Below are 115,343 nucleotides of genomic sequence, written 5' to 3' on the forward strand. Positions count from 1 at the left end.
GATCAAACGCATCATGGGCCACGCGCTGACCCTGCCGGAGCCGGTCTGGACGCGCCTGAACATCGCCTGGATCGTCTTCTTCCTGTTTTGCGGTGCCGCCAACCTGTTTGTCGCGTTCACTTTCCAGAGCTACTGGGTCGACTTCAAGGTCTTCGGCAGCCTGGGCATGACTTTGCTGTTCCTGGTCGGCCAGGGCATCTACCTGTCCCGCCATCTGCACGATGCCGACACCACAACGCCAAAAACCGAGGACTGACATGCTTTACGCAATCATTGCCACAGACGTCGCCAACTCCCTGGAAGCCCGCCTGGCCGCACGGCCTGCGCACCTCGATCGCCTGCAAGTGCTCAAGGGCGAAGGTCGCATCGTATTGGCCGGCCCACACCCGGCCGTCGACAGCAATGATCCGGGCGCGGCGGGTTTCACTGGCAGCCTGATCGTCGCCGAATTCGATTCCCTGAGCGCCGCCCAGGCCTGGGCCGACGCTGATCCGTACATCGCCGCAGGCGTCTACGCCAACGTTCTGGTCAAGCCGTTCAAGCAAGTCCTGCCGTAACTTTCTTCTCGCAATTGCCCCACGCGATGAACCTTGTCGGTACATCGCGTTCTCAATCGCTCATTATTCTCGCTTGCCGGCCGACAACTTGCCCAATACTCGTATTGGAATCAGGAGTCGCGATGCGCAAGGGTCCGTTGTGTCTGATGTTGGTCACGTTGTCGATCGGGGCGCCTGCCCACGGTGAGGAAAGTGTCGAGGGCGGTAATTCAACGCCGCTTTCCTTGAGCGCCGGCAGCCAGATCACCGAGTTGCAGCAACGCTTGAAAGAAAGCGAACGGCAACGGGAAGAACTGAGCAAACAATTGCAAACTGCCGATGGCGAACGCGAAAGCCCGCTGCTGGCCCGGTTGCGCCAGGAGAACCAGCGCTTGAAGCTGCAACTCAAGGAAGCCCAAGCCAGCAGTCCACTGCCGCGCCTGCTGACCGACCAGCAACAATGGTTTGTCATTGGCGCCGGGGTAGCGCTATTGGCTCTGCTCTGCGGTATCTTCGCCAGTGGAGCAAGTCGAAAACGTCGACAATGGCTAAATTGAGTGAGTCATGAGCGAGCTGTTACTTATTGATGATGACCAGGAGCTGTGTGAGCTCCTGAGCAGCTGGCTGAGCCAGGAAGGGTTTCAGGTACGTGCCTGTCACGATGGCCAGAGCGCACGCCGTGCACTGGCCGAAACCGCCCCGGCGGCCGTGGTGCTGGATGTGATGTTGCCCGATGGCAGCGGCCTGGAACTGCTCAAGCAGTTGCGCAGCGATCACCCGGATCTGCCGGTGCTGATGCTCTCGGCCCGTGGCGAGCCCCTGGACCGTATCCTCGGCCTGGAACTCGGCGCCGACGATTACCTGGCCAAACCCTGCGACCCACGGGAACTGACTGCCCGCCTGCGCGCGGTCCTGCGTCGTAGCCATCCGGCAGCGGTGTCCAGCCAGATGGAGCTGGGCGACCTTTGTTTCAGCCCGGTGCGCGGCGTGGTCAGCATCGACGAGCAAGAGTTCACCCTCACTGTTTCCGAAAGCCGCCTGCTGGAAGCCCTGCTCAAGCAACCCGGCGAGCCCCTGGACAAACAGGAACTGGCGCAGATCGCTCTCGGACGCAAGCTGACCCTGTACGACCGCAGCCTGGACATGCACGTCAGCAACCTGCGCAAAAAAATCGGCCCACACCCCGACGGTCGTCCGCGCATCGTCGCCCTGCGCAGCCGCGGCTACTACTACAGCCTCTAACGGCGATCCGTAGGCGCTGGCTTGTCGGGTCGCCGCATCGCAGCGAAGGCGTCTTCATTGGCGATGCATGGCTGAAGGGCCCCTTCGCTGGCAAGCCAGCTCCTACAGGGATTTGCATTTGTCAGGTCGGCGGGAAATCGTCTTTACCCAAGCTTTACCCTCCGCTGACCGCCGCTGACCTTGATCTGCGTAATCTGTACTCATCCGGAACGTACCGGGAACGAGACAAGGAGATACACCATGCGCAAGACTCTTATCGCTCTGATGTTCGCTGCTGCCCTGCCGACCGTTGCCATGGCCATGCCTGAAGGCACCGGCCCGATGGATGGGTCGATGGACGGTTCGCGCCACGGCGGTCAGATGCACGGCATGCACGGCAAAGGCCCGTACAGTGAACTGGACCTGAGCCGCGAACAGCGCGAGCAGATCCGCAAGATCATGGGCGAGCAGATGCACGAGCGTAAGCAACTGGTCGAGAAGTACCTGGAGAAGCTCTCGCCAGCCGACCAGAAAGCCATGAAAGACGAGATGGCCGCTAACCACAAGAAAGCCGAAGCGGACGTGCGCGCCTTGCTGAAGCCGGATCAACAGAAGAAATTCGACGAGATCCAGAAAAAACAGGCCGAACGCCGCGCCGAGTGGGCCGAGTTCAAAGCCTGGAAAGCGCAACAACCGCAAAAAACGCAATAATGCACTAAACCCCGGACCCAACGGCTAAACACCGTTGGGTCTGCTGCTTTTACTGTAGGAGCGAGCTTGCTCGCGAAAAACGAATAGACAACACGTGCTGCCTGATGCCGCGCGTTATCGTTGACGTCCATCGCGAGCAAGCTCGCTCCTACATAGAATTTTGCGCTTGCTTGAGGATTTTCCGTGCGTTCATTGTTCTGGCGTATCCTGGCCAGCTTCTGGCTGGCCATCGCTCTGGTTGCCGGGCTTTCCATCCTGCTCGGGCACATGCTCAACCAGGACGCCTGGATTCTCAGCCGCCACCCGGGCCTCAACACACTGGCCGAACAGTGGACGCAAACCTACGAAAGTCAGGGCGAAGATGCCGCCCAGGACATTCTCCAGCAACGCAAACGCCAGTATCACATCGACGTTCAGGTACTTAACGAAAGCGGCGATCCGGTGGTGCGCGGCACTTTCCCGAAACGTGCGGCGGCCTTTGAGGCGCGCCAGAACAACGAGGACCGGCGCCTGCCATGGCGGCGTCTGACCGATGAGTTCACCAGCGAAAAAACCGGTGACACCTTCCTGTTCATCTACCGCATTCCGCACCCGGAACTGGACGCCTGGCATCGTGAAAGCCTGCTCTGGCCGCTGAGTGCGCTGGGAATCGCCTTGGTGGTACTGACCCTGTTCAGCCTGCTGGTGACCTTTTCCATCACTCGCCCGCTCAGCCGTCTGCGCGGAGCGGTGCATGACCTGGGACAAACCACGTATCAACAGAACAGTCTGGTCAAGCTGGCCAACCGTCGTGACGAGTTCGGCGTCCTTGCCAACGATTTCAACCGCATGGGCGCACGCCTGCAAAGCCTGATTGGCAGTCAGCGGCAACTGCTGCGGGATGTATCCCATGAACTGCGTTCGCCCCTCGCCCGCCTGCGCATCGCGCTGGCGCTGGCCGAACGGGCCACTCCGCAAGAACGGGAACAGCTCTGGCCGCGCCTGACCCGCGAGTGCGACCGACTGGAGGCGCTGATCAGCGAAATCCTGGTTCTGGCGCGGGTCGACTCCGATAACGCCGGTGCGGAAGAGGTGGATCTGAACGCCTTGCTCAATACCCTGCAAAAGGATGCACAACTCGGTTCACCCGAGCAGCTCGTCCACCTTGAAGCCGAGTCGCAACTGAATCTGAAGGGCTGGCCGACCATGATCGAACGGGCCGTCGACAACTTGCTGCGCAACGCCCAGCGCTTCAATCCGGTGGGTGGCCTGCCGATCGAAATGCAGGCGCTGCGTCAGGGTGAGCGGATCGTCGTGACCGTGCGCGATCACGGGCCGGGTGTCAGTGCCGAATATTTGAACCAGCTCGGTGAGCCGTTCTATCGGGCACCGGGGCAGACCGCGGCCGGACATGGCCTGGGCCTGGCCATCGCCCGCCGCGCGGCGGAGCGCCATGGTGGCAGCCTGGTGCTGGCCAATCACCCGGAGGGCGGGTTCATTGCCAGCCTGGAATTGCCGTTGGTGCCGGGGGCTGTCGTATAACCTTAAAGTAGTGATGATGTAAAAAGATCGCAGCCTCGTTGCACTCGACAGCTCCTACAGGTGTATGCATAACCCTGTAGGAGCTGTCGAGTGCAACGAGGCTGCGATCTGTTGATTTTTAGGCTTTACCCGGCCAGGCGCTGACGAATTCGGCCAGGTCGACTTTCTCGGCCACACGCGGTTCTTTCTGCGGTGTGCCCAGATACAGGAAAGCAATCACCTCTTCCCCCTCCGCCAAGCCCAACCCCTTGGCCACATGGGGCGAATAAGCCAGGTCACCGGTACGCCACACCGCACCGATGCCCTGCGCATACGCTGCCAGCAAAATCCCGTGGGCCGCACAGCCCGCCGCCAGCAACTGCTCGGACTTCGGATACTTGACGTGATCCTGCAACCGCGCAATCACCACTACCACCAGCGGTGCCCGCAGCGGACCATTGCGTGCCTTGTCGATGGCTGCTTCGCTGACTTCGCTGTCCGAAAGCTTCGCCGCTTCGGCCAGCAACTCGCCCAATTGCTCGCGCGCCGCGCCTTCCACCGTCAGGAAGCGCCACGGCTGCAAGTGACCGTGATCCGGGGCGCGCATGGCGGCGCCGAACAGCACTTCGCGCTGCTCGGCAGTGGGCGCTGGGTCAATCAGTCGTGGAACGGAAACACGGTTGAGCAAAGCGTCGAGAGCCTGCATCGGCCACCTCCTGAAAAATTTGTGCGGCTATTCTAGCGGTAACTGCCGCAGCAGTGCCGGTTTACATGCCCTGCCTCGCGGGTAGAATGGCGCCCTTTCCACTATCAGCCGAGCGGACCTCATGGCGTTGCCGACCTTACGGATCATTGGTTTCATCATCGGCATCTTCCTGATAACGCTGGCGATCTCCATGGTCGTACCCATGGCCACGCTGGTCATTTTCGACCGTACCAGCGATCTGCCGTCGTTCCTCTGGGCCAGCATGATCACCTTTGTCGCCGGATTGGCGCTGGTGATTCCGGGGCGCCCCGAGCACATTCACCTGCGCCCCCGGGACATGTACCTGCTGACCGTCAGCAGCTGGCTGGTGGTGTGCATCTTCGCCGCGCTGCCATTCCTGCTGACCCAGCACATCAGCTACACCGACTCCTTCTTCGAAAGCATGTCCGGCATCACCGCCACCGGCTCGACCGTGCTCAGCGGCCTGGACACCATGTCCCCCGGCATCCTGATGTGGCGCTCGTTGCTGCACTGGCTCGGCGGCATCGGCTTTATCGGCATGGCGGTGGCGATCCTGCCGCTGTTGCGCATCGGTGGCATGCGGCTGTTCCAAACCGAATCGTCGGACCGCTCGGAAAAAGTCATGCCCCGCTCGCACATGTTGGCGCGCCTGATCGTGGCGGCGTACGTCGGCATTACCATTGTCGGCAGCCTGGCGTTCTGGTGGGCCGGGATGAGCCTGTTCGATGCGATCAACCATGCGATGTCGGCGATTTCCACCGGCGGCTTCTCCACCTCCGACCAGTCTTTGGCCAAGTGGCCGGAGCCTGCGGTGCATTGGGTCGCGATCGTCATCATGATTCTCGGTGCCCTGCCGTTCACCCTGTATGTCGCCATGTTGCGTGGTAACCGCCGGGCGCTGATCAAGGATGAACAGGTTCAAGGCCTGCTCGGCATGCTGCTGGTGACCTGGCTGGTGCTCGGTACCTGGTACTGGTGGACCACCAAGCTGCATTGGCTGGAAGCACTGCGGCATGTGGCGCTGAACGTGACGTCGGTGGTGACGACGACCGGTTTCGCACTGGGGGACTACAGCTTGTGGGGCAATTTCTCGCTGATGCTGTTCTTCTATCTGGGGTTTGTCGGCGGTTGCTCCGGCTCGACCGCGGGCGGTATCAAGATTTTCCGCTTCCAGGTGGCCTATATCCTGCTCAAGGCCAACCTTAACCAACTGATCCACCCGCGAGCGGTGATCAAGCAGAAGTACAACGGTCACCGCCTCGACGAAGAAATCGTGCGCTCGATCCTGACCTTTTCGTTTTTCTTCGCAATCACCATCTGTGTGATTGCGCTGCTGCTGTCGCTGCTCGGCGTGGACTGGATGACCGCCCTGACCGGTGCGGCCAGCACCGTGTCCGGTGTCGGCCCGGGGCTCGGCGAAACCATCGGCCCGGCGGGCAACTTCGCCACCCTGCCGGATGCCGCCAAGTGGATTCTGTCGTTTGGCATGCTGCTGGGCCGACTGGAGATCATTACGGTGTTTGTGCTGTGTATTCCGGCATTTTGGCGTCATTGACCGCTTCAGATATTTGCATCAGCCGCATCCGGTACTCGCCGGGAGTGGCATCGAACCAGCGGCGGAAAGCACGGAAGAAGTTGCTCGGATCGGCGAACCCCAGCAAGTAGGCGATTTCCAGCAAGGTCATGGTCGGTTGCGCCAGGTACTGCTCGGCCAGTTCACGCCGGGTATCGTCCAGCAGCACCTGAAAACTCGTGCCCTCTTCCTGCAAACGCCGTTGCAAGGTGCGCTGGGACAAATGCAGCGTCTGCGCCACGGTGTCGCGCTTGGGCTCGCCCTGTGGCAACAGGCGACACAACACCTGCCGCGCCTGGTGGGTCACGCGGCTTTCGGAAAAGCGCGTCAGGTACTCGCCGGCAAAGCGGTCATGCAGCAAGGCCATGGCCTCGTTGGCCGTCGGCAGGGGCGCTTCCATGTCCGCGCGTTCGAAAATCAGCGCATCGTAAGGCGCGTTGAACAGCAGCGGTGCATGAAAGGCTTGTCTATAGGGTTCAAGGTTGACCGGCTCGGCGCCTTGCAACAACACTTTGCGTGGATGCAACGTACGCCCGGTCAACCACCCGCACAGCGCCAAGGCACAGGCCAGTGAAGCTTCGGCGCTTTGCCGGGTTGGCGGCAGATGGTCGCCATGTACCGTCAGAATCAACGCGTAGTCTTCTTCCAGCAGCTTGAAACTCAGGTCGGCACTTTCGGCGATGATCCGCTGATAGCGCACCAGACGCTGAAAGCCTTCGGCCAGGGTCTGACTGGACATCAAGGCGTAACCGGTCACATGAAACTGCGCCGGTCGCACCACCTTGCCCATGTTCAGGCCGATGGCCGGGTTGCCGGACAGCTCGACCGCGCGTTGCCACAGCCGCGTCATGGAGTCTTGCGGGAAGCGTGCATCCGGATCATCCAGTGCCGCGTAGTCGAGCCCCAGCTGTGTGAACAGAACCCGGCAATCCAGGCCGTCCATCTCCAGCGCTTTGACAATCCCCATCGCCCAGCTTGCAGAAGTCGTTCGTTCGCTCATGGCGTTTTCTAACTTGGTGAGCCGCATGCGACGGCTATTGACCGAAGGATACTAAAGTGGCGCCTATTGTCACTGGCTGATGCCATTGATCACTCTAGACTCAAATAAGCTACCCGCAGAACAACTTGCACCAAGAACAATAACCACAGAGATCGCTGTCGTGGAAAACGTCAAACGCTTCAACAGCTTCGCTGAGTTCTACCCTTACTACCTCAGCGAGCACAGCAACAGCACCTGTCGCCGTTTACACTTTATCGGCACGACGCTGGTTATCTTGATTCTGTCGCTGACCATTGGTCGCGGAGCATGGATGCTGTTGTGGACCCTGCCGCTGGCAGGTTACAGCTTTGCCTGGGTCGGGCATTTCTTCTTCGAGAAGAACCGCCCGGCAACGTTCCAACACCCCTTCTATAGCCTGCTCGGCGATTTTGTCATGTACCGGGACATGCTTATGGGGCGCGTTCCGTTCTAGCTGACATCCGTCACCAGAGAGTTGCCTATGAATGCCAATGCCCGCTTCACCCACATGAAGGACGGCACGCAGGAAGACTGGGCGATCATTGCCGCGGACTTCAGTGCCTACGCAAGACAATTGCCTGCACGGATTGTGGCGCACCTGAAGTTACTGGAGGGTGATTTCGGCGGGTTCCCGGTGGATCGCCTGAGCCACTCCCTGCAAACCGCCACCCGCGCCTGGCGCGATGGTCGCGACGAGGAGTACGTGGTCTGTGCCCTGCTCCATGACATCGGCGACACCCTGGGCTCCTACAACCACCCGGACATCGCGGTGGCGATCCTCAAGCCATTCGTCAGCGCCGAGAACCTGTGGATGGTGGAAAAGCACGGGATTTTCCAGGGCTACTACTTCTTCCATCACCTGGGTATGGATAGGCATCTGCGTGAGCAATTCCAGGACCATCCGCAGTACCAGGCGACCGTCGAGTTCTGTGCCAGGTACGATGCGGCGGCGTTTGACCCGGCGTACGACACGCTGCCGTTGAGCTTTTTCGAACCGATGATGGAGCGCTTGTTTGCGCACCCCAGGAGTTCGATCTACAAGGCGGCGATGGAAGAGCACGCGCCGGTCTGACAGATCCAGCGGGACCGCTTCGCGAGCAGGCTCGCTCCCACAGGTTTTGCGGCGTCCACAGAATATGTGTTCACTACAGATCTACTGTAGGAGCGAGCCTGCTCGCGATGAGGCCCGCACAGGCACAGTGATCATCAAGCCAGCTCGGTGACCCTGGCCGCCTTCAACTGCGCCTCGCGCGCCTGGGCATCCGCCAACCGGTACAGCTCGATCGAACCATCCCAATGCTCGATCAGCGCCGTGCACGACTCCACCCAGTCGCCGCAATTGAGGTAGTCCACCTCGCCGACCTTGCGAATCTCGGCATGGTGAATGTGCCCGCACACCACGCCGTGCAGCTCGCGCTTGACGCATTCATGGGCGATGGCTTCCTCGAAGTCGCTGATAAAGCTGACCGCGGTTTTCACCTTGTGCTTGAGGTAGGCCGACAGCGACCAGTAGCCGTAGCCATATCGCGCGCGCCAATGATTGAGCCAGCGGTTGAGGGTCAGGGTGAATTCGTAGGCCGAGTCACCGAGAAAGGCCAGCCAGCGATGGTAACGGGTGATCACATCGAACTGGTCGCCATGGATCACCAGCAGATGCCGGCCGTCGGCGGTGACGTGCACGGCTTCGTCCACCAACTGGATATTGCCCAGAATCAGCTTCGAATAGCGGCGCAGGAATTCGTCATGATTACCGGTGACGTAGATCACCTCAGTGCCACGCTTGCTCATGGTCAACAGGCGACGGATCACGTTGGTATGCGCTTGCGGCCAGTACATGCCGCCGCGCAGCTTCCAGCCGTCGATGATGTCGCCGACCAGGTAGATTCTGTCCGCGTGGTAGCTCTTGAGAAACTGCGACAGGTGTTCAGCCTGGCAATCCCGGGTGCCCAAATGCACGTCGGAAATCCATAAAGTCCGTACGCGTTGCTTACGGGTGGGTTTGGCGAGCTCGGCGCTGGTCATGGGCAACCCTCTGGCAAGTTTTGCCAAGTCTGCCCCGGCCCGGTTAATCGTCCATGACAGCGTCAAGTCAGTCCTGTGACAGCGCTTGCAGGCCCGCTCGGTGTAGACTGACGCCCTGAACCGGGAGACCTGCGATGAGACCGATCCTCACGCTTCGCCAATACAGCCATGACCTGATCGTCCACAGCCACGACCACGCGCAATTGGTGTTCGGGCTTTCGGGCGCCCTGGATTTCGAGGTTGACGGCCGTGGTAGTCAGGTGGTGCAACAGAGTTTCGTGGTGATACCGTCGGGCGCTCATCATGCGTGTGGCAGCCCCAATGGCAGCCGCTGCCTGGTACTGGATGTGCCCGGCGAACAATGGGTTGCCCAGTCGTTGGGCGATCACGCCGAGTCCAGCCGGCGCTTGCTCGACAACGCCGGCCGACTATCACTGGATGCCGGGCAAAGCCAATTGGTCAGTTGGCTGGCGAACAGTCCGGTCGATGATCCGCTGATTGCACAACAAGGCGCGGTGCTGCTACTGGCCAGTCTCAACAACGCCAGGCCCGACACCGTCGGCGGTCGGCGCCTGCCCTATGCCGCGCTGAATGCACACATCGATCAGTATGCGGCGTACCCGCTGCAAGTGGCCGATCTGGCCCGGGTGGCCGGCCTTTCCAGTGCCCGTTTGCATGCGCGGTTCGTGGCCGAGTGCGGGCAGACGCCGATGGACTACATCCGCAGCCGCCGCCTGCACATCGCGGTGGGCTTGCTGCGCAACTCGGCGCTGCCCATCGGCGAGATTGCCAGCCGCGTCGGCTACAGTTCCCAGAGTGCCTTTGCGGCGGCGGTGTTGCGCGAGTTCGGGGCATCGCCCGGGAAACTGCGGCGCGAGGCTGGCGACAAAGGACGATAGTCTGCCGACAGACACAGCGGGGCCACACGGTTCAATGTAGGAGCTGCCGAAGGCTCGGGCCGCGTTCGGACGATCTCTTGACGTTGTTTTTCAAGATCAAGATCAAAGATCGTCCGAACGCGGCCCGAGCCTTCGGCAGCTCCTACATGATTTTACTGTTAAGGATTGCAATGACTCCCCGTACCGCCCTTGGCGCCTTGCATATCGGCGCATTGATGTTCGGTCTGACCGGCGTGTTCGGCAAACTGGCTGCCGCATCACCGGCGATCATCGTTTTCGGCCGCGCCGCTTTTGCCGTGCTTGCGCTGGCGTTTTTTGCACGGTTCGCCAGCCAGACGCGCTGGCAGAAACTCGAGGCCGTGGACTGGCGTCGATTGCTGCTCAGCGGCTTGTTGCTGGCCGGGCACTGGGTGAGTTTCTTCATTGCGGTGAAAGTCGCAGGCGTGGCGATTGCGACGCTCGGCTTCGCCAGTTTCCCGGCCTTTACCGTGATCCTCGAAGGGCTGATCTTCCGCGAGCGCATTCACGCCAATGAGATCGTGCTGGTGCTGCTGGTGAGTATCGGGCTGGTGCTGGTCACGCCTGATTTTGACCTGGCCAGCGGCGCCACCACCGGTCTGCTGTGGGCCGTGGGTTCCGGGTTGTTGTTCGCCCTGTTATCGCTGACCAACCGTGCCAGCTCCGGGCGCGTCCCGCCCGTGCAGGCAGCGCTGTGCCAGAACGTGGTGGTTGCCCTGTGCCTGCTGCCGGTGGCGGCGCCTCAATTGAGCGAAGTGCGTGCCATCGACTGGCTGTGGATCGGCCTGCTCGGTGTGTTCTGTACCGGTGTCGCCCACAGCCTGTTCGTCGCCAGCCTCGCGGTGATCAAGGCACGCACCGCCGCCGTGGTGTTCGCCCTGGAGCCGGTCTACGGCATCACCGTCGCCTGGTTGCTGTTCAACGAAAACCCGACCCTGCGCATGTTACTGGGGGGCGCGCTGATCATTGTGGCGATTGTGGTGTCCAGCAGGTTCTCAACTGGCACAAGCAAGAAAGCCGTTACAGCCGAGGCCGCGTCTCACTGAGTGCGGTCGTTGTGCCCCAGGTCGCGGTCCGGGTCGATCTGGTCGCGGACCCGCTGCTTGAGCACTTTGGCCTCAGGGAAGCCACCGTCCGCCTTGCGCTCCCAGATCTGCACAGCGTCACAGTAAACATGAAAGACCCCGCCGGTGCCCGGCACCAGGGAGACTTTGCCCAGGTCATCACCAAAGGTGCTGAGCAGTTCCTGGGCCAGCCAGGCCGCACGCAACAGCCACTGGCATTGCGTGCAATAGGTGATGACGATTTCCGGTTTGCTGACGGTCATGATGGGGCGTAACTCCAGAGTTTGACGACGCCGCTATGATAGCCCGACCGGAGGCTGCCGAGACGGCGAAGCGGGTTGCGCCTCCAATTCGAACGCAGGCTCGATCATGGCCAGGGCAGCCGACTGCTGGTTCTCGTTTGGGCTGATCACGTCCCAACTCGACACCATGGACAACTCCTCCAGGTTGAGCCGGTACTCATCGTCAGCGGCGGATTCGCCGGATATCGCCAAACCAGGAACCACCGCCACGGCAGCTGCGCCCGCGATGGAGCGATGGCTATCGACCCGCTCAAGCTCATCGTTGGCTGGCACCGCGACTGGTTGCCTGACGGTGGGCCACGTGACAGGCTCGGTAAAAAGCTCCGCCAACGGTTCATGCTGCGACGACAGCATCTCTGAAGTTGTGGCCTGATGCTGCTGGCGTCGGTGGCGAACTAACCAGCCCAGCGCCAGCAACGCCATCAGCGCTGACACGCCGGCAATCGGCAGCCAGCCAATCCCGGGACTTTCAGCAACGGCGGGGGCTGGCGTCACCGCGTCGCTAGCAACGGGTTGCGCCTTTACCTTCTTGAGCTCCGCCAGTTGGGTTTGCAGTTCGGCCAACTGTTTTTTCTGGCCGGTGATCAGCTCATCCTGGCCTTGAAGCTTCTCGTTGAGCTCATCGACAGTGGTTTGCAAACTGTGGTTTTGCAGGGCGCTGACGGCCAGTTGTTCGACTGCGGGATCAACCACGGGGACGTCCGTTTCTGACGTCGTCTTGGCCACGGGTGACGGCGGTACGACCGGTTGAACACTGGGGAATGCGGACGCCGGGGAACTGAAAACCGGTTCATCGGCGGCGGGAACAACGCCTGGCGAACCCGGCGGATCGATCAGTACCGTGTACTCGCGTAATAACCGACCGTTGGGTTGATCGAGTTGCACGAGGAAATTCAGGAAGGGTTCACTGACCGGTTTGCTGGAGGTCACCTGGATCACGCTGCGATTACCGCGCAGGACCGGGGTGAACTTCAGGTTATTGAGGAAAAAAACCCGGTCGACCCCGGCACGGCTGAACTCGTCTGCCGCTGCCAGACTCACCGACAGCTCGTTCTCTTCCAGGCCAGCCGCATCCACCAGTGCAATATCGGCACGCAGCGGTTGATTCAGCGCCGAATGCAGGGTGATTTCACCCAGGCCCAGTGCAGGCGCCCATGCCGAATAAGTGACAGCGGCCCCGGCCAGCAACCACTGAGAACCACCGCGTAAAACCAATCGCCAGCACTTGAGCATGAGCATCCTTGAGATTCACAGAAATTACCCGTACGCGTTCGTACATCCGTTACGAACACGATATTGCCGAGTAGTTCTTATAGTCTGCCCAATGCGGTCTCTCAGAAGCCTGGCGTTCGGTTATGCCTCAAGATTTTTCAAGGTTGCCCAGGATATGCCCGTGAACCCGCATGCACACCTTCAAATCCGCCTCATCGACGCCTTCGAACAGTTCGTGACGCAGTTGCGTGGCAATGGTTTCAATTTGTTCGATCAGGGGACGCGCCGGCGCGCAAAGCACGATTTTCTTCGCCCGACGGTCTTCGAGCACCGCTTGGCGTTGCACCAGGCCCTGGCTTTCCAGGCTGTCGAGCAAACGGGCCAGGGTCGGGCCTTCGACACCGACGCTTTGTGCCAGTTCACGCTGGGTCGGTGCTTCATCGAAACGCGCCAGGTGCAGCAGCACCAGCCAGCGCGCCTGGGACAAGCCCATGCCCGCCAGACGGCGGTCCAGTTCGGCACGCCAGCCACGGGACATCTGGGCCAATTGCATGCCAAAGCGGTGTTGATCGGTTAACGGCATAAAACACTCATGATTAGACTGAAATAAATAAAAACTAATTATTAGTCAGCTAAGCATGAGCCTCGACTTGAGGCAAGGCTTGATCTGTAGTGAATCGTTAAATCAGCACCAGGATGTCTCAAATCTCGAACTCCGACTGCAAGGCAGCACGAACGCAGTACAAGACCCCTTCCGGCACTCGGCCCGCGAACAACGCGGCGATCTCGGAAACCGCTGGCAATTCACCTTCGCCGTCGAGGAAGGCGTCCTGGACTTCTCCCATCAGGTCTTCAGGCAGATCCAGCGCCTGTTCCAACGACAACTGCTGCTTGCCAATCGCTTCGGCCAGCATGGTGTAGACGTTCTTTTCCGAGCACTGCAACTGACCGGCGATCTGCACCGGCGTCATCCCGGCCCGCGCCAGAGTGATCAGTTCGTGACGCACGTCGGCCACCACTTTCGGCGCCTCGACCTGGCCGCCGAGCACTTCGAGGAAGGCCTCGCCGTAGCGCTCCAGCTTGCGCGCACCGACGCCGCTGACCGTGGCCATTTCCGCCAGCGAGGTCGGCTGGCTGCGCAGCATCTCCAGCAAAGTCGAATCGGGGAAGATGACGTACGGCGGCACGCCATGTTCTTCGGCGAGCTTGCGCCGCAAGGCGCGCAAGGCTTCCCACTGTTCGCGCTCCTCGCCGCGGACCAGTTGGCTCGCCTGGCTCTTGCTGCTTTTCGCCACGGATTGCGCCTTGAGATCGCGGCGCAGCTCCAGAGTCACTTCACCTTTGAGTAGCGGCCGGCACGTGTCACTCAGACGCAGACCGCCATAGCCCTCATGGTCAACATCGGCCAGACCGCGAGCCACCAATTGGCGGAACAGGGAGCGCCACTCGCCTTCGGCCCTCGCCTTGCCGACACCAAACACCGACAGATGCTGATGGCCGAAGTTGCGGACCTTTTCGTTGTCCTTGCCGAGCAGTACATCCACCAGGTGCCCGACCCCGTAGCGCTGACCGGTGCGGTAGATCGCCGACAGCGCCTGACGCGCAGGCTCGGTGGCATCCCAGGTCTGCACGCCGTCGACGCAGTTGTCGCAATGACCGCAAGGCTCGGGCATGTCTTCGTCAAAGTAGGCCAGCAGCGTTTGCCGACGGCAGCGGGTTTCTTCGCAGAGCGAGAGCATGGCGTCGAGCTTGTGCTGCTCCAGGCGCTTGTGGCGCTCGTCGCCTTCGGAGTTCTGCAGCATCTGCTTGAGCATCACCACGTCTTGCAGGCCGTAAGCCATCCAGGCATCCGCCGGCAGGCCGTCACGGCCGCCACGACCGGTTTCCTGATAGTAGGCTTCGAGGGATTTCGGCAAATCGAGATGCGCGACAAAACGTACGTTGGGCTTGTCGATGCCCATGCCGAACGCCACCGTGGCGACCATGATCAGGCCTTCCTCGTTGAGGAAGCGTTTCTGATGGTAGGCGCGCATATCGTTGGGCAGGCCGGCGTGGTATGGCAGCGCCGGGAAGCCTTGCTCGCTGAGGAATGCTGCGACTTCCTCGACCTTCTTGCGCGACAGGCAATACACGATGCCGGCATCGCTGCGGCGTTCGGCGAGGAACGCCAGCAACTGCTTGCGTGGCTGTTCCTTGGGCACGATGCGATAAAAGATGTTCGGTCGGTCGAAACTCGACAGGAAGCGCTCGGCGTCTTGCAGGTGCAACCGGGTGACGATTTCTTCCCGGGTGCGCTTGTCGGCCGTGGCGGTCAGGGCGATGCGCGGCACGTCGGGGAACATTTCCGCCAACTGGCCCAATTGCAGGTATTCCGGGCGGAAATCGTGGCCCCATTGCGACACGCAGTGGGCTTCGTCGATGGCGAACAGGGCGATGTCCAGCCCCTGCAGGAAGGACAGCATGCGCGGCTGGACCAGACGTTCCGGCGCCAGATAGAGCATTTTCACTTCACCGCGGCGGATTCGCACAGCCAGGTCGCGCTGCTGCTCGGCGCTGAGGGTGGAGTTCAACGCGGCGGCCGCCACGCCCAGCTCTTCGAGGGTGGCGACCTGATCATCCATCAGTGCGATCAGCGGCGAGACCACCACCGCCAGGCCTTCGCGCAACAGCGCCGGGACCTGGAAGCACAGGGACTTGCCGCCACCGGTAGGCATCAGGACCAGGGCATCGCCACCACTGGCCACACGCTCAATGATTTCACCCTGGCGGCCACGGAAACTGTCGTAGCCGAAGATGTCCTTGAGGACGCGTTGAGCCTGTTCGAGCATAGAAACTCCAAAAATCACCGAAACATCCCTGCAAGGCTGGTTCAGAACCCGCGACGCTGCACCGACAAATCGTAAGTGCACATTGCATGACGCTTCACATTTCAGCCGTGACGCCAGCAGGGCATCACAAAACGCGCGAGTATACCCGAGCCCCGTCCGGCAAAGGGTGCCGCCGATAAGAGGGAATGGACATGATCCTCTGTAGGAGCTGCCGAAGGCTCGGGCCGCGTTCGGACGATCTTTTGATCTGGTTTTTTAAAAGCCAAGTCAAAAGATCGCAGCCTTCGGCAGCTCCTACGGGAAGAGGCCAGGAGCAAATATGCCGTGCGGCTGGCCCAAGTGCTCAAGAAGGCCTAGAATTCCCGCATCGAACATTCCCCAAGGTAGCCCTTTAATGTCCTTCGCTGAGCAACTAACCCGCCTGCAAGTCTTCCTCGATGCTGATGAACTGCATGACGAGGCGCTGGACTACGTGGCCGCCCACGGCTACCTCACTGCGCTGTCGATCTGCTCCGAAGTCGTTCCGGACCGTGAATGGATCGATGCCCTCTTCGCCGAAGAGCCGCACTACAGCGGCGAAGCCCAGCGCGAAGAGATCGAAGCCACGCTGATCGGCCTCAAGGCCCACATCGCCCGCCAACTGGCCTCCGACGAAGAGTTCGAGCTGCCGTGCGACCTCGACCTGGGCGACGACCCGGATGATTCCGAACTGCGCGGCTGGTGCATCGGTTTCATGGAAGGTGTGTTCCTGCGTGAAGAAGCCTGGTTCGAAACCGCCGAAGACGAAGTCAGCGAAATGCTGCTGCCGATCATGGTCGGTTCGGGCCTGTTCGACGAGCAACCGGAGTTCTCCGACATTGCCGCCGATGCCAACCTGATGGACGACATGATCGTGCAGATCCCGGAAGCCCTGACCGCGCTGTACCTGCTGTGCAACGCTCCAGACGAAAAGCCGGCGATTCTCAAGCCACGTCACCACTAAGATCCGGCCTATGGACAACCCCATAGGCAACCGCCCCCTGATGTTGCGCTACGTGCTGCTGGCCATCGGCTGGCTGAGCGTGGCGCTGGGGGTGATCGGGATTTTCCTGCCGGTATTGCCCACCACCCCTTTCCTGCTGCTGGCGGCCGCCTGCTTTGCCCGCAGTTCACCGCGCTTTTATCAATGGCTGGTCGAGCATCCCCGGCTTGGCCCATGGATCCGCGATTACCTCGACGGTAACGGCATTCCGCTCAGGGGCAAGGTCTACGCCATTGGCCTGATGTGGGCGAGCATCCTGTTCTCCTGCTTTCTGGTGCCGCTGCCCTGGGCACGGGGCTTCATGCTGACCAGTGCGGTACTCGTGACCGTCTACATCCTCAAGCAGAAAACCCTGCGCAAATCCTGAAGTTCCCCGGGACTGTTGTGGCAAGAGAGCCAGTGCCAGTACCGACCCGACGACCTGCCCTCCCCCCGCAAAAACTCCACCTAAACTTCCCCCATCTACACTCGAGCAGCCAGACATGGCCCGCAGTCTGCGTAGTCCAGGATGGCCAGCGCTCCGACTTCGGCTCGGCGGCTGGATGCTGCTGGCTGGTCTGCTACTGACTGCATTCAACGGGGTCCGGGCCGACTGGGATTTTTCACAGATTCTGCAAACCGTTGAACAACGCTACGGCCCGCCGGGACCGGCGCGAGGCCGGATCGAAGCCTGGAGTCAAATGCTGCAGAGCGCACGCGGCGTGCCCGAACCTGAGCAACTCAACGCGGTGAACCGCTTCTTCAATCAGCAGCTGAACTTTCAGGACGACACGCGCATCTGGCAACAGACCGATTATTGGGCCACCCCCGTCGAAGCCCTGATCAAGGGCACCGCCGACTGCGAAGACTATGCCCAGGCGAAATACTTCAGCCTGCGCCGACTCGGCATTCCCAGCGAAAAACTGCGCATCACCTACGTCAAGGCCCTGAGTCAGAACCAGGCGCATAGGGTGCTGACGTTCTACAGCCCCCACGACCGACCCGCTGGTACTGGACAACCTGATCGGCGATATCCGCCCCGCGTCCCAACGCAAAGACCTGCTACCGGTGTACGCCTTCAATGCCGAAGGCTTCGACATAGGGGACGGCTGACCGCCATGGCAAGGAGCGATGTATGACACTGCGTAAACAGCTGTTCCTGGCCATCTGCCTGTTCCTGTTGGTGGCGTTCAGCGGTAGTTTTTTTGCCAGCCTGGAAAGCTCCCGCGAGCAAACCCTCAGTCAACTGCGTGCCCACGCCCAAGACGCAGCCACCGCGCTGGGGCTGTCACTGACCGCACAGGTCGATGACCCGGCCATGATGGAGCTGAGGGTCAGCTCGATTTTCGACAGCGGCTATTTCAGCAGCATCCGCGTCATCAGGCTCAGGGATCAGCAAACCCTGGTGGAGCGCAGCGCACCGGCGAAAATCGACGGTGCGCCTGACTGGTTCGTCAATCTGGTCGACCTGCGCCCGGAAGGTGGCGATGCCTTGATCATGCGCGGCTGGGAACAACTGGCACGGGTCGAAGTGCTGAGCAATCCGCAATTTGCCCTGGCCAAGCTCTGGGACAGCACCCTCGGCAGCCTGATCTGGTTGCTGTTGTGCGGGCTGTTCAGTGCGGTGATTGGAGGATGGATGCTGCGCCTGCAATTGCGCCCACTCGACAGCATGGTCCGACAGGCTGAGGCCATCAGCAAACGCGAGTTTCTCAGCCTGCCGAAACTGCCGCGCACACCGGAGTTGAAACGGGTGGTGCTGGCGATGAACCAGATGGTCGAGAAGCTCAAGGCGCTGTTCGCCGAAGAAGCCGCACGCAGCGAAAAACTGCGGGCCGAATCCTATCTGGACAGCCTCACCGGCCTGGCCAACCGGCGCCTGCTCGACGAACAACTGGCCGACCATTTACGCGTGTGCGAACAGAGCCGCGATGGCCATTTGTTGATGTTGCGAATCAACGACCTGAACGGGCTCAACCAGCGACTGGGTGGCCAACGGGCTGACGCGCTGATCAGTGCCGTGGGCGAATTGCTCAAGCGCCTGACTCAGTTGCCGGAGCGTCGCACCTGGCTGGCGGCACGCAATCGTGGCGGCGAATTCAGTCTGCTGACGCCGGGTCTGGACGCCCAAAGTGCAGCGCGTCTGGCCTCCGATGTCAGTGTCAGCCTGGAGAACCTGCGCCTGACCGGCGCCAGCGATTGCATGCCCGTCGCCCACTTGGGCGTTGTCGCCTACCGCCCCGGAGAGCCGATCAGCAACGTACTCCTGCGCCTTGACCAGGCACTGACCGAGTCCCGGCAGCATCCCGAGCGACCCTGGGTGCATTTGAGCCATCGTGACACCGCGCCGAATCACTCCCAGCACGACTGGCGCACCTGGATCGACGATGCCTTGACCGAAGGCAAAATGCAGCTGTACTTCCAGCCCGTCGTGCAATGCGCCGACACCCGCCAGGTGCTGCATCACAAAGTGCTCGCAAGCCTGCTCGATCCGCAGGGCGAGGCGATTGCCGCCGGGCATTTCCTGCCATGGATCGAGCGTCTCGGCTGGTCGGCACGCTTCGACCTGGCGATGCTCGAAGCCACGCTGGACGATCTGGTGCTCAACCGCAGGCCCTTGGCACTAAGCCTGTCTGGCAGCACCCTGCGCGCCCCGGTGCAATGGCGAACGATCCTCGACCTGCTGGACTCTCTGCCCGAACTGGCGCCGCTGCTGACCCTGGAAATCGACGAGCGCCAGTTGCCGTCCCCCGAAGAACTGCAGCGTTTGAGCCACAGCCTGCTGTCCACCGGTTATCGAATCGGCCTGCAACACTTTGGTGGGCGCTTCAGCCAGATCGGCAACCTCACCCAATTGGGTTTGGCGTACCTGAAAATCGATGGGGCCTACATTCGCAACATCGACGTGCAGCCTGACAAGCAGCTGTTCATCGAGGCGGTTTACCGGACGACCAACAGCATCGATTTGCCATTGATTGCGGAGCAAGTAGAAACCCAAGGAGAGTTGGAGGTGATCAGGGCACTGGGGGTGTTTGGCGTAACGGGGCGGTTAATCGGTCCGCCAAAGCCAATGTAGCCAGACATCCCGGCTGCCTATTCAACTTCTACCATTGATCGGAAACCGACTTAAACCTGTTATTTATGACAGTAGGCAAGCTATCAGACCAGGTTTTAAATCACTCCGGCACCCTCACCTTTCAATGCTCGGAGTCATCATCATGACCGCTAAACCACCAAATACCCCGATACTCTCGCCGGACGAACAGAGTGAAACAACCGCGACAGTAACCTTCGATCAAATCCTGGATAGCAGCGGTAATCCCGTTGGTAGAAACACCATAACTTTTGACAACACCCTGACCTTCAAGGGTACGGCCAGCGCAACGACGGAGCTCTGGATTCGCGATGGCGTGACCAGAATCACTGACGTGACCAGCGGTGGTTCAGGAGCCTGGATCAAATCGTCCGCACTGCCGGACTTCAAGCGCTACCGCTTTACCGCTATCGAGAAATTCCCGCCTCAAGACTACTCCACATCGTACGTTATCGTCCTGGCGACTGAGACGCCGATCATCGACAAAGTCATTGGCAAGGATGGCCAGATTGAAAATGGCGATACCTACAACGGCGACTCACTGGAATTCTCCGGCTACGCACCTCCCAATATGGAAGTCGAAGCGTTCAACGGCAACACATCCACGGACAAGAAAGCCACTGTTAATGGTGACGGGCTGTTCAATCTCACCCTTGATGGGCTCACGGCTGACGCCTACAGCATCAAGATCAAGGCAGCCAATGGTAAAGAATCCGGTGTGTTCGCCTTCAAGGTCGTATTTGATGTGGTCTTGAGTCTCGATGATGTCGTTGATTCCAATGGCAGCATTGCCGAAGGCGGCGAGACCTTCGACGACAAGGTAACCGTCAGCGGCTATGCCAGGCCTGGCGAAAAAGTTCAGCTACGCAATGACGATGCGCGAATCGACGGCGCAACGGCGACTGCCAGTGCTATCGACGGGTTCTGGGAAATCGAGCTGGATGTGACCCCCAATGCCTACAGCCTGACCGTCGAGGCTCTGTATGGCGATGGCGAGATCTCCGACACGCCCCGCACCTTTACCGTGGCGCAGGACGTCAAGCTGAGCCTGGACGAGGTCAAAGACTCCAAGGGAACAATCGACGAGGGCGGCACGACCTACGAGGACAAGGTGACCGTCAGTGGTCATGCCCGGCCCGGTGAAGAGGTTCAGTTGTGCAATAACGATGTGAGAATCGACGGCGCAACGGCGACCGCCCGGGATATCGACGGGTTCTGGGAAATTGAATTGGATGTGACACCGGATGCCTACAGCCTGACCGTCGAGGCGCTGTATGGCGATGGCGAGATTTCCACGCCACCGCGCACCTTCAAAGTGGAATCCATCGTCAAGCCGCGCAATACCAAAGTGTACGATTCGGACGGCCTGATCGCGGACAACGGTAGCACCCCATACAACTATGTAGTTGTCAGGGGTGATGCGGCCCCGTCAGAGGCGATCAAGCTGAAGATCAATGATGACACCGACCCGAGGCCGGAACCGACCGACGATAATGGTAAATGGGCCAGACTTGTTCAGAACCTGGGCAACGGAACCACTTATCGATTTAGTGCAATGGCAGACTATGGTGACAATGCCGAGTCCAATACGTGGTCGATTACCATCAAGGAGTAAGACCTCAAACCCGTCATTGAAAGCGTCAAGGACTCTCACGGCCAGCCTATCCTCGAAGGCGGGTATACCACTAAACGATCAGGGTAGTTACCTGATTACCCCACAGGTTTTTCCTCAGTAGTACCTGCCAAACGAAAAAAACCGCTTAACGCGGTTTTTTTCATCCCCCAGGACCAAGCCATTAAAATCCGTAACTCACCCCCAGTGTCACCGACCATGGCTGCTCGTAATTTTCCCCCTTACCGTAGTCGAGGTCTGCACTCACCCGTACATTGGACGCGATGGAAACCGACACGCCACCACCCACTTCAAAACCGCTGCCCGACAAATCGCTGTTGAGCTCGTTGCCGTTGACATGCACGTTGTCGTTGTTGGCAAACTCATGAACCATCGCGACACGCCCGTATGGCTGCACGACGGTGCCGCCGGCCATGTTGAAGTCACGACCGGCAGCGACACCCAACTTGGCACGCAATGAACGCGTCCGGTCGCCGTCGGCGTCCATGCCATTGTCGAGGTCAAAACTCGCGCCCTCGATGACCGCCGCCGACAATTGGGCGGAAGGTTTGACCCGCCAGTCATCCGCCAGCCGGATGTTGCGGCCGACTTCCACCAGCGCGCTGACAGCCGAGTTGCTGTAATCGCCTTTGGCACGGGTTCCGTCGCTCAAACGGACTTTTGAGTCGTTGCGGAAATGGTTGAACTTCAGCGCGCCATCGACGTAGTAACCGTTGTCCGGATCCTGCCAGCCAACGTATGGACCGGCGTAAAAACTATCAACCGTTGCGCTGCTTCCGCCTTTGAGATCAATGTCCGACTGGCTGTAACCGGCCAGCACCCCGACACTCCAGGGACCGTTGCCCAGACGTGTATCGGCGCCCAGGGAAACGCCCTGTTGCCGCTGTTGGTAGGCCACGCCCGCTCCCTCGCCGACGTTGTACTTGTTGCCGTAGGGCCGTACCCAAACGCCATGCAAATTGCCGTCCGATTGCAAATCACCCATGCGGTTTTCGAGTGATTTCAGCTCGCCATAGGAAATGGTCGACGCGGTGCGGAACAGCGCCAACGCCGTCTGGGCACCAGGGCTGACCGTTTTCGTGGTGGGGTCGAGGAACCACTCTGTTCCGCCGTTGCCATCGACGGCGCTAGACAGATCGTAGGACCAGGTGCCCAGATCCACCCGGCCGCCGATCAGCGAAAACTGCGCATCGCCGCTGGCGGTGCGCACCAGTGCCAGTTGCTTCATGGCCACCGCATCTGTACCCGAAGCCGCGACTTCCAGCCCGAATTGACCATTGGCTGCGCCGGTCACATTGAGAAAATCACCGGTTCCGGTCGCAAAATCGCCCTTCATGGCAAACGTGCCACTGCCCTCGAGGGTGCCAATGTTCAGTTGACGGAATGCGCCCGCGGCATCACCGAAGTCAACCCGGCCACCCTCCATGGTCAGGGTGCCAACGGTGTCATTACCGGTCATGGTCCAGTTCGATTGACTGAGCGTGACGCCCGTGACGTTATCCAGGCGACCGGTGAACTGCGAGCCGTTTTGCAGGGTGACATTGGCGTTGGAACCGTTTTCGACCACTACATCGCCGGTCATCCGGCCTTGATCGAACGTCAGGTTGGCGGTGCTGTTGTCGGTGACTTGCACGTTACCTTGCAAGACGCTGCCAGCCACTCTCATGGCGGCCGTGGATGCGCCCAGCACTTCCAGCAGATTGCCGTTGCCGCCCGCCAACGTGGAGCCGTTCAACACCTCGATCGTGGCGTCGACACCACCGTCCACCTCCAACGCCGGCCCGCTGCGGCCCACTACACTCGAGCCGTCCAGCACCAACGACGCGGTGCCTACGGGGAAGTCCGATTCAAACCGGATACCGGCGGCATCACCGCTGATTTGCGTATTGGCGGTTGCGCGAACGGAACCGCCCGCTACGATCAGGCCGAAGCTGTCTGTATCCGTCCCAGTGACGGTGCTATTGATCAGGTCAAGGGTGCTGAAGCTCGTTACGGCGGCACCGGAGATGGCGCCACTGAAGTGGCTGTTTGCGGCGGTCACCACCGAACCCTGGGTCGAGTCGGGCTCCCGGTTGACCAACAGTGCGATGCCATCAGCGGTCACCGTCGCCTGATTGATAGCCCCCCGGCTACCGTTGATGGTTACTCCGTCGCCACCGGCATTGCCGTTGATGGTGCCGCCGTTGATATTGAGCGTCGAGCCACGTTGAATCGTGATGCTTTGCGTCGTGGCACCGTTCACATTGAGGACACTGTTATTACGCACCGAATAGTCGATAGGTACAGGCGCGCTTGTCGGATCGATATCCAGCGTGCTGCCGTTATCGACGATGACCGCTGCAAAAGCAGCGGATGAGCTCAAAAAAAAAGCTGGCATCAACGCCAGCGTTCCAATGGATCGTAAGGTGAAAGTCGGGTTTGCTGCTGTGCGGATCGCCATGGATTCATATCCTTTCTATCATTGCGCCCTCACTGAACAATGACACCTAGAGGACTACGAAGGCGGCAGACGATACCGACTCGTTCTACGGAAAAATGTAGGATTAATCTCTAAGCGCACCAGACAAATCCGCCACTCCCAATCCAGTCCATCGCACAATAAAAACGCTTGAAAAAAATGGAGGCGCCTGAGCGCCTCCAGATTATTTGGTCAAGGGAGGGGGGAGTTCGCAATACGAACCATCACCATGGTCCATGGTGACGCGGAACTGTAAGGGTTCGGAGCGCGTGTAGTATCCGTCCTGGATTGACGCACACATCAGTTCGCACCAACCGTTGAAAATCGTCTGGAAGACAGTATGTTCAAAGAACACACTAAAACCAGCCGCTGCCTCGGCAGCAGTGGGTGTTTTATCTACGCTGGCCCACGCCCCCTCTATCGTATTACCTGGCTTGTTGTTTCCGGTGTCGACTACGTTTTCATATCCCTGGATGGAAAATGAAATTTTCTTGTCTGCAAATTTTGCTTCCGGAGCAAATACGACCTCGACTGCAATCTTGTTCGTATCTGGATCACGCACCAAAGAATCGCAATACACCGTTTCACCGTCACCGTTCCCAGGATCACCGGTTACTTTGAAACCGGGTTGAGGCATAAGAATCTCATCGACATAGACATCGACATGCTGGTCTGCTGCAACAGATTCCGTTTCATTGACATCCGGATGATAAACAGTGTACCCAACACGCATTTTTTTGTTGTTCCCCCCGTCAGCAACGTAATCCGGAGGAATATCACCTTCCAAAATTTTATCATCTGTCTCAGTGCCATCCAGCGTCAAGACTGTTGGAACAGGCGCACCGTGGTAATGAAATTGAATCTCATCGTATTTTTTATGCCCCTTATAAATCAACATGCGTACCTTTGCCCCCAAGAGCTTATCGTGCGCATTAAGATAATTCGACCTAGGGTTTACCCCTTTCACATTGACAATATTCAACTTCGGATCTGGAGAACCCGGCAATCCAGGATTATCGGGATTATCCGGTTGCTCACCTGGTTTATCCAAATGCACTTTCAATATTTTCGAGATTGGCGTAGCAGGGATCAGCTTGTTGCCACGTTGAATCTGGTACTTATATTCAAGATCTTTAAGATCCAGATTCCCGTCATCCAGAAGCTCTCTGTAAGTGAATTCATCAACGAATGGCGGAGCGCTATTGATTTCGAGAACCCTTGCAGATTGATTAGCGATCTGTCTCCGCAACTTGTCACCAGCTCTCCAGTTCAGAAACTCATGTTTGCCATGTACAGGTACTTGCGTATCCCGGAACAAAATCACCCGATCAGTCACATCACCATTTTCCAGTACTATGTCCAGTTTCAGATTCTTGGGCATGGGAATCATTGAAATGGGAACTGTAACGGGTGGCGATGCCAAGCTTCGATTGCCTTTACGATCCGTTACGTATGCGAACAAATCGATTGTCCCTTCGTCTATCGTAATCAATGCCCTTGTAAGTTTTTTGGTTTCCAGCGCTTGTCTGGGCGAAACGAGCTTCACCGTTTCAATGAGCGTCGAATCAGCAGTAGGCTTCCCGTCCGAACCTATCTCTCCCATCCAGAACTCAAACAAATCATCTGTCTTGGCGCCGGTATATGTATCCTTGTAACTCAATAACGCATGGGGCGAGACATCCTCGAAATACTCATGGGTAAACCCGTCGTTTTTAATTTCATCTGGATAGGTGACTGCCTCGCTCAGTGTGGGCGCGTCTTTATCGACATGAATGGTTATCGGATCAGAATCCTTGCCGTTCAAGCCATACGTCACCCTGTATCTAACCTGGTGATCGCCCGGTTCGTCTGTCTTGCCTGCTGGAATCACCAGCCTTTTATCATCTGCCCAGTCGGGAGCCAAAGGAGTAGTGCCCTCGACTATGTTCCCTATCAGGGTGTCATCCCACTTTGCTTGTACCCTCACCCGAGTGTTGTTCGGAATGCCGCCAGCGGACAGGTTTGCAAATGTCAGACTCACCGCAAGGCCTTGGTCCTGGGTATGGACCTGATTACCCGGGTCATCATCTGTCGGCCCCAGCAACACAGGTGATTCCACTGCGGGTGGAACGTAATCTGCCGGTCCAGGGACGCGAGGCTTTTTCCTGCTGCGCAGTGAACTGGTTTTCAGCGTGTTGGTTTTTTCAACAATGGTCATTTCGCAGTTCCTTCCAGTAATCGGACGTTCTGCCCACGTGTCGACTCAAGTCCTATCCACGAAGACTTGGCGCCTGTTTGACAAACCCGGTATGCGCGTGCCAAAGCAGGGCATCGAGATGCTCTGGCACACATGAGTGTTTAAGGAATGCTCACCTGTTTACTCATGGGGCGAGACTTGATTTAAAGGCAGCGAAGAAGGACTGGCTACTGTCAGAAATTACAGTTCTTTCTACCATTGGTCGGACTTTCACTTCTGGCACAGACAAAGAACCCGCCATCCCTTCGCAGGGATGGCGGGTTCTTTAGTGGGTTTTCAGATCACACGGTATCCACCTTCAACGAATGATCGTTGAGCATGCCGTTGATGATGGTCGCCGTGTCATGCCCGCCCGCGATCACTCCACCCGCCCCCGGCGTTACACCGTAGTGGCTGGCGAGGTTGACGCCAGCCAGGTCGATGGTCTGGTTCGGCGCGGCACCGGCCATGGCGCTGACGTCGATGCTGGTCACCGTCGACGGCCCGCTGCCGGTGACGGTGAAGTGCAGGTAGTCATCCAGCGAAGCGGCGGTGCCGTTCTCCCCTTGCAGCAGTTGCGACAGGTCGAGCTTGTCGGTGCCGGGGGTGAAGTCGGTGATCACGTCATGGCCACTGTTGCCCTTGAGCCACTGGAAGGCATCGGCCCCCGTTCCGCCGGTCAGGGTATTGTTGCCCAGGCCGCCGATCAGCCAGTCATCGCCGCCCCCGCCGTTGAGGATGTCGTGGCCCAGGCCGCCGTTGATCACGTTGCCGTTGTTGTCACCGGTCAGGGTGTCGTTGAAGTTCGACCCGGTGAGGTTTTCGATACCGGTCAGGGTGTCCGTGCCCGCGCCAAGGGTGTTTTGCGCAGCGAGCAGGCTGAGGTCGACCGTCACTCCGGCGCTGGCGTGGGAGTAACTGGCCGTGTCGATGCCCGTACCGCCATCGAGGATGTCATTGCCCGAACCGCTGAAGAGCAGATCATTGCCGGCGCCGCCATGCAGCTCGTTGTTGCCGGAGCCGGCAGTGAGCACATCGTTGCCGTCGCCGGCATTGATGATGTTGTTGCCCGTGCCTGCCACCAGTACGTCATCCCCGCTGGTGCCGGTGAGGGTGTGGCCGTCCTGATAGCTGATGGTCAGGTTGGCCGAGTCGCTGCCGCCGTGGTTGTCGTTGGCGGTGTAGGTGCCGTGGTAGTCCGGGGTGATGTCGTGAGCCCCGGCGTAGTTGACGGTCATGGTCAGCTGATAGTTTTCCGCCGCATTCGTATTGCCGTTACCGGGGTCGGTGATGTTGGTCATGTGGATCTGGTAAGTGCCATCCGCGCTTGCAGTGATGGTGCCGCCATCGACGATGCTGACGAACGCCCCACCGTTGAGCGAATACTCCATCGTGACGTGCCCGGTTGCCAGGTTGTGATCGAGGTTGAGCGTCTCGCCTTGTTTCAGATTGACCGTGATGAGGTCTTCATTGTTGCCATTGGAGCTGTTCGCTTTGTCGAGATAGCCACTGATCACCAGCAGCGCCGTCATGGTTGCCGCGTTGGCCGCAAAGGCATTGCGCACGTCGGCCAGACTCTGGTTGGCGGGGTTGTTGTTGGTGTCGGCGAAGTTGATCGCGCCGGTGCCGGTGAAGTCCGCGCCCTTCACTATCCAGCCGGTGTTGAAGGAGGTCGGTGTCGCCGAGAGTTGATCGCCGTTGGGATCGGTGTCGTTGGCCAGCAATAGTTCGCCCGGCACCACGACGGTGCCCGAGAGCACGTTGGTGATGACGTTATCATCGGCGGCCACTGGCGGTGCGTTCGGTATGACTTTGATCGTCAGGGTGGCGCTGGCGAGGTCGCCGTCGTTGTCGCTGGCGGTGAATGCGATGTTTTCGGTGATCAACACCGACGTGGTTTTCTGCGAAATGTAGGCGTATTCACCGGTGTCGAGATTGATCTGCAAGGTACCGCTGTTGTTGGTGGCAATGCTCAACGTGTTGTCCACGGTGTTGAACGTGCCGTGGTTGAGCCCGCCACTGAAGTTCAGCGAACCCTGATTGCTGTTGCCGCTCGGATCGTAGCTGTACGTGGTGCCGTCCACCGTGACGGTTTTGATGAAGCCGCCATCGGCGCCGAAGGTACCGCCCTCGCCCAGCAGCGAACCGGTGACCGGTGCGCCGATCACGGTGCCAGACAGCACCGAGTTGAGCTGGTTGAGATCGGTCACCACCACTGCATCGGTGTCGGTGTGGCTGCTGCCGTCGTAGGCCAGTGGATTGAGGTTGGCGTTGCTGACGCCACTGCCCAGGCCGATCGCGTAGTTCTTGATGTCGTTGGCATCGAGGAAGGCCTTCAGCGCAGTCTCGTCGGCAGTGCCGATTTCCTGGCCGGTGGTGGGCTTGCCGTCGGAGAAGAAGTAGCCGACGTTTTGCGCACCGGTCAGTTTGCCCGAGGTGTTGAAGGCGGTCTGCATGGTCAGCACGGCCGCGTCGTAGTTGGTATTGCCGTTCGCGCTGAGGCCGCCCAGCAGTGTCTTGGCGGTCGCGACATCGACCCACACCGAGGTCATGTCGGTGGCGCTGCTGCTGAAGGTGACAAGCTGCACTTTCACATCGCCGAGGTCGTCGTATTTATCCAGCAAGGCACTGATGGCCTGCTTGGCCAGATCCAGCCGCGACAGGCCCGACACGCCGGAAGGGTCGGCCATGCTGCCGGAGACGTCGAGCACGATCAGCAGGTTGGAATCGATCTCCACCGCCGCCACCGAGCGATCCGTTGCCACCGCTTTGGGCACGTCATCGACAATGTTGACCACGATGGTGCTGGTGCTGCTGTTGCCCAATGCATCGGTGGCTTTGTAGGTGAAGCTTTCACTCAGGCTGTTCGGCCCGTCGTTGGCATTCGGCGAGGTTTTCGGCGCCGAGGTGAGGGTGTAGGTGTAGCTGCCGTTGGGGTTGAGCAGGATCTGCCCGTAGGTGCCGGTGGCGCTGCCGACCAGGATGTAGGTGAGCGCGCCGCTGCCACCCGAGACCGAACCGACCAGGGTCCCGGACGCGGTTTCGCCCGTGTTGCCCGGGTCGCTGCCGGTGACCGTAGCGGCGGCCAGGTCCTGGCCATCCTGGTTCAGGTCGAGGGCTTTTTCGTAGACCGTCACGTCGCTATCGGGGTTGGCCTTGATGATGCTGTTGGCCACGTCGATGGTGATGGTGGTGGTGCTCTCATCGCCATCGGAATCACGCACGGTATAGGTGAACGTATCGGTGGCCCCCGCATCGCCGACCGAGTTCTGGTTGCTGTGATACACCGCGTTGCCGTTGGCATCGAGGGTCAGGTAGCCATAGGTGCCATTGATCTGGTTACCCAACCCGCCAATGGCCGACGTCGAGGTATTGCTACCGGCGCGCACGCCGACCACCGTCGCCGGACCATCGGCACCGCTGACGTCGTTGCCCAGCACACTGATGTTGACCGTTGCGCCCTCCGTCACCGACGACGAGTCAGGTTGGGCGCTCGGCAAGTCATCGATGATGTTGACGTTGATCTGCCCGGTCGCCGGGTCGCCATCGGTATCGGTAGCGACGACGTTGAAGTTCTCGGTGAGGCTGTTGGCGCCGTTGGCCGTTGGATGGGCTTCGTTGTCGTTGAGGGTGTAGCTGTAGCTGATCAACCCGGTCGCAGAGTTGAAGCCGGTGATGGTCAGCGTGCTGCCCAGTGGCGTGACGGCCGTCAGCGGGAAGCCTGCGACCACACCACCGCTGACGACAGTGATGCTGCCGACGGTCAGGGTTTGCAGGCCATCGAGCGCGGTCACCGTGAAGGTCCCGCTCTGGGACAGTGCCGAGGTGTTGGGGCTGCTGCCGTCGCTGAGGTTTTTCTCGTAGACCGTCAGCTCGCCGCCATTCACGTCGAGGCCGTTGAGGGTCACCTGGTCGTCTTTGTTGTAGACGTTGAGCACCAGGTTGGCGGTGCTGCTGTCGCCGTCCGCATCGGTGAGGGTATAGGTGAAGGTTTCGCTGCCGTTGCCGCCGCCGTGCAACGCCTTGAAGTCGGCATCGCTGGTGTTGAGGGTGTAGGTGTAAGTGCCGTTGGCGTTGAGTACCAGGGTGCCGTAGGTACCGGTGAAGGTGCCAGGGGTGATCGGGCCGGCGTTTTCGCCCACGGTTACCCGGTCAGCGCCTTGCACGTCATTGGTCAGCACGTTGCCGTTGAGGGTCAGCAGGGTTTCCGAGGCCGTTGAAGCATTGCTGTCGTACACGCCATTGGGCAGGTCGTCGACGATGCTCACGTCGAGGCTGCCGGTAGCAGTGGTGCCGTTGTCATCGACCACGGTGACGGCGAACTGCTCAGGCAAAGTGTTGGCGCCGTTGGCGGTTGGGTGCGCTTCGTTATCCACCAGGGTGTAGCTGTAGCTGACCACGCCAGTGGCGGCGTTGAACCCGGTGATGGTCAGGGTGCTGCCCAGCGGGGTGCTGATCGATTGCGGGAAGCCGGCGACCACGCCACCGGTGACCACGGCAATGCCGCCGACAGTCAGGGTTGTCACGCCATCGAGTGCGGTGACGGTGAAGGTGCCACTTTGGGTCAGGGCCGACGTGTTGGGGCTGCTGCCGTCGCTGAGGTTTTTTTCGTAAACCGTCAGCTCGCCGCCATACACGTTGAGGCCGTTGAGGGTCACCGGATTGTCGTTGTTGTAGACGTTGAGCACCAGGTTGGCGGTGGTGCTGTCGCCGTCGGAGTCGGTGATGGTGTAGGTGAAAGTTTCGCTGCCGTCGCCGCCGCCATGCAGGGCTTTGAAATCCGCATCGCTGGTGTTGAGGGTGTAGGTGTAAGTGCCGTTGGCATTCAGCACGAGGGTGCCGTAGGTGCCGGTGAAAGTGCCGGGAGTGATCGGTCCGGCGTTTTCTCCGAGCGTCACCCGGTCGGCGCCTTGCACGTCGTTGCTCAGCACGTTGCCGTTGAGGGTCAGCAGGGTTTCCGAAGCCGTTGAAGCATTGCTGTCGTACGCGCCTTTTGGCAGGTCGTCGACAATGTTCACGTCCAGCGAACCGGTCGCGGTGGTGCCGTTGTCGTCGACCACGGTCACGGCGAACTGCTCAGGCAGGGTGTTGGCGCCGTTGGCCGTCGGGTGCGCTTCGTTATCATTGAGGGTGTAGCTGTAGCTCACGACACCGGTCGCCGCATTGAACCCGGTGATGGTCAGGGTGCTGCCCAGTGGTGTGCTGATCGACTGCGGGAAGCCGGTGGCCACACCACCGGTGACCACGGCGATACCGCCGACGGTCAGGCTCGTGACGCCGTCCAGGGCGGTGACGGTGAAGGTGCCGTTCTGGGTCAGGGCTGGTACGTCCGGGCTGCTGCCGTCGCCGAGATTTTTTTCATAAACCGTCAGCTCACCGCCATACACGTTGAGGCCGTTGAGGGTCACCGGATTATCGTTGTTGTAGACGTTGAGCACCAGGTTGGCGGTGGTGCTGTCGCCGTCGGAGTCGGTGATGGTGTAGGTGAAAGTTTCGCTGCCGTCGCCGCCGCCATGCAAGGCTTTGAAATCGGCATCGCTGGTGTTGAGGGTGTAGGTGTAAGTGCCATTGGCGTTGAGTACCAGGGTGCCGTAGGTACCGGTGAACGTACCGGGGGTGATCGGGCCGGCGTTTTCTCCGACCACTACCCGGTCAGCGCCTTGCACGTCGTTGCTCAGCACGTTGCCGTTGAGGGTCAGCAGGGTTTCCGAAGCGGTACTGGCGTTGCTGTCGTACACGGCTTTTGGCAGGTCGTCGACGATGTTGACGTCCAGTGAATCGGTCGCGGTGGTGCCGTTGTTGTCGACCACGGTTACGGCGAACTGCTCAGGCAGGGTGTTGGCGTCGTTGCCAGTCGGGTGCGCTTCGTTATCGTTGAGGGTGTAGCTGTAGCTGATCACGCCAGTGGCGGCATTGAACCCGGTGATGGTCAGGGTGCTGCCCAGCGGGGTGGTGATCGATTGCGGGAAGGCGGCGGCCACGCCACCGGTGACCACGGCGATACCACCGACGGTCAGGGTCGTGACGCCGTCCAGCGCGGTGACGGTAAAGGTGCCGTTCTGGGTCAAGGCTGGTGCGTCTGGGCTGCTGCCGTCGCTGAGATTTTTCTCGAATACAGTGAGTTCGCCACCCTCAACATTCAAACCGCCAATCGTGATCGAGTCATCGTTGTTGTGGATCTGCAGCACCAGGTTCGCCGTGCTGCTGTCGCCGTCTGCATCGGTGAGGGTGTAGCTGAAGGTTTCGGTGCCGTTGCCACCGCCATGCAGGGCTATGAAATCCGCATCGCTGGTGTTGAGGGTGTAGGTGTAGGTGCCGTTGGCATTCAGCACCAGGGTGCCGTAGGTGCCGGTGAAAGTGCCGGGGGTGATGGGGCCGGCGTTTTCTCCGAGCGCTACCCGATCGGCGCCTTGCACGTCGTTGATCAACACGTTGCCGTTGAGGGTCAGCAGGGTTTCCGAGGCCGTTGAAGCATTGCTGTCGTACACGGCTTTTGGCAGGTCGTCGACGATATTGACGTTGATCTGCCCGGTCGCACTGTCGCCATCGGTATCGGTGGCTACGACGTTGAAGTTCTCGGTGAGGCTGTTGGCGCCGTCGGCGGTTGGGTGGGGTTCGTTATCGTTGAGGGTGTAGCTGTAGCTGATCACTCCGGTCGCGGCATTGAACCCGGTGATGGTCAGCGTGCTGCCCAGTGGTGTGGTGGTCGATTGCGGGAAGCCCGCGGCCACACCACCGCTGACCACGGCAATGCCGCCGACGGTCAGGGTTTGCAGGCCATCGAGCGCGGCCACCGTGAAAGTCCCGCTCTGGGTCAGTGCCGACGTGTTGGGGCTGCTGCCATCGCCGAGATTTTTTTCATAAACCGTCAGCTCACCGCCATACACGTTGAGGCCGTTGAGGACCACCGGATCGTCGTTGTTGTAGACGTTCAGCACCAGGTTGGCCGTGCTGCTGTCGCCGTCAGAGTCGGTGAGGGTGTAGGTGAAGGTTTCGGTGCCGTTGCCGCCGCCGTGCAACGCCTTGAAGTCGGCATCGCTGGTGTTGAGGGTGTAGGTGTAAGTGCCGTTGGCATTGAGTACCAGGGTGCCGTAGGTGCCGGTGAAGGTGCCGGGGGTGATCGGGCCGGCGTTTTCACCCACGGTTACCCGGTCGGCGCCTTGCACGTCGTTACTCAGCACGTTGCCATTGAGGGTCAGCAGGGTTTCCGAGGCCGTTGAAGCATTGCTGTCGTACACGGCTTTTGGCAGGTCGTCGACGATGTTGACGTCCAGTGAATCGGTCGTGGTGGTGCCGTTGTCGTCGACCACGGTCACGGCGAACTGCTCAGGCAGGGTGTTGGCGCCGTTGGCCGTCGGGTGCGCTTCGTTGTCATTCAGGGTGTAGCTGTAGCTCACGACACCGGTCGCGGCGTTGAACCCGGTGATGGTCAGGGTGCTGCCCAGTGGTGTGGTGATCGACTGCGGGAAGCCGGCGGCCACACCGCCGGTGACCACGGCAATACCGCCGACGGCCAGGCTCGTGACGCCGTCCAGCGCGGTCACGGTGAAGGTGCCGCTCTGGGTCAGAGCCGGTGCGTCCGGGCTGCTGCCGTCGCCGAGGTTTTTTTCGTAAACCGTCAGCTCACCGCCATACACGTTGAGGCCGTTGAGGACCACCGGATCATCGTTGTTGTGGATCTGCAGTACCAGATTGGCGGTGCTGATGTCGCCGTCGGCGTCCATCAACGTATAGGTGAAGCTCTCCGTCGCACTGCCGCCACCGTGCAAGGCCTTGAAGTCGGCATCGCTGGTGTTGAGGGTGTAGGTGTAAGTGCCGTTGGCATTCAGCACCAGGGTGCCGTAAGTCCCGGCGAAGGTGCCGGGGGTGATCGGTCCGGCGTTTTCACCCACCGTTACCCGGTCGGCGCCTTGCACGTCGTTGGTCATCACGTTGCCGTTGAGGGTCAGCAGGGTTTCCGAAGCCGTTGAAGCATTGCTGTCGTCCACGCCATTGGGCAGGTCGTCGACGATGTTCACGTCGAGGCTGCCGGTCGCAGTGGTGCCGTTGTCGTCGACCACGGTCACGGCGAACTGCTCAGGCAAAGTGTTGGCGCCATTGGCGGTTGGGTGGGCTTCGTTATCGTTGAGTGTGTAGCTGTAGCTGATCACCCCGGTCGCGGCATTGAACCCGGTGATGGTCAGGGTGCTGCCCAGTGGCGTGGTGATCGATTGCGGCAAGCCGGCGGCCACACCACCGCTGACCACGGCGATACCGCCCACGCTCAGGCTCGTGACACCATCGAGGGCGACCACGGTGAAGGTGCCGCTCTGGGTCAGTGCGGTGGCATCCGGTGCGCTGCCGTCGCTGAGGTTTTTCTCGAAGACGGTGAGCTCACCACCCTGAGCGCTCAAACCGCCAATCGTGATCGGGTCATCGTTGTTGTGGATCTGCAGCACCAGGTTGGCGGTGCTGCTGTCACCGTCGGCGTCCGTCAGCGTATAGGTGAAGGTTTCGGTGCCATTGCCACCGCCGTGCAACGCCTTGAAGTCGGCATCGCTGGTGTTGAGGGTGTAGGTGTAGGTGCCGTTGGCATTCAGTACCAAAGTGCCGTAGGTGCCGGTGAAAGTGCCGGGGGTGATGGGGCCGGCATTTTCTCCGACCGCTACCCGGTCAGCACCTTGCACGTCGTTGGTCAACACGTTGCCGTTGAGGGTCAGCAGGGTTTCCGAGGCGGTACTGGCGTTGCTATCGTCCACGCCATTGGGCAGGTCGTCGACGATGTTCACGTCGAGGCTGCCGGTCGCAGTGGTGCCGTTGTCGTCGACCACGGTCACGGCGAACTGCTCAGGCAAAGTGTTGGCGCCATTGGCGGTTGGGTGGGCTTCGTTATCGTTGAGGGTGTAGCTGTAGCTGATCACCCCGGTCGCGGCATTGAACCCGGTGATGGTCAGGGTGCTGCCCAGTGGCGTGGTGATAGATTGTGGAAAGCCGGCGGCCACACCGCCGGTGACCACGGCGATACCGCCGACGATCAGGGTCGTTACGCCGTCGAGGGCGGTGACCGTAAAGGTGCCGTTCTGGGTCAACACCGTGGCATCCGGTGCGCTGCCGTCGCTGAGGTTTTTCTCGAAGACGGTGAGTTCGCCGCCCCCAACGTTCAAACCGCCAACCGTCACCGAATCATCGTTGTTGTGGATCTGCAGCACCAGGTTGGCGGTGCTGCTGTCGCCGTCCGCATCGGTGAGGGTGTAGCTGAAGGTCTCCGTCGCACTGCCACCGCCGTGCAGGGCTATGAAGTCGGCATCGCTGGTGTTCAGCGTGTAGGTGTAAGTGCCGTTGGCGTTGAGCACCAGGGTGCCGTAAGTCCCGGCGAAGGTCCCGGGAGTGATGGGGCCGGTGTTTTCTCCGAGCGTCACGCGGTCGGCGCCTTGCACGTCGTTGGTCAACACGTTGCCGTTGAGGGTCAGCAGGGTTTCCGAGGCGGTGCCATTATTGTCATCGACTGCTTTGGGCACGTCGTCGATGATGCTGATATCCAGCGTACCGGTAATGCTGTCGCCATTGCTGTCGCTGGCCACCACGGTGACGTGTTCGACAAGACTATTGGCACCCTCGCCGCTTGCGTGGGATTCGGCACGGTTGAGGGTGTAGCTGTAACTGACCACGCCCGTGGCCGGGTTGTAACTGGTGACGGTCAGCGTGCTGCCCAGCGGGGAGGTGATCGACTGCGGGAAACCTGCCGCGACGCCGCCGATGATCAAGTTGATCGCGCCGATGCTAAGGCTGGTCAGCCCGTCTGGCGCATTGATGGTAAAGGTGCCGCTTCGCGTCAGCGAGTCTGCGTTCCTCGCCGAACCGTCGGCCAGGTTGGCTTCATTGACGGTCCGCTCGCCGTTCTGCTCCGACAGGCCGTCGAAGGTGACCGGATTGTTCGGCACTTGCGCAACCACCGGCGGCACCACAGGAGCATCGTCCGCTACGACGTTATTGTCTGGATTGGCGTTCAGGCGTTCTTCGGGAAGTTCAGGAATTCCATTGAAACCGGCAGTGGGGAAGCCGATGATCGGATCGACTCGCCCGCCCACTTCTTCGAGCAGGACGAAACCATGACCACTGCCCTGGACTCCGCCCGGTACACCGGTAGTCGTGGCAGGCCCGGCAGCGGTGGCTTCAGCGGTTTGGGTCGGGTCATCGCCAGCCGTAATGGCTTTTTGCAGCTGTGCGACATCCGTCAGCTGCGCTTCGCTCGGCGTCACCGCCTCAGACGAGTCCACATGGGGAATCTGATTGGCGAGCAACTGCGGCGTCATCTGCATGCTGCTGCCGCGCCCGAGGGTCAGTTCCTGGCCATTTTGCAGATGCACCGCCACCGCGCCTTCTGCGCCGGTGCTCAGTTGGTCGCCGGCAAACAGCCGGTCCCCCTCGACCAAAGCACGCCGGGTGCCGTCGCTCGCAACCGCGAACACCTGGCCGATGACCTTACTGACGATACCGATGAGCGTAGCCATGTGCACTTCCTCCGCTGCCAACCGCTGTCGGCAGCTTGTTTGTGCGAAGAACGTGCGCATGGCTCAAGCGGGTTGTCTGGCGAATCGTGTTGCGGGTGCCGGTTTACTTGAGTAAGCCGCGGCCCCGGCAACGATCTCGCCCAGCCAGTCGCTCACGGCGCTGTTTACGATTTTAGGGAAAGCCCTCTGCAATCAATGGCATCGGATCCCTGTGCGCAACAACGTTGCCTGTGAGCGATGCGTAACAATCTCGAATCAGTCAAGTGACAAAAAACCGTCGCCACCAGATCGCTCGCATCCCTCCCTTCCAGCACTTCTCCGCTCTATGTCGATAAGTGGATTGGAACTTTCCTCAAACCCCGATGAGCGCCCTAGAGCCCATAAAACAAGGGCTTTCGAATTGAACAATGTGCTGGATTTTGCAGGGCGCATAAGTTTTTTTTGGCATACCCGTTATGAAAAAAATTTCTTAGCTACGCTCCAGAATGTTCTTAGCTCTTTTGTTAAAGATGTGAAACAACTTTACCTACAAATATCGTCAAATAATTGGCAACTGATAAGCACCATCAGGAATCAGGGAGATGCACCATGCGCCTATTAACCCCCCTCTGCAGCGCGGTTCTCTTGGCCATGGCCTGCTCGTCCCAGGCCCAGGCCATGACGCTGACCGACGCAATCCAGAGCACCATCGCGACCCACCCGGAGCTGGCATCGCGGGTGGACAGCCGTCTGTCGGCTGATGAGGATGTGAAGGTCGCCAAAGGGGGGTTTTATCCATCGGTTGATCTGAACGCCGCCTACGGACGCGGGTACAGCGATAACACCAATACCCGGGCGTTCGGCAATCACCACACCGAAACCCTCAACTACACCCAGTCGGAATTGCGTCTGCGGCAAATGCTCTTCGACGGATTCAACACTGCCAATGAAGTCGGGCGCACCCAGGGCGTGGTCAACTCGCGAGCCTATTACGCTCAAGGTACGGCTCAGGACCTGGCCCTGCGCACCACCGAGGTTTACCTCGAAGTGCTCAAGCGCCGCGAACTGGTGACACTGGCCAAGAACAACCTGCAAGCGCACTTGCGGGTCAACGACCAGATCGGCCTGCGCACCCAGCGCGGCGTGGGCAGCAACGCCGATGCCGACCAGTCCTCGGCTCGCCGGGCACTGGCAGAAAACAACCTCGACACCGCCGAAGTCGATCTGGCTGACGCCGAGTCGAACTTCTACGCCGTTGTGGGGCGCATGCCCGATGAGCTCGAAACCCCGCCGTCGATTCGCGGCGAAGTCCCCACTTCCCTGCCCGAAGCCCAGCAGAGCATGGTGGAAAACAACCCTTACCTGAAATCCGCCCAGGCCGACGTGCAATCGGCCGAAAGCCAGTACGAGGTCGCCAAGTCGCCGTTCTACCCACGCTTCGACGCCGAGGCCGCCGTGGGCGCGAACAACAACGTGCAGGGTGATGTAGGTCACGACAATGAATGGCGGGTCGGTGTATTAATGAACTACAACCTGTTCCGCGGTGGCAGCGACAAGGCGCGCCTGGCCTCCGACTCGCACAAGATCAACCAGGCCATGGACATTCGTAACAATGCCCTGCGCCAGCTCAACGAGAACATTCACCTGGCCTGGAACGCCATGGTCAATGCCAAGAAACAAACCCCGACCGCCCGTGAATACGCCGACACCAGCAAACGCGTACGCATCGCCTACCAGGATCAGTTCGGCCTCGGTCAACGGACCCTGCTGGACCTGCTCGACAGTGAAAACGAACTCTACAACGCCAACCGTCGCTACACCGAAGTGCGCTACACCGAAGAGTTTTCGATGTACCGAGTCCTGGCGAACATGGGCCAGTTGTTGAGCAAACAACGGGTCGTACTGCCCGCCGATGCGATCGCCCAGACCGAAGTGAAAAACGAAGCGCGTCTGCCTGAAATGAAATAACTGTAGGAGCTGCCGCAGGCTGCGATCTTTTGATCTTGATTGCTCAAAAGCAAAGTCAAAAGATCGCAGCCTGCGGCAGCTCCTACAGTGAGATATGCAGATATCTGTCAATTGCCGTAGAGCAACGGGAGGGTTCAATGACCAGCATGGAACCCGGCAATACCGGTGTCGATCCGCGCCTGAGCTTCGATGACCCGCTTCTGGACGGTCTGCTGATCCTCTGCAAACTCCACGGCGCGGCGGTCAGCCGCGCCAGCCTGAGTGCCGGGCTGCCCATGGCACACCAACGCCTGAGTCTGGACCTGTTGCCCCGTGCAGCGGCCCGGGCCGGTTTGCAGGCGCGCTTGCTGCGCCGCGACCTCAAAGACATCTCCGCGCTCAACCTGCCTGTGCTGCTGTTGCTCAACAACGGCCGCACGGCCGTCCTGCGTCGTTATAGCGAGGACGGCAAGGTGCTGATCCTGCCCAGCGAAGCCGACGGCGGCGAACAATGGCTCAGCCCCGAGGAGCTGGCCGAACACTACAGTGGCCAGGCGTTGTTTGCCCGCCCACGCCACGAACTCGAAGACTTGCGCTCGCCGCTGGTGCCTCGGGTCCAGGCCTGGTTTCGCGATACGCTGAAGCTGTCGAAATGGCTGTACAGCGATGCGATCCTGGCGAGCTTCCTGATCAACCTGCTGGGCCTGATGGTGCCGCTGTTCGTGATGCAGACCTACGACCGCGTGGTGCCGAACCAGGCCACTTCGACTTTGTGGGTGCTGGCGATCGGTCTGCTGATCGGCACCGTTTTCGAACTGGTGCTGCGGGTCGTGCGCGCGCACTTGCTGGATACCGCCGGCAAGAAAACCGACGTGATCCTGTCGGCCACCCTGTTCGAGCGCATCACCGGCATGGCGATGAAAGCGCGACCGGCGACCATCGGTGGTTTCGCCCAAAGCATTCATGACTTCCAGGGCCTGCGGGAGTTTCTCACCGCCGTGACCCTCACCAGCCTGATCGACCTGCCCTTCTGCCTGCTGATGCTGCTGGTGATCGGCCTGCTCGGTGGCTGGCTGGTGATGATCCCGATACTGGCGTTTCCCATCACCATCATCTTCGCCATGGTGATCCAGGTACGCCTGCGCGACACCGTACAGAAAAGCCTCAGCCTCGGCGCCGAACGCCAGGCACTGCTGATCGAAACCCTCAGCGGCCTGGAAACCCTCAAGGCCTGCAGCGCCGAAAGCGAGCGCCAGCACAAATGGGAAAGCACCCACGGCGCCCTCACCCGCCTCGACAGCCATGCGCGCAACCTCTCGGCCCTGGCCACCAACGGCACGCTGTTCATCCAGCAACTGTCCGGCATGGCGACCATCGTCGCCGGGGTCTACAGCATCATCGCCGGCAACCTCAGCGTCGGTGCCCTGGTGGCCAGCTACATGCTCGGCAGCCGGGTGCTGGCGCCGCTGGGACAGATCGCCGGCCTGATCACCCGCTACCAGCAAGCGCAACTGACCATGAAAAGCACCGATGCGCTGATGGGCCTGCCTCAGGAGCGCGATGCCAGACAACGGCCACTGGAGCGCACCCAACTGCAAGGCGCGCTGGATGTTGTCGGCGTGACCTTCCACTACAACGGCCAGAGTGCTCCCGCCCTGGCCAATATCAGCTTCAGCGTGAAACCCGGGGAGCGCATCGGCATTATCGGCCGCAGTGGCTCAGGCAAAAGCACCCTGGCGCGACTGGTGATGGGCTTCTACGAACCGGATGAAGGCCAGTTGCTGCTCGATGGCCTGGACCTGCGGCAACTGGACGTCGCCGATCTGCGCCATCAAATCGGTTACGTCGCGCACGACCTGCCGCTGCTGGCCGGCAGCCTGCGCGACAACCTGACCCTCGGCGCGCGCTACATCAGTGACTCACGCATGCTCGAAGTGGCGGAAATGACCGGCGTCACCGAACTGGCCCGGCAACACCCGCAAGGCTTCGACCGGCCCGTGGGCGAACGCGGGCAACTGCTGTCCGGCGGCCAGCGCCAGGCCGTATTGATGGCCCGGTCCATGTTGCTCGACCCGCCCATCATGCTGCTCGACGAGCCCACCAGCGCCATGGACAACAGCAGCGAAGACGTCCTGCGGCAAAAACTTCACGGCTGGGTCCAGGGCAAAACTCTCCTGCTGGTGACCCACCGCACTTCGATGCTGAGCCTGGTGGACCGGTTGGTGGTGCTGGACAACGGACGGATCGTCGCCGACGGTCCGAAAGAAGCGGTCATCGATGCACTGCGCAAGGGCCGTGTCGGCTCTGCCGCTGTCTAGGAGTCGTCCATGTCTGCCCATCGAGGATCTCGCGGCTACTTCGACAGTTTCAACAAAAGTGCCGAAACCGAGTTCATGCCGGAAACCGCCGGCGCCTCGTTGCAGGACTCACCGCGCTGGTCGCGCATCACTGTGTGGCTGGCCGCCGCGCTGGTGGTCAGCGCACTGGTCTGGGCCAGATTCGCCGTGTTGCAGGAAGTGACCATGGGCGAAGGCAAGGCGATTCCGTCGAGCAAAGTCCAGGTGATCCAGAACCTGGAGGGCGGCATCGTCACTGAAATTTTCGTCCGTGAAGGGCAAATGGTGAACAAGGGCGACACTTTGCTGCGCCTGGATGACACGCGCTATCTGTCGAACAAGGGCGAAAGCGAAGCCGATCGCTATGCCTTGACCGCGCAGGTCGAACGGCTTTCGGCCGAAGCCGAAGGCCGGCCGTTCAAATTGTCAGAAGAAGTGATCGCCAAGGCTCCGCAAGTGGCAGAAGACGAGCGCTCGCTGTACGAGCAGCGGCAACGCCGACTGGCCAGCGAACAGCGCACCCTGACCGAGCAACTTCGGCAAAAAACCCAGGAGCTGGCAGAGTTCCGCTCGAAACAGGGGCAGTTCAGCTCCAGCCTGGCGCTGCTGCAACAGGAAATGAACATGTCCACGCCGCTGGTAGGCACTGGCGCGGTGTCACCGGTGGAAATCCTGCGCCTCAAACGCAGCGCCGTGGAAATACGTGGCTCGTTGAACGCCACCACCCTGGCGATTCCCCGGGCGGAATCGGCGATCAACGAGATCAAAAGCAAGATCGACGAGTCGGAACAAACCTTCCGCTCGGAAGCTGCCAAAGAACTGAATGAGAAACGCACCGACCTGTCGAAAATCACCGCATCGAGCATCGCCATCGACGACCGCGTGACCCGTACCACCGTGGTCTCCCCGGTTCACGGCATCATCAAGGTGTTGAAGGTCAACACCATCGGCGGCGTGGTCCAGCCCGGCAGCGACATGGTGGAAATCGTGCCGCTGGAAGACAACCTGCTGATCGAAGCCAAGGTCCGCCCGCAGGACGTTGCATTCCTGCATCCGGGCCAGAAAGCCATGGTCAAGTTCAGTGCCTACGACTACACCATTTACGGCGGCCTGAGCGCCAAACTGGAGTTGATCGGCGCCGACACCATCACCGACGACAAGGGCAACAGCTTCTATCTGATTCAGGTGCGCACCGATAAAAACCATTTGGGCGGGGACGCCAAACCACTGCTGATCATCCCGGGGATGGTGGCGACGGTGGACATTATTACCGGGGACAAAACGGTGCTCGATTACCTGCTTAAACCGGTGCTGAAAGCGCGGACCGAGGCGATGCGGGAGCGGTAGTCACCATTCAAGATCTTCTGTGATTGTTCAACCGCCATCGCGAGCAGGCTCGCTCCCACAGGGGATTTTCGGTGGTTACAAAAATTGTGTTCGCCGAAGAACCAATGTGGGAGCGAGCCTGCTCGCGATGGGTCCCGCACAACCAACAACTACTTCGACCCATGATTACGCTGAAAAACCTCCTCCCCCATCGCCGCAATCTGCCCCTCGATCAACGCTTCGAATGGTTTCAGCAACGGCGCAAACGTCGCCGGCGCTTCGAGGGTTTCCAGCGCCTGCACAATCGCCTCCACCGTCGACAACGCCCCCGGCCCCGGCGCCTTGCGCAGGCGATAGCGCGACACACCGCCCTCTGCCAGCATCACCCTCGGCAACGCCGCCAGCAGCGGATTGAGGTGCAGCAACTTGCGCACCTTGCGCCAGGTGCCGTCCGGGACAACCAGCAACAACGGTTCGTCTGTCGCGGCATAAGCTTGCATTGGCTGCGCATCGTCACCGGGAAACAACAGCCGCGCCTGATACCCCGGCCGGTTCAACAACGTCGGCAAGTCCTCGAACACTTCCCCCACGATCAGCTCGGCATTGTTCAGACCCAACGCCGCCAGCCGCGCGGTATTCAGCGCATGGTTCACTTCGCTCGGATGCTGCAACAGCAACACCCGGGTGCGGCTGTCGAGGCTCGGGATCAATGGGCACAGGCAGTGGCTTTGCGGGCGCAGGCAGCGCGGGCACTGGATTCTGGACATCTTCTCAGGCCTGATTCAGTTGGGCTTTAAGCAAGTCGCGGAACGTCTGGATCAGCGGCTCGCGGCTACGGCCCCGACGCACGATCATCGAGAACGGCGCCTGATAACCGAAGGTCGCCGGCAGCAACACCCGCAGGTCACCCTTGTCGGCCCAGGCCTGGGCGTAGTGCTCCGGCAGGTAGCCGATGTAGGCGCCGGACAGCACCAGAATCAACTGGGCCTCCATACTTTCTACCGTCGCGGCGCTGTGCTTGAAACCGTGGCGCGCCAGTTCGGCCTGGCTCCAGTAGCCACGACCGACCATGCGCTGCTGGGTGATCACTTGCTCGGGAATGCGCCGCTCGTTGAACAGCGGATGCCGCGTGCTGCAATACAACCAGTGTTGTTCACGGTACAGCGGCATGTACACCAGACCGCTCATGCGCGTGGAAAACGCGCCGATGGCCAGGTCGAGACGGTTGTCCTGCACCCCGAGTTGCAATTCGTAAGGGCTCATCACCGACAGGTGCAAGTGCACGGCCGGGTGTTCCTGGCTGTAGGCGCCGATGGCTTCGGCGAACGGCAGGGCCTTGTCGCTGACGGTGGAATCGATTACCCCGAGGTTCAAGGTACCGCGCAACTCGCCCTTGAGGGCGGCGGCGTACTGCTCGAAGCCTTCGAGTTCGCCCAACAGACGCAGGGTTTCCTGATGGAACAACTCGCCCTTGCTGGTCAGGCTGAAACCGCCACGGCCGCGATGGCACAACACCAGGCCGAGGGCTGCTTCGAGCTGGCTCATGTAGGTGCTGATGGCCGACGTCGAGAGATTGAGCTCCTGCTGGGCGTTGGCGAACCCCTGATGGCGCACCACGCTGACGAAGATGCGCAATAGTTTCAGGTCGGGTAAAGCGTTGGCCATGGGTACTCCAAACTCTGGGTCGCGGCAGCTCCTACAGGTTTATCTGCAGCTTTCGTGTTGCGGTGAAGTCTATCGACCTCGCGCACATTAGTTTAGAAAAATCTGAACTAAGTATTTGCCCGTAGCGATTCTTCCCGGCCACTACATTTCGCAGAATCGGCGCCACAAAGTTCGCCCGTACTCCCGTGAACGGCGCAACCCAATAAATAAAACAACGACGATGAGGCCTTACCCGTGGACAAGATTCTTCACCAACCACTGGGCGGCAACGAAATGCCGCGCTTCGGCGGCATCGCCACCATGATGCGACTCCCCCACTTGCAAACTGCTGCCGGCCTGGACGCTGCCTTCGTAGGCGTGCCGCTGGACATCGGTACCTCCCTGCGCCCTGGCACCCGTTTCGGGCCTCGCGATATCCGCGCCGAATCGGTGATGATCCGTCCTTACAACATGGCCACCGGTGCTGCGCCGTTCGACTCGCTGTCGGTTGCCGACATCGGCGACGTGGCGATCAACACCTTCAACCTGCTGGACGCCGTACGCATCATCGAAGAAGCCTACGACGACATCCTCGAACACAACGTGATCCCCCTGACCCTGGGCGGCGACCACACCATCACCCTGCCGATCCTGCGTGCCATCCATAAGAAGCACGGCAAGGTCGGCCTGGTGCACATCGACGCCCACGCCGATGTGAACGATCACATGTTCGGCGAGAAAATCGCCCACGGCACCACCTTCCGTCGCGCCGTTGAAGAAGGCCTGCTGGACCCGGACCGTGTCGTGCAGATCGGCCTGCGCGCCCAGGGCTACACCGCTGATGACTTCAACTGGAGCCGCAACCAGGGCTTCCGCGTGGTTCAGGCCGAAGAGTGCTGGCACAAATCGCTGGAGCCTTTGATGGCTGAAGTCCGCGAGAAAGTCGGCGGCGGCCCGGTGTACCTGAGCTTCGACATCGACGGCATCGACCCGGCCTGGGCACCTGGTACCGGCACCCCGGAAATCGGCGGCCTGACGACCATTCAGGCGATCGAGATCGTTCGTGGCTGCCAAGGCCTCGACCTGGTCGGTTGCGATCTGGTAGAAGTCTCGCCCGCTTACGACACCACCGGCAACACCTCGCTGCTGGCCGCCAACCTGCTGTACGAAATGCTCTGCATACTGCCTGGCGTAGTCCATCGCTGAGGATGGTTCATGAACGAACGTGATCAGGTTTTGAAAGCCGCCGCCGATCTGGTGTCCGCTTTTGCCCGTAACGATCGCGAAGCCTACTTCGGTGCGTTCAGCACCGATGCCAGCTTCGTCTTCTACACCCTCGAACAGCCCCTGCTGTCACGCGACGCCTATCAGGCGATGTGGGACGGCTGGCGCTGCGAGGATGGCTTCGAGGTGCTCTCGTGCACCTCAAGCAACGCTTTCGTCAGCCTGCAGGGTGACGTGGCGATTTTCATCCATGACGTAGCCACCGAGTTGCGCATGCAAGGGGAGCAGCACTTTAGCCAGGAGCGCGAGACGATTGTTTTCAAGAAACAAGCGTCTGGCCAAGAACAACAAGGCCTATGGCTGGCCTGCCACGAACATTTGTCCGCGATGCCGGAAGGGCTGCCACCCCCTTAGCCAACACAGGTGACGCTCACGCACGATGAGCGCGCCTTTATGATCGGAGCTGATCATGAATAACAACAACAAAGACCAAAGCCTTACGCAAATTGAAACCCACGGGGTCGAACAGATCCCGGACAACGAACGCACCGCAGGCCCGACGGACTTGTTCCGGATGATCTTCGGTGGTTCCAACACCTTTGCCACCGCCGTTCTCGGCAGCTTCCCGGTACTGTTCGGCCTGTCGTTCCAGGCGGGCGTCTGGGCGATTGTGCTGGGCGTATTGCTGGGTTCGCTGATCCTCGCGCCAATGGGCCTGTTCGGCCCGATCAACGGCACGAACAACGCCGTGTCCTCCGGTGCGCACTTCGGCGTGCACGGGCGGATCGTCGGCTCGTTCCTGTCGCTGTTGACCGCCATCGCCTTCTTCTCGCTCTCGGTGTGGAGTTCGGGTGATGCGCTGATCGGTGGCGCCAAACGCCTGATCGGCCTGCCGGAAACCGACCTGACCCTGGGCCTGGCCTACGGTCTGTTCGCGATCCTGGTACTGACCGTGTGCATCTATGGCTTCCGCTTCCTGCTGTGGGTCAACAAGATCGCGGTGTGGAGTGCCAGCCTGCTGTTCCTGCTGGGCATCTTCGCCTTCGCCGGTCCCTTCGATGTGAACTACGCCGGCACCGTCAACATGGGCCAACCCGGTTTCTGGGCTGCCTTCATCGGTGCTGCACTGGTGGCCATGAGCAATCCGATTTCCTTCGGTGCGTTCCTCGGCGACTGGTCGCGCTACATTCCGCGTGACACTTCCAAGCGCCGGATCATGGCGGCGGTGGTGATTTCGCAGATCGCGACGTTCATCCCGTTCCTGTTCGGCCTGACCACCGCCACCATCGTAGCGATCAAGGCACCGGACTACATCGCGGCCAACAACTATGTCGGCGGCCTGCTGGCGGTATCGCCGAGCTGGTTCTTCCTGCCGGTGTGCCTGATTGCGGTGATCGGCGGCATGTCCACCGGCACCACTTCGCTCTATGGCACCGGCCTGGACATGTCCAGCGTATTCCCACGGGTGCTGTCGCGGGTCAAGGCCACGCTGCTGATCGGTGTGATGTCGATTGCCTTCATCTTCATCGGGCGCTTCGCGGCCAACCTGGTGCAGAGCGTGTCGACCTTCGCCGTGCTGATCATCACCTGCACCACCCCGTGGATGGTGATCATGATCATCGGCCTGCTGGTGCGTCGCGGCTTCTACTGCCCGGATGACCTGCAAGTGTTCACCCGCGGCGAGAAAGGTGGCCGCTACTGGTTCACCCACGGCTGGAACTGGCGTGGCCTGGGCGCCTGGATCCCGAGCGCGGCCGTCGGCCTGTGCTTCGTCAACCTGCCGGGTCAGTTCGTCGGGCCACTGGGCGAAATGGCCGGTGGTATCGACATCAGCCTGCCAGTGACCCTGGGCCTGGCCTCGGTGGTGTACCTGGCGTTGCTGAGCCTGTTCCCGGAACCACGCGAAGTGTTCGGCCCGAACGACCTTCGCAGCAAGAGCACGGATTCGCTCGCTAAACCGGCGCTGCGTCAAGCCGCCTGATTAAACGCACTACCTGTGGGAGCGAGCCTGCTCGCGAAGAACGATGACGCGGTTTGCCTGAAAAACCGTGGCGCCTGATTCGCGAGCAGGCTCGCTCCCACAGGATTGATTTCAGCCTCACATAAAAAAGACAATCGGAGACACGCAACAATGGCTTTGGATTTATTCGTCGTACTCATCTACGCCGCCGCGATGCTGATACTCGGCTACTACGGCATGCGCAAGGCCAAGACCAACGAAGACTTCTTGGTCGCCGGTCGTAACCTCGGCCCAAGCCTGTACATGGGCACCATGGCTGCCACCGTTCTGGGCGGCGCGTCCACCGTGGGCACCGTGCGTCTGGGCTACGTGCATGGCCTCTCCGGTTTCTGGCTGTGTGCGGCCCTTGGTTGCGGGATCGTCGCGCTGAACCTGTTCCTCGCCAAACCGTTGCTGAAACTGAAGATCTACACCGTTACCCAGGTGCTGGAAAAACGCTACAACCCGATGGCCCGCTCCGCGAGCGCGGTGATCATGCTGGCCTACGCGCTGATGATCGGCGTGACCTCGATCCTGGCGATCGGCACCGTTCTGCAAGTGCTGTTCGGCCTGCCGTTCTGGATCTCGGTACTGCTCGGTGGCGGCGTAGTGGTGATCTACTCCGCCATCGGCGGCATGTGGTCGCTGACCCTGACCGACATCGTCCAGTTCATCATCAAGACCGTAGGCCTGATGTTCATCCTGTTGCCAATCTGCCTGTACCGCGTTGGCGGCTGGGATGAGTTGGTGTTGAAACTGCCGGCGGCGAGCTTCAGCTTCACCACCATCGGTTGGGACACCATCATCACCTACTTCATGATCTACTTCTTCGGCATCCTGATCGGTCAGGACATCTGGCAACGGGTGTTCACCGTCAAGACCGCCAAAGTGGCTCAGGTTGCCGGTACCGCGGCCGGTATCTACTGCATCCTCTACGGCCTGGCCTGTGCCCTGATCGGCATGGCTGCCCACGTACTGATCCCGGATCTGGACAACGTCAACAACGCCTTCGCCGCCATCGTCAAACTGTCCCTGCCGGACGGTATCCGTGGCTTGGTGATCGCTGCCGCACTGGCCGCCATGATGTCCACCGCCAGCGCCGGCCTGCTGGCCGCTGCTACCACCCTGACCGAAGACCTGCTGCCGAAACTGCGTGGCGGCAAACAGTCGAGCCTGGCGATCAACCGCCTGTTCACCCTGTTGACCGGCATCGTGGTACTGGGCATCGCTCTGATCGTGAACGACGTGATCAGCGCCCTGACCCTGGCCTACAACCTGTTGGTCGGCGGCATGCTGATCCCGCTGATGGGTGCGATTTTCTGGAAGCGCGCTACCACCGCCGGCGCTATCGCCAGCATGGGCATGGGCTTCGCCACCGCGCTGCTGTTCATGTTCAAGGACGGTCTGGATGCCAACACCCCGATCTACTACAGCCTCGGTGTAGGCCTGGTGAGTTTCGTGGTGGTCAGCCTGCTGTCCCGTCGCCCGGTGACTGTGGCCAGCGCTGCCTAAACTGAAAAGAATGGAATGACTTTTTCTTCGACGAGTGTGGCGTCGGTTGCCATACTCGTTTTTTTTCGTCTGGAGAAAACATTTTATGAAGATTGTTTCTCGCGACCAGTGGTTCGAAGTGAAACCGCTCAGTGACGGCATCCGCCTGATTCACGAGCCGTACATCCGCCCCTTCTACCGCTGCAACCTCTGGCACATCCAGGGTCGTGACAAAGACCTGCTGCTGGACAGCGGCTCGGGCCTGGTCAGCCTGCGCGAGCAACTGCCGTGGATCACCGAGCGGCCGCTGGTGGCGGTGGCCAGCCACTGCCATTTCGATCACATCGCCGGTCATCACGAGTTCGCTGAACGACTGGTGCACCCGGCCGAGGCGGACATTCTCGCCGCGCCCAATGGCGACAACGACCTGAGCAAAGCCTTTGTCGGCGACGACATGTTCGAGGCGCACCCTGATTGCCCGCTGTGCTACGCCGAATACCGGGTCAAGGCCGCACCGGCCACGGGGTTTGTCGAAGATGGAGATGTGCTGGACCTGGGCAATCGGGTGTTGCAGGTCGTGCACACACCGGGGCACTCACCGGGCGGCATCTGCCTGTACGAAGCCGCCACCGAGACCTTGTTCAGCGGCGACATCATCTACGACGGCCCGCTGATCGAAGACGCCTACCACTCCAACCTCGATGACTACGCGCGCAGCCTGCAACGCTTGCGTGAGCTGTCGATCCGCACGGTGCATGGCGGGCATTTCGGCAGTTTTTCCGGGGAGAATTTGCGCAACATGATTGACGAATGGCAGCGCTCACACGGCTAAAGCCTGCTGTACTCAACGGCAGGAAGAATTACAACTACCTCCTAGAAGAACGTTCATGAAAGAAGCTGCCGTTCGTGCTGTCGTGCATCGCTACATCAGCCGCCTGCTGGAAGGCCGGGATGACTTCGACGACAACGCCAGCCTGGCGCAGTTGGGACTGGATAAAGAAGATATCGAAGAACTGATCTTCCATCTGGAAGATGAGCTGGGTGTAACGGCGTTTACCGTGGAAGAAGACCGGATGCTGAAATCCGCCAGGACGGCGAATGATTTGAGCCGGTTCTTGCTGGAGATCGGGCGGTACTAAGGCTGCTGATCAAACGTACACGAAGCGGCAAGGGAGATTGCTCCCTCGCCACGGAAAACCTTTCACCTGTCAGATGTTATCTGCCATTACCGGCGTCGCTGCTGGCGCCGACGCTGTTCGTCGTCAGTACGAACAGGCACGGGTTGCATTGGCGGTTCGATCAAACCGAGAGCCACGCCCAGGTCATGCAGCCAGTTTTGAATTTTCTCTTTCATGGTGCCCCCTTCAGGGTAGTGCCGAGCGGCCAAAATTCTCTAGCCCCTTCGCACAGATAATAGTCCGAAGTCCCGTGCAATGCTCGCGCAAAGTCGCAATGATCTGTTACTGAATCCATCACAATCAGCCTGTGTTCAGGCAATTTCCCGCGCCTGCACCTGTGCCGTAGGAAAAACCACCTGTTGTTGCTCGATCCAGGCATTCAGGTTGGCCCCGACCATGCCCTTGCGCCACATCAGCCAAGTGGTAGCGCTGGCGAACGGCTCGGCCAACGGATGCACTGCCACACTCTCACGGCCCGGCAGGCTGGCGAGCATCGACTCCGACATCAGCGCCACACCGGAACCGGCAATCACACACGCCAGCATCCCCGGATAGGACTCGATCTCCATCGCCCGGCCCATGGCCGCGTGGTCATTGGCGAACCAGGCCTCCAGGCGCATGCGGTAGGAGCAGCCCTGGCGAAAGGTGAACACCGAACGACCTTGCACATCCAGCGCGCTGCGCACGGGCGGATGATCGGCCTCGCTGATCAGCACCAGGCGCTCTTCGCACAAGGGCACCCCGTCGAGCCCGGCCAGTTCCATGGGGCCATCCACCAGTGCCGCATCGAGTCGGCCGGTGAGCAGGCCTTCGAGCAATTCACCGCTGGGCCCGGATTGCACTTGCAGGTTCACGGCCGGATACAGGCGGTGATAGCGCGCCAATAGCCGCGGAAGATGAATCGCCGCCGTGCTGTACATGGTGCCGAGCACGAAGTCGCCCACCGGTTGCCCGCCCTGCACTGCCGCGCTGGCTTCGTCGCGCAAGGCAAACAGTTTGGCCGTGTAGTCCAGCAGGACTTTTCCCGCAGGCGACAACTGCAAGCGCTGACGCTCGCGCAGGAACAGTTCGACACCCAGTTGCTCCTCCAGCTGTTTGAGCCGGGTCGACAGGTTCGACGGCACTCGATGCAGCCGTTCGGCGGCCCGGGTGATGGACCCTTCTTGCGCCACCGCCTGGAAGATGCGCAATTGGCTGAATTCCACGGCATTCTCCAAAAAAGAACAAGTTACTCACTATTATTCATTTTTAAAGAAAATCAATCAATCCTAGCCTGACGGTCATCGATCCTCTGAACGGAATCCAGACCATGTCTCCCTTGATTCGCTTATCCGCCAGTTTCGTTGCCCTGATGATGGCCATGGGCATCGGCCGTTTTGCCCTGACACCGCAACTGCCGCACCTGCTCAGCGAAGGTCAGATCGACCTGACCGCCGCCGGACTGATTGCCGCCGCCAATTACCTCGGTTATTTCATCGGCGCGGTGGACGCCATGTTCTCCCGGCGTCCCGCGCAAGTGCGCCGGCGCTTGCTGGGCGGGTTGTGGCTCTGCGTACTGCTGACCCTGGCGTCGTTCTGGGCCAATGGTTTCTGGTCGCACCTGCTGCTGCGCTTCGGCACCGGTGTGGCCAGCGCCTGGGTGCTGGTGATGATCACCGCCCTGAGCCAGCCGCTCGCGGCAGCGGCCGGTCGCCCACGATTAGGCGCCCTGGTCTTCGCCGGACCGGGTTTGGGGATTTTTCTGACAGGTTTGTTGGCCCTGGGCTCGAACCTGCTGGGCCAGACTTCCGCCACCTTGTGGCTGGTGTACGCCGCCACAGGGCTGGCGATGCTGCTGGGGATCCTGCCATTCCTGCCACAACCGGACACAACCGCGACTGCTGCGCCCAGCGCCAACGCATCGCACACCCAAGGCATCGGTCGTCTGGGCTGGATCTATGGCTTGTACGGATTGGGCTACATCATCCCGGCGACCTTTCTGTCGCAGATGGCCAACGCGCAATTCCATGGCCAATGGCAGGCCGACCTGTTCTGGCCGTGCTTTGGCCTGGCGGCTGCCACGGGTGTGGTGCTGGTGAGTCTGCGTCGCCAAAGGCCGGGAGCAACGCGTCACTGGTTGATGGCGACGTTATGGCTGCAAGCCGCCGGCGTGTTCGCCTGCCTGCTGGGCAACGGGCCAGGTCTGGCGTTGGGTGTGATCCTGTGCGGCACGCCATTCCTGGCTTGCATGCAACTGGTGATGCAGCGTTCCCGGGAACTGGCGCCCCACGCTACCCAGCGCAATGCCGGCCTGCTGACGGCCTGCTTCGCCGTGGGCCAACTGAGCGGGCCATTGCTGGCGGCGCTGAGCAGTCATTTCAGTGGCGGTTTGCAGCCGGCACTGGTGGTTGCCGGCTGCGGTCTGTTGCTCGCCGGCGGTCTGTTGCTCGCGCCGGTCAGTGCTGACCGAGGGCTTTGCGCAAACGACGGCGCAGCCACTGTTCAGCACTGACAAAGGTGATGCCCGCCAACACCAGCACGGCACCGATGACGAAGTTCAAGCTCAGCGCCTCGCCCAGCAGCACCACACCGAACGTGACGCCGAACAACGGCGTCATGAACGAAAACACCGCGAGGTTCGCCGCCAGGTACCGGCGCAGCAGCCAGAACCAGATCAGGTAACTGAAGAACGACACGATCACGCCCTGAAACAGCACACTGGCGACCGCCACGGTGGTCAGGCTGACATGGGTGACCTGGCCGCTGAGCAGCGCAATCAACAACAATCCGAAGAAACCGACAATCAACTGATAGAACAGCGTCAGGGTCACCGGCGCTTCCGACAGGCGCGAGGCGCGCACCACTACCGTGGTCGCGCCCCAGGCAGCACCCGCCAGCACACCCAAGGCATCGCCCATCAACATGCGGTAATCAAGGTTGTCCCAGGACACCCCGCCGGCAAACGCGATGGCAATCCCGATAAAGGCCAGGACAATCCCCAGCCATTGCAAGGGCCGCAAACGCTCACTGGGCAACAACCAGTGCACACCCAATGCAGTGAAGATCGGCGCGGTGTAGAGAAACACTGACATGTGCGCCGCCGTGGTCAGTTGCAGGCCTTCGGAAATGAAGAAGAACTCCAGGCCGAACAAGGCACCGGCCAACAGACCGCCGCGCCAGGTCGTCCCCACCTGGTTCCAGCCGCCCTTCCAGCAGATCAGCAGCCCGACCAGCAACGCCGACATGCCGGAACGTCCAGCCGCCTGCATCACCGGCGCAATATCGGCCGCCGCCCACTTGATCATCACCTGCTGCACGCCCCAGACCAGGCACAACCCGACCATCACTTGCAGGGCAAACCCGTCGGCGCTGCGCCGGGTGGCGCTCACCGGAACACCTCGAAGACACAATCCATGGCAAAGACTCGGCAGAAAAAAAGCAAAACCCCGGCCTTCTCGTTGAAAAGAAATCACCAGGGCGATGAATCATGTTGTCGATTATTAACCAGTAGGCCAGAAAATGCCCCTGTAGGAGCTGCCAAAGGCTGCGATCTTGATTTTTAAAGATCAAAAGATCGCCCGAGCGCGGACCGAGCCTTCGGCAGCTCCTACACGTCAGAGTGGGGTCAACTGAGCTCGATACGATCGGCATGAATGACAATCTGGCCATTCTTGTACAATGCACCAATGGCCTTCTTGAAGTTGCCCTTGCTGACACCAAACAGGCTGCTGATCAACGCCGGATCGCTCTTGTCGCTGACCGCCAGGCTGCCGTTGTTTTCGCGCAACTTGGCGAGGATCTTCGAGTTCAGGCTGGTGGCCGCTTCCTGGCCGACCGGTTGCAGGCTCAGGCTGATCTTGCCGTCGGCGCGAACTTCCTTGATGAAACCCTTTTCTTCTTTACCGGCGCGCATGAACTTGAAGATTTCATTCTTGTGGATCAGGCCCCAGTGCTTGTTGTTGATGATGGCCTTGAAGCCCATGTCCGTGGCTTCGGCCACCAGCAGATCCACTTCCTGGCCCGCGGTGTAGTTGGCCGGGGTCTTGTCCAGGTAGCGGTCCAGACGCGCGGTCGCGGTGATGCGACGGGTGTGTTTGTCGAGGTAGACGTGCACCACCACATACTCACCCGCCGTCATCTGACGCTTCTCTTCGGAGAACGGCAGCAACAGGTCTTTCGGCAAACCCCAGTCCAGGAATACGCCGATGCTGTTGACTTCAACAACTTTCAAACTGGCGAATTCACCGACTTGAACTTTCGGTTTTTCAGTAGTTGCGATGAGTTTGTCATCGCTGTCCAGATAAATAAAAACGTTGAGCCAGTCTTCATCTTCGCTAGGAGTATCTTTTGGAATATAACGATTAGGCAAAAGGATTTCGCCATCCGCACCACCGTCCAGATATAAACCGAAGTTAGTGTGTTTAACCACTTGCAAACTGTTGTAACGCCCGACTAAAGCCATGTCCAATACCCTCATTGCGTGGGCGGCATTCTACCCGGTTTTAGTCGCCGCGTTCGGCACCCGGCCCGGTGGTACGAGAAATTCCTCTGAAGGCCTTGATTTTCCGGGGTTTGCATCGAGCACCTGGCCGCTCGTCAGACCGATCCGGGTATTTACGCCATGCTCAGGCCAGCGTAACGCGGTATTTTTCCAGGCAATGTTCTTAGTTAAAACAGCGGCTTAGACACCTATTTCGAATACTGGCCGATGCCTGTTTACCCCGACCTCACGAATATGCCGAGGGGATATTTGCCAAGCAATTATCAGGTTATTCCTGTACGATGCCTGGCCAAGTTAATTTTCTACAGGTTAATGGCCGCCATGCGTGTAAAAGCATCCACCAGCAAAGCAAAGCCAGCTCCAGCCGTCGAAACCAGCGAATCGATCAACAGCCAGATCGCTGCATTCCTCAAGTCCGGCGGTGAAATCCAGCAAATTGCCAAAGGCGTCAGCGGCCAGACGTTCGGCCCGTCCAAGCAGATCACCCTGGGCAAAAAGTAATTCCCTCGCGTCACCTGGTCCCAAAGCGCTTTGAGCTTCGAAGCGCTTGGACTGGAACCCTCATCACTCCTCTGGCACTTCTTCAAATCCTCTAAAAATCGACGAACGGCCTTCATTGCCGATCATTCGCCGGTATCCTTGCACACGTCTGGATCAAGCGTTTCAGCGGGCCCGCCAGCCTGTCCTCGCTGTTCATGGAGTGACGCATGTTCAAACCCTTCTATCTATCGGCATTGCTCGCCAGCCTGCTGGCCTGCTCCGTAGCACACGCACAAATCTTTCAGCGTGAGCTGGGGGGCTTCGACCTCAAGCTCGGCACCACCCCCACCCGCAGCATGGCCCAGGGTCTGGTCAAGCCTTCGGCCGTCGGCTCGTTCCACGGCGGCCTGGACCTGAGCCACGGCAGTGGTTTCTACGTGGGCCAATGGTCGCCCAGCATGGGCATCAGCCCGGGAAAAAACCTCGAGCTCGACTCCTACATGGGTTTCAAACAACCCTTCGACCAAACCCTCGGCTACGAAGTGGGCCTGATCCGCTACAGCTACCCCGAAGTCACGACCCCCGACAGCCAGGAACTGTTCGGCGGCCTGACCTTGCTCGGCAGTCGTTTCGGCATCGCCTTCAGCAATGACCCGGACAAACAGAACAACACCCTGTTCGCGGACTTGAGCGGCAATCAACCGTTCGGTGTCGGCATCAGCCTGAAATACACCACCCACCAATTCAATACGCCAGTAGCGGTAGATGGCGGGTATGTAGGCAGTTTTACCGATTGGTCACTGAAATTGTCCCGCCCGTTCATGGGCATCGACCTCGACCTGATCTACAGTGACTCCAGCCTGAGCGGCAGCGGTTGCTCGGCCTATGCCGGGCACAACAGCCAGTGCGACGGGCTGGTGACGCTCAAGGCCGAACACGCGTTCTATTGATCGGCTGAACTGCCGGGCTCCTCCCGGGTTCACATGAGAATCAGACCCCGAAGGCTGGCTTTCGCAAGGATTCGCCCATGTCCCGCTGGCTCAAACATATCGCCTTTGTGCTGACCATCGCCGTCGCCCTCGGTGCGTGCAGCCGCGTGGGCCTGGCCTACCGCAATCTCGATGTGATCATCCCGTGGACGCTCAGCGACTACCTGGACATGAACGGCGAGCAAAAAAGCTGGCTGGACGAACGCCTGAAGGAACACCTGAGCTGGCATTGCACCACCCAATTGCCCGGCTATCTCGACTGGCTGGACCGCCTGCAAACCATGATCGCCACCAACCAGGTCACCGATGCCGCCTTGCAGGCCCGCACCCACGAAGCCGAACAGGCGATCGCCGAGACCGCGCGGGAAATCACCCCGTCGGCCATCGAGTTGTTGCAAGGGCTGGATGACAAGCAAGTCGCCGAAATGAACGACGCCTTTGCCAAGGACCAGCGCAAACGCCAGGAGGAATACCTCAAACCCTCCCTCGACCAGCAGATCAAGGAGCGCAGCGCGCGCATGGAGAAGCGCTTGAATGACTGGCTCGGGCCACTGAGCACTACCCAGCAACAGCGGGTAGCCACATGGTCCAGTGCCTTGGGCGAGCAGAACACCCAGTGGCTTGCCAACCGCGTCCATTGGCAGAAGCAGTTCAGCGCGGCCGTTGCGCAACGCCAGAGCCCCCAATTCCCACAACGCATCGAGACACTTCTGGTCAATCGCGAGAGTTTGTGGACACCCGCTTATCGTCAGGCCTTTGCCAACACCGAGGCCCAGGCACGCTCGCTGTTCGTAGATCTGATGGCTGAAAGCACGCCGAACCAGCGCGCACGACTACTGAAGAAAATTGAAGGTGTGAGGAAGGACTTCAGCGATTTGAAGTGCCTGAAAGCGGCGAAACAAGGCTGACTGCAACACAAGCCCCATGTGGGAGCGAGCCTGCTCGTCCAGCACCTGTCGCGGGTGATCATTGCCGGGAATACTGCTGTCGATCAGCCGGGAATTTGCTGACGACCGACCGGTGGCATGTCGAAATCCACGCGAGCCAAACGACTAGGCTGTGTAAGTCACCTCCCCGCCCCACGCAGGAGAAAACAATATGAACATCCAGAACCATCCCGTCGTGTCGCGGGAAGAATGGCTCGCCGCCCGCAAACAGCACCTGGCCCGCGAGAAAGCCTTCACCAAGGAAAGGGACAAGCTCAGCGCCGAACGCCGCGCCCTGCCCTGGGTGAAAATCGACAAGGACTACCGCTTCCAGGGGCCCGACGGCGAACTGAAACTGGCGGACCTGTTCGGCGGCCGCAGTCAGTTGGTCATCTACCACTTCATGTTCGCTGAGGGCTGGGACGAGGGCTGCCCCGGTTGCTCGTACCTGAGCGATCACATCGACGGCGCCAACCAGCACCTGGCCCACCATGACGTGGCCGTGGTGGCGGTTGCCCACGCACCGTTTGCCGAATTCCAGGCCTTCAAACGGCGCATGGGCTGGAAGTTCGACTGGGTGTCGTCGGCAGGATGCGATTTCAACTACGACTTTGGCGTCTGCGCCCGGGCCGAAGACGTCGCCGCCGGAAAGGCTACGTACAACTACGAAAAAACCGACGGTTCCGAGGAAGAACTCCCCGGTCTCAGCGTGTTTTATCGCAATGACGCCGGTGAAATTTTCCATACCTACTCCACCTATGCCCGGGGCCTGGACATGCTGGTCGGCGCCTACAACTACCTCGATCTGACGCCCAAGGGCCGCAACGAAGAGGAAATCATGGAGTGGGTGCGGCATCACGACCGGTATGAGGAACAAGCGAAGTCGAGTTGCTGCCACAGTGGTTAGCCCCCCAGGCACCGAGGCGCGGCCTTCGCGGGCAAGCCACGCTCCCACAGGTTTTGTGTCGTACATAAGATATGTGTTCACACCAGGCCCGAGTGGGAGCGGGCTTGCCCGGGTAGAAACCGGGGACATCCTTTATGTTTTAAACCGGAGACATCGTTTACAGGTATGAAATACGGTCAGGAGGTGCCTGACCATGCCCTGGAATCGAGAGTCCCCAATGGATCAGAGAGTCAAACTCATAGGCGATTAAATACCAGTTGATTGATCAGCGTTCGAAGGAGTTGCAGACGACGGACAAGAAAGCCGAAAGCTGATCGTTTGAGGAATTTCGAGCATAAAAAACCGGACATTTGTCCGGTTTTTTTGGTCACGGCATCGGCTTACTCTGCAGCCGGCGCTTCTGGCTTGCGGCGCTTGAGCGGGGCCATGCCGTCCTTGCTGACCAGGGAGTCGCTCTTCGGACGGTTGGCGCTCTTGCGCTTGGTCGGGGTCTTGGCGGCAGTTTTTTTCTTGTCGCCCTTGGCGTCGGTCTTTTTCTTCTTCACGCCGACGGCTTTGCCCGAGGCCTTGACCTTTTTCGGTCCGCCGTAGGTGCCTTTGACTTCCTTGATCGTACGGCGCTCGAAGCTCTGCTTGAGGTAGCGCTCGATGCTCGACATCAGGTTCCAGTCGCCGTGGCAGATCAGCGAAATGGCCAGGCCATCGTTGCCGGCGCGGCCGGTACGACCGATGCGGTGCACGTATTCGTCGCCACTGCGCGGCATGTCGAAGTTGATCACCAGGTCCAGGCCGTCGACATCCAGGCCGCGAGCGGCGACGTCGGTGGCCACGAGGATTTTCACGCCGCCCTGCTTCAGGCGGTCGATCGCCAGTTTGCGATCCTTCTGGTCTTTCTCGCCGTGCAGCACGAACGCTTTGTATTCCTGCGCCACCAGGCGACCGTAGATGCGGTCGGCCATGGCCCGGGTGTTGGTGAAGACGATGGCCTTCTGGTAGGTCTCGTTGGCCAGCAGCCAGTTGACGATTTGTTCTTTGTGCTGATTGTGGTCAGCGGTAATGATTTGCTGGCGGGTGGTGTCGTTCAGCTGGCTGACCGCGTTGAGCTGCAAGTGCTCAGGGTTGTTCAGGACCTTGGCGATCATCTCGCGCAGACCCGAACCGCCGGTCGTAGCGGAGAACAGCATGGTCTGCTGACGGTTGGTGCACTCGTCCACCAGACGCTGCACGTCTTCGGCGAAGCCCATGTCGAGCATGCGGTCGGCTTCGTCGAGCACCAGTACTTCAACTTCCTTCAAGTCGAGGTTGCCGGCGTTCAGTTGCTCGATCATCCGGCCCGGCGTACCGATCAGGATGTCCGGCACCTTGCGCAGCATCGCGGCCTGGACCTTGAAGTCTTCGCCGCCGGTGATCAGGCCGGACTTGATGAAGGTGAACTGCGAGAAGCGTTCAACTTCTTTCAGGGTCTGCTGGGCCAGTTCGCGGGTCGGCAGCAGGATCAGGGTCTTGATGCTGACGCGGATTTTCGCCGGGCCGATCAGACGGTTGAGGATCGGCAAAACGAATGCAGCGGTTTTGCCGCTACCGGTTTGCGCCGTCACCCGCAGGTCACGCCCCTGGAGCGCCAGCGGGATGGCCGCGGCTTGCACAGGCGTTGGCTCGACAAATTTCAGCTCGGCCACGGCTTTGAGCAGGCGTTCGTGCAGGGCGAATTGGGAAAACACGGGTGCTACCTCGAAGAAATGCAAAAAAACAGCTGCATAGGGTAACGGTTTCGAGCGCTCAGGCCGAGTTTCTTTATACAAATGGCGGTAAACAGTTGGTTTTTTGTTGCCTGATTTTTCCCGAAACGTAATACAAAGCGCCTTAAATGCTCTAATCCCCTCTCGCGCCTTACAGAAGAATCGTTTTCGACCATGGATATCAAACAGCTCTGGACCAACGTCCTGGACCTTTGGGGTGCCCTCGACCAGCACCCGCTCGTGCACTCCAGCCTGTCGCTGTTGTTGCTGCTGGCAATTGCGCTGTTCCTCGGACGGGTGGCGCGTTACCTCATTCTGCACGCGGCAAAAATGCTTGGCCGCCAGCCGGCCTTGCACTGGGTCAATGATTTCCTGCAGAACAAGGTGTTCCATCGCCTGGCGCAGATCACGCCTTCGCTGGTGATCCAGTTCGGTCTCAATCTGGTGCCGGACCTGAGCAAGACCAGTCTGAATTTCCTCGGTAACGTCGCGCTGTCCTTCACCTTGCTGTTTCTGCTGCTGTCGGTCAGCGCCCTGCTCAATGCCCTGCTGGACATCTACGCCCGCACCGAGCACGCCCGCACCCGCTCGATCAAAGGCTATGTGCAACTGGCGAAAATGGTGTTGTACGTGTTTGGCGCGATCGTCATCGTCGCCACGCTGATCGACCGCTCGCCGCTGTTGTTGCTGTCGGGTCTGGGTGCCATGTCGGCGGTGATTCTGTTGGTATACAAGGACACCCTGCTGTCGTTCGTCGCCAGCGTGCAGTTGACCAGCAACGACATGCTGCGGGTCGGCGACTGGATCGAGATGCCACAGGTGGGTGCCGACGGCGATGTGGTGGACATCACCCTGCACACGGTCAAGGTGCAGAACTTCGACAAGACCATCGTCTCGATCCCGACCTGGCGCCTGATGTCCGAGTCGTTCAAGAACTGGCGCGGCATGCAGGCTTCCGGTGGGCGCCGGATCAAACGCAGTCTGTTCATCGACGCCAGCGGCGTACGCTTTCTGCGTGACGACGAAGAGCAGAAGCTGTCCCAGGTGCACTTGCTCACTGACTACATGACCCGCAAACAGGCCGAACTCAAGGCCTGGAACGAAGCTCAGGGAAACGTCGCGGCCATGTCGGCCAACCGTCGGCGGATGACCAACATCGGCACTTTGCGCGCCTATGCACTGGCCTACCTGAAGAGTCACCCGGAGATCCAGCCGAACATGACCTGCATGGTGCGTCAGATGCAGACAACGGCCCAGGGTATTCCGCTGGAAATCTACTGTTTTACCCGCACCACGGCGTGGGCTGATTACGAGCGGATCCAGGGGGATATTTTCGACTACCTGCTGGCGGTGCTGCCGGAGTTTGGCTTGAGCCTGTATCAGCAGCCGAGCGGAACGGATTTGCGTGCGGGGATATTGCCGGCGGTGCTGGGCGTGAGCCATATTCCCGAAGCGGAAAAACGCAGGGTGTAACACCCAAAAAAACTGTGGGAGCGAGCCTGCTCGCGATGGCGCTGGGTCATTCAACAATGTTGTCGATTGACCCTCCCCCATCGCGAGCCTGCTCGCTCCCACAGGTGTCGCGATAATTTTCTCGGTTACTTCACCTGCCGCTGCGGTGCCTTGTGCACCATGGTGTAGGCGTAATCCACGCCCATGCCGTACGCGCCGCTGTGTTCCAGCACCAGTTCCATCACCGCTTCGTAAGTATCCTTGTGCGCCCAGTCACGCTGGTATTCGAGCAACACTTGTTGCCAGGTCACCGGTACCGCGCCGGCCTGAATCATCCGTTGCACCGACATGTCGTGGGCTTCCTTGCTGGTGCCACCGGAGGCGTCGGTGACGATGTACACCTCGTAGCCTTCAGCCAGGGCCTCCAGTGCCGGGAAAGTCAGGCAGACCTCAGTCCACAGCGCGGCAATGATCAGCTTCTTGCGACCGGTGGCTTTCACCGCGTCTACCAGTGCCTTGTCTTCCCAGGAGTTCATCGAGGTGCGCTCGATCGGCTTTTGCTCCGGGTGCACTGCCAGCAATTCAGGCCAGATGTAACCGCTGAAGCTTTCGGTTTCGACCGAGGTGTAGATGGTCGGCACGTTGAAGATCTTCGCTGCCTTGGCCAGGCCCACGGTGTTGTTCTTCAGGGTCTGGCGATCAATGGACTGCACGCCGAAAGCCATTTGCGGCTGGTGGTCGATCAGGATCAGGGCGGAGTTGGTTGGGTTGAGCAGTTCACGAATAGACATGGCGCGTTCCTTTTGATGTCGATACTTCGAATGGGTAAGGGTTAGTCGACCTTGCCTTCAGCAGCGTTGTTGTCGGCTTGGATGTCACTTTAGGGGCTAGCGATAAAAGGGACAATTACCTAAAATCGAGAATCATTGATTCTAAAACAGGGACAATATGGATCGCATCGAATGCATGCGCGCCTTCGTCGTCACGGTCGGCGAGAACGGCTTCGCCGCAGCCGCCCGGGCCATGGACGTGCCGCGCTCGAAAGTCAGCAAACAGATTCAGGCACTGGAAGAAGCCATCGGCGTGCAATTGCTGCAACGCACCACCCGCAGCCTGCACCTGACCGAGGCCGGAGCCGAGTATTTCGACGCAGCACGGGAGGTGCTGGCGGCACTGGACGAGGCCGAGCAACGCGCCCGTGACGGCATCGGCGAGTTACGCGGTGTGTTGCGGGTCAATGCGCCGATGTCGTTCGGTCTTCGGCGGCTGGGGCCATTGATTCCGCTGTTTCATGAACAGCACCCGAACATCGAGTTGCAACTGGTGCTCAGCGATCAGCAGGTCGATCCGGTGCGGGGCGGCTTTGACGTAACCATCCGCATCGCCAGCATGCCCGACTCGACGATGATCGCCCGGCAACTGGCGCCCGCACCGCGCATCATGGTGGCGTCCCCGGCTTATCTCGAACGCGCGGGCGTTCCGCAGACTCCGCAGGATCTGCGCGCCCATCAATGCCTGAACTACGGGTATCTGCAGAGCGGTGTCAGCCTGCAACTGTGCAATGGCAAGGAAACCCAACGGGTGAACGTCACCGGCCCACTGCACGCCAACAACGGCGACCTGCTCGCCCAGGCCGCCGAAGCCGGCATGGGCATCGCCCTGTTGCCCGACTTTATCGTCGAGGATGCATTGGCTGCCGGGCGGCTAGTGCCGGTGCTGTGCGAATGGCAGGCTCCGGCGATCACCATCAACGCGGTGTATTCGTCGGCGCGGCGGGTGCCGCAGAAGACCCGGGCGTTTATCGAGTTTCTGGTGGGGCAACTGGCGCCGAAGTGATTTTCGGAGATCACGCAATCCCTTGTAGGAGCGAGCCTGCTCCTACAAGGGATATCGGGTTATCCAGGGTTCAGTGGACGGCCAGAGGTTTGCGTATACCCAACCGACTGATCCACACCGCCAGCAAAATCACCGAACCGCCGAGCAACAACCGCCCCAGTTCTTCATGCTGGTTCCATATCAGCAGGTTGATCAGCAGTCCCACCGGCACATGCAGGTTGTTCATCACCGCCAGCGTCCCGCCGTTGACCAGGCACGCGCCCTTGTTCCACCAGTACAGCCCCAAAGCGGTCGAGACCAGGCCGAGGAACAGCAGCACGCCCCATTGCAGCGGCGCTTCGGGCAGGAAGTTCTGTTTGCCGAATAGTAGAAACGCCGGCAACACCACCGCCAGCGCGCCGAGGTAGAAGTAGCCGAAGCGACGGTAATGCGGCAGATCGCTTGGGTGGCGCGCGACCAGGTGTTTGTAGAGCACCTGCCCGGCAGCGAAGGTGAAGTTGGCCAATTGCAGCAACAGGAACCCCATGAGGAAGTCCGGACTGATCCGGTCAAGGCGAATCACCGCCGCCCCCGCCACCGCCACCAGCGCCGCGACCAGGGCCCAGGGATTGAAGCGACGGTTGAGCGCATCTTCGATCAGGGTCACGTGCAGCGGCGTGAGGATGGTGAACAACAACACTTCCGGCACCGTCAGTACACGAAAGCTCAGGTACAGGCAGACGTAGGTCACGCCAAACTGCAACGCGCCGATCAGCAGCATGCCGCGCATGAATGCCGGCTCCACCGAGCGCCAGCGGGTCAGCGGGATGAACACCAGCCCTGCCAGCAGTACGCGTACCAGCACGGCAAAGTAACTGTCGACATGACCGGCCAGGTATTCGCCGATCAAACTGAAGGAAAACGCCTGGATCAGCGTGACAAAAAGTAGATAGCCCATGCTCGCCTCATTTCGAATGGCGGCGACGATAGCGGTTTTTGCCTTGAATCGCGATCCCCGAAAGCTGTCGGAAAACACGCAAGTCCCTGTAGGAGCGAGCCTGCTCGCGATAGCGGTGGATCAGTCAACATCATTGTCGACTGACACTCAGTCATCGCGAGCAGGCTCACTCCTACAGGGGTTTTGTAGGTGTTCGTCAGATCACAGACAAAAAAAAGCCCGATCTCGCTAAAGCGTTCAATCGGGCCAGAGCACTCAGGAGCAACAAGTGCGAAGGGAGGTTCGATGCGCGTACAGGCTTGAAGGGTTGCGCCAGGTCACTAGACCATCCAGCGATTATCTGGCGATTAACGTATCAGGCCACTTGCGAAAGCTTGGCGTTCGCCTGGTTCAAGCCTTTCTCCTGGAAGTCACCGCCCAGGTTCATGCCTTCGGCGTGGATGAATGTCACGTCGTGGATACCGATGAAGCCCATGACCTGACGCAGGTACGGTTCCTGGTGATCGGCGGTGCTGCCGGCGTAGATCCCGCCACGAGCCGTCAGCACGTAGGCACGCTTGCCGCTGAGCAAGCCTTGCGGACCGGTTTCGGTGTACTTGAAGGTCACTCCGGCCCGCAGCACATGGTCAAGCCAGGCTTTCAGGGTGCTGGGGATGGCGAAGTTGTACATCGGCGCGGCCATCACCAGTACATCGGCGGCGAGCAATTCGTCGGTCAACTGGTTGGAGCGTTCCAGAGACGCCTGTTCAATGTCGCTGCGCTGCTCGGCGGGTTTCATCCAGCCACCCAGCAGGTTGATGTCCAGGTGCGGCACCGGCTTGACGGCCAGGTCCCGGATGGTGATCTGGTCATTCGGGTGAGCGGCTTTCCACTGGCTGATGAAGGTCTGGGTCAGTTGACGGGAAACCGAGTCTTGCTGACGGGCACTGCTTTCGATGATCAGAACGCGGGACATGGGATGTAGCCTCCATCTGAGAATGCTGTAGGTCGATGGAGTGAAGGTTAAACAGAGTCATATCGATGAAAAAGCGCAAATAACTGCTATAACCCATCAATAAATTCGTTTATAAGCACAGCATACCCTGCCTCTGTAGGAGCGAGATTGCTCGCGAGGCGTCGTGTCATTCAATTTTTCTGTTGCCTGACACACCGCAATCGTCGGAACGCCACCCAGAGCAAGCTCGCTCCTGCAGAAGAGCCAGGCGTCATTTCGGGGTGCAGGACAGTTCGATGCGCAGCTTGATGATGCTACGGGTGAATTTGACGGTGGCATTTTTGTGCTTGCCGGCCGGTACGTCGATCTTGCGGGTACGCGGTGCTTCCGGGCCATTGATGAAAACGGCCTTGCAGCTGGCATCGACGTCGCCGTAGTTGGCCACCTGAATGGAGCCGATGTCGCTATCCGTGTCGTAGGTCTGGTAATCGATCTTCATGCCGTTGAGGTCTTTCTTCACGTCGATCGGGTAAGCCATCGCCGTCAGCGGCAGCAGCGCCAGCATCACACAACAGATTTTTTTCATTCAGCAGCCTCCAGTAAGGGCTGCCAGCTTAGGACAAGAGGAGCTCAACATGAAAGCGCCCCGCGTGACCCTTGATCAATGGCGAACGCTGCAAGCCGTGGTCGATCACGGTGGTTTCGCCCAGGCTGCCGAGGCGCTGCATCGCTCGCAATCGTCAGTCAGCTACACCGTGGCCCGCATGCAGGATCAACTCGGTGTGCCGTTGCTGCGCATCGACGGACGCAAAGCCGTGCTGACCGAAGCCGGCGGCGTACTATTACGCCGTTCCCGGCAACTGGTGAAACAGGCCAGTCAGCTGGAAGACCTGGCCCATCACATGGAGCAGGGCTGGGAAGCCGAAGTGCGCCTGGTGGTCGATGCCGCTTACCCAAGCGCCCGCCTCGTCCGCGCCTTGACCGCGTTCATGCCGCAAAGCCGTGGCTGCCGGGTGCGCCTGCGTGAGGAAGTGCTGTCGGGCGTGGAGGAAGTCCTGCTCGAAGGCGTGGCCGACCTGGCCATCACCGGGTTCAGTATTCCCGGTTACCTGGGCGCGGAATTGAGCGACGTCGAGTTCGTGGCGGTCGCCCACCCGGAGCATCCCCTGCACCGCCTCAACCGCGAACTGAGCTTCCAGGACCTGGAAAGCCAGATGCAAGTGGTGATCCGCGACTCGGGCCGCCAGCAACCACGAGACGTCGGCTGGCTCGGTGCCGAACAGCGCTGGACCGTTGGCAGCCTGGCCACCGCTGCGACCTTCGTCAGCAGCGGCCTGGGGTTTGCCTGGCTGCCCAGGCACATGATCGAACGGGAACTCAAGGAAGGTACGCTCAAGCTGCTACCGTTGGACCAGGGCGGTAGCCGTAACCCGAGCTTTTACCTGTATTCGAACAAGGACAAACCGCTCGGGCCGGCCACGCAGATTCTCATCGAACTGCTGCGTACGTTTGACACCGCACCACTGGACGCACCGTTCGCCGCCCCCGAACAAGCCTGACACGGAGTGTACGCATGGCCTATTTCGAACACGAAGGTTGCAACCTGCACTATGAGGAATATGGCCACGGCACGCCGCTGCTGCTGGTCCACGGTCTCGGCTCCAGTACGCTGGACTGGGAAAAACAGATCCCGACACTTGCCACCCGCTACCGGGTGATCGTCCCCGATGTCCGCGGTCACGGCCGTTCGGACAAACCCCGGGAGCGCTACAGCATTGCCGGATTCAGCGCTGACCTGATTGCACTGATCGAACACCTCAATCTCGGCCCGGCACATTATGTCGGCCTGTCGATGGGCGGCATGATCGGCTTCCAGTTGGGCGTGGATCAGCCGCAACTGCTCAAGAGCCTGTGCATCGTCAACAGCGCACCCGAGGTCAAACTGCGCAGCCGCGATGACTACTGGCAGTGGTTCAAGCGCTGGAGCCTGATGCGCGCCCTTAGCCTGGGCGCCATCGGCAAGGCGCTGGGCGGCAAGTTGTTCCCGAAGCCCGAGCAGGCCGACTTGCGACAAAAGATGGCCGAACGCTGGGCAAAAAACGATAAACATGCTTATCTCGCCAGCTTCAATGCCATTGTCGGCTGGGGGGTTCAGGAACGACTTTCGAAGGTCACCTGTCCAACCCTCATCGTCAGCGCCGACCGTGACTACACACCGGTGGCGCTGAAGGAAAACTACGTAAAACTGCTGCCCGACGCGCGGCTGGTGGTGATCGCCGATTCCCGCCACGCCACGCCGCTGGACCAGCCGGAACACTTCAACCAGACACTGCTGGAATTTCTGACCGCAGTCGACACCACCACTCAGGATCACTGACCCATGCTGAAAAAAATCGCCCTCGCCGCAGGCTCCGTCCTGTTTGCCGCCAACCTGATGGCCGCGACGCCGGAAAAGGCACCGCATGTGCTGCTGGACACCACCAATGGCCAGATCGAAATCGAACTGGACCCGGTCAAGGCCCCGATCAGTACCAAGAACTTTCTTGAGTACGTCGACAGCGGCTTCTACAACAACACGATTTTCCACCGGGTGATTCCGGGTTTCATGGTCCAGGGCGGCGGCTTCACCCAAGCCATGCAGCAAAAAGACACCAAGGCGCCGATCAAGAACGAGCACAAGAACGGCCTGGTCAACGTGCGTGGCACCTTGTCCATGGCCCGTACCTCGGTGCCTGACTCGGCCACCAGCCAGTTCTTCATCAACGTCAAGGACAACGACTTCCTTGACCAGGGCGACGGCTACGCGGTGTTCGGCAAAGTGGTCAAAGGCATGGACGTGGTCGATATCATCGTCAATTCGCCAACCACCGTTCGTGGCGGCATGAAGGACGTGCCAGCCGATCCGGTGTACATCAAGTCGGCCAAGCGCATCGACTGAGACTAAGCTGGACAAGGATGTCCGAGCCGTTGCCGGTGCTTGCCGGCAACGCTCAAACCGTTAAAAGGAGAGCCCGTTCGCGGGCGAAAAAAACATGCTTTATCGCCGTTTTGAAAAATTGATCGATGTTTTCCGTGAAGCACCGACGGCGTCTCCGCCGGACCGGGTTTTCCCTTTTTATACCTATTACCTCAAGCAGGTCTGGCCGAGCTTCGCCGCCCTGCTGATCGTCGGCCTGATGGGTGCCTTGATCGAAGTGGCATTGTTCAGCTACCTGAGCCGCATCATCGACCTGGCCCAAGGCACGCCGAACGTCAGTCTGTTCCAGGATCATGCCCTCGAACTGACCTGGATGGTGGTGGTTGCGCTGGTGCTGCGCCCGATCTTTGTCGGCCTGCATGACCTGCTGGTGCACCAGACCCTGAGCCCCAGCATGACCAGCATGATCCGCTGGCAGAACCACAGCTACGTGCTCAAGCAGAGCCTGAATTTCTTCCAGAACGACTTCGCCGGGCGCATCGCCCAACGCATCATGCAAACCGGCAACTCACTGCGTGATTCCGCCGTCCAGGCCGTGGATGCCCTGTGGCATGTGCTGATCTACGCCATCAGCTCCCTGGTGCTGTTCGCCGAAGCCGACTGGCGCCTGATAATCCCGCTGTTGACATGGATATTCGCCTTCATCGGCGCCCTCTGTTACTTCGTGCCACGGGTCAAGGATCGCTCGGTGGTGGCGTCCGATGCGCGCTCCAAACTCATGGGGCGGATTGTCGACGGCTACACCAATATCACCACCCTGAAGCTGTTCGCCCACACCAACTTCGAACAGCAATACGCCCGCGAAGCCATCAAGGAACAGACCGAGAAGGCGCAACTGGCCGGCCGCGTGGTCACCAGCATGGACGTGGCCATCACCAGCATGAACGGCTTGCTGATCGTCTGCACCACCGGCCTGGCCCTGTGGTTGTGGACGCAGTCGCTGATCAGCGTGGGCGCGATTGCCCTGGCCACCGGCCTGGTGATCCGCATCGTCAACATGTCCGGCTGGATCATGTGGGTGGTGACCGGCATCTTCGAAAACATCGGCATGGTGCAGGACGGTCTGCAGACCATCTCGCAACCGGTCAGCGTCACCGACCGCGACCAGGCCAAACCCCTGGCGGTGGCCCGTGGCGAAGTGCGCTTCGAACAGGTGGATTTCCACTACGGCAAGCAGAGCGGGATCATCGGCGACCTCAACCTGACCATCAAGGCTGGCGAGAAAATCGGCTTGATCGGTCCCTCCGGTGCCGGCAAATCGACCCTGGTGAACCTGCTGCTGCGCCTGTACGACGTGGAAGGCGGACGCATCCTGATCGACGGCCAGAACATCGCCGACGTCAGCCAGGAAAGCCTGCGCGAACGCATCGGCATGATCACCCAGGACACGTCGCTGCTGCACCGCTCGATCCGCGACAACTTGCTGTATGGCAAGCCCGACGCCACCGACGCGCAACTCTGGGAAGCGGTGCACAAGGCCCGGGCTGACGGGTTCATTCCTTCACTGTCGGACGCTGAAGGCCGCACCGGTTTCGATGCCCACGTCGGTGAGCGCGGGGTGAAACTCTCCGGCGGCCAGCGCCAGCGCATCGCCATTGCCCGTGTGTTGCTCAAGGACGCGCCGATCCTGATCATGGACGAGGCCACCTCGGCACTGGATTCGGAAGTCGAAGCGGCGATCCAGGAAAGCCTCGAAACCCTGATGCAGGGCAAAACCGTGATCGCCATCGCTCACCGGCTCTCGACCATCGCCCGGATGGACCGGCTGGTGGTGCTGGAAAACGGCAAAATCGCCGAAACCGGAACCCATGCCGAGCTGCTCGCCCATGGCGGTTTGTATGCGCGGTTATGGCAACACCAGACCGGTGGGTTTGTCGGGATCGATTGATCCCCTGAACAACACACTTCCCCTGTGGGAGCGAGCCTGCTCGCGATGACGGAGTGTCAGTCGACAGCAATGTTGTCTGGTTCACCGCTATCGCGAGCAGGCTCGCTCCCACAGGGATCCAGTGAAGCCGATCGATCACAGAAAACCGCCAGGCCCCGCCAACAACGGGCCCTGACGGTTTTTTATGCCTGCTGGAATTCTGAAAAAACCGTGCTGTACTGACTTCAACGTTCTGGAGGTGGTTCTGCAGTCCATCGGCTGGATGCTAAAGGCAGCATAATCTCGAAAGGACACTCTCTTATGTCTCTGTTAAAACGTTCGGCTACCGAGTTGGTAGGTACGTTCTGGCTGGTGTTGGGTGGTTGCGGCAGTGCGGTGTTGGCGGCGGCTTTTCCGGATGTGGGGATCGGTCTGCTCGGGGTATCCTTCGCGTTTGGCCTGACAGTGCTGACCATGGCTTTCGCCATCGGCCATATTTCCGGCTGCCATCTCAATCCTGCGGTGTCCCTCGGCCTTGTGGTAGGTGGGCGGTTTCCAGCCAATGAATTGCCGGCCTACATCGTTGCCCAGGTCATTGGCGGCGTGATTGCAGCCGCCCTGCTGTATTTCATTGCCAGCGGCAAACCCGGTTTCGAACTGGCAGGGGGCCTGGCGTCCAACGGCTATGGAGAACACTCGCCTGGCGGCTATTCAATGGCCGCAGGTTTTGTCTGTGAGCTGGTGATGACCGCAATGTTCATCCTGATCATCCTCGGCGCCACCGACAAACGTGCACCGGCAGGACTGGCGCCGATTGCCATCGGCCTGGGGCTGACGCTCATCCACCTGATCTCGATCCCGGTCACCAACACCTCGGTCAACCCGGCGCGCAGCACCGGCCCGGCGCTGATCGTCGGCGGCTGGGCAATTCAACAACTGTGGATGTTCTGGGTCGCACCGCTACTCGGTGCCGTGGTCGGCGGCGTGCTGTATCGCTGGCTGGGCAAAGAAGAAAGCTGAAACGCTGAAGATCAGCCTTGTCGATAAGGCAAGGCTGACTTCGCATCCTCAGCATAAGCCAACACTCCCAGCCGCTCCTGCTCCAGAAAGTCTTTAACCGCTGCTTTCAATCCCGGATGCCGCAAGTAGTGCCAGGAATGCGTAATGACTGGCTCGAATCCGCGAATCAGTTTGTGCTCACCCTGTGCTCCGGCATCAAAACGCTGGAGACCGTTGGCGATGGCATAGTCCATGCCTTGGTAGAAACAGGTCTCGAAATGCAGGCGATCGAACTCCGCCAGGCATCCCCAGTAACGGCCATAAAAGCTGTCGCCCCCCACCAGACTGAACGCCATCGCCACCGGCCGTGAACCTTGCTTGGCCAGCACCACGCGAATCGACTCCGGCATGCGTTCGGCCAGCAGGCTGAAAAACTCCCGTGTCAGATACGGCGCTTGCCGGCGCACCGCATAGGTATTGGCGTAGCAGGCATAGACGAAATCCCATTGCGCCTGACTCAGCTCCCGCCCTTCAAGCCACTCAAACTCGAAGCCCTGCCCGGCCACCTGCTCGCGCTCCTTGCGCATCTGTTTGCGCTTGCGTGAACTGAGCACATCGAGGAAGTCCTGGAAATCCCGGTAGCCGCGATTCTGCCAGTGGTATTGACAGCCAACGCGCTGCAGCCAGCCGGGCTGCTCGCTCAGTGCCGCGTCGGTAAACGGATCGGTGAAATTGATGTGGGCACTAGAGAGTCCTTCAAGCTCAAGGTAACCCGGCAGGCTTTTCAATAACTCGAAGCCGTCTTCGACCGTGGCCGCCAACAGCCGCGGCCCGGTGACCGGACTGAACGGCACCGCGGTCAACAGCTTGGGGTAGTAGTCGATGCCTGCACGTTCACAGGCATCGGCCCAGGCGTGATCGAACACGTATTCGCCGTAGGAATGCCACTTGCGATAACCGGGCAGCGCGGCGATCAGTCGATCGCCTTCGACATGCAATAAATGCTCAGGCTGCCAGCCGGTATGGGGTCCGATGCTGCCGCTGTCTTCCAGTGCGCTCAAAAAAGCGTGACGCAGAAAAGGCTGAGTCTCGGGCACCAGTGCGTCCCAGGTCTGCGGGGCGATTTCTGACAGTTTTTGCAGGCGTTGCAACGGCATCACCATCCTCACTCTTCATGGCGTGAAAGCCCCGCGAGTATCGCCTATCACTCCGCATTGCACACGAGCAAACCGACGACAGTGCTCTAACTCAATAGTTCACGGCGACTTTGTATCGTCATCGACATGACATCACAGTGCCGCTGCTCTGTCATAAACCATCGCGATACTGGCGCCTGTTTTTAGAGCGCCGGGTTATACCCGGTCAGTGTTTTCCGCCCCTAACGGTCGGTTGTGTCCCGGATGGCTCTGTCATCCCCTCTCATCTTCGGAGATTGATATGCGTCTTGCTTCCACGAAAACTGCGGCGGCCTTGTGCGGTGGCCTGTTGCTGGCCATGAGCGTTCCGGCCAGTGCTGCAGTCGACGCCAAACTGCTCGACATGCTCAAGGCTAACGGCTCGATCACCAATGCGCAGTACAGCGAACTGCAAGCCGAGCTGGCCAGGGATCAGAAAGACCAGCAGATCGCCCGTCAGGCTCAGCAAGAGACTAACGAGCAAATCGCGGCCACCGCGAAGAAAACCGACGCACTGAGCACCTTTGACCAGAAGTTGGCATGGGCCGCCAAGACCCAGTTCAAGGGTGACGTACGCTTCCGTGAAGAAACCGTGCACAACGATGGCGTGCCAAACAACAAGGACCAGGACCGTCAGCGCATTCGTGCCCGTCTGGGTGCCTACAGCGAAATCAACCCGCAGGTCGACACCGGTATCCGTATCGCCACCGGCAGCAACGACGACGCTCGCTCGACCAACCAGGACCTGAACAACTACTTCGACAAGAAGCAGATCTGGCTGGACCAGGGTTACATCGACTACCACCCGGACGCGATCAAGAACCTGCACCTGGTTGGCGGCAAGATGCCGCAACAATGGGTGAGCATGGGCGACATCATCTGGGATAGCGATATCAACCCGGAAGGTCTGGCAGTCACCTACAAGTACCCGCTGAGCGGCAGCACCGAGCTGTTCGGTAGCGCCGGTCACTACACCCTCAAGGACAACGTCGACGGCGAAGGCGTGCAGTTCAAGCACGACCTGCGTCTGTACGCGGGCCAGTTGGGTGGTCGCTTCGCCATCACCGACAGCATGAAAATGACCTTGGGCGGCAGTATCTACTCCTACGACAACGACAGTAGCAGTGCCTGCCCTACCTCCGGCACTGTTACCACGCCATGCGCCCTGGCCGTCAACGGCAACAGCCCGAACGAAACCTTCAAACTGTACGAAGGCTTTGGTCAGCTGGACTTCAGCAACCTGCCAGTTCCGCTGTCGATCTACGGTCAGTACGTCAACAATACCGATGCCAGCAACGACCAGGACACTGGCTGGCTGGCCGGTGTGAAGTCCAAGCTTTACGGCTTCAACCTGGACTACAACTACCGCGACGTGCAGCGTAACGCTGTGGTGGGCGCCTTCACCGACTCCGACTTCGCCAACGGCTTCACCGGTTCGCGCGGCAGCAAGCTGAAAGTGAGCTACGACCTGGACAAGAACTTCGCCCTGGGCGCGACTTACTTCATGGCGACCTCGGACCAGACCAACGCCAACATCAACAAGAAAGATTCGGACATCAACACCCTGCAACTGGATGCCGAAGCGAAGTTCTGATTCACCCCGCTACACGACTCGGGCAAGGAAGCCCGGGCTCCTTTTACAGCCTGGCGTTGGTGTGTCGGTCCCCATCATCCTCCGATGCATCAACGCGAGACTGTTTTCTCTCCCGCAATAACCTCCTCCCAAAAAAAGATCGCAGCCTTCGGCAGCTCCTACGCCGACCGGATTCATCGCGATATCACGTTGAAATCCAGTCCCGTAGGAGCTGCCGCAGGCTGCGATCTTTCCAGCAACTGCGACAGTTACAACAAACTCAGCGCTTGCGCAGCAACACGCTACCAATCGAATAACCGGCGCCGAATGAGCTGAGCACGGCCAGCGAACCGGCGGCCAGATCGTCCTGGTTCTTGTGGAACGCAATCACGGAACCGGCGGAGCTGGTGTTGGCGTAGGTATCGAGAATCACCGGCGCTTCCTGTTCGGTGGCGTCGCGACCCAGCAGTTTCTTGACGATCAGGTGGTTCATGCTGAGGTTGGCCTGGTGCAGCCAGAAGCGCTTCACGTCGCTGACGTTGAGCTGGTTCTCCTGCAGATGCTCACTGATCAGCTCGGCAACCAGCGGGCAGACTTCCTTGAACACCTTGCGGCCTTCCTGCACGAACAGTTTGTCCTTGGCGCCGATACCCTCTTCTGCCGCGCGGTTGAGGAAGCCGAAGTTGTTGCGGATGTTGTTGGAGAACTTGGTCAGCAGCTTGGTGCTGACGATGTCGAACTGGTACTTGGACGTCGCCAGGTCGGCACGTTCGATGATCACCGCGGTGGCGGCATCGCCGAAGATGAAGTGGCTGTCACGGTCACGGAAGTTCAGGTGTCCGGTGCAGACTTCCGGGTTGACCATCAGGACTGCCCGGGCCTGGCCCAGTTGCACGCTGTTGGCGGCGGTCTGGATACCGAAGGTCGCCGAGGAACACGCCACGTTCATGTCGAAACCGAAACCCTGGATGCCCAGCGCTTCCTGGACTTCGATGGCAATGGCCGGGTAAGCGCGTTGCAGGTTGGAGCAGGCGACGATCACGCCGTCGATGTCTGCTGCGGTCTTGCCGGCACGCTGCAAGGCTTGTTCGGCCGCGCCGATGGCCATCTGGCAGAGCACCGACCATTCGTCGTTGGAACGTTCCGGCAGGCGCGGGGCCATGCGTTGCGGGTCGAGGATGCCGTCCTTGTCCATGACAAAGCGGCTCTTGATGCCGGAGGCTTTTTCGATGAACGCTGCGCTGGATTCGGTCAATGCCTCCACTTCACCGCGTGCAATGGCATCGGCGTTATCGGCGTTGAATTGCGCGACGTAGGAATTGAAAGACTGCACCAGCTCTTCGTTGGAAATGCTGTTGGCCGGGGTGTAAAGGCCGGTGCCGCTGATGACGACGTTATGCATGGTCGTGTCTCTAATCTGTTCAGGCAGAAAGCATTGGTACCGACGTACCAATACACAAAGGATCTATTCCCATCCGGGGGACGCAAACCTGGCATCGCTTTATTCCGACCTGCCCGAGACCGTGAAGGCTCAAAACCGCGGGGCCGGCGTTTATAGGCGCGAAGTTTGCCATAAACGTGGGCATTTCGCCCCTTTTTGCTGGATAACGCGCCCATCAAAAGAACACACAAACCTGTAGGAGCCGACTTGCCGGCGAAGGGGCCGTCACGGACGATACTAGACTCCAGGCCGTCTTCGCTGGCAAGCCAGCTCCCACAAAGGCGCTACGGTTCGACTTGCGACCACTGCTTGTTCAGGCGCTTGTCGGAAATCGGCACCTTGGTCCCCAATTGCTGGGCAAACAGCGAAACCCGGTATTCCTCCAGCCACCAGCGATACAACTCCAGCTGCGGATCGCGCTTGCCTTCCTGGGAGTGTTTGCTGGCGCGGGTCTGGTATTGCGTCCACAGGCCGCTCAATTCGCCGCTCCAGACCCGGTCGCGCTGCACCTGGGCGCCGATTTTTTCGAAGCGCTGCTCGATCGCCTTGAGGTAACGCGGCAACTCCTTGAGCCACTGCATCGGCGTTTCCCGGACAAACCCCGGATAGACCAAGTGGCTGAGCTGTTGCTTGATATCGTTCAGGGCCACGGCTTGCGCCAGATCGATCTTGCCCTTGAAGCGCTTTTGCAAGCCGTGCCAGAACTTGAGGATCTCCAGGGTCAGCTTCGCCACACGTTCGGCGTGCTCGGTCCAGGCGCCACGTTTGCGCTCGGCCAGCGACGCCAATCCAGCGCCATCGCGTGGCAGCGGGTCTTCGCCTTCAAGAATGCAGCTGTCGAGGCTGGCCAGCAGAATGTCTTCCACCAGCGCATCGACGCGCCCCATGTCGCGGTACAGCAGGCCCAGATCGGTCAGCCCCGGCAATTTGCCGCGCAAGAATTTAGCCGACTCGGCCAGTTGCTGCATCAGCAGGCGTTGCAGGGCACGGCGATGCTGGAACTCGGCCTCGGCCGGCGTCGAAAAACGCCCTTCCTTGACCGTACCGCTCTCCTCCACCAGCGCCGGATACACCGTCATCGACAGCCCGGCGATCTTCTGTTGGGTTTTCTCGGCCACGGCGGCGAATACTTTCGGCTCCACCGGCTGCTGGCTCTTCGCGGTTTGCGGCACCGCCAATGCCGCTTGGCTGGCCTCGGCGAAACGCGCCGTCAGTTCGGCCAGATCGCGACCTTCACCGAGGAACTTGCCCTGGGCGTCGACGATTTCCAGGTTCATCCGCAGATGGCTTTCGACCTGCTGCGCCGCCTCACTCCAGGCTTCGTCGCTGACCCGCGCGCCGGTCATGCGCAGCAGCTCGCGACCCAGGGCCTGAGGCAGTGAGCCCTCGGCAATTGTCATGCGTTGCAAGGCCGCTTTGACGAAGTCCGGCACCGGTACGAAATTCTTGCGCAAGGCCTTGGGCAAGTTGCGCACCAGCGCAATGCACTTGGCTTCGATGACACCCGGCACCAGCCATTCCAGGCGTTCCGGTGGCAGCATCGGCAGCAGCGGTGCCGGCACGCGCAGGGTCACGCCGTCCCGTGGATGGTTGGGTTCGAAGTGGTAACTGAGGGCCAACTCCAGATCGCCGATGTGCAGCGTATCCGGGTAATGCTGGGCGGTGACCTCACTGGCTTCGCGGGCCAGCACGTCTTCTTCGCGCATGATCAGCAGTTGCGGGTCTTTCTGGCTGTTGATCCGATACCAACTGTCGAAGGTCGCCGTCTGATGGATCTCCGCCGGCAATCGCGCGTCATAGAAGGCGTACAGGGTTTCTTCGTCGGCGAGGATGTCGCGGCGACGGGCCTTGGCTTCCAGTTCGTCGAGTTGCTCCAGCAACTGCTCGTTGGCCGTCAGGCACTTGGCCTTCGACTGGATTTCGCCACGCACCAGTGCTTCGCGGATGAACAACTCACGGGATACCACCGGGTCCACCGGGCCGTAATGCACCGGCCGACGCCCAACCACGATCAACCCGAACAGGGTGATCTGTTCGAACGCCACGACCTGGCCGCGCTTCTTCTCCCAATGGGGTTCGAAGTGGTTTTTCTTGATCAGGTGCCCGGCCAGTGGCTCGATCCAGTCGGCATCGATCTTCGCCACCATGCGCGCATAGAGCTTGGTGGTTTCCACCAGTTCGGCGGTCATCAGCCACTGCGGACGCTTTTTACCGATACCCGACGACGGGTGAATCCAGAAGCGCCGCTGACGTGCGCCGAGGTAATCGCCCTCTTCGGTTTTCTGACCGATCTGGCTGAGCAACCCCACCAGCACCGCTTTGTGCAGTTTCGGATAGTCCGCCGGTTCTTTATTGAGGCTCAGCTGCATGTCGCGGCAGATCAGGCTCAACTGACGATGAGAGTCGCGCCATTCGCGCAGGCGCAGGTAATTCAGGAAATTCTTGCGGCACCAGTTACGCAGCGGACTGGCGGTCAGCGCCAGGCGTTGTTCTTCGAAACCGCGCCACAGATTGACCAGCCCGGCGAAGTCCGAATCGGCGTCTTTCCACTGGGCGTGGGCCTGATCCGCCGCTTGCTGACGCTCCGGCGGGCGTTCGCGCGGGTCCTGGATCGACATGGCGCTGGCGACGATCAGCACTTCCTGCAAGCTGCCGAGCTTCGCCGCTTCCAGCAGCATGCGGCCCATGCGCGGGTCCACCGGCAGACGCGCCAATTGCCGGCCGAGCGGCGTCAACTGGCTGTTGCGGTCCACCGCCGAGAGTTCTTGCAGCAGGTTGTAACCGTCGCTGATGGCCTTGCCATCCGGCGGCTCGATGAACGGGAACGCGCTGACCTCGCCAAGGCGCAAATGCAACATCTGCAGGATGACCGCCGCGAGGTTGGTGCGCAGGATCTCCGGATCGGTAAATTCCGGGCGACCGAGAAAATCCTCCTCGCTGTACAGGCGCACGCAAATGCCCGGCTCGACCCGCCCGCAACGACCTTTACGCTGATTGGCGCTGGCCTGGGAAATGGCTTCAATCGGCAGGCGCTGGACCTTGGCCCGGTAGCTGTAGCGGCTGATGCGCGCGGTGCCGCTGTCGATCACGTAGCGGATGCCCGGTACGGTCAGCGAGGTTTCCGCGACGTTGGTCGCCAGGACCACGCGACGCCCAGGGTGCGACTGGAAAATTCGCTGTTGCTCGGCCGGCGACAGGCGCGCGTACAACGGCAGGATTTCGGTGTGCTTGAGCTGGGCCTTGCGCAGCATGTCAGCGGCGTCGCGAATCTCGCGTTCACCGGGCAGGAACACCAGCACGTCACCGGGACTACGACGTTCACTGCGCTCATAAGCGGCGATTTCGTCGAGGGTGGCGAGGATCGCCTGATCCACCGTCAAGTCATCCTCGACGCGGTTGCCCTCTTCGTCCTGCTCAAGTGTTAGCGGGCGATACCAGGTGTCCACCGGGTAGGTGCGGCCGGACACCTCGACAATCGGCGCGTCATCGAAGTGCTTGGAGAAACGCTCCAGGTCGATGGTCGCCGAGGTGATGATGACCTTCAGGTCGGGACGGCGCGGCAGCAGGGTTTTCAGGTAGCCGAGCAGGAAGTCGATGTTGAGGCTGCGTTCGTGGGCTTCGTCGACGATGATCGTGTCGTAGCGTTCCAGGTAGCGGTCGTTCTGGGTTTCCGCCAGCAGGATGCCGTCGGTCATCAGCTTGATCAGGGTGCTGGAATCGCTCTGATCTTCGAAACGCACCTGATAGCCGACCAGCGTACCCAGCGGCGTGCCGAGTTCTTCAGCTACGCGGCTGGCGACGCTGCGCGCAGCGATCCGCCGCGGCTGGGTGTGGCCGATCAGGCCGTGCTGGCCGCGACCGATTTCCAGGCAGATCTTCGGCAACTGGGTGGTTTTACCCGAGCCGGTTTCGCCGGCGATGATCAGCACCTGGTGCTTTTCCAGCGCCTTCTTGATTTCGTCGCGCTTGGCGGCGATCGGCAGGCTGTCGTCGTAACGAATCACCGGCAGGCTTGCCTTGCGCGCCAGCACCTGCTCACAGGACGCCTGCATCCGCGTCACCCACTGGCCCAGCCTGGCCTCGTCGGGCTTCTTGCGCAGCTCAAGCAACTGCCGCCGCAGCCGGTGGCGGTCGGCGAGCATGGCGTGATCGAGGTTTTTCAGCAGTTTGTCGATGGAGGGCGATTCGTCGGTCATCGGGTACGCAATTCAGTCGTCTAGTGGCGCAAGGGGGGCGATTGTCGCAGATTTGGAGGATCAACGAGATCCCTTGTAGGAGCCGGCTTGCCGGCGAAGGCGTCGGAACTGACGATGCAAGGCTCAAGATTGCATTCGCTCGCAAGCCAGCGCCTACATAAGACCGCGTCTACTGGAGAGTTATTCGTTGTCGGGACCCTTGCGGCGATACGGAAACACATCAATCACCTTCCCCGCCCGAATCGCGTCCTGAAGGCTCTTCCAGTAATCGGCGTTGTACAACTCGCCATGCAACTGATCGAACAACTTGCGTTGCCCGAAATCGGCAAACAGGAACGGCGGAAACTCTTCCGGGAACACGTCCAGCGGCCCGATCGAGTACCACGGCTCGGAAGCCATTTCATCTTCGGGGGTGCGCGGTGCCGGAATGTGGCGGAAGTTGGCCTCGGTAAGGAAGCAGATCTCGTCATAGTCGTAGAACACCACACGACCGTGACGGGTCACCCCAAAGTTCTTCAGCAGCATGTCGCCGGGAAAGATGTTGGCCGCCGCCAGCTGCTTGATCGCCAGCCCGTAGTCTTCCAGGGCTTCGCGCACTTGCGCCTCGTTGGCGTTTTCCAGGTACAGGTTCAGCGGGGTCATGCGGCGCTCGGTCCAGCAGTGGCGGATCAGCACCGTGTCACCTTCCACCGACACCGTGGACGACGCGACTTCCAGCAGTTCCTCCAGGCACGCTGGGTCGAACTTGCTCAGCGGGAAACGGAAGTCGGCGAATTCCTGGGTATCGGCCATGCGTCCGACGCGGTCGACACTCTTCACCAAACGGTACTTTTCGATCACCGTGGCGCGGTCGACGTTTTTCGACGGTGAGAAACGGTCCTTGATGATTTTGAACACGGTGTTGAAACCCGGCAGGGTGAACACGCTCATGACCATACCGCGCACACCGGGGGCCATGATGAACTGGTCGTCGGTGCTGGCCAGGTGATTGATCAGCGCCCGGTAGAACTCCGACTTGCCGTGCTTGTAGAAACCAATCGAGGTGTACAGCTCGGCAATGTGCTTGCCGGGCAGGATACGCCGCAGGAAGCCAATGAACTCCGCCGGCACCGGCACATCCACCATGAAATACGAGCGGGTGAACGAGAAAATGATCGAAACGTCTGCTTCGTCGGTGATCAGCGCATCGATCTGGATGCCGCGCCCTTCGAGGTGCAGCAATGGAATCGCCAGCGGCCATTGCTCGTCGGCGGTATAGATGCGCCCCACCAGGTACGCGCCTTTATTGCGATACAGCACCGAGGAAAACAGTTCGACGCTCAGTTCCGGGTCCTTGCATACCCAGTCCGGCAAGTTCTCGCGCAGTTGCGCTTCGAGGCGCTTCAGGTCACCGGGCAGGTCGGCGTAATCCTCGCTGAAGCGGTAGTCGGCGAAGATGCTGGCGAGCATGGCCGACAATTGGCCTTGCGGCTTGTAGGTGCGGGTTTGCGCGGCCCGGGCACGGCGCAGGCTCGGCCGGGTGGTGTGAATGAACATGCAGCCGTCGCTGATCAGGTCATGGCTGAACAGCCCGCAGAAGATCGAGTTGTACCAGGTCTCGGACAGTTCATCGTCGAAGCGCAGGTCGATCAGGCTGATGTAGGCGCTTTTGACCAGCGGCCAGCAGCTGACGTCCAGGGTGTCGGTGTCAAACGCGGTGCGCAGTCGCTCCACCGTTTCACCGACTTTTTCTTCGTACAGATTGATCCGTGCCGCCGACGCCGATTGCGTCTCTTGCCACCTGGCCTGTTCGAAGCGGGCCCGGGCGCCGTCGGTGATCCGGCGAAAATGCTCGCGGTAATCGTCAAAGCCATCGAGGATCAAGCGGGCGATGTCGGCGGCTGGCCATTGCTGCGGCATGGTGAGACCTCTGCGGGAATTCGGGAGGCTTGAGCTTAGCCAGTGAACCGGGTGCAGGAGAAGCGTAATTTTCCGGGCGAATTGAATGTCCGGTTTTCGGTTGCCATCGACCACACGCTCAGCAACACTTTCGCCCCTCCATCAAGGAAGGAACGCGCTGTGAACCCCGTCGATATTTTTCGTTTACTGTCACTGGCGGCCATTTGGGGTGCGAGTTTTTTGTTCATGCGCATCATCGCTCCGGTGATCGGCACTATTCCCACGGCGTTTTTCCGTGTGTCGATTGCCGCGGTCGGACTGTTGGTGATTCTTGGCCTGATGCGCATCAGCTGGGATTTCAAAGGCAAACTCAAGACCGTGATGCTGCTCGGGGTGATCAACTCCGGCATCCCGGCGACGCTCTACTCGGTCGCGGCGCAAGTGTTGCCGGCCGGTTACTCGGCGATTTTCAACGCCACCACGCCGCTGATGGGCGTGCTGATCGGCGGCCTGTTCTTCCATGAAAGACTCAGCGCCGCCAAGCTCGGCGGGGTTTTCCTCGGGTTGCTCGGCGTCGGCGTCCTGACCCGCGCCGGTCCCGTGGCGTTCGACATGCAACTGCTGATGGGCGCCCTCGCCTGCCTGCTCGCCACCACCTGCTATGGCTTCGCCGGCTTTCTCGCCCGGCGCTGGCTCGATCAGGCCGGTGGGCTGGACAGTCGACTGTCGGCGCTGGGCAGCATGCTCGGCGCCACGCTGTTCTTGCTGCCGCTGTTCGGCTACAGCGTGATCAGCCAGCCACCGGCGAGCTGGGGCGGCTGGAATGTCTGGTTATCACTATTGGGATTGGGGCTGGCGTGTACCGCGTTTGCCTACATCATTTACTTCCGGTTGCTCAGTTCGATCGGCCCGGTAAAGTCATCGACCGTAACCTTCATGATCCCGCCGTTCGGGGTGTTATGGGGCGCGATGTTTCTCGATGAGCCGCTGTCGTTGGCGCATCTGTATGGCGGGTTGTTGATTGCGATGGCGTTGTGGTTGGTGTTGAAGCCGGCTGCTGTGAAGCCGGGCTTGGTGGCTGACCGGTAGCAATGTTGCGTTGCGGATGACGAAACGTAACATCAGGAAGGCGAAGGGCGACGCATGGGCCAGCAACGACAGTCGGCACAGCGTCCGCATTGTGCGTTCGGAGGGGCTCGGAACTCCGTGAAGAACCATAAAAAAACCGCTCACAACGAGCGGTTTTTTTATTTCCGAGAGCGGATGTCACCCAAACAGCCAATACCCCAACAACGTCAGCACCACCACCGCCAAAACCGGGCGCATCACGCGGTAGGCCTTTGGATTTCGACGCTTCCACTGCTTGACCATGCCGCTGAATTTGTCGCTGGAATTCTTGCTCCAGGCATAGGCTTTATTGATCCCTCCTACGCGCTCGTCATCAAGGTTCTGCGGTGCAGTCGCACGACCCAGCCAGGCGCTGATACTGCGATTGATGCGGGTCATGAAGCGATTGCTCAGTGGACGCTCGATATCGCAGAACAGGATGACGCGGGTCTTTTCCGTTTCATTCTTGACCCAGTGCACGTAGGTTTCGTCGAACATCACGTCTTCCCCATCGCGCCAGGCGTAAACCTGACCGTCGACAAAGATACGGCAATCGTCGGAGTTCGGTGTCGACAGCCCCAGGTGATAACGCAGGGAGCCGGCAAACGGATCACGATGCGGGTTGAGGTGGCTGCCGCCCGGCAGCAGCGCAAACATAGCGCCCTTGACGTTGGGAATACTGCTGACCAATTCCACGGTTCTCGGACACAAGGCTTCGGCAGAAGGCAGCGGTTTGTCATACCACTTGAGGTAGAAACGCTTCCAGCCCTTCTTGAAGAACGAGCCAAAACCGGCGTCGTTGTTCTTTGCCGCCGCACGGATATAGCCCTCGTCGAACAAGTGCATCGCTTCATCGCGAATCACTTCCCAGTTGTCCCTGAGCACATCCAATTCCGGGAACTTGCTGCGATCCAGATACGGTTTCGATGGCACACCGGAAAACAGGTACATCAAGGCGTTATAGGGTGCGAACAGTGCCGAATGGTTAACAAACTGGCGCAACACCGGCAGACGCGCCTTGCCGCGCAAATGCACATAGAGGGTGCTGCCGAGAAACAGCAGCAACAACGAGGCCTTCGCGGCAAACGATAAGGTCATCAACAACTCCTTTGAAGATAAGCGACATTGCGCCACGTCCATTGCCCGACGTGGCTGCTGGCATGATAAGCACTACCGATCCGGCGAAAAACCTGCACTTTTCAACATTCATTATAAATGAATGTGCAACAAAACATTTCCTAACATGAAACGCCTGAACGCTGGCTGATGCAAATCCATCATCAACCGGACCCGATCAATAGATCGCAGCCAGTGATAACGCCTCAAGCATCACCGCCAGCCACGACCCATCAATGTTCAGCGCTTACTGCTGATTCTCCTGTTCGGTAAACAGATCACTGAACAGCATGCTCGACAAATAACGTTCACCGGAATCCGGCAGGATCACGACGATGGTCTTGCCCTGCATTTCCGGGGTCTCCGCCAGCCGAACAGCCACGGTCATGGCGGCGCCGCAGGAAATCCCGCACAAGATTCCTTCTTCCTGCATCAAGCGCAAGGCCATGGCCTTGGACTCTTCGTCACTGACCAACTCCACCCGATCGACGATCGACAAATCGAGGTTCTTCGGCACAAAACCGGCACCGATGCCCTGGATCTTGTGCGGGCTCGGCTTGATTTCCTGACCAGCCAGGGTCTGGGTGATCACCGGCGACACCGCCGGCTCCACCGCTACCGAGAGTATCGGCTTGCCCTGGGTATTCTTGATATACCGTGAAACCCCGGTGATGGTTCCACCGGTTCCGACGCCTGCCACCAGCACATCGATCGCGCCGTCGGTATCGTTCCAGATTTCCGGACCCGTGGTTTTTTCGTGGATGGCCGGGTTGGCCGGGTTGTCGAATTGCGCCGGCATGAAGTACTTCGACGGGTCACTGGCAACAATTTCACCGGCCTTCTCGATGGCCCCCTTCATGCCTTTGGCCGGCTCGGTCAACACCAGTTCGGCACCCAGTGCCTTGAGCACCTTGCGGCGTTCGATACTCATGGACGCCGGCATGGTCAGCATCAGTTTGTAGCCACGGGCGGCGGCCACGAAGGCCAGGCCAATGCCGGTATTGCCGGAGGTCGGTTCGACGATGGTCATGCCCGGCTTGAGTTTTGCGCTGCTCTCGGCATCCCAGATCATGTTCGCGCCGATCCGGCATTTGACCGAGTAACCCGGGTTGCGCCCTTCGATCTTGGCCAGGATGGTCACACCACGCGGCGCAATGCGATTGATCTGCACCAGCGGCGTGTTGCCGATGGAGTGGGCGTTGTCAACGAAAATGCGGCTCATGGCTGGGTCCTTAACGACAGCATTGAAATAGGGCATCAAGGTAAGCCTCTTGCCCGCAGGCGTCCAGTCGGGTCGAACGTCCGCTTATCAGTGCAGCCAATGGCTTTGGATCGCCGCAGGTTTGCCACCATGAAACGTCGATACAACTGGCCCCTGTGGTCCCTCTTCGGCTTCGTTGTACTGCTGATATCGCTACACATCGCCTTGCCCTATCTGGTGCGCGACTACCTCATTGAGAACGAGTGACTGTGTAGCGGCCTGTTTCCTCGGCCGCCCGTGGCGCATTCGCTTGCAACTGCAGGAAATCCCACCCAAGACAGGCCAGTGCCAGGGACCGCGGCACCGCTTCCTTGCCACGGCTGTAACGACTGATGCTGCGGGTACTGACCCCCAGCGCCTCGGCGGCCTGTGTGAGTGACAACCCGGTGCGAGCGCGCCAGTCGATGAAGATCCGGGTATTTTCGTCGGAGGCATTTTGTGCGATCGCATCCAGGTACAACGTGTCTGCACCAATCTGGATGTCCTGCTCAGACCACTCGACGCACCAGCCATCATCACCCAGAGCCGCGCCATCGAAAGCGCGTCCCTGCAATGGTTGCAAGCCTGGAAAGGCCAGCAAATCCCGGCTCAGGTCGAGAGTCAGTTGCTGGCCGTCAATAAAGGTCAACGCCAGGCGATACTCCGGTAGTGCCTGTACGGCCAGCAGTCGTGGTCGTTTCATGGGTAACATCGTTTCCAGTCCTCGAGCAGTTGCGCCTGATGGGCCCTGACCCAATCCAGTGCTTCCCTGATGATCAGGGGCGGAGCCCTGCCTACCATCACCTCGACGGTTTCCAGGCTGAGCATGACGTCCAGGCCGCCACCGGTCAGGTGGACATGAGGCGGCGGATGATCCTTCTCGCGCAATTGAATGCGGTATGTGTCGCGAAATCGGTATTTAGTAGACATACCCGGCAAGCTATCGCCAAAATGGCGATAGCTCAATACTGGCCAGCAGCCGAGACTGAGTCAAGATGTGACGCCCCATTCAGAGACTGAATAAGCCGTCTGCGTTCACAGTCGACCGGGCACCGCGTTATAGTCGGGGCTGACCATTTTATAGCGCCCCGCCCTGCCTCGTTCAGGTCGGCGTTACCGTTCGAGGATTAGCAGATGAAGTTCGAAGGCACCCAGGCCTACGTCGCCACCGATGACCTGAAGCTGGCGGTCAACGCCGCCATCACCCTGGAGCGGCCGTTGCTGGTCAAGGGCGAACCGGGCACCGGCAAGACCATGCTCGCCGAGCAACTGGCCGAATCCTTTGGCGCCAAGCTGATCACCTGGCACATCAAGTCCACCACCAAGGCTCACCAGGGCCTCTATGAATACGACGCGGTCAGCCGCCTGCGCGATTCGCAGCTCGGCACGGAAAAGGTCCACGACGTTCGCAACTACCTGAAAAAGGGCAAGCTCTGGGAAGCCTTCGAATCCGAAGAACGGGTCATCCTGCTGATCGACGAAATCGACAAGGCCGACATCGAATTCCCCAACGACCTGCTGCAAGAACTCGACAAGATGGAGTTCTACGTTTACGAGATCGACGAGACCATCAAGGCCAAGAAGCGCCCGATCATCATCATTACCTCCAACAACGAGAAAGAGCTGCCGGACGCCTTCCTGCGTCGCTGCTTCTTCCACTACATCGCCTTCCCCGACCGCGTGACAATGCAGCGGATCGTCGACGTGCACTACCCGGACATCAAGAAAGACCTGGTCAGCGAAGCGTTGGACGTGTTCTTCGACGTGCGCAAGGTGCCGGGCCTGAAGAAGAAGCCTTCGACCTCCGAGCTGGTGGACTGGCTGAAGCTGCTGATGGCCGACAACATCGGCGAAGCGGTGCTGCGTGAACGTGATCCGACCAAAGCCATCCCGCCGCTGGCCGGTGCGCTGGTCAAGAACGAACAGGACGTGCAACTGCTGGAGCGTCTGGCGTTCATGAGCCGTCGCGGCACCCGCTAAGAGGCTGATGCCATGCTGCTCAACCTGTTCAATGAAATGCGCGCAGCCAAGGTGCCGGTCTCGGTGCGTGAGCTGCTGGACCTGATCAACGCGCTGAAACAACGCGTGACCTTCGCCGACATGGACGAGTTCTATTACCTGTCCCGGGCGATCCTGGTGAAGGATGAAAAGCATTTCGACAAGTTCGACCGGGCGTTCGGTGCCTACTTCAATGGCCTGGAAAAGCTCGACGATCATCTTCAGGCATTGATCCCCGAAGACTGGCTGCGCAAGGAGTTCGAACGCTCGCTGACTGATGAAGAGCGGGCGGCGATCCAGTCCCTCGGCGGCCTGGACAAGCTGATCGAAGAATTCAAGAAACGCCTCGAAGAACAGAAGGAACGCCACGCCGGTGGCAACAAGTGGATCGGCACCGGTGGCACCAGCCCGTTCGGTTCCGGCGGTTTCAACCCGGAAGGCATTCGGGTCGGCGATGCCGGCAAGCGCCAGGGCAAGGCAGCCAAGGTCTGGGACCAGCGCGAGTACAAGAACCTCGACGATTCCGTCGAGCTGGGCACGCGCAACATCAAGGTCGCCTTGCGTCGCTTGCGCAAGTTTGCCCGTCAGGGCGCGGCGGAAGAACTGGACATCGATGGCACCATCGACCACACCGCCAAGGATGCCGGGTTACTGAACATCCAGATGCGGCCGGAGCGGCGCAACACCGTCAAGCTGTTGCTGCTGTTTGACATCGGCGGCTCAATGGACGCCCACGTGAAGATTTGCGAGGAGCTGTTCTCGGCCTGCAAGACCGAGTTCAAGCACCTGGAGTACTTCTACTTCCACAACTTCATTTATGAGTCGGTGTGGAAGAACAACATGCGCCGCACCTCCGAGCGCACCTCGACCATGGACCTGCTGCACAAGTACGGCGCCGACTACAAAGTGATCTTCATCGGCGACGCCGCCATGGCGCCCTACGAAATCACCCAGGCGGGCGGCAGCGTCGAGCACTGGAACGAAGAAGCCGGTTACGTGTGGATGCAGCGGTTCAAGGAGAAGTACAAGAAGCTCATCTGGATCAACCCGTACCCGAAGGACACCTGGGGCTATACCTCCTCGACCAACATCGTGAGGGATTTGATTGAGGACCAGATGTATCCGTTGACCTTGCGGGGGTTGGAAGAAGGGATGCGGTTTCTGTCCAAGTAAGCTCATTGTCCTGTAGGAGCTGGCTTGTCGGGTCGCCGCATCGCAGCGAAGGCGTCCGATCTGTCGCTACAAGGATCAAGATTGCCTTCGCCGGCAAGCCGGCTCCTACAGGGGGTCACCTGAACCGGTGCAAATATTCGACATGCTCGCGGTGCGCCACGTCCTGCACCACCGGCCGCAACCGCACCCGCGCCCCCGGCAAACACTGCGCCAGTCGCGCCAGCGCCAACGGTGTCAACGCTCCCAGACGCGGATAACCGCCAATGGTCTGCCGATCATTGAGCAACACAATCGGTTGCCCATCCGGCGGCACCTGCACCGCCCCCAGTGGAATACCCTCGGAAATCATCGGTTTGCCCTGGTACTGCAGCGCCTTACCCAGCAGGCGAATCCCCATCCGGTCGGCACGACTGTCGAGGCTCCACACGCTGTTGAACGCGTCGAACAGGCTCTGCCCGCTGAACTCACCGATCTGTGCACCGAGGACCAAGTCCAACGGAGCATCAAGGTTCAAGTCCGGCCGCTGGTCTGCGGTCATTTCGCACAGCAACATCACCGAGTTGCCCGAATAGCTCAATGACGCGCCCTTACCCAGCGCATGGCCCATTCCGTCCAGGCCGCCGAGCTCCTCACGGACCACCGTCGCGCTGCTGCCCAGCACTTTCGGTGCATCAAACCCACCCGGCGCCGCCAGATAGGCCCGGGCGCCGAGCAACGGCCGGGTGAATTGCAAACGCTGACCTTTGTGCAGCCTGAAACTGCGCCACGGTGCCAGCGCCTCGCCGTCCACCCGCGCGCCCAGATCCGCTCCGGCCAAGGCCAGCACGCATTCCTCCTCGGCCACCACGGTGAATCCGCCGAGGGTGATTTCAATCACCGGCGCATCCAGCCCGTTGCCCAGCAGCCAGTTGGCCCAGGACATCGAACGCCAATCAGCCGCTCCGCCCTGGGTCACACCCAGATGCCGCACGCCGAATCGACCGGCATCCTGCAACAGGCACAGCGGCGTACTCGCTTCAATCGTCAGACGGCTCATGCCTGGGCCTCCAGTGGCGTATCGTCACCGCCCAGGTTAATGAACTCGGCATGGCTGACCGCTTCGAACCGTACGGTGTCACCGGGTTGCATCAGGCTGTAGCCGTCACGGTTGCGATCGAACAATTTGGCCGGCGTGCGGCCAATCAGGTTCCAGCCGCCCGGCGACACCACCGGGTAAGCCGCCGTCTGCCGTTCGGCGATGCCGACACTGCCGGCCGCGACTTTCTTGCGTGGCGTGTTCAGACGCGGCGCGGCGAGTGCCTCTTCCACCAGCCCCATGAAGGCGAAGCCCGGCGCAAAACCCAGGGCGAACACCTGATATTCACGCTCGCAGTGACGACGGATCACCTCCTCCACCGCCAACCCGCTGCGCTGCGACAACAGGTTCAACTCCGGTCCGACGCTCAAGTCGTACCACACCGGCAACACATGACATTTACCGCGGGCATGGGTGTTGGGCGACAGATCGATCAACGCTTCGGCAATCAACTCCCGGGCCTGGGCGGGACTCAGCTCGGTCAAGTCGTAATGCACCATCAAGGTGGTGTAGGACGGCACCAGATCAATCAGATGCCCGGCGAACGCCGCCCGCAGACTTTCACTGGCCGCCAGCATCCACGGCATGTTGGTTTCGGCAATTTCATCGAACAGGCGCACCATCAGGCAATCCAGCGCCACCACTTCAACCCGCAGCTTCATGACGCACTCTGCCGGTTCAAGGCTTCACGGATACGTTGTACGGCAGCGACCGAACTGGCGTTGTCGCCGTGCACGCAAAGGGTGTTGGCCTGCAAATGCAGGGCGCTGCCATCGCTGGCGGTGAGGTGATCGCCACGGGCAATGGTCAGCGCCTGCTCGCTGATTTTTTCCGGGTCGTGATGCACCGCTCCCGGCAGTTGTCGCGACACCAGCCTGCCGGCGCGGTCGTAAGCACGATCGGCAAAAGCCTCGAACCACAGCGTCACGCCGTATTCATCGCCCAGTTGTTGGGCGGCGCTGTTGTCGCGAGTCGCCATCAACATCAATGGCAGGTTGCGGTCATAGGACGCCACGGCTTGCAGCACGGCGCGTAATTGCGCCGGGTTGGCCATCATGTCGTTGTACATCGCGCCATGGGGTTTGACGTAACTGACCCGCCCGCCCTGAGCCCGGCAGATGCCGTCGAGGGCGCCGATCTGGTAATGCAGAATGTCTTGAAGTTCCTGGGTGGCATAGGCCATGGAGCGGCGGCCGAACCCCACCAGATCCTGATAGGCCGGATGCGCGCCAACTTGCACACCGTGGCTGAGGGCCAGGCTGACGGTCTTGCGCATGATGCTCGGGTCGCCAGCGTGAAAACCGCAAGCGATGTTGGCGCAATCGATAAAGGGCATGATTTCTGCGTCCAGACCCATGGTCCAGCTGCCGAAACTCTCGCCGATGTCGCAGTTCAATAGCAGGCGGCTCACGCTGAACACTCCTGTAGGCATTAATCTTTTTAGCTGTGGGACATATCTGTAAGACAAGCCCGCAGGTTATCAGTTACCGGGCGTCGAGTTGCTTGCCACGGGTTTCCGGCAGGCTCAGGGCCGCGAGGATCACCACGCCGTAGGACACTGCCGCAAAGGCACCGATGCCCACACTCAGCGGCACGGTCTGGCTGAGCAGGCCGATCAGCAGCGGGAACAACGCCGCCAGCGCCCGGCCGATGTTGTAGCAAAAACCCTGGCCCGAACCGCGAATGCGTGTAGGGAACAACTCGGTCAGGAATGCACCCATACCACTGAAAATCCCCGAGGCGAAGAAACCCAGCGGGAAGCCCAGCCACAGCATCACGCCGTTGCTGACCGGCAGTTGGGTGTACAGCAACACAATGGTGAACGAACCCACGGCGAACAGGATGAAGTTCTTTTTACGTCCCAGGATGTCGGTCAAATAGGCGCTGATGACATAACCCACGTAGGAACCAACGATCACCATCGCCAGATAACCGCTGGTATTGAGTACGCTCAAACCGCGTTCGTTCTTCAGGAAAGTCGGCAACCAGGAAGTGATGGCGTAGTAGCCGCCCAACGCGCCGGTGGTCAGCAACGAAGCGCGAATCGTGGTGAAGAGCATGCCGGGGGCGAAGATCTCGTAGAACTTCGACGGGTTGCCCGGCTCCTGTTTCGCTTTGGCTTCACGATAGATTTCCGGGTCCTTGACCAGACGGCGGACGAAAATCACGAAGATCGCCGGCACGATGCCGAGGATGAACAGCGCACGCCAGGCATCCTCCGGTGGCAATACCGAGAACAGCAGCGCATACAGAATCGCGGTCAGCCCCCAACCCAGCGCCCAGCCGGACTGCACCATGCCAACGGCCTTGCCACGGTCCTGGGCACGAATCACCTCGCCGATCAGCACCGCGCCGGCCGTCCACTCACCGCCGAAACCGAATCCCATCAGGGTCCGTGCAATTAGCAGTTGCTCGTAGCTCTGGGCAAAGCCGCAGAGGAAGGTGAAGAAGGCAAACCACAGCACCGTCAGTTGCAAGGTGCGCACACGACCAATGCGGTCGGAGAGAATCCCCGCCACCCAGCCACCGATGGCCGAAGCGATCAGCGTGCTGGTGTGAATCAGCCCGGCCTTGCCGGTGGTGATGCCCCACATGGCAATCAGGGTCGGCACCACGAAGCTGAGCATCTGGGTGTCCATGCCGTCCAGGCCATAGCCGATCTTGCAGCTCCAGAAGGTGCGGCGTTCCTGCTGATTGATGTTGCGATACCAGTCGAAAGGTCCCGGACGGGCCGAGGCTTTCGGGGTGGCGGTGGTGTCGGGCGCACTCATGGCAAATCTCCGCGCTGATTTTATTGGTATTGTTCTGAGCCCCGACGACGCCTATCGTGGGAACCGGATGCGTCGATTTTTGGACGCGCGCCCCTGCTGCGTCCAACTAATAAAAACCCGCCTTAGCCATAAGAAATCTTTATCCCATGAACCTGAAGTTTCTCGAGACTTTCGTCTGGGTCGCCCGACTCAAGAGTTTTCGCCTGACCGCCGACAAGCTCTTCACCACTCAGGCCTCGATTTCCAGCCGAATTGCGGTGCTTGAAGGCGAGCTCGGGGTAAAGCTGTTTCTGCGGGATTCGCGCGGCGTGAGCCTGACGCCCGAAGGCCTCAAAGTGCTCGATTACGCCGAGCAGATGATGGACACCATGCAGGCACTCAAGCAGTCGATCGAGACCCGTTCGAGCAAGGCCGGACGGGTGCGCATTGGCGTGATGGACACGGTGATCCACACCTGGCTAAGCCCGTTGGTGGCGCAGATGACCGATCACTACCCACTGGTGGAAATCGAGCTGGTGGCCGATACCTCGCTCAACCTCTGCGATCAGCTGCAAAAAGGCTTTCTCGACGTGATCCTGCAAACCGACCTGCTGCGCCAGGAAAGCGTGCGCAGCCTGGAACTGGCCAGCCACCCCATGGGCTGGATTGTGGCCAGCAATTCCCTGTACAACCGTGAGTATTCTGGCGTCGCCGATCTGGCGAAAGAGCGGATCATTACCTACTCGAAAAACTCCCATCCGCATCAGGAAGTGCTCGCCCTGATGCAGGCCAATGGCGTGATGACGCCACGGTTGAACTGCGTGAACTCGGTGTCGGCGATTACCCGGCTGCTGCGCGACGGTTTTGGCATCGGCGCGTTGCCGCCGGTGCTGGTGGCCGAGGAACTGGCGCGTGGCGAATTGACCTTGCTGGACATCGATCAGCGACCACCCGACTTGCAGGTGGTGGTGTCGTGGCGGGTGGGCGTTGAGTGGGTCGAGGAGATTGTGGCCTTGTGTCAGCAGGTGTTGGAGGAGTATGCGCGGAAGGTGGGAGAGCGCTACATGGTCTTGAGCAAACCCCTGGCCGGCCTCTGAAAAGGAGTTTTCCACACCACAAGTAGGAATTACTATCATTTGCATTATTATTTGAAAAATGTATTCTCTGCGCGCATTCAGTTAAACCACTGTCCAGAAGGAGTCGGACTTGATGCGCGCTTACACGCAAAAACAGCAGCAATTGCTCTCAAACTGGAGCGAAGCCCTCGGCACTCCTGCCTTCCAGTCCCACCGCATCACCCTCGACCATTTGAGCAATGCCCTGGAGCCTGCCGCCCAGCGCTGCTTCCAACGCCTGATCCAGGCGCTGTTTCGCGAAGGCCTGATCAACCCCGACGCCTGCGAGTACGACGACAACGGCCGTTGCTGGCTGCCGCTTGGCGACGGTATGCAGCTTTGCTTCGACCACCTGACGGGCGGAAGAATGAACAGCTGGAACCTGCGTGGCAGCATCGTCCTGCACACCCCCGACAGCCTGCCGCACAAAATCCAGTTGCCCAGCGAACTGCTCGCGCACCTCAGCACTCAGCTCAACCCGCCCGCCTCCCCGCAGGTACTGGAACGTCTGGCCCGCGAGCTGGACGATAGCTACAGCAACGACACCCTGTGCCTGGCGTTCCACCATGGATGGACCGAGCGCCTGAGAGAGCAGATCGACACCGAGCACAACGACAATCTTTTCGCCTGGCTCAAAGCCAGCCCCGACCACCAGAACCCGACGTCATTGCTCGAACAGTGGGGCACGCTCGGCCATCCCTGGCATCCGAACTACAAGACCAAACTGGGCTTGAGCGCTGCGCAGGTCATCGCTTTCTCGCCGGAATTCGAAGCGAGTTTTCCGATTGTGCTGTGCGCCCTGCACCGACAGTACGCCCACGTCGAGTCACTGGCCGGCACCGCCGATTACTGGGACTGGTGGCAGGGCCACTTCCCGCAGGCCGCCGAACAATTGCAGCGCCATTTGCAGCAACGGGGCCTGGAGGCAACGGACTACCTCCCGCTGCCGTCGCACCCATGGCAAGCCGATGAAGAACTGCCCAATTCGTTCGCCAGCGAGATCGCCGACAACCTGCTGATCGTCACCGACATCGTTGCCTTCACCGGCCACCCGACCATGTCCTTCCGCACGGTCCTACCAGAGGCCAGCCGTGTTGCGCCGATGGTCAAACTGCCGGTGGCCTTGCGCCTGACCAGCGTGCAGCGCACCGTGTCGCCGCGTTCGGCCCGGATGGGACCGCGCATCAGCCAACTGCTACTGCAGATTCTCGATCACGAACCGCAGATTCAGCGCCTGCTGAACATCGTGCCGGAGCGCATCGGCGTGCACTACGCGCCACAACCGGCCAATGACGAACTGTCCCGGCATGCCGCCGTGCTGTACCGCGACAACCCGCTGACCCTGCTGCAAGAAAGCGAACTGGCCGTGCCGGTCGGCAGCTTGTTCGCCGTCAACGAATTCGAACAACCGTTGCTGCGTGACTGGGTGCAACTGGCTCAGGGCCGTGACGACAGCGAGGCCATGCTGGCGTTCTTCGATGACTACCTGTCGATTGCCGTCCCGAGCCTGCTGGGCATCTACCTGATGTATGGCGTGGCGTTCGAAGCACACCAGCAAAACAGCTTCATGGTGATGGGCGCTGACGGGCAGTTGAATCGGCTGCTGCTGCGTGACTTCGGCGACATCCGCATTGATCGCAAAACCCTGCACGCCAAGGGTCTGGATATCCAGCTGCACGATCCGGAAATGACCCTGTACGACGACGCCGGTTTTGTCCGCGACAAGCTCCTGCACACCACGTTCATGTGCCACCTCGGTGAGTTGACGTTGCTCTGCGCCCGCCACTGGAATGTGCCGGAAAATAGCCTTTGGGAGCGTTTGGCTACGCACGTTGAACAATGCTTCGAGAGCGTGCGCGAGCATGTCGAACCGGCACGCTGGGAAAGCGAGCGTCAGGCCCTGCTGGAACAGGATTGGCCGGCCAAATCGTTCATGCGCATGCGCTTGCACGACAGCCACGCCGACATCGTCGGACGCCTGAGCAATCCGCTGCGAACCAACGCCGATGCTCGCTGATGGCCGTGCGTTGCGACTGCTGATAGTCATCCAGTTTGTCTCCATGGGTGCCATGGAAATGAGCGGCCCGTTCTGGCCCTTGCAGATCCAGCGTCTGCTTGGGCCAGAGGGCGCCGGCTACACCGCGCTGCTATCGGCGCTGGTCTATGCCGGCCCGATGCTGGCGGCCATGCTGCTGACGCCCGCGTGGGGGCGGTTGGGTGATCGCACCGGGCACAAGCCGATGATCGTTCGGGCGTTGCTGGCACTTGCGCTGTGCCAGGGGCTGGCGGCGATTACTCTCGACCCGTGGCTGCTGGTGGGCATTCGCGTGATGCAAGGCGCATTGGCCGGATTTCTCGCCGCCGCGCAAGCCTATGCACTGGCCTGCTGCGACAGTTCCCGGCGCGGTCACACCCTGGCCCGTCTGCAATCGGCGACCGCCGTCGGCTCGTTGATCGGCCCGGTACTGGGCGGTTGGCTGATGGACATCTCGGGGTTTGCCCTGCTCTGTTATGGCGCGTCGGCGATTTGCCTGCTGTGTGCACTGGGGAGCTTTTTCCTGCCGGCCGACAAGGCGCGAGCCTCGACGAAGAAACCGGTTGCACCGGTGGCCCTGCCTAAAGGCTGGCTCGGTGGAATCCTGTTGGTGATCGTGTTGATTCAAGCCGCGAAGATGATGCCGCAACCCTTCTACGCGCTGTACGTCGCCGACATTCTGCGCGCGCCGGGGTGGCTGATCGGCGCTACTTACGCGGCGAGCGCCGCGACCCTGGCCATTTCCGCACCGCTGTGGGGGCGTCTGTTCGACCGCTGGCAGCCGGTTTACACCTTGCGCGTCATCGAAGGCGTTGCCTGGCTCTGCGCCCTGACGCTCGCGGCCACGGCACTGGCCAGCGAATGGCTGGGTTTTCTCGTCAGCCGGTTGGTCTGGGGCATCTGGCAAGGCGCACTGCTCCCCGTCGCCTATGCACTGATCGCCAATACCGTGTCTTCAACGCAGCAGGGTTTTGCCCTCGGCCTGGGTAACAGCGCGGCCAAGGCTGGCGCTCTGCTCGGTGCCGTCCTCGGCGGGATCGGCATGGGGCAGGTCGGGCTGGCCCACAGTTTCTGGCTGGTGGCGTTGACCTACGCACTGGCTGCCATCGGGATCCGCTGGGTGCGCTCATTCACCACCACACCTGCCCCCGCAATCTTGTCTACCCACACTTATCACGACTAAAAAAAAGACCAACTCATGACCCGAACCAAACTTTCTTTGATGATTCCGCTACTCGGCTCCTTCAGCGCCCAGACCTGGGCCGAGGACACCGACCAGCAACCCGGTACATTGAACATGCAGGCCACCGTCGTTTCCGCGACGCGCAGCGAAGCGACCATTGCCTCGATTCCAGGCTCGGTACAGGTAATCGACGAACAGCAGATCCGCCAACAGAGTGGCGCCGGGCGTCGGGTCTCCGACATCCTGGGACAACTGGTTCCCGGCCTGGCGCCGTCCAGCGGCGGGATGAGCAACTTCGGCCAGACCCTGCGCGGGCGCAACATGCTGGTGTTGATCGACGGCGTGTCGCAGAACGCCACGCGTGACAACTTCCGCCAGCTCAACAGCATCGCACCGGCCAGTATCGAACGCATCGAGGTGGTTTCCGGCGCCAGCAGCATTTACGGTGCCGGTGCTTCGGGCGGCATCATCAACATCATCACCAAGCGCAACCAGGGGCAGGACCTCGCCTACAGCAGCAAACTGGGCCTGACCACCGGCAACAACCTCAACAGCAAGGGGTTCGCCTATGAGGCCTTTCAGAGTGCGACCGGGCGCAAGGATGCCCTGGACTGGTACGTGTCCGCCGACCTGACCCAGCGCAACGATCAGTACGACGGCAACGGCAATCGCATCCCTCAGGACACATCCCAGGGCAGCAACATGGACACCGACACCTATGACCTGCAAGGTCGTTTCGGTTACGAACTGGATGCCGATAAAAAACTCAGCCTGTCGCTGCAGGACTACAAGGACCAGCAGGACACTGGCTACACAAAAGACCCGAAAAACCTGCAAGAGGCCGTGGCGGTCAAAGGGCTGAAACTCGACGACCAGCCCTACACCCATAACCAGGCGGCCAACCTCAACTACACCGACAACGACTTCTACGGCCAGGGCCTGCAACTGGAAAGCTACTGGCGCCGGGCCGACGCGCTGTTCTTCCCGGACCTGTCGCGGGGCAAGGCCGGGATCGCCGACAACAACAGCGTGCAGGATGTCTACGGCCTGCGTGCGGCCATCGACACGCCGTTGCCGGCCATCGGCAGCGCCACAGGCAACCTGGTCTGGGGTGCCGACTATGATCACGAACGCTCCCGCCAGCGCGGTGACCAATACACCGTCAAAGGGCTGACCTACACCAAGACTGGCACCACTTACGAGATGGGCCCGGATATCGAAACCACCACCAAGGCGCTGTTCGGGCAGATGTCCTGGGACATCGGTGACTGGACCTTGCGTGGCGGTGTGCGCCGCGAATGGATCGAAAGCGAAGTCTCCGACAGCATCGCTTACGGCGAGATCGTCCAGACCGGTGTACGTGCCATCCTGCCCGGCGATACCCTCAAATACGACGCGACGCTCTATAACCTGGGCGCGGTCTATCACCTGAGTGAACATCAGGACGTCTTCGCCAATTACAGCCAGGGGTTTTCGCTGCCGGACATCCAGCGCTTCTTGCGTGACGTGAACAGCACCTTCGACATCCAGAGCCTCAACGCCCAGGCCATCAAGGTCGACAGCTACGAGCTGGGCTGGCGCGGTGACTGGGACCGGTGGCAGGCCGACGTCACCGTCTATGAAAACACCTCGGACGTGACTCAGTTCTACGATGCCAATGACCGTGTCTTGCGTCTGATCAACCAGAAGGAGCGGGTTCGCGGTATCGAAAACAGCCTGACCTACCTCGCGACCGATCACTGGTCGGTAGGTGGCACCTATGCCTGGGCCAAAGGCGAGACCGAGCAGAACGGGAAATGGATCGATCTGCCGGCGACACGCATTTCACCGGCCAAAACCACGCTGTTCGTCGGCTACGCCGAAGACGACTACACCCTGCGCCTGCAAGGCATGCACCTGTCCAGTTACGACGCTGCCGCCAAGGACAACAACGGGCGCGACATCGATGGCTATACGCTGGTGGACCTGCTCGGCTCCGTGTACTTGCCGGTCGGTCGCCTGGAAGGTGGGGTGTACAACCTGACCAACCGCACGTACGTCAACCTGTTCGCCCAGGCCAACGCCAGAGCGCCATTCCCCAACGCCGAAGGCCGTACCTTGAGCATGACCTATTCGATTGATTGGTAATCCAGCAAGGAGCCGGCTTGCCGGCTCCTTGACGTTCGACGGTGTTACAAACCGCGCAAATCCCGCTCTTCGATCGGCCGGCTCTGGCGCAGACGCTTGCCGCCCAGCACCACCCAGTCGATCAGACGGAACAGGCACTCGATCCCGAACGACAGCAGCAACGCGCCGCTCATGCCCCAGACCATCGCCTCGGGCGTCAACAGGATCTGGTAGCTGTAGCCATTCCAGGTTTCCTTGCGAATGTCTGGATCGGCAGCCAGCACCACTTGCAGGAAGCGGATGTACCACGGGCCCTGCATCGCCTGGAATTGCTTGTCCAGCGCCAGTTGGCGGGTCAACAGGTTACTCAGGCTGTCGGCATCGCTGCGGAAGATCGGGTCTTCGCTGACGCGGTAATGGGCCACCAGTGCCTGCATATCGCCCTTGAAGAACTGATTCGCGGTGTTCTGGAACCCGCTCAACCCGGTCTGCGCCTCGATCAGATGCGCCTCGACCCGCTTGGCGTAATCACTAATGAAGCCCGGAACCTGGACACCGATCAACAGGCCCGCCGCAAACAACACCAGCCGTAGATAACTGAGCAACATGGGGGGATTGAATCCTTATTCGGTCTGGCCCTGGCTGACGCATTCGCCGCGCCGCCACAAGCTCCATTGACCCGGTTCGTAGCGGGTCCAGGTTTCGTTTTCGGTCAGGGGTTCGGTGGCGATGACGGTAACCACATCGTTCGGCGTGGTTTCGGCCTGAAAGTCGACGATCACGTCGACATCTTTCAAGCGCGCCGGGCCAAACGGTGCGCGACGGGTGATTTGCGCCAGTTTGGTCGAGCAATAGCAGAACAACCAATCGCCATCGCTGAGCAGGCAGTTGAATACGCCTTTGCTGCGGTATTCGGCGCAAGCGGCCACCAGATCCGGCAGCAACGCTTCGACCTCGACCGGCTCGGGGAACGCCGCACGCACACGGTTGAGCAAATCGCAGAACGCCGCTTCGCTATCGGTATCACCCACGGGGCGGTAGAAACTGGCCACTGGCTGAAAATCCGTCAACTGGCCGTTATGGGCGAAACACCAGTTGCGCCCCCACAGCTCACGGACGAACGGATGCGTGTTGGACAGACAGACCTTGCCGACGTTGGCCTGGCGGATGTGCCCGATCACCACTTCGCTCTTGATCGGATAGCGCTGCACCAGGTTCGCGACTTCCGACTCGCAGCTTGCTGCCGGATCCTGGAACAGTCGCAGCCCACGGCCTTCATAGAAGGCAATGCCCCAGCCATCGCGGTGCGGGCCGGTGCGTCCGCCGCGCTGCATCAGCCCGGTGAAGCTGAACACGATATCGGTCGGGACATTGGCGCTCATGCCCAATAACTCACACATGCTCGGACTCTCGCTCAATCGCAGGGGCAAGGTTACAGACGGGGTTCGACTCGCATCCGCTGAGGATTGCTCGGCACCGGTGGACGACCGTAACGATCATCGCCGGCACCGCCGAACGGTTGATCATCTTCGGGTTCTTCGGCGCGCACGGCGGCTTTGGCCGCGGCAGCCTGTTCCTTGCGGGCGTTGGAGGCGCGCTCGATAGGGAAACGGATCGCCACCAGCACCAGATAGAGGCCGAACGCGATCATGCCGTACATGAACAGATCGGAAATCGCCCGCCAGGCGTTGTTGCCGACCTTGAACAGCAGGTCGAGGGCGGTAATGGCGACGGCCGGTGCGACTTTATCCTTGACCGGGTCGATGATGGTCGGGCTGAACAGCAGCACGGCCATGGCCAGCCGTAGCGGCTCACGCAGCCAGCGCCACATCCAGCGGGTCAAGCGCATCCACACCAACAGGCAGCCCAAAGCGGCGAAGGCGTAGAGGCCCCAAGCGATCAGATAGTCGTTCTCGGTCATGGTGTCCATGGCAAGGCAGGCAAAGAGGCGCTTATGATAACGGCTTTTCGCCTGTCAGGCTGCATCAATGCCTGACTGTTGGGCGCGGCCCGCTCCCACAGGTTGCCAAGCCCCTATTCCGTACACTGTTCGAGAGCCCTTCATGCCCCTATCCGCCAACATTCACGACGCTCCGATTGCCCACATGGCTGATGGCTCCGACCCGTATGCCTGGCTGCAAGAGCGCGACACCGAAGCAGTGCTCGACTACCTCAAGGCCGAAAACAGCTATCAGGAAGCGCAAACCGCCGACCAGGCCGGGCTGCGTGAAACCCTGTTCGAAGAGATCAAGGGGCGGATTCTCGAGACCGATCTGTCCCTGCCCTCGCCGTGGGGACCGTATCTGTATTACACCCGCACCACGGCGGGCGATGAGTACGCCCGGCACTACCGCTGCCCGCGTCCGGCCGATGACAGCCTGACCCTCGACGAAAGCCGCGAACAACTACTGCTGGACCCGAACGAACTGGCCAATGGCGGCTTCTTTTCGCTCGGGGCGTTCAGCATCAGCCCGGATCACCAGCGCCTGGCCTACAGCATCGACTCCAGTGGCGAGGAGATTTACACGCTGTTCGTGAAGGAATTGTCCGACGGCCGTGTCAGTGAACTGGAATTCCAGGACTGCGACGGCAGCATGACCTGGGCCAACGACAGCCTGACGCTGTTCTTTGGCGAACTGGATGACACCCATCGTCCGCACAAGCTGTATCGCTATCGACTGGACGGCACGGCGGCCGAAGAAGTGTTCCATGAGCCGGACGGGCGCTTCTTCATGCATTGCTACCGTTCAAGCTCCGAGCAGCAATTGCTGCTGTCCGTGGGCAGCAAGACCACCAGCGAAGCCTGGGTCCTCGACGCCAACCAGCCGCAGCAAGCCTTTACCTGCATCGCGCCACGGGTCGAGGAGCATGAGTACGACGTCGACCACGGCGTACTCGACGGTCAATGGACCTGGTTCATTCGCAGCAACCGTGACGGCATCAATTTCGCTTTGTACACCGCTGTAGATACCGGTGCCGCGCCCACCGAAGCCGACTGGCAGAACCTGATCCCCCACAGTGACACGGTGATGATCGACGGCATCAGCCTGAACACCGGGGCCATGACCCTCAGCCTGCGGGTCGGCGGCTTGCCGGTCATTGAGGTTCACCCGCAAGGCCTGGCGCCCTATCGCGTGCAACTGCCGGATGCGGCCTACAGCCTGCACGTGCAAAACAGCCTGGAGTTCGAAAGCGAGCGGATTCGCCTGCGCTACGAAGCGTTGAACCGTCCGGCGCAAATCCGCCAACTGGACCTGGCCTCTGGCGAGCAGAAAGTGCTCAAGCAAACTCCGGTGCTCGGCCCGTTCGATGCCGATGCCTACGTCAGCCAGCGCCTGTGGGCCACTGCACCGGACGGTACGCAAGTGCCCATCAGCCTGGTGATCAAGCGCGCAGACCTCGGCAAACCCGTGCCGCTGTACCTCTACGGCTATGGCGCCTATGGCGAAAGCCTCGACCCGTGGTTTTCCCACGCGCGCCTGAGCCTGCTGGATCGCGGCATGGCGTTTGCCATTGCCCACGTGCGTGGCGGTGGCGAACTGGGGGAAGCCTGGTATCGCGCCGGCAAGCAGGAGCACAAGCACAACACCTTCAGCGACTTTATCGCCTGCGCCGAACACCTGATCGCCCAGGGCTTCACCACTGCACCGCAGTTGGCGATCAGCGGCGGCAGCGCCGGTGGCTTGCTGATCGGCGCGGTGCTCAATCAACGGCCGGAGCTGTTTGGCGCCGCCATCGCCGAAGTGCCGTTCGTCGACGTACTCAACACCATGCTCGACCCTGACCTGCCATTGACCGTCACGGAATACGACGAGTGGGGCAACCCTGAAGAGCCGGCCGTCCATGATCGGATCAAGGCCTACGCCCCGTACGAAAACGTCACCGCACAAGCTTATCCGGCGACTCTGGTGATCGCCGGTTACAACGACAGCCGTGTGCAGTATTGGGAAGCAGCCAAGTGGGTGGCGAAATTGCGCGCGACCAAGACCGACAGCAATCCCCTGCTGCTCAAGACTGAACTGGGTGCCGGGCATGGCGGGATGAGCGGTCGATATCAGGGATTGCGTGACGTAGCACTCGAATATGCATTTTTGTTCAAGGTTTTGGGCATTGCCTGAGGAACTTGGCTGGGTGTGCGGGTCATAGTTCCGAACACAGGAAGCCGACACAACACAGCTCCTACAGGGTGTGCGGTGAATTCATATCCGGAACCGAACCAGACAACAAAAAAGACCGCACGACATGTCAGAACCAACCTTTCTGAACAACGAAATTCGCGACTGGCTGATGGATTGCGGCCTGTTCAATCAACTGCTGCCGGCGGACTTCGTCGCGGCTTCGGGCTACTTCAGTATCAGCACCATTGCCCAGGGCGAGGAGATCTTCCAGGAGGGCGATGCCGGCAGCTTCATGTGCATCATCCACACCGGTCAGGTGGCAGTGCAGAAAACCACCGCCGGCGGGCAACGCGTCACCATCGCCACGTTGCGCAGCGGCCGCTCGTTCGGCGAAATGGCCGTGCTCGACGGCGAACGGCGCTCGGCCAGTTGCGTGGCCGCAAGCAACTGCCAGTTGCTCAACCTGGGCAAGGACTCGCTGGAAAAGATGCTCAACGACGCACCGAAAATCGCCGCCAAGATCATCCGCGCCCTCGCCGTTTCCCTGTCCAAACGCCTGCGCATGGCCGACGGCCAACTGCTTTCACAGCAGGTCTAGCCGCCCGGCGATTTGGCTTTCGGCGGATTGGGCTCCAGGCCCGGTATCGGCTGGTCCTTGGTCGGCGGGCTCGGCATTTCAATCGGCACCAACGGCGGACCGCTACTGCCGGGGCCGACTTTAGGCAAAGGCGCCGGGCTGATTTGCGGGTATGGCGTGGGCGTCGCGGTGCCGGGCGAACCGGGCATCGGCGCGGGGCTGACGGGAATCGATTGCAGCTGTTGAGCCTGCACTGCAGTTATCGAGAGCGCGGCCAGGGCAATGACCGTTAGAATGGTGCGCTTCATCAATGGCTCCGTTGACCTTGTCGTCATAAACAGGCTACTCCGAACTGCGTCTGTTTGCCCTCCCGTGTTCTGCCAATTTTCTTCAAGTGAGCCCCATGAAACGTTTCGTTCTGCTGGACACCACCCCCATTCCTGAAAACGGCGGTGCCCTGTGCCTGTTCGAATACGGCGAGGATTTTGTCATCAAGATCCAGGGGGGCGATGGCGGGCAATTGATGAATACGCGCATGCATGGCTCCGAAGATGCTCTGGCCGAAATCCCGTGTCGCAAAGTCGCCGGTCGACCGAATTCACGGGTGCTCATCGGCGGCCTGGGCATGGGCTTCACCCTCGCTTCGGCGCTCAAGCACTTGGGCAAGACTGCCGAAGTGGTGGTCGCCGAACTGGTTCCCGGTGTCGTTGAGTGGAATCGTGGACCGCTGGGCGAGAAGGCTGGCAATCCGCTGCTCGACCCGCGGACGGTGATTCGCATGGAAGACGTGGCCAAAGTCCTGCAAGCCGAACCCCAGGGTTTCGATGCGATCATGCTCGACGTCGACAACGGCCCCGAAGGCCTGACCCAGAAAGCCAACAGCTGGCTGTACTCCGCCGGTGGCCTCAGTGCCTGCGCCAAGGCCCTGAGGCCAAAAGGTGTGCTGGCCGTCTGGTCGGCCAGCGCTGACCGGCAATTTTCCGACAAACTGAAGAAAGCCGGTTTCAAGGCCGAGGAAGTGCAGGTCTTCGCCCATGGCAACAAGGGCACCCGCCACACCATCTGGATTGCCGAGAAGCTCAAGGGCTGAGCTAAACTTCGCTTAATACCGTCATTAGTCATTTTACAAAGGTGAACCCATGAGTTCGTCCACCCCGACCAACACTTCGAAGCTGGATCGCATCCTCGCCGACAACCAGCGCGACAAGGAAATGGGCTACCGCGACAAGGCCCTGAAGATGTATCCGCACGTCTGCGGCCGCTGCGCCCGTGAGTTCTCCGGCAAGCGCCTGAGCGAACTGACGGTGCACCACCGCGACCACAACCACGACAACAACCCGCAGGACGGCTCGAACTGGGAGTTGTTGTGCCTGTACTGCCACGATAACGAACACTCGCGTTATACCGACCAGCAGTATTTCGACGAAGGCTCCCTCAGCACGCCGAAAATCGCCAAGGCCACGCACAATCCGTTTGCGGCGTTGGCGGGGTTGATGAAAAAAGAAGATTAAAGATCTTCAGTGCCTGAACCGGCCTCATCGCGAGCAGGCTCACTCCTACAGTTGATTTTGTGAACGCCCCAGATCAACTGTAGGAGTGAGCCTGCTCGCGATAGCCATGGTTCAGGAACCACCAATCTCAAACCGAACACCCCTGCCCCAATCCCCGTATAATCGCGCTTTTTTCCCGAAAGGCACCCCGCTCGTGGCAGACAAACGGTACAGCTGCATTGGTTTGTATAACCCCAAATCACCGGAGAACGTCGGTTCGGTGATGCGCGCCGCTGGCTGTTATGGCGTGGCGTCGGTGTTCTACACCGGCAAGCGCTATGAGCGCGCCGCCGACTTCGTCACCGATACCAAGCGCGTGCACTACGATATCCCACTGATCGGCATCGACGACCTGAAGAAAATCCTGCCGCTCAACTGTGTGCCGGTCGCCGTGGAACTGGTCGAAGGCGCTCGCCCGTTGCCGGAATACACCCACCCGGATCGCGCGCTCTACATCTTCGGCCCGGAAGACGGATCGCTGGATAAAGAGATTCGCGACTGGTGCGAAGACGTGGTCTACATTCCGACCACCGGTTGCATGAACCTGGCCGCCACAGTCAACGTCGTGCTCTACGACCGCATGTCCAAGGGGCTCAATACCCGCTCCGGGCCAAAATTCCGCTAATCGCCGCACATCCGATTGAACGAGCTGCCCGCCCTGGCTGTCAGCTTGACTATCGATCACCCAAGCCTGGAGACAGACCATGAGCGAACTCAAACGCGTCGAGCGTATCGAATCCACCCCGTTCCAGAGCCCCTCCGAGCAAAACGTGCAGGGCTGGGAACGCATCGGCTCCCTGGCCGGCGGCGTGGTGATGGTGGGCAAGGGCCTGCGGCGTGGCGGGATCTTTGGCCTGATCCAGGTGGCCATCGGCGGCGTGGCCCTGGCGCGCGGCATTACCGGCCACAGTTCGGCGAAAAGCCTGCTGGAGAAAAGCCGTCAGGACATGAACAACGTGCGGGCGAAAATCCAGCGGGCGGGTGAAGAACTGAGCCAGTTGAAGGCCAATGCCGAGGCGGCGACCAAAACCGCGACCGTTACCGGCAATGATTCGCTGAAATCGCCGAAAGCCGGGGTTTGATCCGGGAGTTTCACTGAGGCAACCGGCCCCTTCGCTGGCAAGCCAGCTCCTACATTTGAACTGTACCATTCACAAAACCGATGTAGGAGCTGGCTTGCCAGCGAACGCGGAGTTACTGGATCAACTCGGTACTTAGTACTTTTGAAGAGCCACCAATCACGCTCTCGCTGAGCTGAACAAACGCCTGGGTATCGATATTCCCCAGCTGCATCGCCCCGCGCAACACGTCGTCCAGCGACCGCTTGTTGTGGGTTTTCAGGCGAATCTCGCGATCCAGTTCCTGCAGCAACACCACTGCCCTGGTCACCTGCGCCGGGCTGATCTGTTCACCGCGCAGCGTGGTGACTTTCTGGCTGCTCTTGACCAGTCTGCCGTGCACGCTCTCGTAGCGTTCATCGCTCATGCCGCCGGCCCGGCGCATCAGTTCGATGGCGTAATACTCGGCAAAGCCTTCGCTGATCCAGTCACTGCGCTGGGTGCCGTTGATCCGCCCGAACATCTGGGCCAACTCACGGACCAGCGCACTGGAGCCGCTCTCGCTGACCAACGGCAGGTGACTGTTCAGATAGATCGACTCGTGCGCCGACTGGCTGCCACGCCACATCGGATCATTGGCCCCGACGATCAGCAGTTTGCCAGGGTGTCGCGGGTACAGCGCCTGCACTTGCGGCCAGACGAAGCTCAGCAAGGTCAGTACATCCATACGGCGCATACCCTGCCCCAGCGGCGAGGTGACGGTGACTTCGGTCTCGCCCAGACGAGTACGGCGGCTGCCAAGCTGGCCGGCGAGCATCCAGCCCGTGGGCCGGTCGAACAGTCGGGAAGGATTATCGATACGGAATTTGTTCTGGCCAATCCGTGGCCACGCGGTTTCAACGCTTTTCCAGTCACCGGGCAGCTCGAATTCAAGGCGTGAAACCAGTTCGATGTCATCCTGTTGATCGAGTCTGGCAGCCGGCACCAGATCGTCGCCCCGCATCAACACCCAGTTTGGCGTCATGCGCGCGTCGAAGCTGCCGCTCTTGCGCCCGTGGCTGATATTCACACGGTAAATCAGGCTGGCCTTGTCGGCAGTCGGACGCCAGATACCGCGCGCCGCTTTGCCAGGGGTCAGTTGCCATTGGCCGTCGGCCTTGAAATCGCTGTAGTGGCTGCCGTCGCCGAGGTCGAAATCCAGGCTGCGCACCGCCGAACCCTGGGCGAGCGTCAGGCGCACTTCGGCCTGATCGCTCTGGGGCAACAGGTGTACGTGATAATCCAGATTGACTTTGTTCGCTGCCCATACGGGTGAATTCACGACCAGTAGTCCAACGACCCACGCCTGCCGCCATCCCACAGCCATACACACTCCTTCGTGAAACGTTATACGTTCGGCCGTCAGCCCGCGCGGAAAATCAGGTGATCTTCCCAATCATCTTCCGGCACGCTGCCTTCGGCGAGCATGCGCCCGGACTGGGAAATCCGCTCGTGATGCACAGCATCGCGATCACCGCACACCAGGTGATGCCACAATGGAAGGTCCTTGCCTTCGCTGACCAGGCGATAGCCACAGGTCGGCGGCAGCCATTTGAATTCGTCGGCCTTGCCCGGCGTGAGCTGGATACAGTCCGGCACAGAGTCACGACGGTTGGGATAGTCCGTGCACTGGCAGGTTTTCAGGTCCAGCAATTTGCAGGCGATGCGCGTGTAATAAACGCTGTTGTCGTCTTCGTCTTCAAGCTTTTGCAGGCAGCACAATCCACAGCCGTCGCACAGCGACTCCCATTCCTCCCGATCGAGTTGATCAAGGGTTTTGCGTATCCAGAACGGTTCTACTTTGGCGGCCATGGTTCGAGCATCGACATCAGGTGGTGAAAAGGCAGCCAGTCTAGTGCCCGAAAGCCCGCGGGCCAAGCATTGGCGACTGTCGGTAGAACGGGCTTGTCAGATTTTGCGCTGCCAAGTAGGGTTTTGCGTCGCTCCCACTTTCAAACGTAGCAAGGAATCTCTTGATGAGTGCCAACCCACGCGTTGCCGATTACGCCATTCACCCTCAGTTCACCGATCGCTGGTCGCCCCGCGCCTTCACTGGCGAAACGATTCCAGAGGAAACCCTGCTGAGCTTCTTCGAAGCCGCCCGCTGGGCACCCTCGGCCTACAACTCGCAACCCTGGCGCTTCCTATACGCACGTCGCGACACGCCGAACTGGGAGCGCTACCTGGGCCTGCTGAACGAATTCAACCGCAGCTGGGCGCAACATGCTTCGGCCCTGGTGATCGTGATCTCGAAAACCACCTTCGCCGTGCCTGGCGCCACCGAAGAAACCCCGGCCCTGTGGCACACCTTCGACACCGGTTCCGCCTGGGGTCACCTGGCCTTGCAAGCGAGCCTGAGCGGTTGGCACACCCACGGCATGGCCGGTTTCGACCAGGAACTGACCCGCAAGGAGCTGAACATTCCTGAAGGCTACGCCCTGCACGCCGCCGTCGCGGTGGGCAAGCTTGGGGACAAGGCAAGCCTGGCGGATTACCTGCAAGCCCGTGAAGAACCCAGCCCGCGTCGTCCATTGAGCGAGTTGGCGGCTGAAGGTGATTTCACCCTCTAACAGCAAAAGATCGCAGCCTGCGGCAGCTCCTACAGGAGTTCACATAATCCTGTAGGAGCTGCCGCAGGCTGCGATCTTTTTTCGCTGCGCCTCAATACCCGCGATCGAAATCCACTTCCCCGCGCAACGCCTCTCCCGCCTGATACGCCCGCAGGTTCTCGACAAACAGCTTCACCATCATCGAAGGCGAAGTCGGTGCCGAGCTGTGGCCGGTCAGCAGCAGGCCCCAGGCTGTCCAGAATGGATGACGCTGGGGTAACGGCTCCTGACGGCACACGTCGATCACCGCACCCGCCAGATGCCCTTCCTTCAAGGCATCCACCAGATCCGCATCGACCACCGCCACACCGCGCCCGGCGTTGATGAACAACCCGGTCGGCTTGAATTGCTTGAACAGCGTCGCGTCGTAGATATCGTGGGTGTCCGGCGTGTTCGGCAAAAGATTGACCACGTAATCGACTTCACCGACCAGCCGCGGCAAATCCGCCATTGATCCGACTTCGATAAACGGCGCCTGTTCCCGCGCGCTGCTGGCAACGCCATACAACTCGACGCCGAACGGCACGAGGAACTGCGCGACACTTTGACCGATATCACCCGTGCCGACGATCAACACCTTGCGCCCCGCCAGGCTCTGGCCATGGCGGCTGTCCCACTTGCGCTCGACCTGGCTGACCAGTCGCGCCAGCACTTCACGTTCGTGACCGAGCATATACGTGAGCACATACTCGGCCATGACCTGTCCGAAGATGCCGACGGCACGGGTCAGCCGATAGTGCCGCGGCAAGCCATCGGCCAGCAGCGGCGTGATGCCGGCCCAGGTCGATTGCAGCCATTGCGGTTGATGGCCCTGGCGTAACAGGGTCGCCAGCAAATCTGGCTGGCCGAGCCACACCGGACAATCGGCGGCCTGGCTGGCCAGTTCGGCGGAATCACCGCTGGTCAGCACCTCCAGGTCCGGTGCCGCCTCGCGTAACAGTTGGGCGTACACGGGGTGGTCGTGTTCAGCAATCAGGACGCGCATGCTTCAAACCTTTCAAAAACGGTACAGACGGCCGCCGACAGAGCGGTGCTCCGTCGATGCTGCCATCGCAAAAATCAATCAGTGTTTCATAACCACTCTGAACAGAGCCTGTCTGCCGCTCACACCGGATCGTTGCGACGCAACAATTCTTCCGGCAAGTGCTCGATGTACTCGTCTTCGGCAGGCGGCATTTGCAGGTGATAACCCTGTTTGTCGAGGTTTTCCAGCACGACCGTGATGTCCTCGCGCGACAGTTTGCGCTCGGGGCTCAGCACCAGATCGAACGCGTGGATGGCCTTGCCGAAGGCTGCCATCAGGGGATCCGGCACACGTTCCAGAGCATCGCTCTTGAGCACATACAGGTACATTTCGTTTTTCTTCGAGCTGCGGTAGATGGAACAAATACGTTTCAAGGCTGTTCTCCGGCGGTGGCCAGGCTGTCGAGCAGCGCCTGGCCCATCAATTCGCGGCGCCAGCCACGCAGCGAATCAGGCAATTGGTAGGGACCATTGGGAAAGCCGCTCTTGAGCAGCGCTTCCAGGGTTTTCTTGCGCAGCATCAGTTCCGGCGCAATGTTCAGGCGCTCGGCTTCGGCCTGGCCGATGGCTTTCATCTGTTTGAGTAGCACGGCAGCGTCCACCGGCAATGGCTCAGGCACGGCTGGTGGCCATTGATCAGGCGACACACTGCCAGAGCGCTTGATCAGATCAAGCAGAAACTCGCCGTCCTGACGCACGGTACGCGGGTGCATGTCTTCGATTTTCGCCAAGGCACCGAGGTTATCCGGTTGCGTACGCGCCAGCGGCCACAACGAATGCTCGCGGATAATCCGGTTGCGCGGCAGGTCACGCGCGCGGGCTTCCTTTTCGCGCCAGGCGCAGAGCTCACGCAAAACGGCGAGTTGGGCGCGAGACAGCTTCCAGGCCAGCTTGGCATCGCGATAGACCTCGTACGGATCGATCTCGCGGCGCAGGTTGGCCACCAGTTCGGCGCCGTCTTCCAGGACCCAGGCGTACTTCTCGTCAGACAGCTTTGGCCGCAGCTTTACGAAGACTTCAGCCAGGTGCACGGCATCTTCGGCGGCATAGCTGATCTGTGTTTCGGAAAGCGGACGTTGCAACCAGTCGGAACGGGTTTCACCCTTGGGCAAGTCGATGCCGAGCACTTCCTGCACCAGCCGCGAATAACCCATGGAAAAACCGAGGTTCTGGTAAGCGGCAGCCAACTGCGTATCGAACAGTGGCGCCGGCAGGCTGCCGGTCAGGCGTAGCAAGACTTCGAGGTCTTCGCTGCACGCGTGGACAACTTTGACCACGGCCGGGTTTTCCAGCAGCGCGGCCAGTGGTTGCCAGTTATCGATGGTCAGTGGATCAATCAGGTAGGCGCGTTCGCCATCGCCGACCTGCAGCAGGCCGGCGATCGGGTAGAAGGTGTCGACCCGCATGAATTCGGTGTCGAGGGCAACGAATGGCAACTGCTGCCACTCGGCACACAACCGTCCGAGGCTATCGTTGTCGCGAATCCAGTGAATATCGATGGCCACACGGCTCTCCCTTGAAGAATGGCGCGCAGTATATATCGCCCCCGGCGATTTCCGCGCATCCACTGAACAAGAGCGTTAGCGAAAATTACTGCGTGACATACAGAATAGTCCGACAACGTCGGGCTAGCTGGTCTTACCCAGCACGTAGATCCGCATCCGCGCGCAACCCGGAAAAAAGTCCTGATGGCTGAGCAACCGGAAACCCGCCTGCCTGAACTCGCTTTCCACCTCGGTCTTGCTCGGTAACGGCCCTTCCACACCCGAGCGCGCGGCCTTGAAAAGACCGTCGAGGCGCACTGCGACAATCACCGTATCGCGACTGACCCGGTAAAACTCGCCCAGCATCGCCAGACGATGTTCCGGGTTGGTGAGGTGCTGAAACAGTTGCATGCAAAAAATGCAGTCAACCGCGTTCTCCGACAAGCCAATCGAGAACGCCGAGCTTTGAAAGGTCTTGATCCGCTTCAACAAACTCTGAGGGTGATGGGTGCGGGCGTGATCAAGGATGTCTTGAGATGGATCTGTCGCGAGAATTACCCGATTCGCATGCTCGGCCAGCACCGACCAGAAACGCCCCACACCGCAGGCCACATCCAGGATCAGGCCCGGCTCGCCGGCGACCTTGAGCGCATTGCGCACCAGACGCTCCTCACGCCAGAGCGCCAGACGCCCGGCCAGACCCGGCGCTTGCGGCTGAAGGCAGACGCGCGCGTGCTCCTGGTCGTAGCGCCGGGCAATCTCAAGCTCGATGGCGGATGGAGGCTGAGCGGACATGTGCAATGGCTCTTGATGAAAGTTCTACAGGCCGCAAGTCAGCGGCCGCCGTGTGAAACAAAACCTGTGCACTCAATCTTTGGCCAACACACCGTTGACCACTGGACCACGACATCCGGCAAACATGTCCAGATCCTGGTTGTAGACCTTGCTGTTGACTTCCAGCAGGCCAAGCATCGAATGGAACAAGTTGTCCTGGCTCAGGGGCTTTTCACGATTCTGTTGCAGGCAACGGGTATCTACCGCAAACGACTTTTTATAGCTGTCGGAGAACCACGCAAACATGGCTACATGCTTTTGCTGCTCGGGTGCCAGCATGTAAGGCGTGCCGTGGAGGAACAAGTTGTATTCACCCAGGGACTCGCCGTGGTCCGACAGATACAGCATCGCGGTATCCACTTTGTCCTGGTTACTGCGCAACAGATCGATCAAGGTCGACAGTACATGGTCGGTATATACCAGGGTGTTGTCGTAGCCGTTGACGATACTTTCGCGACTGCAATTGTTCAGGGCATTACTCTCGCAAACCGGGGTGAAGCGCTCGAACTCTTTCGGATAACGCTTGAAGTACTCCGGACCGTGGCTACCCATCTGGTGCAATACCAATACTGTGTCCTTGTCCAAGGTATCGATGAAATGTTGCAGACCCTGCAGCAGGATTTCATCGCGGCATTCACTGTTGGCGCACAGCGCCGGATCTTTCAGATTGCTGACGTCCTGAATGGTGACGCGATCGCACGTACCTTTGCAGCCTGACTGGTTGTCACGCCAGATCACGTCGAGACCCGCATGCTTGAGCACATCCAGCAGGCCTTCTTCGTTCTTTGCCTTGCTGGCGTTGTAGTCCTTGCGCCCCATATTGGAGAACATGCAAGGCACCGATACGGCGGTTTCAGTCCCGCAGGAATGCACATCGGTGAAGGCGATCAGGCCGTCTTCCTTACTCAGTTTCGGCGTGGTGTCACGGCTATAGCCAAGGATGCCGAAGTTCTCCGCCCGGGCACTTTCACCCACGACAAGAACCGTCAGGGATTTACGCCCATGCGTCTGCCAGGCCGGATTGCGCTGGGCATCTTCACCGATTTTGACAAAGGGTTGCCGTGCAGTTGCTACTTTCTCGCGCAAGAAACCAGCCGAGGCACCAATGTAGTTGCTTGGCACCACCATCAGGCGCAACTCGTGGTGATTGCGAAACAGCGAAGACAGACCTTGATAGTTAACCAGTGCAACACCACCAATGACCGCTGCCGAGGCAAAAGTCACCAAAACTTTACTGAGTAGTTCACGGTGCCAGCGACGATAATTAACCGGTGTCTTCCACAACAGCCAAGACGGTAAAACACCGAGCAGCACAATAAAAACAAACAACTTTGGCGACAGTAAGTCGCGCACTTCCGTAGCATTGGTCTCAGCGAAGTTACGCAACATGCCGGTGTCGATCAGAACACCATACTGGCTCATGAAATACGCCACACCCGCACTGATCATGAACAGCAGGGTCAGGACCGGCTTGAGCACCGGCCGGAATGCCAGCAGGGTCAGCACAATGTTGAAGGCCGCGAAGATCATCACCCCAAAGGCCACACGCATGACGATGCCTTTGCCGTCGGATGCGGTGATTTCGAACAGGTGCTGCCAGAGTACAAAATTGAAGCCAACTAACAAAAATGCGCTGGCAATCAGTGTCACCCATTCGGGGCGCACGGCTTTAATCTTAAGCATGAGATTCGGCGGGTCCTGAAAAAGTGTCTTCGGCAAATGTGAAAATTTCATTTACCGAGACAGCTCTAATTTTAGATAGCCAACCATCAATTTTTCGTGAAAAAGAAGCCAACAATCAGTTGGCTTATAAACCAGCCTGATACTTCCAGACTATTTGAGAATGGTTCAGCTCCGGTACAGCTTCGACTCAAGCCTGATGCAAATACCAGCGCCAGTCCTGCTCACCGACCTCCCCCATGAATTGGCGATATTCGGCGCGTTTCACCGCCAGGTAGACACTGAGGAATTCCCCGCCGAAGGCTTCTTTGGCCCAACTCGAACCTTCCAGCGATCGCAAGGTGGTCAGCCAGTCTGTCGGCAACAGTCTCGCAGCCTGGGCGTAGCCGTTGCCTTCCACCGGCGCACCAGGGTCGAGTTGTTCGCGGATACCGCGATGAATACCGGCCAGAATCGCCGCAGCCGCCAGATAAGGATTGGCATCTGCGCCACAGATCCTATGTTCGATGTGCCGGGAATATGCCGGCCCGCCCGGTACGCGCAAACTCACGGTGCGATTGTCCACGCCCCAGGTGGCCGCCAGTGGCGCATAGCTGTTGGCCTGGAATCGACGGTAGGAGTTGGCGTTGGGGCAGAACAGCAAGAGCGAATCGAGCAAGGTACTGAGCATGCCTGCGACGGCCTGCTTGAGCAGTGGCGTTCCATCCGGGGCTTCGCTGGCGAAAAGGTTGTTGCCATCCTTGTCCGCCAGGCTCACGTGCATGTGCATCCCGGTGCCGGCCAGGTCATCGAAAGGCTTGGCCATGAAACAGGCTGTCATGCCGTGCTTGTGCGCCACCCCCTTGACCAGACGCTTGTAGCGCACCGCTTCATCCATCGCCTGTAGCGCGTCGGTGCGATGTTCGAGGGTGATTTCCACTTGCCCCGGCGCGTATTCGGAAATGGCCGTGCGCGCTGGAATCCCCTGGAGCTTGCAGGCGTTATAGAGATCGGCCAGGAACGGTTCGATCTGCTCAAGCTCGCGCAAACCATAGACCTGAGTGCCGCGCGGACGCCCGCCATCGACATCCCGTGCCGGTTGTGGCCGGCCATTGCTGTCGCGTTGCTGATCCAGCAGGTAGAACTCCAGTTCCGCTGCCATGACCGGGTAATAGCCGTCAGCCTGTAAACCTTCGACGACTTTCGCCAGTAAATGACGAGGATCGGCAATAGTGGCGGGCATTCCCTCCGTCGGATGCATGCTGACCTGCACGGCCGCCGTCGGTATCAGACGCCACGGCATGCGCGTGAGACTGCCGCTGATCGGGTAGGCCCGGCAGTCGATATCACCCACATCCCAGACCAGCCCGGAGTTCTCCACGTCATCGCCATTGATGGTCAGGCCGAGGATGGTGCTCGGCAATGGCCGTCCGCTTTCATACACCGCCAGCAACTCGTCACGATGCAGCAGCTTGCCCCGCGGTACTCCGTTGTTGTCGAGGATGAACAGTTCGAACATTTCAATGTCCGGGTTCTGCTCCAGAAATGTCTGGGCTTCAAGCCTGGTGGCAAACGAGGTCGTGGCACAACTCATGGGAATTCTCTTTTTCCGTGTCAGACGGGTACGCAAAAGCACCCGCACTTTAATCCCGGCATCAAGCGGAATAGGTAGGAACAATCAGCGGAAAAAGCAGGAATCCGGCGGGCGCGCATGGCGGCAATGCCACAGCGCCCAGAAGGCCAGTTCAGAAGGAAGTGCAGAGAGGTTTGGCGCAGTGGCGGGCGTGAATCGACGAAGAAGGCTCGACGCTCGAGCGTCGATGGATGCCTTGAAGTGGATTACGACTGGCCAACCGTCCATAGAGAGAACCGCAGAAAACAGATGACCCGCAGCGTCACACGATGGGTTGAGTCGTTAAATCGGGATTTGAAGAACCTTGGATAAGGCCTGACTAAACATTTGGCTGCGACTTATATTTAATTTCTAAATACTTCGTCGGAATTTCTGATTTGCCGCCTCCAGGCCTCGCGCGCCTAATCGGAACCCTACTGTTCAAGGTCCGATCATGGAAAACACCCGAGCCACTTCCCGCCCTGCCCTCTGGTTCATGTTCAGCATTGTCCTGGTTGCCCTGAACCTGCGCCCTTCCATGGCCGCGGTAGGGCCTCTGCTCTCGGCGATTCGCGACGACATTGCGCTGAGCTTCAGCCAGGCTTCACTGCTGACCATGTTGCCAGTGACGGCCATGGGACTGGCGATGTTTGTCGGCCTGCACGTCAGCCAGCGATTCGGCGACCAGCGCACGGTGGTGTTCTCGTTGCTGATCATCGGCGTGGCCACGCTTTCGCGGTTGCTCCTTGATTCAGCTGCGGAGCTGCTTCTCAGCGCGGTACTGGCAGGTATCGGGATAGCCCTGATCCAGGCGCTGATGCCAGCGCTGATCAAATCCCGCTTCAGCGACAATGTCGCCCTGTGTATGGGACTCTACGTCACGTCGATCATGGGCGGTGCCGCCATGGGTGCTTCCTTTGCGCCACTGGTGATGGAACGTACCGGCAGCTGGCGTATGGGCCTGGCGATCTGGGCGATTCTCGCCGTGCTGGCATTGCTGCTCTGGGGTACCCAACGGGCGGAGATGCCGACACGGGATTCAAAGGCTTCCAGTAATGGTTCGTTCTTCGCCAATTCCCGCGCGTGGTTACTCGCGATCTTCTTTGGCCTGGGCACTGCGTCCTACACCTGTGTCCTGGCCTGGCTGGCGCCGTACTACGTGGAAAAGGGCTGGAGCGAGCAGCACGCCGGATTGCTGCTCGGATTTCTGACCGCCATGGAAGTGCTGTCGGGCCTGCTGACGCCCGTCATCGCCAATCGCAGCCGCGACCGCCGTGTCGTGCTGATGGTATTGCTTGTACTGATCATCGCCGGTTTCTGCGGATTGATTCTGAGCCCACAACATTTGAGCTTGATGTGGCCATGCCTGCTGGGGCTGGGCATTGGCGGCCTGTTCCCGATGAGCCTGATCGTATCGCTGGATCACCTGGACAATCCCTTGCGCGCTGGTG

The 115,343-nt window shown here is 60.1% G+C and carries 97 protein-coding genes and 2 pseudogenes (2 of these 99 cut by a window edge); 54 read left to right on the forward strand and 45 right to left on the reverse strand.

The annotated features are described in order from the left end of the window. The 6 genes from AC1D19_RS04840 to AC1D19_RS04865 form a co-directional block, all read left to right on the forward strand. Window positions 1-256, forward strand: partial view of a septation protein A gene (locus AC1D19_RS04840; RefSeq protein ID WP_477752380.1) — the 3' portion only. 341 nt of this gene lie to the left of the window's left edge; the window shows 256 of its 597 coding nt (coding positions 342-597); its start codon lies beyond the left edge, outside the window; the stop codon is at window positions 254-256. Between the two features lies 1 nt (window position 257). Beyond that, entirely contained in the window at window positions 258-557 is a 300-nt protein-coding gene (locus AC1D19_RS04845) for a YciI family protein (RefSeq protein ID WP_477752379.1), read from the forward strand. Window positions 558-679: 122 nt separating this feature from the next. Continuing rightward, a complete protein-coding gene (locus AC1D19_RS04850; RefSeq protein WP_477762548.1) occupies window positions 680-1,093 on the forward strand; it encodes an SH3 domain-containing protein in 414 nt (137 codons plus the stop codon). A gap of 7 nt (window positions 1,094-1,100) precedes the next feature. Then, window positions 1,101-1,778: a response regulator transcription factor gene (locus AC1D19_RS04855; protein ID WP_007984138.1), complete on the forward strand. Its 678-nt coding sequence runs from the start codon at window positions 1,101-1,103 to the stop codon at window positions 1,776-1,778. 240 nt (window positions 1,779-2,018) lie between these two features. After that, window positions 2,019-2,468 carry a Spy/CpxP family protein refolding chaperone gene (locus tag AC1D19_RS04860; protein WP_477762549.1) on the forward strand — a complete coding sequence of 150 codons (450 nt, stop codon included), beginning with the start codon at window positions 2,019-2,021 and terminating at the stop codon, window positions 2,466-2,468. Between the two features lie 183 nt (window positions 2,469-2,651). Beyond that, entirely contained in the window at window positions 2,652-3,989 is a 1,338-nt protein-coding gene (locus AC1D19_RS04865) for a sensor histidine kinase (RefSeq protein ID WP_477754469.1), read from the forward strand. A 118-nt stretch (window positions 3,990-4,107) separates the two neighbouring features. On the opposite strand, the gene AC1D19_RS04870 is transcribed toward AC1D19_RS04865, so the two are convergent. Then, complete coding sequence (locus tag AC1D19_RS04870; protein ID WP_477754470.1) at window positions 4,108-4,674, reverse strand: NAD(P)H nitroreductase; 567 nt, start codon at window positions 4,672-4,674, stop codon at window positions 4,108-4,110. Between the two features lie 121 nt (window positions 4,675-4,795). Between AC1D19_RS04870 and AC1D19_RS04875 the strand changes: the two genes are divergently transcribed. After that, entirely contained in the window at window positions 4,796-6,250 is a 1,455-nt protein-coding gene (locus AC1D19_RS04875) for a TrkH family potassium uptake protein (protein WP_477762550.1), read from the forward strand. Here AC1D19_RS04875 and AC1D19_RS04880 read toward each other — a convergent pair. Further along, window positions 6,207-7,268, reverse strand: coding sequence for an AraC family transcriptional regulator (locus AC1D19_RS04880; protein WP_477754472.1), 1,062 nt, complete (start codon window positions 7,266-7,268; stop codon window positions 6,207-6,209). The genes AC1D19_RS04875 and AC1D19_RS04880 overlap by 44 nt on opposite strands. Window positions 7,269-7,428: 160 nt before the next feature. Here AC1D19_RS04880 and AC1D19_RS04885 point away from each other — a divergent pair, with 160 nt between their 5' ends. Together AC1D19_RS04885 and AC1D19_RS04890 are read left to right on the forward strand one after the other, a co-directional pair. Next, complete coding sequence (locus AC1D19_RS04885; RefSeq protein WP_477754473.1) at window positions 7,429-7,740, forward strand: Mpo1-like protein; 312 nt, start codon at window positions 7,429-7,431, stop codon at window positions 7,738-7,740. Window positions 7,741-7,767: 27 nt separating this feature from the next. After that, window positions 7,768-8,358, forward strand: a complete 591-nt coding sequence (locus AC1D19_RS04890) for an HD domain-containing protein (protein WP_477762551.1) — start codon at window positions 7,768-7,770, stop codon at window positions 8,356-8,358. A 134-nt stretch (window positions 8,359-8,492) separates the two neighbouring features. Here the strand turns inward: AC1D19_RS04890 and AC1D19_RS04895 are convergent, their stop codons facing one another. Further along, entirely contained in the window at window positions 8,493-9,308 is an 816-nt protein-coding gene (locus tag AC1D19_RS04895; RefSeq protein ID WP_477754475.1) for a UDP-2,3-diacylglucosamine diphosphatase, read from the reverse strand. Between the two features lie 134 nt (window positions 9,309-9,442). On the opposite strand from AC1D19_RS04895, the gene AC1D19_RS04900 reads away from it, so the two are divergent. Together AC1D19_RS04900 and AC1D19_RS04905 are read left to right on the forward strand one after the other, a co-directional pair. After that, window positions 9,443-10,207 carry an AraC family transcriptional regulator gene (locus AC1D19_RS04900; protein ID WP_477754476.1) on the forward strand — a complete coding sequence of 255 codons (765 nt, stop codon included), beginning with the start codon at window positions 9,443-9,445 and terminating at the stop codon, window positions 10,205-10,207. 170 nt (window positions 10,208-10,377) lie between these two features. Then, complete coding sequence (locus AC1D19_RS04905) at window positions 10,378-11,271, forward strand: DMT family transporter (RefSeq protein ID WP_477762552.1); 894 nt, start codon at window positions 10,378-10,380, stop codon at window positions 11,269-11,271. Here AC1D19_RS04905 and AC1D19_RS04910 read toward each other — a convergent pair. The 4 genes from AC1D19_RS04910 to recQ form a co-directional block, all read right to left on the reverse strand. After that, complete coding sequence (locus AC1D19_RS04910; RefSeq protein WP_477754478.1) at window positions 11,265-11,552, reverse strand: Rdx family protein; 288 nt, start codon at window positions 11,550-11,552, stop codon at window positions 11,265-11,267. The genes AC1D19_RS04905 and AC1D19_RS04910 overlap by 7 nt on opposite strands. Window positions 11,553-11,585: 33 nt before the next feature. Then, complete coding sequence (locus AC1D19_RS04915) at window positions 11,586-12,824, reverse strand: type IV pilus assembly protein FimV (RefSeq protein ID WP_477762553.1); 1,239 nt, start codon at window positions 12,822-12,824, stop codon at window positions 11,586-11,588. Window positions 12,825-12,951: 127 nt separating this feature from the next. After that, entirely contained in the window at window positions 12,952-13,386 is a 435-nt protein-coding gene (locus tag AC1D19_RS04920) for a MarR family transcriptional regulator (protein ID WP_150724407.1), read from the reverse strand. Window positions 13,387-13,504: 118 nt separating this feature from the next. Further along, complete coding sequence (gene recQ, locus AC1D19_RS04925; protein WP_477762554.1) at window positions 13,505-15,631, reverse strand: DNA helicase RecQ; 2,127 nt, start codon at window positions 15,629-15,631, stop codon at window positions 13,505-13,507. Between the two features lie 394 nt (window positions 15,632-16,025). Between recQ and AC1D19_RS04930 the strand changes: the two genes are divergently transcribed. The 5 genes and pseudogenes from AC1D19_RS04930 (at window position 16,026) to AC1D19_RS04950 (ending at window position 21,340) form a co-directional block, all read left to right on the forward strand. Then, window positions 16,026-16,613, forward strand: a complete 588-nt coding sequence (locus tag AC1D19_RS04930) for a UPF0149 family protein (RefSeq protein WP_007975277.1) — start codon at window positions 16,026-16,028, stop codon at window positions 16,611-16,613. A gap of 10 nt (window positions 16,614-16,623) precedes the next feature. Next, window positions 16,624-17,019 carry a YbaN family protein gene (locus AC1D19_RS04935; protein ID WP_477762555.1) on the forward strand — a complete coding sequence of 132 codons (396 nt, stop codon included), beginning with the start codon at window positions 16,624-16,626 and terminating at the stop codon, window positions 17,017-17,019. A 115-nt stretch (window positions 17,020-17,134) separates the two neighbouring features. Further along, window positions 17,135-17,723, forward strand: a pseudogene (locus AC1D19_RS04940) (transglutaminase-like cysteine peptidase); the annotation flags it as partial. Window positions 17,724-17,766: 43 nt separating this feature from the next. Beyond that, on the forward strand, window positions 17,767-19,707 hold the full coding sequence (gene lapD / locus AC1D19_RS04945; protein ID WP_477762556.1) for a cyclic di-GMP receptor LapD: 1,941 nt from the start codon (window positions 17,767-17,769) through the stop codon (window positions 19,705-19,707). A 142-nt stretch (window positions 19,708-19,849) separates the two neighbouring features. Beyond that, window positions 19,850-21,340, forward strand: coding sequence for a carboxypeptidase regulatory-like domain-containing protein (locus AC1D19_RS04950; protein WP_477762557.1), 1,491 nt, complete (start codon window positions 19,850-19,852; stop codon window positions 21,338-21,340). Window positions 21,341-21,521: 181 nt separating this feature from the next. Here AC1D19_RS04950 and AC1D19_RS04955 read toward each other — a convergent pair whose 3' ends face one another. The 3 genes from AC1D19_RS04955 to AC1D19_RS04965 all read right to left on the reverse strand — a co-directional run bounded on the left by AC1D19_RS04955 (window position 21,522) and on the right by AC1D19_RS04965 (window position 36,521). Then, window positions 21,522-23,735, reverse strand: coding sequence for an autotransporter outer membrane beta-barrel domain-containing protein (locus AC1D19_RS04955; RefSeq protein WP_477762558.1), 2,214 nt, complete (start codon window positions 23,733-23,735; stop codon window positions 21,522-21,524). Between the two features lie 265 nt (window positions 23,736-24,000). After that, window positions 24,001-26,013: a hypothetical protein gene (locus tag AC1D19_RS04960; protein WP_477762559.1), complete on the reverse strand. Its 2,013-nt coding sequence runs from the start codon at window positions 26,011-26,013 to the stop codon at window positions 24,001-24,003. Between the two features lie 320 nt (window positions 26,014-26,333). After that, a complete protein-coding gene (locus tag AC1D19_RS04965) occupies window positions 26,334-36,521 on the reverse strand; it encodes a retention module-containing protein (protein ID WP_477762560.1) in 10,188 nt (3,395 codons plus the stop codon). 588 nt (window positions 36,522-37,109) lie between these two features. Here AC1D19_RS04965 and AC1D19_RS04970 point away from each other — a divergent pair. The 3 genes from AC1D19_RS04970 to AC1D19_RS04980 all read left to right on the forward strand — a co-directional run bounded on the left by AC1D19_RS04970 (window position 37,110) and on the right by AC1D19_RS04980 (window position 42,130). Next, on the forward strand, window positions 37,110-38,468 hold the full coding sequence (locus AC1D19_RS04970; protein ID WP_477755379.1) for a TolC family outer membrane protein: 1,359 nt from the start codon (window positions 37,110-37,112) through the stop codon (window positions 38,466-38,468). Between the two features lie 137 nt (window positions 38,469-38,605). Next, complete coding sequence (locus AC1D19_RS04975; RefSeq protein ID WP_477762561.1) at window positions 38,606-40,765, forward strand: type I secretion system permease/ATPase; 2,160 nt, start codon at window positions 38,606-38,608, stop codon at window positions 40,763-40,765. Window positions 40,766-40,774: 9 nt separating this feature from the next. Beyond that, window positions 40,775-42,130, forward strand: a complete 1,356-nt coding sequence (locus tag AC1D19_RS04980; protein ID WP_477762562.1) for an HlyD family type I secretion periplasmic adaptor subunit — start codon at window positions 40,775-40,777, stop codon at window positions 42,128-42,130. 149 nt (window positions 42,131-42,279) lie between these two features. Here AC1D19_RS04980 and AC1D19_RS04985 read toward each other — a convergent pair whose 3' ends face one another. Beyond that, window positions 42,280-42,876 (reverse strand): tRNA-uridine aminocarboxypropyltransferase, encoded by a 597-nt coding sequence (locus tag AC1D19_RS04985; protein ID WP_477762563.1) that lies wholly within the window; start codon window positions 42,874-42,876, stop codon window positions 42,280-42,282. A 4-nt stretch (window positions 42,877-42,880) separates the two neighbouring features. Beyond that, window positions 42,881-43,774 carry a LysR family transcriptional regulator gene (locus tag AC1D19_RS04990; protein WP_007972518.1) on the reverse strand — a complete coding sequence of 298 codons (894 nt, stop codon included), beginning with the start codon at window positions 43,772-43,774 and terminating at the stop codon, window positions 42,881-42,883. Between the two features lie 234 nt (window positions 43,775-44,008). Here AC1D19_RS04990 and speB point away from each other — a divergent pair, with 234 nt between their 5' ends. The 6 genes from speB (at window position 44,009) to AC1D19_RS05020 (ending at window position 49,606) form a co-directional block, all read left to right on the forward strand. Continuing rightward, a complete protein-coding gene (gene speB / locus AC1D19_RS04995) occupies window positions 44,009-44,959 on the forward strand; it encodes an agmatinase (RefSeq protein WP_477762564.1) in 951 nt (316 codons plus the stop codon). A 9-nt stretch (window positions 44,960-44,968) separates the two neighbouring features. Continuing rightward, window positions 44,969-45,391, forward strand: a complete 423-nt coding sequence (locus tag AC1D19_RS05000) for a YybH family protein (protein ID WP_477755384.1) — start codon at window positions 44,969-44,971, stop codon at window positions 45,389-45,391. 55 nt (window positions 45,392-45,446) lie between these two features. Beyond that, the gene (locus AC1D19_RS05005; protein WP_477755385.1) at window positions 45,447-46,958 is read left to right on the forward strand and encodes a purine-cytosine permease family protein; all 1,512 of its coding nucleotides are present in this window, start codon (window positions 45,447-45,449) and stop codon (window positions 46,956-46,958) included. 150 nt (window positions 46,959-47,108) lie between these two features. Further along, window positions 47,109-48,488 carry a sodium:solute symporter family protein gene (locus AC1D19_RS05010; protein WP_477762565.1) on the forward strand — a complete coding sequence of 460 codons (1,380 nt, stop codon included), beginning with the start codon at window positions 47,109-47,111 and terminating at the stop codon, window positions 48,486-48,488. An 85-nt stretch (window positions 48,489-48,573) separates the two neighbouring features. Then, entirely contained in the window at window positions 48,574-49,299 is a 726-nt protein-coding gene (locus AC1D19_RS05015; RefSeq protein WP_477762566.1) for an MBL fold metallo-hydrolase, read from the forward strand. Between the two features lie 55 nt (window positions 49,300-49,354). Next, a complete protein-coding gene (locus tag AC1D19_RS05020; protein WP_477762567.1) occupies window positions 49,355-49,606 on the forward strand; it encodes an acyl carrier protein in 252 nt (83 codons plus the stop codon). 86 nt (window positions 49,607-49,692) lie between these two features. On the opposite strand, the gene AC1D19_RS05025 is transcribed toward AC1D19_RS05020, so the two are convergent. Continuing rightward, window positions 49,693-49,821, reverse strand: a complete 129-nt coding sequence (locus AC1D19_RS05025; RefSeq protein WP_263986899.1) for a PA1414 family protein — start codon at window positions 49,819-49,821, stop codon at window positions 49,693-49,695. 135 nt (window positions 49,822-49,956) lie between these two features. After that, the gene (gene ptrR / locus AC1D19_RS05030; RefSeq protein ID WP_477762568.1) at window positions 49,957-50,850 is read right to left on the reverse strand and encodes a putrescine utilization regulator PtrR; all 894 of its coding nucleotides are present in this window, start codon (window positions 50,848-50,850) and stop codon (window positions 49,957-49,959) included. A 104-nt stretch (window positions 50,851-50,954) separates the two neighbouring features. Between ptrR and AC1D19_RS05035 the strand changes: the two genes are divergently transcribed. After that, the gene (locus AC1D19_RS05035) at window positions 50,955-52,136 is read left to right on the forward strand and encodes an MFS transporter (RefSeq protein ID WP_477762569.1); all 1,182 of its coding nucleotides are present in this window, start codon (window positions 50,955-50,957) and stop codon (window positions 52,134-52,136) included. Here AC1D19_RS05035 and AC1D19_RS05040 read toward each other — a convergent pair. Further along, window positions 52,081-53,013: a DMT family transporter gene (locus AC1D19_RS05040; RefSeq protein WP_477755391.1), complete on the reverse strand. Its 933-nt coding sequence runs from the start codon at window positions 53,011-53,013 to the stop codon at window positions 52,081-52,083. The genes AC1D19_RS05035 and AC1D19_RS05040 overlap by 56 nt on opposite strands. 236 nt (window positions 53,014-53,249) lie before the next feature. Continuing rightward, complete coding sequence (locus AC1D19_RS05045; protein WP_477762570.1) at window positions 53,250-54,086, reverse strand: CvfB family protein; 837 nt, start codon at window positions 54,084-54,086, stop codon at window positions 53,250-53,252. 351 nt (window positions 54,087-54,437) lie between these two features. Between AC1D19_RS05045 and AC1D19_RS05050 the strand changes: the two genes are divergently transcribed. The 4 genes from AC1D19_RS05050 (at window position 54,438) to AC1D19_RS05065 (ending at window position 57,427) form a co-directional block, all read left to right on the forward strand. Continuing rightward, on the forward strand, window positions 54,438-54,626 hold the full coding sequence (locus AC1D19_RS05050) for a hypothetical protein (RefSeq protein WP_015096330.1): 189 nt from the start codon (window positions 54,438-54,440) through the stop codon (window positions 54,624-54,626). Between the two features lie 206 nt (window positions 54,627-54,832). After that, window positions 54,833-55,555: a TorF family putative porin gene (locus AC1D19_RS05055; protein ID WP_477762571.1), complete on the forward strand. Its 723-nt coding sequence runs from the start codon at window positions 54,833-54,835 to the stop codon at window positions 55,553-55,555. Window positions 55,556-55,632: 77 nt separating this feature from the next. Continuing rightward, window positions 55,633-56,502, forward strand: a complete 870-nt coding sequence (locus AC1D19_RS05060; RefSeq protein WP_477762572.1) for a DUF6279 family lipoprotein — start codon at window positions 55,633-55,635, stop codon at window positions 56,500-56,502. Window positions 56,503-56,692: 190 nt separating this feature from the next. Then, complete coding sequence (locus AC1D19_RS05065; protein ID WP_477762573.1) at window positions 56,693-57,427, forward strand: DUF899 domain-containing protein; 735 nt, start codon at window positions 56,693-56,695, stop codon at window positions 57,425-57,427. 380 nt (window positions 57,428-57,807) lie between these two features. Here AC1D19_RS05065 and AC1D19_RS05070 read toward each other — a convergent pair whose 3' ends face one another. Further along, entirely contained in the window at window positions 57,808-59,148 is a 1,341-nt protein-coding gene (locus AC1D19_RS05070; protein ID WP_007972492.1) for a DEAD/DEAH box helicase, read from the reverse strand. 192 nt (window positions 59,149-59,340) lie between these two features. Between AC1D19_RS05070 and AC1D19_RS05075 the strand changes: the two genes are divergently transcribed. Then, window positions 59,341-60,639 (forward strand): mechanosensitive ion channel family protein, encoded by a 1,299-nt coding sequence (locus AC1D19_RS05075; protein ID WP_477752916.1) that lies wholly within the window; start codon window positions 59,341-59,343, stop codon window positions 60,637-60,639. A 125-nt stretch (window positions 60,640-60,764) separates the two neighbouring features. On the opposite strand, the gene AC1D19_RS05080 is transcribed toward AC1D19_RS05075, so the two are convergent. Next, the gene (locus AC1D19_RS05080; protein WP_108218556.1) at window positions 60,765-61,409 is read right to left on the reverse strand and encodes a hydrolase; all 645 of its coding nucleotides are present in this window, start codon (window positions 61,407-61,409) and stop codon (window positions 60,765-60,767) included. A 157-nt stretch (window positions 61,410-61,566) separates the two neighbouring features. Here AC1D19_RS05080 and AC1D19_RS05085 point away from each other — a divergent pair, with 157 nt between their 5' ends. After that, on the forward strand, window positions 61,567-62,454 hold the full coding sequence (locus AC1D19_RS05085) for a LysR family transcriptional regulator (protein ID WP_108218555.1): 888 nt from the start codon (window positions 61,567-61,569) through the stop codon (window positions 62,452-62,454). A gap of 70 nt (window positions 62,455-62,524) precedes the next feature. On the opposite strand, the gene AC1D19_RS05090 is transcribed toward AC1D19_RS05085, so the two are convergent. From AC1D19_RS05090 to AC1D19_RS05100, 3 genes are all read right to left on the reverse strand, one after another. After that, on the reverse strand, window positions 62,525-63,391 hold the full coding sequence (locus AC1D19_RS05090) for a carboxylate/amino acid/amine transporter (RefSeq protein WP_477752915.1): 867 nt from the start codon (window positions 63,389-63,391) through the stop codon (window positions 62,525-62,527). 355 nt (window positions 63,392-63,746) lie between these two features. Then, the gene (locus AC1D19_RS05095) at window positions 63,747-64,346 is read right to left on the reverse strand and encodes an FMN-dependent NADH-azoreductase (protein ID WP_108218553.1); all 600 of its coding nucleotides are present in this window, start codon (window positions 64,344-64,346) and stop codon (window positions 63,747-63,749) included. A 250-nt stretch (window positions 64,347-64,596) separates the two neighbouring features. Beyond that, window positions 64,597-64,911 carry a 3-phosphoglycerate kinase gene (locus AC1D19_RS05100; RefSeq protein ID WP_477762574.1) on the reverse strand — a complete coding sequence of 105 codons (315 nt, stop codon included), beginning with the start codon at window positions 64,909-64,911 and terminating at the stop codon, window positions 64,597-64,599. Between the two features lie 49 nt (window positions 64,912-64,960). Between AC1D19_RS05100 and AC1D19_RS05105 the strand changes: the two genes are divergently transcribed. The 5 genes from AC1D19_RS05105 to aqpZ all read left to right on the forward strand — a co-directional run bounded on the left by AC1D19_RS05105 (window position 64,961) and on the right by aqpZ (window position 70,189). After that, window positions 64,961-65,884 (forward strand): PA3225 family LysR-type transcriptional regulator, encoded by a 924-nt coding sequence (locus AC1D19_RS05105; RefSeq protein WP_008018223.1) that lies wholly within the window; start codon window positions 64,961-64,963, stop codon window positions 65,882-65,884. A gap of 14 nt (window positions 65,885-65,898) precedes the next feature. Next, complete coding sequence (locus AC1D19_RS05110) at window positions 65,899-66,702, forward strand: alpha/beta fold hydrolase (RefSeq protein ID WP_477762575.1); 804 nt, start codon at window positions 65,899-65,901, stop codon at window positions 66,700-66,702. Between the two features lie 3 nt (window positions 66,703-66,705). Continuing rightward, window positions 66,706-67,263, forward strand: coding sequence for a peptidylprolyl isomerase (locus tag AC1D19_RS05115; RefSeq protein WP_477752912.1), 558 nt, complete (start codon window positions 66,706-66,708; stop codon window positions 67,261-67,263). Window positions 67,264-67,357: 94 nt separating this feature from the next. Beyond that, a complete protein-coding gene (locus tag AC1D19_RS05120; protein WP_477762576.1) occupies window positions 67,358-69,190 on the forward strand; it encodes an ABC transporter ATP-binding protein in 1,833 nt (610 codons plus the stop codon). Window positions 69,191-69,490: 300 nt separating this feature from the next. Further along, a complete protein-coding gene (aqpZ, locus tag AC1D19_RS05125; protein WP_477752910.1) occupies window positions 69,491-70,189 on the forward strand; it encodes an aquaporin Z in 699 nt (232 codons plus the stop codon). Window positions 70,190-70,200: 11 nt separating this feature from the next. Here the strand turns inward: aqpZ and AC1D19_RS05130 are convergent, their stop codons facing one another. Next, window positions 70,201-71,325 carry a GNAT family N-acetyltransferase gene (locus AC1D19_RS05130; RefSeq protein ID WP_477762577.1) on the reverse strand — a complete coding sequence of 375 codons (1,125 nt, stop codon included), beginning with the start codon at window positions 71,323-71,325 and terminating at the stop codon, window positions 70,201-70,203. A gap of 280 nt (window positions 71,326-71,605) precedes the next feature. On the opposite strand from AC1D19_RS05130, the gene AC1D19_RS05135 reads away from it, so the two are divergent. Then, window positions 71,606-72,937: a putative porin gene (locus tag AC1D19_RS05135; protein WP_477752908.1), complete on the forward strand. Its 1,332-nt coding sequence runs from the start codon at window positions 71,606-71,608 to the stop codon at window positions 72,935-72,937. Between the two features lie 259 nt (window positions 72,938-73,196). On the opposite strand, the gene AC1D19_RS05140 is transcribed toward AC1D19_RS05135, so the two are convergent. From AC1D19_RS05140 to aceK, 3 genes are all read right to left on the reverse strand, one after another. Next, the gene (locus AC1D19_RS05140) at window positions 73,197-74,318 is read right to left on the reverse strand and encodes a beta-ketoacyl-ACP synthase III (protein ID WP_477762578.1); all 1,122 of its coding nucleotides are present in this window, start codon (window positions 74,316-74,318) and stop codon (window positions 73,197-73,199) included. A gap of 323 nt (window positions 74,319-74,641) precedes the next feature. Then, window positions 74,642-78,553: an ATP-dependent RNA helicase HrpA gene (hrpA, locus tag AC1D19_RS05145; protein ID WP_477762579.1), complete on the reverse strand. Its 3,912-nt coding sequence runs from the start codon at window positions 78,551-78,553 to the stop codon at window positions 74,642-74,644. Between the two features lie 180 nt (window positions 78,554-78,733). Then, window positions 78,734-80,452, reverse strand: a complete 1,719-nt coding sequence (aceK, locus tag AC1D19_RS05150) for a bifunctional isocitrate dehydrogenase kinase/phosphatase (RefSeq protein ID WP_477762580.1) — start codon at window positions 80,450-80,452, stop codon at window positions 78,734-78,736. A 159-nt stretch (window positions 80,453-80,611) separates the two neighbouring features. Between aceK and AC1D19_RS05155 the strand changes: the two genes are divergently transcribed. Then, window positions 80,612-81,520: a DMT family transporter gene (locus AC1D19_RS05155; RefSeq protein ID WP_477762581.1), complete on the forward strand. Its 909-nt coding sequence runs from the start codon at window positions 80,612-80,614 to the stop codon at window positions 81,518-81,520. 177 nt (window positions 81,521-81,697) lie between these two features. On the opposite strand, the gene AC1D19_RS05160 is transcribed toward AC1D19_RS05155, so the two are convergent. Both AC1D19_RS05160 and cysK read right to left on the reverse strand, forming a co-directional pair. After that, window positions 81,698-82,636 (reverse strand): aspartyl/asparaginyl beta-hydroxylase domain-containing protein, encoded by a 939-nt coding sequence (locus AC1D19_RS05160; RefSeq protein WP_477762582.1) that lies wholly within the window; start codon window positions 82,634-82,636, stop codon window positions 81,698-81,700. 265 nt (window positions 82,637-82,901) lie between these two features. Next, window positions 82,902-83,876, reverse strand: a complete 975-nt coding sequence (gene cysK, locus AC1D19_RS05165) for a cysteine synthase A (RefSeq protein ID WP_477762583.1) — start codon at window positions 83,874-83,876, stop codon at window positions 82,902-82,904. A 129-nt stretch (window positions 83,877-84,005) separates the two neighbouring features. Here cysK and AC1D19_RS05170 point away from each other — a divergent pair. Next, window positions 84,006-84,107: pseudogene (locus tag AC1D19_RS05170) on the forward strand (hypothetical protein); the annotation flags it as partial. Here the strand turns inward: AC1D19_RS05170 and AC1D19_RS05175 are convergent. Beyond that, window positions 84,106-84,606, reverse strand: a complete 501-nt coding sequence (locus AC1D19_RS05175) for a DUF2442 domain-containing protein (protein WP_477762584.1) — start codon at window positions 84,604-84,606, stop codon at window positions 84,106-84,108. The pseudogene AC1D19_RS05170 and the gene AC1D19_RS05175 sit on opposite strands and share 2 nt — an antisense overlap. Next, a complete protein-coding gene (locus AC1D19_RS05180; protein WP_191624905.1) occupies window positions 84,594-84,824 on the reverse strand; it encodes a DUF4160 domain-containing protein in 231 nt (76 codons plus the stop codon). The genes AC1D19_RS05175 and AC1D19_RS05180 overlap by 13 nt, the downstream gene beginning before the upstream one ends. 204 nt (window positions 84,825-85,028) lie before the next feature. Here AC1D19_RS05180 and AC1D19_RS05185 point away from each other — a divergent pair, with 204 nt between their 5' ends. Both AC1D19_RS05185 and AC1D19_RS05190 read left to right on the forward strand, forming a co-directional pair. Beyond that, window positions 85,029-85,874, forward strand: a complete 846-nt coding sequence (locus AC1D19_RS05185) for an AAA family ATPase (RefSeq protein ID WP_007984829.1) — start codon at window positions 85,029-85,031, stop codon at window positions 85,872-85,874. Between the two features lie 12 nt (window positions 85,875-85,886). Next, window positions 85,887-87,065 (forward strand): vWA domain-containing protein, encoded by a 1,179-nt coding sequence (locus tag AC1D19_RS05190; RefSeq protein ID WP_008049176.1) that lies wholly within the window; start codon window positions 85,887-85,889, stop codon window positions 87,063-87,065. A gap of 115 nt (window positions 87,066-87,180) precedes the next feature. Here AC1D19_RS05190 and AC1D19_RS05195 read toward each other — a convergent pair whose 3' ends face one another. The 4 genes from AC1D19_RS05195 to AC1D19_RS05210 all read right to left on the reverse strand — a co-directional run bounded on the left by AC1D19_RS05195 (window position 87,181) and on the right by AC1D19_RS05210 (window position 90,911). After that, window positions 87,181-88,101 (reverse strand): 5-oxoprolinase subunit C family protein, encoded by a 921-nt coding sequence (locus tag AC1D19_RS05195; RefSeq protein WP_477762585.1) that lies wholly within the window; start codon window positions 88,099-88,101, stop codon window positions 87,181-87,183. Then, complete coding sequence (gene pxpB / locus AC1D19_RS05200; RefSeq protein WP_477762586.1) at window positions 88,098-88,802, reverse strand: 5-oxoprolinase subunit PxpB; 705 nt, start codon at window positions 88,800-88,802, stop codon at window positions 88,098-88,100. Before pxpB ends, AC1D19_RS05195 begins: the two co-directional genes overlap by 4 nt. Next, window positions 88,799-89,551, reverse strand: coding sequence for a 5-oxoprolinase subunit PxpA (locus tag AC1D19_RS05205; protein WP_477762587.1), 753 nt, complete (start codon window positions 89,549-89,551; stop codon window positions 88,799-88,801). The genes pxpB and AC1D19_RS05205 overlap by 4 nt, the downstream gene beginning before the upstream one ends. 73 nt (window positions 89,552-89,624) lie before the next feature. After that, window positions 89,625-90,911: an MFS transporter gene (locus tag AC1D19_RS05210; protein ID WP_477762588.1), complete on the reverse strand. Its 1,287-nt coding sequence runs from the start codon at window positions 90,909-90,911 to the stop codon at window positions 89,625-89,627. Between the two features lie 146 nt (window positions 90,912-91,057). Between AC1D19_RS05210 and AC1D19_RS05215 the strand changes: the two genes are divergently transcribed. From AC1D19_RS05215 to AC1D19_RS05230, 4 genes are all read left to right on the forward strand, one after another. After that, window positions 91,058-91,987: a LysR family transcriptional regulator gene (locus AC1D19_RS05215; protein ID WP_477752896.1), complete on the forward strand. Its 930-nt coding sequence runs from the start codon at window positions 91,058-91,060 to the stop codon at window positions 91,985-91,987. A gap of 112 nt (window positions 91,988-92,099) precedes the next feature. Beyond that, on the forward strand, window positions 92,100-94,022 hold the full coding sequence (locus AC1D19_RS05220; RefSeq protein WP_477762589.1) for an IucA/IucC family protein: 1,923 nt from the start codon (window positions 92,100-92,102) through the stop codon (window positions 94,020-94,022). Beyond that, a complete protein-coding gene (locus AC1D19_RS05225) occupies window positions 94,012-95,223 on the forward strand; it encodes an MFS transporter (RefSeq protein ID WP_477762590.1) in 1,212 nt (403 codons plus the stop codon). Before AC1D19_RS05220 ends, AC1D19_RS05225 begins: the two co-directional genes overlap by 11 nt. Before the next feature lie 15 nt (window positions 95,224-95,238). Continuing rightward, a complete protein-coding gene (locus tag AC1D19_RS05230; RefSeq protein WP_477762591.1) occupies window positions 95,239-97,350 on the forward strand; it encodes a TonB-dependent receptor in 2,112 nt (703 codons plus the stop codon). Window positions 97,351-97,394: 44 nt separating this feature from the next. Here the strand turns inward: AC1D19_RS05230 and AC1D19_RS05235 are convergent, their stop codons facing one another. The 3 genes from AC1D19_RS05235 to AC1D19_RS05245 are packed head-to-tail and all read right to left on the reverse strand — an operon-like array spanning window position 97,395 to window position 99,259. Further along, on the reverse strand, window positions 97,395-97,937 hold the full coding sequence (locus AC1D19_RS05235; RefSeq protein ID WP_477762592.1) for a DUF2937 family protein: 543 nt from the start codon (window positions 97,935-97,937) through the stop codon (window positions 97,395-97,397). 15 nt (window positions 97,938-97,952) lie between these two features. Beyond that, the gene (locus AC1D19_RS05240) at window positions 97,953-98,729 is read right to left on the reverse strand and encodes a class II glutamine amidotransferase (protein WP_477762593.1); all 777 of its coding nucleotides are present in this window, start codon (window positions 98,727-98,729) and stop codon (window positions 97,953-97,955) included. Window positions 98,730-98,761: 32 nt separating this feature from the next. Further along, the gene (locus tag AC1D19_RS05245) at window positions 98,762-99,259 is read right to left on the reverse strand and encodes an MFS transporter (RefSeq protein ID WP_477760658.1); all 498 of its coding nucleotides are present in this window, start codon (window positions 99,257-99,259) and stop codon (window positions 98,762-98,764) included. A 133-nt stretch (window positions 99,260-99,392) separates the two neighbouring features. Between AC1D19_RS05245 and AC1D19_RS05250 the strand changes: the two genes are divergently transcribed. Both AC1D19_RS05250 and AC1D19_RS05255 read left to right on the forward strand, forming a co-directional pair. Further along, window positions 99,393-101,447: a S9 family peptidase gene (locus AC1D19_RS05250; protein ID WP_477762594.1), complete on the forward strand. Its 2,055-nt coding sequence runs from the start codon at window positions 99,393-99,395 to the stop codon at window positions 101,445-101,447. Between the two features lie 124 nt (window positions 101,448-101,571). Then, window positions 101,572-102,045 (forward strand): cyclic nucleotide-binding domain-containing protein, encoded by a 474-nt coding sequence (locus tag AC1D19_RS05255; RefSeq protein ID WP_477762595.1) that lies wholly within the window; start codon window positions 101,572-101,574, stop codon window positions 102,043-102,045. On the opposite strand, the gene AC1D19_RS05260 is transcribed toward AC1D19_RS05255, so the two are convergent. After that, window positions 102,042-102,332, reverse strand: a complete 291-nt coding sequence (locus AC1D19_RS05260) for a hypothetical protein (RefSeq protein ID WP_477762596.1) — start codon at window positions 102,330-102,332, stop codon at window positions 102,042-102,044. The genes AC1D19_RS05255 and AC1D19_RS05260 overlap by 4 nt on opposite strands. 95 nt (window positions 102,333-102,427) lie before the next feature. Between AC1D19_RS05260 and AC1D19_RS05265 the strand changes: the two genes are divergently transcribed. The 4 genes from AC1D19_RS05265 to AC1D19_RS05280 all read left to right on the forward strand — a co-directional run bounded on the left by AC1D19_RS05265 (window position 102,428) and on the right by AC1D19_RS05280 (window position 104,656). Next, window positions 102,428-103,114, forward strand: coding sequence for a spermidine synthase (locus AC1D19_RS05265; RefSeq protein ID WP_007898703.1), 687 nt, complete (start codon window positions 102,428-102,430; stop codon window positions 103,112-103,114). Between the two features lie 49 nt (window positions 103,115-103,163). Then, window positions 103,164-103,535: a YajD family HNH nuclease gene (locus AC1D19_RS05270; RefSeq protein ID WP_007898702.1), complete on the forward strand. Its 372-nt coding sequence runs from the start codon at window positions 103,164-103,166 to the stop codon at window positions 103,533-103,535. 193 nt (window positions 103,536-103,728) lie between these two features. Then, window positions 103,729-104,199, forward strand: a complete 471-nt coding sequence (locus AC1D19_RS05275) for an RNA methyltransferase (RefSeq protein ID WP_007993783.1) — start codon at window positions 103,729-103,731, stop codon at window positions 104,197-104,199. 79 nt (window positions 104,200-104,278) lie between these two features. Further along, the gene (locus AC1D19_RS05280) at window positions 104,279-104,656 is read left to right on the forward strand and encodes a YgaP family membrane protein (RefSeq protein WP_015096372.1); all 378 of its coding nucleotides are present in this window, start codon (window positions 104,279-104,281) and stop codon (window positions 104,654-104,656) included. A 112-nt stretch (window positions 104,657-104,768) separates the two neighbouring features. Here the strand turns inward: AC1D19_RS05280 and AC1D19_RS05285 are convergent, their stop codons facing one another. Together AC1D19_RS05285 and AC1D19_RS05290 are read right to left on the reverse strand one after the other, a co-directional pair. Next, on the reverse strand, window positions 104,769-105,998 hold the full coding sequence (locus AC1D19_RS05285; RefSeq protein WP_477762597.1) for a hypothetical protein: 1,230 nt from the start codon (window positions 105,996-105,998) through the stop codon (window positions 104,769-104,771). Window positions 105,999-106,033: 35 nt separating this feature from the next. Further along, window positions 106,034-106,483, reverse strand: coding sequence for a YcgN family cysteine cluster protein (locus AC1D19_RS05290; protein WP_108218518.1), 450 nt, complete (start codon window positions 106,481-106,483; stop codon window positions 106,034-106,036). Between the two features lie 164 nt (window positions 106,484-106,647). On the opposite strand from AC1D19_RS05290, the gene AC1D19_RS05295 reads away from it, so the two are divergent. Continuing rightward, entirely contained in the window at window positions 106,648-107,241 is a 594-nt protein-coding gene (locus tag AC1D19_RS05295; protein ID WP_007984791.1) for a nitroreductase family protein, read from the forward strand. Between the two features lie 91 nt (window positions 107,242-107,332). On the opposite strand, the gene AC1D19_RS05300 is transcribed toward AC1D19_RS05295, so the two are convergent. The 6 genes from AC1D19_RS05300 to AC1D19_RS05325 all read right to left on the reverse strand — a co-directional run bounded on the left by AC1D19_RS05300 (window position 107,333) and on the right by AC1D19_RS05325 (window position 113,874). Then, on the reverse strand, window positions 107,333-108,265 hold the full coding sequence (locus AC1D19_RS05300; RefSeq protein ID WP_477762598.1) for a D-2-hydroxyacid dehydrogenase: 933 nt from the start codon (window positions 108,263-108,265) through the stop codon (window positions 107,333-107,335). Window positions 108,266-108,384: 119 nt separating this feature from the next. Next, entirely contained in the window at window positions 108,385-108,678 is a 294-nt protein-coding gene (locus AC1D19_RS05305; RefSeq protein ID WP_477760744.1) for a YcgL domain-containing protein, read from the reverse strand. Further along, a complete protein-coding gene (gene rnd, locus AC1D19_RS05310; RefSeq protein ID WP_477760743.1) occupies window positions 108,675-109,808 on the reverse strand; it encodes a ribonuclease D in 1,134 nt (377 codons plus the stop codon). The genes AC1D19_RS05305 and rnd overlap by 4 nt, the downstream gene beginning before the upstream one ends. 123 nt (window positions 109,809-109,931) lie before the next feature. Next, window positions 109,932-110,582 carry a class I SAM-dependent methyltransferase gene (locus AC1D19_RS05315; RefSeq protein WP_477756350.1) on the reverse strand — a complete coding sequence of 217 codons (651 nt, stop codon included), beginning with the start codon at window positions 110,580-110,582 and terminating at the stop codon, window positions 109,932-109,934. A 72-nt stretch (window positions 110,583-110,654) separates the two neighbouring features. After that, complete coding sequence (locus AC1D19_RS05320; RefSeq protein ID WP_477762599.1) at window positions 110,655-112,304, reverse strand: phosphoethanolamine transferase; 1,650 nt, start codon at window positions 112,302-112,304, stop codon at window positions 110,655-110,657. A 187-nt stretch (window positions 112,305-112,491) separates the two neighbouring features. Continuing rightward, window positions 112,492-113,874, reverse strand: a complete 1,383-nt coding sequence (locus AC1D19_RS05325; protein WP_477762600.1) for a glutamine synthetase family protein — start codon at window positions 113,872-113,874, stop codon at window positions 112,492-112,494. A 472-nt stretch (window positions 113,875-114,346) separates the two neighbouring features. On the opposite strand from AC1D19_RS05325, the gene AC1D19_RS05330 reads away from it, so the two are divergent. Continuing rightward, window positions 114,347-115,343, forward strand: the 5' portion of a protein-coding gene (locus AC1D19_RS05330) for a cyanate transporter (RefSeq protein ID WP_477762601.1). Its footprint extends 188 nt past the window's final position; only the first 997 of its 1,185 coding nucleotides appear in the window; the start codon lies at window positions 114,347-114,349; its stop codon lies off the right edge, out of view.

This window comes from Pseudomonas sp. P1_C12 (genome assembly GCF_056406435.1).

Bases quoted from the DNA above. Each gene is read 5' to 3' on its own strand.
- AC1D19_RS05015 (WP_477762566.1), top strand. From the start codon at position 48,574: ATGAAGATTGTTTCTCGCGACCAGTGGTTCGAAGTGAAACCGCTCAGT.
- AC1D19_RS04850 (WP_477762548.1), top strand. From the start codon at position 680: ATGCGCAAGGGTCCGTTGTGTCTGATGTTGGTCACGTTGTCGATCGGG.
- AC1D19_RS05300 (WP_477762598.1), bottom strand. From the start codon at position 108,265: ATGCGCGTCCTGATTGCTGAACACGACCACCCCGTGTACGCCCAACTG.
- AC1D19_RS04930 (WP_007975277.1), top strand. From the start codon at position 16,026: ATGTCCTTCGCTGAGCAACTAACCCGCCTGCAAGTCTTCCTCGATGCT.
- AC1D19_RS04890 (WP_477762551.1), top strand. From the start codon at position 7,768: ATGAATGCCAATGCCCGCTTCACCCACATGAAGGACGGCACGCAGGAA.
- aqpZ (WP_477752910.1), top strand. From the start codon at position 69,491: ATGTCTCTGTTAAAACGTTCGGCTACCGAGTTGGTAGGTACGTTCTGG.
- AC1D19_RS05025 (WP_263986899.1), bottom strand. From the start codon at position 49,821: ATGAAAGAGAAAATTCAAAACTGGCTGCATGACCTGGGCGTGGCTCTC.
- AC1D19_RS05240 (WP_477762593.1), bottom strand. From the start codon at position 98,729: ATGTGTGAGTTATTGGGCATGAGCGCCAATGTCCCGACCGATATCGTG.
- AC1D19_RS04860 (WP_477762549.1), top strand. From the start codon at position 2,019: ATGCGCAAGACTCTTATCGCTCTGATGTTCGCTGCTGCCCTGCCGACC.
- AC1D19_RS05035 (WP_477762569.1), top strand. From the start codon at position 50,955: ATGTCTCCCTTGATTCGCTTATCCGCCAGTTTCGTTGCCCTGATGATG.
- AC1D19_RS05175 (WP_477762584.1), bottom strand. From the start codon at position 84,606: ATGTTACCCATGAAACGACCACGACTGCTGGCCGTACAGGCACTACCG.
- lapD (WP_477762556.1), top strand. From the start codon at position 17,767: ATGACACTGCGTAAACAGCTGTTCCTGGCCATCTGCCTGTTCCTGTTG.
- AC1D19_RS04905 (WP_477762552.1), top strand. From the start codon at position 10,378: ATGACTCCCCGTACCGCCCTTGGCGCCTTGCATATCGGCGCATTGATG.
- AC1D19_RS05010 (WP_477762565.1), top strand. From the start codon at position 47,109: ATGGCTTTGGATTTATTCGTCGTACTCATCTACGCCGCCGCGATGCTG.
- AC1D19_RS04975 (WP_477762561.1), top strand. From the start codon at position 38,606: ATGACCAGCATGGAACCCGGCAATACCGGTGTCGATCCGCGCCTGAGC.
- AC1D19_RS05105 (WP_008018223.1), top strand. From the start codon at position 64,961: ATGAAAGCGCCCCGCGTGACCCTTGATCAATGGCGAACGCTGCAAGCC.
- AC1D19_RS05055 (WP_477762571.1), top strand. From the start codon at position 54,833: ATGTTCAAACCCTTCTATCTATCGGCATTGCTCGCCAGCCTGCTGGCC.
- AC1D19_RS04910 (WP_477754478.1), bottom strand. From the start codon at position 11,552: ATGACCGTCAGCAAACCGGAAATCGTCATCACCTATTGCACGCAATGC.
- AC1D19_RS04895 (WP_477754475.1), bottom strand. From the start codon at position 9,308: ATGACCAGCGCCGAGCTCGCCAAACCCACCCGTAAGCAACGCGTACGG.
- AC1D19_RS04880 (WP_477754472.1), bottom strand. From the start codon at position 7,268: ATGAGCGAACGAACGACTTCTGCAAGCTGGGCGATGGGGATTGTCAAA.
- AC1D19_RS04915 (WP_477762553.1), bottom strand. From the start codon at position 12,824: ATGCTCAAGTGCTGGCGATTGGTTTTACGCGGTGGTTCTCAGTGGTTG.
- AC1D19_RS05290 (WP_108218518.1), bottom strand. From the start codon at position 106,483: ATGGCCGCCAAAGTAGAACCGTTCTGGATACGCAAAACCCTTGATCAA.
- AC1D19_RS05130 (WP_477762577.1), bottom strand. From the start codon at position 71,325: ATGCCGTTGCAACGCCTGCAAAAACTGTCAGAAATCGCCCCGCAGACC.
- AC1D19_RS04845 (WP_477752379.1), top strand. From the start codon at position 258: ATGCTTTACGCAATCATTGCCACAGACGTCGCCAACTCCCTGGAAGCC.
- AC1D19_RS04920 (WP_150724407.1), bottom strand. From the start codon at position 13,386: ATGCCGTTAACCGATCAACACCGCTTTGGCATGCAATTGGCCCAGATG.
- AC1D19_RS05160 (WP_477762582.1), bottom strand. From the start codon at position 82,636: ATGACCTTATCGTTTGCCGCGAAGGCCTCGTTGTTGCTGCTGTTTCTC.
- AC1D19_RS05230 (WP_477762591.1), top strand. From the start codon at position 95,239: ATGACCCGAACCAAACTTTCTTTGATGATTCCGCTACTCGGCTCCTTC.
- AC1D19_RS05195 (WP_477762585.1), bottom strand. From the start codon at position 88,101: ATGAGCCGTCTGACGATTGAAGCGAGTACGCCGCTGTGCCTGTTGCAG.
- AC1D19_RS05050 (WP_015096330.1), top strand. From the start codon at position 54,438: ATGGCCGCCATGCGTGTAAAAGCATCCACCAGCAAAGCAAAGCCAGCT.
- AC1D19_RS04970 (WP_477755379.1), top strand. From the start codon at position 37,110: ATGCGCCTATTAACCCCCCTCTGCAGCGCGGTTCTCTTGGCCATGGCC.
- hrpA (WP_477762579.1), bottom strand. From the start codon at position 78,553: ATGACCGACGAATCGCCCTCCATCGACAAACTGCTGAAAAACCTCGAT.
- AC1D19_RS05325 (WP_477762600.1), bottom strand. From the start codon at position 113,874: ATGAGTTGTGCCACGACCTCGTTTGCCACCAGGCTTGAAGCCCAGACA.
- aceK (WP_477762580.1), bottom strand. From the start codon at position 80,452: ATGCCGCAGCAATGGCCAGCCGCCGACATCGCCCGCTTGATCCTCGAT.
- cysK (WP_477762583.1), bottom strand. From the start codon at position 83,876: ATGAGCCGCATTTTCGTTGACAACGCCCACTCCATCGGCAACACGCCG.
- AC1D19_RS05210 (WP_477762588.1), bottom strand. From the start codon at position 90,911: ATGAGTGCGCCCGACACCACCGCCACCCCGAAAGCCTCGGCCCGTCCG.
- AC1D19_RS05020 (WP_477762567.1), top strand. From the start codon at position 49,355: ATGAAAGAAGCTGCCGTTCGTGCTGTCGTGCATCGCTACATCAGCCGC.
- AC1D19_RS05280 (WP_015096372.1), top strand. From the start codon at position 104,279: ATGAGCGAACTCAAACGCGTCGAGCGTATCGAATCCACCCCGTTCCAG.
- recQ (WP_477762554.1), bottom strand. From the start codon at position 15,631: ATGCTCGAACAGGCTCAACGCGTCCTCAAGGACATCTTCGGCTACGAC.
- AC1D19_RS05140 (WP_477762578.1), bottom strand. From the start codon at position 74,318: ATGCATAACGTCGTCATCAGCGGCACCGGCCTTTACACCCCGGCCAAC.
- pxpB (WP_477762586.1), bottom strand. From the start codon at position 88,802: ATGAAGCTGCGGGTTGAAGTGGTGGCGCTGGATTGCCTGATGGTGCGC.
- AC1D19_RS05090 (WP_477752915.1), bottom strand. From the start codon at position 63,391: ATGGGCTATCTACTTTTTGTCACGCTGATCCAGGCGTTTTCCTTCAGT.
- AC1D19_RS05190 (WP_008049176.1), top strand. From the start codon at position 85,887: ATGCTGCTCAACCTGTTCAATGAAATGCGCGCAGCCAAGGTGCCGGTC.
- AC1D19_RS05135 (WP_477752908.1), top strand. From the start codon at position 71,606: ATGCGTCTTGCTTCCACGAAAACTGCGGCGGCCTTGTGCGGTGGCCTG.
- AC1D19_RS05225 (WP_477762590.1), top strand. From the start codon at position 94,012: ATGCTCGCTGATGGCCGTGCGTTGCGACTGCTGATAGTCATCCAGTTT.
- AC1D19_RS05255 (WP_477762595.1), top strand. From the start codon at position 101,572: ATGTCAGAACCAACCTTTCTGAACAACGAAATTCGCGACTGGCTGATG.
- AC1D19_RS05250 (WP_477762594.1), top strand. From the start codon at position 99,393: ATGCCCCTATCCGCCAACATTCACGACGCTCCGATTGCCCACATGGCT.
- AC1D19_RS05045 (WP_477762570.1), bottom strand. From the start codon at position 54,086: ATGGCTTTAGTCGGGCGTTACAACAGTTTGCAAGTGGTTAAACACACT.
- AC1D19_RS05180 (WP_191624905.1), bottom strand. From the start codon at position 84,824: ATGTCTACTAAATACCGATTTCGCGACACATACCGCATTCAATTGCGC.
- AC1D19_RS05285 (WP_477762597.1), bottom strand. From the start codon at position 105,998: ATGGCTGTGGGATGGCGGCAGGCGTGGGTCGTTGGACTACTGGTCGTG.
- AC1D19_RS04950 (WP_477762557.1), top strand. From the start codon at position 19,850: ATGACCGCTAAACCACCAAATACCCCGATACTCTCGCCGGACGAACAG.
- AC1D19_RS05315 (WP_477756350.1), bottom strand. From the start codon at position 110,582: ATGTCCGCTCAGCCTCCATCCGCCATCGAGCTTGAGATTGCCCGGCGC.
- AC1D19_RS04935 (WP_477762555.1), top strand. From the start codon at position 16,624: ATGGACAACCCCATAGGCAACCGCCCCCTGATGTTGCGCTACGTGCTG.
- AC1D19_RS04870 (WP_477754470.1), bottom strand. From the start codon at position 4,674: ATGCAGGCTCTCGACGCTTTGCTCAACCGTGTTTCCGTTCCACGACTG.
- AC1D19_RS05320 (WP_477762599.1), bottom strand. From the start codon at position 112,304: ATGCTTAAGATTAAAGCCGTGCGCCCCGAATGGGTGACACTGATTGCC.
- AC1D19_RS05245 (WP_477760658.1), bottom strand. From the start codon at position 99,259: ATGGACACCATGACCGAGAACGACTATCTGATCGCTTGGGGCCTCTAC.
- AC1D19_RS05085 (WP_108218555.1), top strand. From the start codon at position 61,567: ATGGATCGCATCGAATGCATGCGCGCCTTCGTCGTCACGGTCGGCGAG.
- AC1D19_RS05295 (WP_007984791.1), top strand. From the start codon at position 106,648: ATGAGTGCCAACCCACGCGTTGCCGATTACGCCATTCACCCTCAGTTC.
- AC1D19_RS05215 (WP_477752896.1), top strand. From the start codon at position 91,058: ATGAACCTGAAGTTTCTCGAGACTTTCGTCTGGGTCGCCCGACTCAAG.
- AC1D19_RS05260 (WP_477762596.1), bottom strand. From the start codon at position 102,332: ATGAAGCGCACCATTCTAACGGTCATTGCCCTGGCCGCGCTCTCGATA.
- AC1D19_RS05060 (WP_477762572.1), top strand. From the start codon at position 55,633: ATGTCCCGCTGGCTCAAACATATCGCCTTTGTGCTGACCATCGCCGTC.
- AC1D19_RS05235 (WP_477762592.1), bottom strand. From the start codon at position 97,937: ATGTTGCTCAGTTATCTACGGCTGGTGTTGTTTGCGGCGGGCCTGTTG.
- AC1D19_RS05005 (WP_477755385.1), top strand. From the start codon at position 45,447: ATGAATAACAACAACAAAGACCAAAGCCTTACGCAAATTGAAACCCAC.
- AC1D19_RS04965 (WP_477762560.1), bottom strand. From the start codon at position 36,521: ATGGCTACGCTCATCGGTATCGTCAGTAAGGTCATCGGCCAGGTGTTC.
- AC1D19_RS04980 (WP_477762562.1), top strand. From the start codon at position 40,775: ATGTCTGCCCATCGAGGATCTCGCGGCTACTTCGACAGTTTCAACAAA.
- AC1D19_RS05265 (WP_007898703.1), top strand. From the start codon at position 102,428: ATGAAACGTTTCGTTCTGCTGGACACCACCCCCATTCCTGAAAACGGC.
- AC1D19_RS05100 (WP_477762574.1), bottom strand. From the start codon at position 64,911: ATGAAAAAAATCTGTTGTGTGATGCTGGCGCTGCTGCCGCTGACGGCG.
- AC1D19_RS04990 (WP_007972518.1), bottom strand. From the start codon at position 43,774: ATGGCCAACGCTTTACCCGACCTGAAACTATTGCGCATCTTCGTCAGC.
- AC1D19_RS04855 (WP_007984138.1), top strand. From the start codon at position 1,101: ATGAGCGAGCTGTTACTTATTGATGATGACCAGGAGCTGTGTGAGCTC.
- AC1D19_RS04900 (WP_477754476.1), top strand. From the start codon at position 9,443: ATGAGACCGATCCTCACGCTTCGCCAATACAGCCATGACCTGATCGTC.
- AC1D19_RS04960 (WP_477762559.1), bottom strand. From the start codon at position 26,013: ATGACCATTGTTGAAAAAACCAACACGCTGAAAACCAGTTCACTGCGC.
- AC1D19_RS05270 (WP_007898702.1), top strand. From the start codon at position 103,164: ATGAGTTCGTCCACCCCGACCAACACTTCGAAGCTGGATCGCATCCTC.
- AC1D19_RS05115 (WP_477752912.1), top strand. From the start codon at position 66,706: ATGCTGAAAAAAATCGCCCTCGCCGCAGGCTCCGTCCTGTTTGCCGCC.
- AC1D19_RS05000 (WP_477755384.1), top strand. From the start codon at position 44,969: ATGAACGAACGTGATCAGGTTTTGAAAGCCGCCGCCGATCTGGTGTCC.
- AC1D19_RS04985 (WP_477762563.1), bottom strand. From the start codon at position 42,876: ATGTCCAGAATCCAGTGCCCGCGCTGCCTGCGCCCGCAAAGCCACTGC.
- AC1D19_RS04955 (WP_477762558.1), bottom strand. From the start codon at position 23,735: ATGCCAGCTTTTTTTTTGAGCTCATCCGCTGCTTTTGCAGCGGTCATC.
- AC1D19_RS05095 (WP_108218553.1), bottom strand. From the start codon at position 64,346: ATGTCCCGCGTTCTGATCATCGAAAGCAGTGCCCGTCAGCAAGACTCG.
- AC1D19_RS04875 (WP_477762550.1), top strand. From the start codon at position 4,796: ATGGCGTTGCCGACCTTACGGATCATTGGTTTCATCATCGGCATCTTC.
- AC1D19_RS05110 (WP_477762575.1), top strand. From the start codon at position 65,899: ATGGCCTATTTCGAACACGAAGGTTGCAACCTGCACTATGAGGAATAT.
- AC1D19_RS05080 (WP_108218556.1), bottom strand. From the start codon at position 61,409: ATGTCTATTCGTGAACTGCTCAACCCAACCAACTCCGCCCTGATCCTG.
- AC1D19_RS05185 (WP_007984829.1), top strand. From the start codon at position 85,029: ATGAAGTTCGAAGGCACCCAGGCCTACGTCGCCACCGATGACCTGAAG.
- AC1D19_RS05120 (WP_477762576.1), top strand. From the start codon at position 67,358: ATGCTTTATCGCCGTTTTGAAAAATTGATCGATGTTTTCCGTGAAGCA.
- AC1D19_RS05065 (WP_477762573.1), top strand. From the start codon at position 56,693: ATGAACATCCAGAACCATCCCGTCGTGTCGCGGGAAGAATGGCTCGCC.
- AC1D19_RS05220 (WP_477762589.1), top strand. From the start codon at position 92,100: ATGCGCGCTTACACGCAAAAACAGCAGCAATTGCTCTCAAACTGGAGC.
- AC1D19_RS05075 (WP_477752916.1), top strand. From the start codon at position 59,341: ATGGATATCAAACAGCTCTGGACCAACGTCCTGGACCTTTGGGGTGCC.